This window comes from Novosphingobium piscinae, assembly GCF_014230355.1.
In the GTDB taxonomy this organism is placed as follows: domain Bacteria; phylum Pseudomonadota; class Alphaproteobacteria; order Sphingomonadales; family Sphingomonadaceae; genus Novosphingobium; species Novosphingobium piscinae.
Genome location: NZ_JACLAX010000012.1, coordinates 1 through 97,645, shown reverse-complemented (window position 1 = coordinate 97,645; position 97,645 = coordinate 1). Strand labels below are relative to the sequence as shown.

At 70.3% G+C, this 97,645-nt stretch carries 85 protein-coding genes, 3 tRNA genes and 1 pseudogene; 43 read left to right on the top strand and 46 right to left on the bottom strand.

The genetic code is table 11. The features are described 5' to 3' along the window. A pseudogene (locus H7F53_RS12600) lies at positions 1-247 on the bottom strand (hypothetical protein); the annotation flags it as partial. Between the two features lie 203 nt (positions 248-450). On the opposite strand from H7F53_RS12600, the gene acs reads away from it, so the two are divergent. Both acs and H7F53_RS12590 read left to right on the top strand, forming a co-directional pair. Beyond that, positions 451-2,403, top strand: a complete 1,953-nt coding sequence (gene acs / locus H7F53_RS12595; protein ID WP_185679844.1) for an acetate--CoA ligase — start codon at positions 451-453, stop codon at positions 2,401-2,403. A 40-nt stretch (positions 2,404-2,443) separates the two neighbouring features. Further along, the gene (locus H7F53_RS12590; protein WP_185679853.1) at positions 2,444-3,073 is read left to right on the top strand and encodes a LuxR C-terminal-related transcriptional regulator; all 630 of its coding nucleotides are present in this window, start codon (positions 2,444-2,446) and stop codon (positions 3,071-3,073) included. Between the two features lie 114 nt (positions 3,074-3,187). On the opposite strand, the gene H7F53_RS12585 is transcribed toward H7F53_RS12590, so the two are convergent. After that, complete coding sequence (locus tag H7F53_RS12585) at positions 3,188-6,532, bottom strand: PAS-domain containing protein (RefSeq protein WP_185679843.1); 3,345 nt, start codon at positions 6,530-6,532, stop codon at positions 3,188-3,190. Between the two features lie 116 nt (positions 6,533-6,648). Between H7F53_RS12585 and H7F53_RS12580 the strand changes: the two genes are divergently transcribed. Then, positions 6,649-7,524, top strand: a complete 876-nt coding sequence (locus tag H7F53_RS12580; RefSeq protein ID WP_185679842.1) for an LOG family protein — start codon at positions 6,649-6,651, stop codon at positions 7,522-7,524. Positions 7,525-7,686: 162 nt separating this feature from the next. Here the strand turns inward: H7F53_RS12580 and thiD are convergent, their stop codons facing one another. From thiD to glmM, 3 genes are read right to left on the bottom strand one after another with little or no spacing between them, the layout of a single operon-like run. After that, on the bottom strand, positions 7,687-8,442 hold the full coding sequence (gene thiD / locus H7F53_RS12575; protein ID WP_185679841.1) for a bifunctional hydroxymethylpyrimidine kinase/phosphomethylpyrimidine kinase: 756 nt from the start codon (positions 8,440-8,442) through the stop codon (positions 7,687-7,689). Then, complete coding sequence (locus H7F53_RS12570; protein ID WP_185679840.1) at positions 8,439-8,669, bottom strand: DUF1272 domain-containing protein; 231 nt, start codon at positions 8,667-8,669, stop codon at positions 8,439-8,441. Before H7F53_RS12570 ends, thiD begins: the two co-directional genes overlap by 4 nt. Further along, the gene (gene glmM / locus H7F53_RS12565; RefSeq protein WP_185679839.1) at positions 8,669-10,009 is read right to left on the bottom strand and encodes a phosphoglucosamine mutase; all 1,341 of its coding nucleotides are present in this window, start codon (positions 10,007-10,009) and stop codon (positions 8,669-8,671) included. Before glmM ends, H7F53_RS12570 begins: the two co-directional genes overlap by 1 nt. Positions 10,010-10,113: 104 nt before the next feature. Here glmM and H7F53_RS12560 point away from each other — a divergent pair, with 104 nt between their 5' ends. Then, positions 10,114-11,412 carry a dicarboxylate/amino acid:cation symporter gene (locus H7F53_RS12560; RefSeq protein WP_185679838.1) on the top strand — a complete coding sequence of 433 codons (1,299 nt, stop codon included), beginning with the start codon at positions 10,114-10,116 and terminating at the stop codon, positions 11,410-11,412. A gap of 196 nt (positions 11,413-11,608) precedes the next feature. On the opposite strand, the gene H7F53_RS12555 is transcribed toward H7F53_RS12560, so the two are convergent. From H7F53_RS12555 to H7F53_RS12545, 3 genes are all read right to left on the bottom strand, one after another. After that, positions 11,609-12,814, bottom strand: a complete 1,206-nt coding sequence (locus H7F53_RS12555) for an AI-2E family transporter (protein WP_185679837.1) — start codon at positions 12,812-12,814, stop codon at positions 11,609-11,611. 79 nt (positions 12,815-12,893) lie between these two features. Next, entirely contained in the window at positions 12,894-13,574 is a 681-nt protein-coding gene (locus H7F53_RS12550) for a sigma-70 family RNA polymerase sigma factor (protein ID WP_185679836.1), read from the bottom strand. After that, positions 13,571-13,741 (bottom strand): NepR family anti-sigma factor, encoded by a 171-nt coding sequence (locus tag H7F53_RS12545; RefSeq protein ID WP_185679835.1) that lies wholly within the window; start codon positions 13,739-13,741, stop codon positions 13,571-13,573. The genes H7F53_RS12550 and H7F53_RS12545 overlap by 4 nt, the downstream gene beginning before the upstream one ends. Positions 13,742-13,931: 190 nt before the next feature. Here H7F53_RS12545 and H7F53_RS12540 point away from each other — a divergent pair, with 190 nt between their 5' ends. Further along, entirely contained in the window at positions 13,932-14,378 is a 447-nt protein-coding gene (locus tag H7F53_RS12540; protein WP_185679834.1) for a hypothetical protein, read from the top strand. On the opposite strand, the gene H7F53_RS12535 is transcribed toward H7F53_RS12540, so the two are convergent. Then, on the bottom strand, positions 14,353-15,150 hold the full coding sequence (locus H7F53_RS12535) for a response regulator (RefSeq protein WP_185679833.1): 798 nt from the start codon (positions 15,148-15,150) through the stop codon (positions 14,353-14,355). The two genes, H7F53_RS12540 and H7F53_RS12535, sit on opposite strands and share 26 nt — an antisense overlap. A 362-nt stretch (positions 15,151-15,512) precedes the next feature. After that, positions 15,513-16,694, bottom strand: a complete 1,182-nt coding sequence (locus tag H7F53_RS12530) for an N-acetyltransferase (RefSeq protein WP_185679832.1) — start codon at positions 16,692-16,694, stop codon at positions 15,513-15,515. Positions 16,695-16,844: 150 nt separating this feature from the next. Between H7F53_RS12530 and H7F53_RS12525 the strand changes: the two genes are divergently transcribed. Then, positions 16,845-17,906 carry a fatty acid desaturase family protein gene (locus H7F53_RS12525; protein ID WP_185679831.1) on the top strand — a complete coding sequence of 354 codons (1,062 nt, stop codon included), beginning with the start codon at positions 16,845-16,847 and terminating at the stop codon, positions 17,904-17,906. A gap of 34 nt (positions 17,907-17,940) precedes the next feature. Here H7F53_RS12525 and lptG read toward each other — a convergent pair whose 3' ends face one another. Together lptG and H7F53_RS12515 are read right to left on the bottom strand one after the other, a co-directional pair. Next, positions 17,941-19,038, bottom strand: coding sequence for an LPS export ABC transporter permease LptG (gene lptG, locus H7F53_RS12520; protein WP_185679830.1), 1,098 nt, complete (start codon positions 19,036-19,038; stop codon positions 17,941-17,943). After that, positions 19,028-20,254 (bottom strand): LptF/LptG family permease, encoded by a 1,227-nt coding sequence (locus H7F53_RS12515; protein ID WP_246438878.1) that lies wholly within the window; start codon positions 20,252-20,254, stop codon positions 19,028-19,030. The genes lptG and H7F53_RS12515 overlap by 11 nt, the downstream gene beginning before the upstream one ends. A gap of 240 nt (positions 20,255-20,494) precedes the next feature. On the opposite strand from H7F53_RS12515, the gene H7F53_RS17720 reads away from it, so the two are divergent. After that, positions 20,495-21,115, top strand: a complete 621-nt coding sequence (locus H7F53_RS17720; RefSeq protein WP_246438877.1) for a hypothetical protein — start codon at positions 20,495-20,497, stop codon at positions 21,113-21,115. A gap of 30 nt (positions 21,116-21,145) precedes the next feature. Here H7F53_RS17720 and clpS read toward each other — a convergent pair whose 3' ends face one another. The 3 genes from clpS to H7F53_RS12495 form a co-directional block, all read right to left on the bottom strand. Beyond that, complete coding sequence (gene clpS / locus H7F53_RS12505) at positions 21,146-21,568, bottom strand: ATP-dependent Clp protease adapter ClpS (RefSeq protein WP_246438876.1); 423 nt, start codon at positions 21,566-21,568, stop codon at positions 21,146-21,148. 183 nt (positions 21,569-21,751) lie between these two features. Further along, positions 21,752-22,720 carry a phasin family protein gene (locus tag H7F53_RS12500; protein ID WP_185679827.1) on the bottom strand — a complete coding sequence of 323 codons (969 nt, stop codon included), beginning with the start codon at positions 22,718-22,720 and terminating at the stop codon, positions 21,752-21,754. Positions 22,721-22,865: 145 nt separating this feature from the next. Next, positions 22,866-24,701, bottom strand: a complete 1,836-nt coding sequence (locus H7F53_RS12495; protein WP_425498160.1) for a PHA/PHB synthase family protein — start codon at positions 24,699-24,701, stop codon at positions 22,866-22,868. Between the two features lie 267 nt (positions 24,702-24,968). On the opposite strand from H7F53_RS12495, the gene H7F53_RS12490 reads away from it, so the two are divergent. Then, on the top strand, positions 24,969-26,168 hold the full coding sequence (locus tag H7F53_RS12490) for an LL-diaminopimelate aminotransferase (protein ID WP_185679826.1): 1,200 nt from the start codon (positions 24,969-24,971) through the stop codon (positions 26,166-26,168). Positions 26,169-26,262: 94 nt separating this feature from the next. Beyond that, a tRNA-Cys gene (locus tag H7F53_RS12485) sits at positions 26,263-26,336 on the top strand. Between the two features lie 77 nt (positions 26,337-26,413). Here H7F53_RS12485 and H7F53_RS12480 read toward each other — a convergent pair. Next, positions 26,414-28,492: an amidohydrolase family protein gene (locus H7F53_RS12480; protein ID WP_185679825.1), complete on the bottom strand. Its 2,079-nt coding sequence runs from the start codon at positions 28,490-28,492 to the stop codon at positions 26,414-26,416. A 382-nt stretch (positions 28,493-28,874) separates the two neighbouring features. Between H7F53_RS12480 and H7F53_RS12475 the strand changes: the two genes are divergently transcribed. The 4 genes from H7F53_RS12475 to H7F53_RS12460 all read left to right on the top strand — a co-directional run bounded on the left by H7F53_RS12475 (position 28,875) and on the right by H7F53_RS12460 (position 31,747). Continuing rightward, positions 28,875-29,123, top strand: a complete 249-nt coding sequence (locus H7F53_RS12475; protein WP_246438880.1) for an usg protein — start codon at positions 28,875-28,877, stop codon at positions 29,121-29,123. Between the two features lie 233 nt (positions 29,124-29,356). Beyond that, positions 29,357-29,680, top strand: coding sequence for a beta/alpha barrel domain-containing protein (locus H7F53_RS12470; RefSeq protein WP_185679824.1), 324 nt, complete (start codon positions 29,357-29,359; stop codon positions 29,678-29,680). A 96-nt stretch (positions 29,681-29,776) separates the two neighbouring features. Further along, a complete protein-coding gene (locus H7F53_RS12465) occupies positions 29,777-30,685 on the top strand; it encodes an ROK family protein (RefSeq protein ID WP_185679823.1) in 909 nt (302 codons plus the stop codon). Between the two features lie 30 nt (positions 30,686-30,715). Then, positions 30,716-31,747, top strand: coding sequence for a LacI family DNA-binding transcriptional regulator (locus H7F53_RS12460; protein WP_185679822.1), 1,032 nt, complete (start codon positions 30,716-30,718; stop codon positions 31,745-31,747). A 33-nt stretch (positions 31,748-31,780) separates the two neighbouring features. Here H7F53_RS12460 and H7F53_RS12455 read toward each other — a convergent pair whose 3' ends face one another. The 5 genes from H7F53_RS12455 to H7F53_RS12435 form a co-directional block, all read right to left on the bottom strand. Beyond that, complete coding sequence (locus tag H7F53_RS12455; RefSeq protein WP_185679821.1) at positions 31,781-32,893, bottom strand: glycoside hydrolase family 68 protein; 1,113 nt, start codon at positions 32,891-32,893, stop codon at positions 31,781-31,783. 53 nt (positions 32,894-32,946) lie between these two features. Continuing rightward, positions 32,947-34,332 carry an MFS transporter gene (locus H7F53_RS12450; protein WP_246438874.1) on the bottom strand — a complete coding sequence of 462 codons (1,386 nt, stop codon included), beginning with the start codon at positions 34,330-34,332 and terminating at the stop codon, positions 32,947-32,949. 199 nt (positions 34,333-34,531) lie between these two features. Continuing rightward, positions 34,532-34,957: a MerR family transcriptional regulator gene (locus tag H7F53_RS12445; RefSeq protein WP_185679820.1), complete on the bottom strand. Its 426-nt coding sequence runs from the start codon at positions 34,955-34,957 to the stop codon at positions 34,532-34,534. 105 nt (positions 34,958-35,062) lie between these two features. After that, entirely contained in the window at positions 35,063-36,772 is a 1,710-nt protein-coding gene (locus H7F53_RS12440) for a long-chain-fatty-acid--CoA ligase (protein WP_379542770.1), read from the bottom strand. A 34-nt stretch (positions 36,773-36,806) separates the two neighbouring features. After that, entirely contained in the window at positions 36,807-37,205 is a 399-nt protein-coding gene (locus H7F53_RS12435; protein ID WP_185679819.1) for a DUF2147 domain-containing protein, read from the bottom strand. A 282-nt stretch (positions 37,206-37,487) separates the two neighbouring features. Between H7F53_RS12435 and H7F53_RS12430 the strand changes: the two genes are divergently transcribed. The 5 genes from H7F53_RS12430 to H7F53_RS12410 all read left to right on the top strand — a co-directional run bounded on the left by H7F53_RS12430 (position 37,488) and on the right by H7F53_RS12410 (position 45,021). Beyond that, a complete protein-coding gene (locus H7F53_RS12430) occupies positions 37,488-38,624 on the top strand; it encodes a thiolase family protein (protein WP_185679847.1) in 1,137 nt (378 codons plus the stop codon). After that, entirely contained in the window at positions 38,621-40,945 is a 2,325-nt protein-coding gene (locus H7F53_RS12425) for a 3-hydroxyacyl-CoA dehydrogenase/enoyl-CoA hydratase family protein (RefSeq protein WP_185679818.1), read from the top strand. Before H7F53_RS12430 ends, H7F53_RS12425 begins: the two co-directional genes overlap by 4 nt. Positions 40,946-40,957: 12 nt before the next feature. Continuing rightward, positions 40,958-42,748, top strand: coding sequence for an acyl-CoA dehydrogenase C-terminal domain-containing protein (locus H7F53_RS12420; protein ID WP_185679817.1), 1,791 nt, complete (start codon positions 40,958-40,960; stop codon positions 42,746-42,748). Between the two features lie 27 nt (positions 42,749-42,775). After that, on the top strand, positions 42,776-43,075 hold the full coding sequence (locus H7F53_RS12415; RefSeq protein ID WP_185679816.1) for a polyhydroxyalkanoic acid system family protein: 300 nt from the start codon (positions 42,776-42,778) through the stop codon (positions 43,073-43,075). A 104-nt stretch (positions 43,076-43,179) separates the two neighbouring features. Next, positions 43,180-45,021: a DUF885 domain-containing protein gene (locus H7F53_RS12410; protein ID WP_185679815.1), complete on the top strand. Its 1,842-nt coding sequence runs from the start codon at positions 43,180-43,182 to the stop codon at positions 45,019-45,021. Positions 45,022-45,061: 40 nt separating this feature from the next. On the opposite strand, the gene H7F53_RS12405 is transcribed toward H7F53_RS12410, so the two are convergent. After that, a tRNA-Ser gene (locus H7F53_RS12405) sits at positions 45,062-45,152 on the bottom strand. A 76-nt stretch (positions 45,153-45,228) separates the two neighbouring features. On the opposite strand from H7F53_RS12405, the gene H7F53_RS12400 reads away from it, so the two are divergent. Next, positions 45,229-46,308: a peptidylprolyl isomerase gene (locus H7F53_RS12400; protein WP_185679814.1), complete on the top strand. Its 1,080-nt coding sequence runs from the start codon at positions 45,229-45,231 to the stop codon at positions 46,306-46,308. 41 nt (positions 46,309-46,349) lie between these two features. Here H7F53_RS12400 and H7F53_RS12395 read toward each other — a convergent pair whose 3' ends face one another. The 4 genes from H7F53_RS12395 to hemF all read right to left on the bottom strand — a co-directional run bounded on the left by H7F53_RS12395 (position 46,350) and on the right by hemF (position 50,638). After that, complete coding sequence (locus tag H7F53_RS12395) at positions 46,350-48,443, bottom strand: RelA/SpoT family protein (protein WP_185679813.1); 2,094 nt, start codon at positions 48,441-48,443, stop codon at positions 46,350-46,352. Between the two features lie 7 nt (positions 48,444-48,450). Continuing rightward, positions 48,451-48,954 carry a hypothetical protein gene (locus H7F53_RS12390; protein WP_185679812.1) on the bottom strand — a complete coding sequence of 168 codons (504 nt, stop codon included), beginning with the start codon at positions 48,952-48,954 and terminating at the stop codon, positions 48,451-48,453. Positions 48,955-49,029: 75 nt separating this feature from the next. After that, the gene (locus tag H7F53_RS12385; protein WP_221773723.1) at positions 49,030-49,617 is read right to left on the bottom strand and encodes a superoxide dismutase family protein; all 588 of its coding nucleotides are present in this window, start codon (positions 49,615-49,617) and stop codon (positions 49,030-49,032) included. Positions 49,618-49,753: 136 nt separating this feature from the next. Further along, the gene (hemF, locus tag H7F53_RS12380; protein WP_185679811.1) at positions 49,754-50,638 is read right to left on the bottom strand and encodes an oxygen-dependent coproporphyrinogen oxidase; all 885 of its coding nucleotides are present in this window, start codon (positions 50,636-50,638) and stop codon (positions 49,754-49,756) included. A 123-nt stretch (positions 50,639-50,761) separates the two neighbouring features. On the opposite strand from hemF, the gene pdeM reads away from it, so the two are divergent. The 5 genes from pdeM (at position 50,762) to H7F53_RS12355 (ending at position 55,704) form a co-directional block, all read left to right on the top strand. Then, positions 50,762-51,454, top strand: coding sequence for a ligase-associated DNA damage response endonuclease PdeM (pdeM, locus tag H7F53_RS12375; protein WP_185679810.1), 693 nt, complete (start codon positions 50,762-50,764; stop codon positions 51,452-51,454). 265 nt (positions 51,455-51,719) lie between these two features. Further along, positions 51,720-52,007 (top strand): co-chaperone GroES, encoded by a 288-nt coding sequence (gene groES / locus H7F53_RS12370; protein ID WP_185679809.1) that lies wholly within the window; start codon positions 51,720-51,722, stop codon positions 52,005-52,007. A gap of 128 nt (positions 52,008-52,135) precedes the next feature. Further along, the gene (groL, locus tag H7F53_RS12365) at positions 52,136-53,773 is read left to right on the top strand and encodes a chaperonin GroEL (RefSeq protein WP_185679808.1); all 1,638 of its coding nucleotides are present in this window, start codon (positions 52,136-52,138) and stop codon (positions 53,771-53,773) included. Positions 53,774-53,973: 200 nt separating this feature from the next. Further along, the gene (locus H7F53_RS12360; protein WP_185679807.1) at positions 53,974-55,068 is read left to right on the top strand and encodes a serine hydrolase; all 1,095 of its coding nucleotides are present in this window, start codon (positions 53,974-53,976) and stop codon (positions 55,066-55,068) included. A gap of 120 nt (positions 55,069-55,188) precedes the next feature. Further along, positions 55,189-55,704: a group III truncated hemoglobin gene (locus H7F53_RS12355; protein ID WP_185679806.1), complete on the top strand. Its 516-nt coding sequence runs from the start codon at positions 55,189-55,191 to the stop codon at positions 55,702-55,704. A gap of 103 nt (positions 55,705-55,807) precedes the next feature. On the opposite strand, the gene H7F53_RS12350 is transcribed toward H7F53_RS12355, so the two are convergent. Continuing rightward, positions 55,808-55,981, bottom strand: coding sequence for a hypothetical protein (locus H7F53_RS12350; RefSeq protein WP_185679805.1), 174 nt, complete (start codon positions 55,979-55,981; stop codon positions 55,808-55,810). Between the two features lie 381 nt (positions 55,982-56,362). Here H7F53_RS12350 and polA point away from each other — a divergent pair, with 381 nt between their 5' ends. From polA to H7F53_RS12335, 3 genes are all read left to right on the top strand, one after another. Further along, entirely contained in the window at positions 56,363-59,221 is a 2,859-nt protein-coding gene (polA, locus tag H7F53_RS12345) for a DNA polymerase I (protein WP_185679804.1), read from the top strand. Between the two features lie 113 nt (positions 59,222-59,334). Then, a complete protein-coding gene (locus H7F53_RS12340; protein ID WP_185679803.1) occupies positions 59,335-60,615 on the top strand; it encodes a CHASE3 domain-containing protein in 1,281 nt (426 codons plus the stop codon). 10 nt (positions 60,616-60,625) lie between these two features. Next, positions 60,626-61,672, top strand: coding sequence for a mechanosensitive ion channel family protein (locus H7F53_RS12335; RefSeq protein WP_185679802.1), 1,047 nt, complete (start codon positions 60,626-60,628; stop codon positions 61,670-61,672). 319 nt (positions 61,673-61,991) lie between these two features. Here H7F53_RS12335 and H7F53_RS12330 read toward each other — a convergent pair whose 3' ends face one another. Then, on the bottom strand, positions 61,992-62,780 hold the full coding sequence (locus H7F53_RS12330) for a universal stress protein (RefSeq protein ID WP_185679801.1): 789 nt from the start codon (positions 62,778-62,780) through the stop codon (positions 61,992-61,994). A 196-nt stretch (positions 62,781-62,976) separates the two neighbouring features. Between H7F53_RS12330 and H7F53_RS12325 the strand changes: the two genes are divergently transcribed. The 4 genes from H7F53_RS12325 to H7F53_RS12310 all read left to right on the top strand — a co-directional run bounded on the left by H7F53_RS12325 (position 62,977) and on the right by H7F53_RS12310 (position 65,800). After that, complete coding sequence (locus H7F53_RS12325; RefSeq protein ID WP_185679800.1) at positions 62,977-63,684, top strand: CoA transferase subunit A; 708 nt, start codon at positions 62,977-62,979, stop codon at positions 63,682-63,684. Beyond that, complete coding sequence (locus H7F53_RS12320; RefSeq protein WP_185679799.1) at positions 63,684-64,343, top strand: CoA transferase subunit B; 660 nt, start codon at positions 63,684-63,686, stop codon at positions 64,341-64,343. Before H7F53_RS12325 ends, H7F53_RS12320 begins: the two co-directional genes overlap by 1 nt. A gap of 178 nt (positions 64,344-64,521) precedes the next feature. Further along, complete coding sequence (locus tag H7F53_RS12315) at positions 64,522-65,067, top strand: glutathione peroxidase (protein ID WP_185679798.1); 546 nt, start codon at positions 64,522-64,524, stop codon at positions 65,065-65,067. Positions 65,068-65,113: 46 nt separating this feature from the next. Next, positions 65,114-65,800, top strand: a complete 687-nt coding sequence (locus H7F53_RS12310; RefSeq protein WP_185679797.1) for a glutathione S-transferase — start codon at positions 65,114-65,116, stop codon at positions 65,798-65,800. Between the two features lie 154 nt (positions 65,801-65,954). On the opposite strand, the gene metK is transcribed toward H7F53_RS12310, so the two are convergent. The 6 genes from metK to hisS all read right to left on the bottom strand — a co-directional run bounded on the left by metK (position 65,955) and on the right by hisS (position 73,547). After that, a complete protein-coding gene (gene metK, locus H7F53_RS12305; RefSeq protein WP_185679796.1) occupies positions 65,955-67,160 on the bottom strand; it encodes a methionine adenosyltransferase in 1,206 nt (401 codons plus the stop codon). Positions 67,161-67,204: 44 nt separating this feature from the next. After that, positions 67,205-68,797 (bottom strand): apolipoprotein N-acyltransferase, encoded by a 1,593-nt coding sequence (gene lnt / locus H7F53_RS12300; protein ID WP_185679795.1) that lies wholly within the window; start codon positions 68,795-68,797, stop codon positions 67,205-67,207. A 109-nt stretch (positions 68,798-68,906) separates the two neighbouring features. Further along, positions 68,907-69,731, bottom strand: coding sequence for a DUF4167 domain-containing protein (locus tag H7F53_RS12295; RefSeq protein ID WP_246438873.1), 825 nt, complete (start codon positions 69,729-69,731; stop codon positions 68,907-68,909). Positions 69,732-69,988: 257 nt separating this feature from the next. Continuing rightward, on the bottom strand, positions 69,989-70,813 hold the full coding sequence (gene prmC / locus H7F53_RS12290; protein ID WP_185679793.1) for a peptide chain release factor N(5)-glutamine methyltransferase: 825 nt from the start codon (positions 70,811-70,813) through the stop codon (positions 69,989-69,991). Positions 70,814-70,975: 162 nt separating this feature from the next. Further along, complete coding sequence (prfA, locus tag H7F53_RS12285) at positions 70,976-72,040, bottom strand: peptide chain release factor 1 (RefSeq protein ID WP_185679792.1); 1,065 nt, start codon at positions 72,038-72,040, stop codon at positions 70,976-70,978. A gap of 253 nt (positions 72,041-72,293) precedes the next feature. Continuing rightward, a complete protein-coding gene (hisS, locus tag H7F53_RS12280; RefSeq protein WP_185679791.1) occupies positions 72,294-73,547 on the bottom strand; it encodes a histidine--tRNA ligase in 1,254 nt (417 codons plus the stop codon). 100 nt (positions 73,548-73,647) lie between these two features. Here hisS and H7F53_RS12275 point away from each other — a divergent pair, with 100 nt between their 5' ends. The 3 genes from H7F53_RS12275 (at position 73,648) to ppa (ending at position 77,091) form a co-directional block, all read left to right on the top strand. Further along, positions 73,648-75,708: a M61 family metallopeptidase gene (locus H7F53_RS12275; RefSeq protein WP_185679790.1), complete on the top strand. Its 2,061-nt coding sequence runs from the start codon at positions 73,648-73,650 to the stop codon at positions 75,706-75,708. A gap of 14 nt (positions 75,709-75,722) precedes the next feature. Beyond that, a complete protein-coding gene (locus tag H7F53_RS12270; RefSeq protein WP_185679789.1) occupies positions 75,723-76,403 on the top strand; it encodes a DUF1345 domain-containing protein in 681 nt (226 codons plus the stop codon). A 148-nt stretch (positions 76,404-76,551) separates the two neighbouring features. Further along, positions 76,552-77,091 carry an inorganic diphosphatase gene (ppa, locus tag H7F53_RS12265; protein ID WP_185679788.1) on the top strand — a complete coding sequence of 180 codons (540 nt, stop codon included), beginning with the start codon at positions 76,552-76,554 and terminating at the stop codon, positions 77,089-77,091. A gap of 95 nt (positions 77,092-77,186) precedes the next feature. On the opposite strand, the gene H7F53_RS12260 is transcribed toward ppa, so the two are convergent. The 5 genes from H7F53_RS12260 to H7F53_RS12240 form a co-directional block, all read right to left on the bottom strand. Next, positions 77,187-78,533 carry a TldD/PmbA family protein gene (locus H7F53_RS12260; protein ID WP_185679787.1) on the bottom strand — a complete coding sequence of 449 codons (1,347 nt, stop codon included), beginning with the start codon at positions 78,531-78,533 and terminating at the stop codon, positions 77,187-77,189. A 71-nt stretch (positions 78,534-78,604) separates the two neighbouring features. Then, positions 78,605-78,916, bottom strand: coding sequence for a hypothetical protein (locus tag H7F53_RS12255; RefSeq protein WP_246438872.1), 312 nt, complete (start codon positions 78,914-78,916; stop codon positions 78,605-78,607). Positions 78,917-79,182: 266 nt separating this feature from the next. Then, positions 79,183-79,267: transfer RNA gene (locus H7F53_RS12250), tRNA-Leu, on the bottom strand. Positions 79,268-79,350: 83 nt separating this feature from the next. Continuing rightward, complete coding sequence (locus tag H7F53_RS12245) at positions 79,351-79,632, bottom strand: integration host factor subunit beta (protein WP_185679785.1); 282 nt, start codon at positions 79,630-79,632, stop codon at positions 79,351-79,353. 241 nt (positions 79,633-79,873) lie between these two features. Further along, on the bottom strand, positions 79,874-80,227 hold the full coding sequence (locus tag H7F53_RS12240) for a GntR family transcriptional regulator (RefSeq protein WP_185679784.1): 354 nt from the start codon (positions 80,225-80,227) through the stop codon (positions 79,874-79,876). A 228-nt stretch (positions 80,228-80,455) separates the two neighbouring features. Here H7F53_RS12240 and H7F53_RS12235 point away from each other — a divergent pair, with 228 nt between their 5' ends. Continuing rightward, positions 80,456-82,039 (top strand): peptide MFS transporter, encoded by a 1,584-nt coding sequence (locus H7F53_RS12235; protein WP_185679783.1) that lies wholly within the window; start codon positions 80,456-80,458, stop codon positions 82,037-82,039. A 91-nt stretch (positions 82,040-82,130) separates the two neighbouring features. On the opposite strand, the gene H7F53_RS12230 is transcribed toward H7F53_RS12235, so the two are convergent. After that, positions 82,131-82,898: a CsgG/HfaB family protein gene (locus H7F53_RS12230; RefSeq protein WP_185679782.1), complete on the bottom strand. Its 768-nt coding sequence runs from the start codon at positions 82,896-82,898 to the stop codon at positions 82,131-82,133. Between the two features lie 114 nt (positions 82,899-83,012). Next, complete coding sequence (panC, locus tag H7F53_RS12225; RefSeq protein WP_185679781.1) at positions 83,013-83,861, bottom strand: pantoate--beta-alanine ligase; 849 nt, start codon at positions 83,859-83,861, stop codon at positions 83,013-83,015. A 114-nt stretch (positions 83,862-83,975) separates the two neighbouring features. On the opposite strand from panC, the gene H7F53_RS12220 reads away from it, so the two are divergent. From H7F53_RS12220 to H7F53_RS12205, 4 genes are all read left to right on the top strand, one after another. Further along, complete coding sequence (locus H7F53_RS12220; RefSeq protein WP_185679780.1) at positions 83,976-84,803, top strand: division plane positioning ATPase MipZ; 828 nt, start codon at positions 83,976-83,978, stop codon at positions 84,801-84,803. Between the two features lie 7 nt (positions 84,804-84,810). Beyond that, positions 84,811-85,125, top strand: coding sequence for a J domain-containing protein (locus H7F53_RS12215; RefSeq protein ID WP_185679779.1), 315 nt, complete (start codon positions 84,811-84,813; stop codon positions 85,123-85,125). Positions 85,126-85,127: 2 nt separating this feature from the next. Beyond that, on the top strand, positions 85,128-86,525 hold the full coding sequence (gene pgmG, locus H7F53_RS12210; protein ID WP_185679778.1) for a phosphoglucomutase/phosphomannomutase PgmG: 1,398 nt from the start codon (positions 85,128-85,130) through the stop codon (positions 86,523-86,525). A 75-nt stretch (positions 86,526-86,600) separates the two neighbouring features. Then, on the top strand, positions 86,601-89,033 hold the full coding sequence (locus H7F53_RS12205) for a ligase-associated DNA damage response DEXH box helicase (protein ID WP_185679777.1): 2,433 nt from the start codon (positions 86,601-86,603) through the stop codon (positions 89,031-89,033). A 70-nt stretch (positions 89,034-89,103) separates the two neighbouring features. Here H7F53_RS12205 and H7F53_RS12200 read toward each other — a convergent pair whose 3' ends face one another. From H7F53_RS12200 to H7F53_RS12185, 4 genes are all read right to left on the bottom strand, one after another. Then, positions 89,104-89,559, bottom strand: a complete 456-nt coding sequence (locus H7F53_RS12200) for an ExbD/TolR family protein (protein ID WP_185679776.1) — start codon at positions 89,557-89,559, stop codon at positions 89,104-89,106. Positions 89,560-89,615: 56 nt separating this feature from the next. After that, positions 89,616-90,149 carry an ExbD/TolR family protein gene (locus H7F53_RS12195; RefSeq protein WP_185679775.1) on the bottom strand — a complete coding sequence of 178 codons (534 nt, stop codon included), beginning with the start codon at positions 90,147-90,149 and terminating at the stop codon, positions 89,616-89,618. A gap of 107 nt (positions 90,150-90,256) precedes the next feature. Continuing rightward, complete coding sequence (locus H7F53_RS12190; protein WP_185679774.1) at positions 90,257-91,024, bottom strand: MotA/TolQ/ExbB proton channel family protein; 768 nt, start codon at positions 91,022-91,024, stop codon at positions 90,257-90,259. Positions 91,025-91,105: 81 nt separating this feature from the next. Further along, on the bottom strand, positions 91,106-91,759 hold the full coding sequence (locus H7F53_RS12185) for an energy transducer TonB (protein ID WP_185679773.1): 654 nt from the start codon (positions 91,757-91,759) through the stop codon (positions 91,106-91,108). Positions 91,760-92,174: 415 nt separating this feature from the next. On the opposite strand from H7F53_RS12185, the gene H7F53_RS12180 reads away from it, so the two are divergent. Together H7F53_RS12180 and H7F53_RS12175 are read left to right on the top strand one after the other, a co-directional pair. Beyond that, positions 92,175-93,110: a hypothetical protein gene (locus tag H7F53_RS12180; protein ID WP_246438871.1), complete on the top strand. Its 936-nt coding sequence runs from the start codon at positions 92,175-92,177 to the stop codon at positions 93,108-93,110. Positions 93,111-93,177: 67 nt separating this feature from the next. Beyond that, on the top strand, positions 93,178-94,485 hold the full coding sequence (locus H7F53_RS12175; protein WP_185679772.1) for a homoserine dehydrogenase: 1,308 nt from the start codon (positions 93,178-93,180) through the stop codon (positions 94,483-94,485). 4 nt (positions 94,486-94,489) lie between these two features. On the opposite strand, the gene H7F53_RS12170 is transcribed toward H7F53_RS12175, so the two are convergent. Next, complete coding sequence (locus H7F53_RS12170) at positions 94,490-94,822, bottom strand: hypothetical protein (RefSeq protein ID WP_185679771.1); 333 nt, start codon at positions 94,820-94,822, stop codon at positions 94,490-94,492. A 434-nt stretch (positions 94,823-95,256) separates the two neighbouring features. Here H7F53_RS12170 and glpX point away from each other — a divergent pair, with 434 nt between their 5' ends. Together glpX and H7F53_RS12160 are read left to right on the top strand one after the other, a co-directional pair. Next, positions 95,257-96,237: a class II fructose-bisphosphatase gene (gene glpX / locus H7F53_RS12165; protein WP_185679770.1), complete on the top strand. Its 981-nt coding sequence runs from the start codon at positions 95,257-95,259 to the stop codon at positions 96,235-96,237. A gap of 115 nt (positions 96,238-96,352) precedes the next feature. Then, the gene (locus H7F53_RS12160) at positions 96,353-97,288 is read left to right on the top strand and encodes a ribose-phosphate pyrophosphokinase (RefSeq protein WP_185679769.1); all 936 of its coding nucleotides are present in this window, start codon (positions 96,353-96,355) and stop codon (positions 97,286-97,288) included. The last annotated feature ends 357 nt before the right edge of the window (positions 97,289-97,645 follow it).

Below are 97,645 nucleotides of genomic sequence, written 5' to 3'. Positions count from 1 at the left end.
CGGCGGCCTGGGCCTGGCTGGCCGCGGCCTCGGCGCGGGCCGAGGCGGTCCCGGCGGCGGCCGCCGCGGCGGCCTGTCCGTCCTGCGCCGCGGCCAGCTGCTGCTGGAGCTGCTGCATCCGCGCCTCGAGCGCGGCGAGCCGGGCCTCCAGCGCCTGTTCGCGGGCACTTGCCGCCAGCGCCGCCTGCGGGGCGGCCAGCGCGCTGGCTGCGAGCAGCAGGGCTGCCACTTGTGATCTCGCCGTCATCGGCGCCCTCTCCTTCCGTGCCGCGCCCGGCGGGGCCATTGCGGCCTCCGTCCGGACTTTGGTCCCGTTCAGCGGGCTAGCAGGCGCCGGGGCCGTCCACAGGCACGACCATGGTGGCAGTCGTACGACCTAGGTCTAAGTGCTTGTCAGGCCCGCGCGCGCTACGGCACAGTCAAACCGTGAGAGTGCGAGAGGAGCCGAACATGGCCGAGGCCGTCTACCCAGTCCCCGCCGCATGGGCCGCGAACGCCCTGGTCGACGCAGCGCGCTACGAGGCACTGTACCACCGCTCGGTCACCGAACCCGAGGCGTTCTGGGCGGAAATGGGCCAGCGGATCGACTGGATCCGGCCCTATACCACGGTCAAGCAGACCTCCTTCGCCGAGGCCGACTTCGGCATCCGCTGGTATGGCGACGGCACGCTCAACCTCTCCGCCAACTGTCTCGACCGGCACCTGGCGGTGCGCGGCGATTCGGTGGCGATCCTGTGGGAGCCGGACAGCCCGACCGAGCCTGAACGGCGGATCACCTACCGCCAGCTGCACGAACAGGTCTGCCGCTTCGCCAACCTGCTGAAGGCCCGCGGGGTCAAGCGCGGCGACCGGGTGACGCTCTACCTGCCGATGGTGCCCGAGGCCGCCGTGGCCATGCTGGCCTGCGCCCGGATCGGCGCGATCCACTCGATCGTCTTTGCCGGCTTCTCGCCCGAGGCGCTGGCGGGGCGCATCGCCGATTGCGACAGCGCGATCGTGGTGACCAGCGACGAGGGGCTGCGCGGCGGCAAGCGGGTGCCGCTCAAGGCCAATGTCGACGAGGCGCTGACCCACTGCAGCGGGGTGGAGACGGTGATCGTGCTCCGGCGCACCGGCGCCCCGGTGGCGATGGTCGCCGGGCGCGACGTGGACTGGCACGCGGGCGTCGCCGCGCAGAGCGCCGACTGCCCGGCCGAGGAGATGAACGCCGAGGATCCGCTGTTCATCCTCTACACCTCGGGCTCAACCGGCAAGCCCAAGGGCGTGCTCCACACCACCGGCGGCTATGCGGTCTGGGCCTCGCTGACCCACGAGCTGGTGTTCGACTACCGCCCCGGCCAGGTCTACTGGTGCGCCGCCGACGTGGGCTGGGTGACCGGCCATTCCTACGTGGTCTATGGCCCGCTGATGAATGGTGGGACCACGGTGATGTTCGAGGGGGTGCCCAACTTCCCCGATCCCAGCCGCTTCTGGCAGGTGGTCGACAAGTTCCAGGTCGAGATCTTCTACGGCGCCCCGACCGCGCTGCGCGCGCTGATGCGCGAGGGCGACGAGTGGGTGAAGCAGACCAGCCGCGCATCGCTGCGGCTGCTGGGCTCGGTGGGCGAACCGATCAATCCCGAGGCCTGGGAATGGTATCACAAGGTGGTCGGCGAAGGCCGTTGCCCAATCGTCGACACCTGGTGGCAGACCGAGACCGGCGGCGTGATGATCAGTCCGTTGCCCGGCGCCACCGCGCTCAAGCCGGGGTCGGCCACGCGGCCGATGCTGGGGGTCCAGCCGATGCTGGTCGACAACGACGGGACTCCGATCGAGGGCCCGGGCGAAGGCTGCCTGGTCATCGCCGATTCGTGGCCCGGCCAGATGCGCACGGTCTGGGGCGACCACGAGCGCTTCTTCCAGACCTATTTCACCACCTTCGCCGGCAAGTACTTCACCGGGGACGGCTGCCGCCGCGACGCCGATGGCTATTACTGGATCACCGGGCGGATTGACGACGTGATCAACGTCTCGGGCCACCGCATGGGCACGGCCGAGATCGAGAGCGCGCTGGTCGCCCATGCCAAGGTGGCCGAGGCCGCGGTGGTCGGCATGCCGCACGAGATCAAGGGCCAGGGCATCTACGCCTATGTCACCACCAATGCCGGGATCGAGCCCGACGAGGCGCTGCGCAAGGAGCTGGTCCAGTGGGTCCGCCACGAGATCGGCCCGATCGCCACGCCCGACGTGATCCAGTTCGCCCCGGGTCTGCCCAAGACCCGGTCGGGCAAGATCATGCGCCGCATCCTGCGCAAGATCGCCGAGAACGACGTCTCGAGCCTGGGCGACACGTCGACCCTTGCCGATCCGTCGGTGGTCGATAATCTGCTCGCCAACCGCCCCCACCTGGCCGTCACCGCCTAGACGGCCGGCCTGAGGCGCGGACCAGCCGGCGGGGGATGCCATCGAGACGATCCTGATCGCGGACGACCATCCGCTGTTCCGCCAGGCGCTGGCGCTTGCCGTTGCCAGCGTTGCCCCGGCGGCGCGGGTGGTGGAAGCGGGGACGCTGGCTGCCGCGGCGCGCGCGGCGGGCGAAGCCGCCAACCTGCGGCTGATCCTGCTCGATCTCAAGATGCCCGGCGCGGTCGGCTATTCGGGGATCGCCCTGCTCCATGCCGAACGCCCGACTGTGCCGATCCTGGTCGTGTCGAGCGCCGACGGGGCCAGCGCCGCCGACGAGGCGCGGGCCTTCGGCGCGGTCGGCTTCGTGCGCAAGGATTCCGACCTGGCGGTGATCGAGCGCGCCATCGCCCGGGCCCTCGGCGCCGCGGCCAGCCCGGCACCGCCGGCGCCGCCCGACCAGCCGGTCGACACCGTGCGGCGCGAGGTCGCCAATCTCACCCCGACCCAGCTCAAGGTCCTGCTCGCCGTGCTCGAGGGCAAGCTCAACAAGCAGATCGCCTATGATCTGGCGATGAGCGAGGCGACGGTGAAGGCGCACATGACCGCGATCATGCGCAAGCTCGACGTGCAGAACCGCACCCAGGCGGCACTGGCCGCCCGCGCGCTGGGGCTCGACCTGCGGCACTAGGGGGCCAGCTGCGAGCTGGCATGAACCTGCCCGATCGCGCGCGATCATCCGGTGAAAGGTCCCGGCCTCCGCCGGGACGACGGCTTGAGCGCAAGGTCGCTGCGCTGCCCCGCGCTACACCCGCGCCAGGAACGCCTCGATCGCCGCAGGGTCAGCCGGCTTGCCCAGCACCGGCAGGCCGAGCGCAGCGGCGCGGGCAAGCATGGCACCGCCGCGCTCGGCGGTGACCAGCGCCGCGGCCAGGCCGGGGCGCGTCCGCCGCAGCGCAGTGACCAGGTCGATCCCGTCGGCGAGGTCGCCCAGCTGGAAGTCGACCAGCGCGGCCTCGGCCTCGCCGGCCTGCGCGGTCGCCTCGGCCACAGTGGTCGCCGCGAGCGGACGATGCCCCAGCGCGGCCAACAGGGCGGCAGTGGCGGCGACGATGTCGGGTTCGTTGTCGACCACCAGCACGGTCAGGCAGCGGGCCGGTCGCGGCGCCGCCCCGGCCGGCCGGGGCGCGCCGGCCGCCGGAGTCGCTGCCGCCGGCAGGACCAGGCTGAACCGGCTCCCCCGCCCGGGCGTCGAGGCCAGCTCGATCCGCCCGCCGAGCAGGTGCACGATGCGCTGGGCGATCGCCAGCCCCAGCCCGAGCCCCTCGGCCTCGACCGCGCCGAGCCGGGTGAATTCTCCGAACACCTCGTCGTGGCGCTCGGGCGGGATGCCCACCCCGCTGTCGATCACGTCGATGCGCAGGTCGGTGCCGCGGCGCCGCACCCCCAACACGACCCCGCCGCGCGGGGTATAGCGCACCGCGTTGGTCAGGAAGTTCTGCAGAACCGAGCGCAGCAGCCCCGGATCGGTCACCACCGCGCCGCCAAGCGGGCCGAGCCGCAGCGTCAGGCCCTGTGCCTCGGCCAGCGGGCGCACCCCTTCGGCCAGGTCGCGCAGGAAGGTGGTCAGGTCGAGCGGTTCGCACTGCGGCTGGACCCCGCCGGCATCGAGCTTGCTGATATCGAGCAGCGCACGCAGCAGCGCCTCGGCACCGACGATCGCGCGGTCGACCCGCGCCACCAGATCCTGCCGCGCCGTACCCGGATCGCGCGCGAGCGCCGCGGCGAACAGGCGCGCGGCGTGGAGCGGCTGGAGCAGGTCGTGGCTCGCCGCGGCGAGGAAGCGGGTCTTGTCGCGGGTGGCGCGGGCGAGCAGGGCATTGGCGTCGGACAGTTCGCGCGTGCGCGCGCCGACGCGGCTCTCCAGCTCGGCCAGCGTGGTTTCCAGTTCGTCGCGCACCCGCGCCTCGGCGGTGACATCGGTGAAGCTCATTACATAGCCCCCGCCGGGCATCGGCCCGCCGACGGTCTTGATCACCCGCCCGTCGTGGCGCCGCCGCTCGAACGCGTGGGGCATGCCGCGGCGCATGTGCTCGAGCCGCTTGGCGACGTGGAACTCCACCTCGCCCGGGCCGAAATCACCGTGCCGGGCATTGTGGCGGATCAGTTCAGCCACCGGCGTGCCGACCTCGACCAGACCGGGGGGATAGGCGAAGATGTCGAGATAGCGGCTGTTCCAGGCGACCAGGTTCATCTCGGCATCGACCACGCTGATCCCGGCATCGACGTTCTCGAAGGTGGCGGCGAGCAGCTGGCGCGAGAAGCGCAGCGACTGCGCGCCCTCGTCGAGCAGGCGGGTGACATCGCCCAGTGCCATCTGTCCGCCGGCCAGCGCCGAGGCCACCAGGGTGCGCGCCGAGGCCGCCCCCACCACGCGCGCGATCAAGGCGCGGGCGCGCTGGGCCGAGGCGCGGTCGATCGGCTGGCCGTCGCGCGCGGCGGGGAATTCGCGCCCGGCCACCTCCGCGCCGACGAAGCTGGCGACCAGCCGGCGCAGCTCGCCGATATCGCTGACCCCACGGGCGAAGGGGGCGATCCGCAGCCCCGGCCCGGCGCGGGCGCCGCGCGCGGCAAGGAGGCCATAGACCAGCACGTTGGCACCGAGCGACCAGGCCACCCCGTGCGTCAGCGGCGCGGCCTGGCCCACCCCGAACAGCCGGAGCGGATCGAGCGGGCCGTGGCGCAGCGCCGCCAACCAGGGCTCGGGCAGGATCGGCGGCAGGGCCAGGGTGTAGAGCCACAGCGCCAGCCCGACCCCCAGGCTGACCCGTGCGGCCAGCACGTCGCGCCGCCCGGCATAGGTGGCCAGCAGCAGGTGGGGCGAGATCTGCGCCATGGCCGCGAAGGCGACCAGGCCCATCGAGGCGAGCGATTCGCGCGGCGAGACCAGCAGCGCCCAGACCAGCGCCAACCCCACCACCGCGACGATCGACAGCCGCCGGACCAGCAGCATGCGCCGGCCCAGCGCGCCCGGCATGTGGCCCGGTGCCGCGGGATCGGCCTCTGCCCCGCCGCGCCGCTGCAGCGTGGGGAAGATCAGGTCGTTCGAGACCATCGTCGCCAGCGCGGTCGCATCGACGATCACCATCGAGGCCGCCGCGGCGATCCCGCCGAGCAGGGCAAGCACGAGGATGCCGCGATGGCCGGCGAACGCCGGAAGATCGAGCACGAAATTGTCGGGCGCCTCGCCGGCCGGCAGCAGGGTGACCCCGGCCAGCGCCAGCGGCAGGGCCATCGCCGCCATCACCGCGATATAGCCGGCCAGGCCATGGCGCGCGGCGGCGAGGTCATCCGGGGTCCGCGCCTCGACCACGGCCATGTAGAACTGGCGCGGCAGGACCAGCACCGCAAAGACCGAGATGACCATGATCGCCAGGGTCTCGAACGACAGGTGGGCCGGCTCGAACCGCGCGCCGAGGGTGGCGAGCCCGGCCGCCACCTGCGCCGCCGGCGCGGTCAGCAGCAGCCCGGTCGCGAGCGCCGCGACCGCCACCAGCGCAACCAGCTTGAGCAGCGATTCGGCAGCGATGGCGAAGACCAGCCCTTCGCTGCGCCCCGCCAGTTCGAAGCGGCGGGCGCCGAACAGGATCGCGAAAAGCGCCAGCAGCGGCGCGGCGACGATCATCGCCGGCACGCCCACCGGCGCTCCGGTCACCACGGTCAGGGCCTTGCCGATCGAGCGGAACTGCAGCGCGACATAGGGCACGGTGCCGAGCAGGGCGATCACCGTCACCAGCCGCGCCACGATGGGATCGTGGCCGAAGCGCGCGGCGATGAAGTCGGACACGGTGGTGGCCCGCTCCTGCGCCACGGCCTGCGACAGCGCCCGCAGGAAGCGCGGGGCGAACAGTAGCAGCAGCACCGGGGCGAGGTAGATCGGCAGGTAGTTCCACCCGTCGCGCACCGCCGAGCCGACCGAGCCGTAGAAGGTCCAGCTTGAGCAGTAGACCCCGAGCGCAAGGGTATAGGCGCGGTGGCGCACCGCCGGGTGACGCGCGGCCACCCAGCCGCCGCGCTCGACCAGCCCGGCCAGGCCGAACAGGGCGATCATCACCGCCAGTACGAAAAAGGCCGCCCAGTGCCAGCTCATCGGTGCTCCCGTGCGGCAGCCTAGACCGATTCGCGCGCGAGTAAATGCGCCGCACCCGGGGGCGGCGGGACGCAATCGGCGTTGCGCTTTCGCGCCGTTCCGCGCATCCATGGCGCATGACTGACGATGCCAAGCCGCGGGACCTCAGCCCCCGCACGTTCTACAAGGCCGAACAGGAAGCCTCGTTCGCCGAAGCCCACCCCCACACCACGCCGCAGACGCAGGACCCGGCCTATCGCCTGGCTTTCCGCGACACCGACTTCCTGCTGCGCGAGGAACTGCGTCCGGTGCGTTTCCAGCTCGAGCTGCTCAAGGCCGAGATGCTGTTGGAGGAAGCCCGGATCGGTTCGACCCTGGTGGTCTACGGGTCGGCCCGGATCCCGGCGCCCGAACAGGCCGAGGCGGCGCTGAATGCCGCGACGACGCCCGAGCGCCGCGCCGTGATCGAGCGGCTGGTGGCCAAGGCGCCATGGTATGACGAGGCCCGCCAGCTCGCCCGGATCGCCACCGAGGCGGCGGTGGTGGAAAACGGCATGCGCCACTTCGTGGTCTGCTCGGGCGGCGGTCCCTCGATCATGGAGGCGGCCAACCGCGGTGCGGTGGAGGCCGGGGGCGAGACCGTCGGGCTCAACATCCTGCTCCCGCACGAACAGGCGCCGAATGCCTATGTCACCCCGCACCTCTCGTTCCAGTTCCACTACTTCGCGCTGCGCAAGATGCACTTCCTGCTGCGCGCCCGTGCCGTGGCGGTGTTCCCCGGCGGGTTCGGCACCTTCGACGAGTTCTTCGAGCTGCTCACCCTGATCCAGACCGGCAAGATGAAGCCGATCCCGATCCTGCTCTACGGGGCCGACTTCTGGAACCGGGTGATCAATTTTAAGGCCCTCGCCGAGGAAGGCGTGATCAATCCCGCCGATCTCCAGCTGTTCACCCCGGTCGAGACCGCCGCGGAGGGCTGGGCGGTCATCCGAAGGTTCTACGGACTGGACTGAGCGGCCGCCGGCATCGAGCATGCCGCCCTGGTGTGGCGTCGATGCAAGTCAGAGCGAGCCTGGAGCGAAATCCGTTCCGCTTGTATCGGACGGATCGCCCTGGACTTTTGTTTTGCCGAGTTTCCCGGGTCACCAGATGATTCCATCTGGTTAGACAACGCACTAGCGCACCGCGTGATGCCCCAGCGGGCCGTGCCCGGCGCCGAACCCGGGCGCCGCCTCCAGCGCGGCGCGGACGAAGGCGCGGGCGCGTTCTACCGCTTCGACCAGCCCGAGGCCGGCACCAAGGCCGACGGCGATGGCGCTGGCGAGGGTGCAACCGGTGCCGTGGGTGTGGCGCGTGACGATCCGCGGCGCCTGCCACACCACCGGCGCGGCGCCGGGCCGGACCAGCCGGTCCTCGATCGTCGCGCCCTCGGCATCGCCACCCTTGGCGAGATAGGCCACGCCGCGCGCCGCCATGGCCTCGGGCCCACCCAGCGCGGCCAGCTCCGGCACATTGGGGGTGGTCACGGTGGCCCGCCGCATCAGCCGCTCGAAGGCAGCGATGGTCGCGGCATCGGCCAGCACCGCCCCGCTGGTCGCGATCATCACCGGGTCGAACACCACCGGCACGGTCAGCGCCTCGAGCCGGTCGGCGACAAGGTGTGCGATCGCCGGCGCGCCGAGCATGCCGATCTTCACCGCATCGACCCCGATGTCGCTGACGCAGGCCTCGATCTGCGCCGCAATGAGGTCCGGCGACAGCGCCTCGACCGCGCTGACCCCGCGCGTGTTCTGCGCGGTGATCGCGGTGATCGCGCTCATCGCATAGCCGCCGAGCATCGTGATCGTCTTGATGTCGGCCTGGATCCCGGCCCCGCCCGAGCTGTCCGACCCGGCGATGACCAACACGCGCGCGGGGCGGGGCGCGGTCACGCTGGCCCTCGGAACCGGCGCTGGGTCGAGGGCGGGCACTTGGCGTGGTGCGTCTTCGCGCGGGTCGGGCGGTCGAGCAGCTCGCCGCCGCAGTTCGGGCAGAGTTCGTCCAGCCCATCGGCGCATTCGGCGCAGAAGGTGCACTCGAAGCTGCAGATGAAGGCACCCGGCGCTTCAGCCGGCAGGTCGGTGCCGCAACGCTCGCAGTCGGGGCGCATCTCGAGCATCAGGCGGCCGCCTCGGCCACAGCGGCGCAGATCGCATCAACCACCTGGGTGACCTCGCCGGCGTCGTCGCCTTCGGCCATCACCCGGATCACCGGCTCGGTCCCCGAAGGACGGATCACCAGCCGCCCGCGGCCGGCCAACTGGCCCTCGGCCTCGGCGATGACCCGCTGGACCCGCGCATCGGCAAGCGGCTTGCCCCCGGCGAAGCGGACGTTCTTGAGCAGCTGCGGCACCGGGTCGAACAGGTGGAGCAGCTCGCTCGCCCGCTGGCCCGACTGGACCAGCGCGGCCAGCACCTGCAGCGCGGCCACGGTGCCATCGCCGGTGGTGGCGTGATCGAGCAGGATCATGTGGCCTGATTGCTCGCCGCCGACGTTGAAGCCGCCGCTGCGCATCCGCTCGAGCACATGGCGGTCGCCCACCTTGGTGCGCTCGAGGGTCAGTCCGTGGCCGGCCAGGCAGCGCTCGAGCCCGAGGTTGGACATCACCGTGGCGACCACCCCGCCGCCGCGCAGCTCGCCGCGCGCGGCCAGCTGCGTGCCGAGCAGGGCCATGATCTGGTCGCCGTCGACCACGGCCCCCTGTTCGTCGATCACGATCAGCCGGTCGGCATCCCCGTCCAGCGCGATGCCGATGTCGGCCCCGGAGGCGACCACGGTTTCGCGCGCGAGGTCGAGATGGGTCGAGCCGCAGCGGTCGTTGATGTTCTTGCCGTTGGGGCTGACCCCGACGGTGATCACCTCGGCGCCCAGCTCCCAGATCGCCGAGGGGGCGACCTGATAGGCCGCGCCATTGGCGCAATCGACCACGATCTTGAGCCCGTCGAGGCGGACGTTCTCGGGCAGGGCGCCCTTCACCGCGTGAATGTAGCGGCCGCGCGCATCGTCGATCCGGCGCGCCCGGCCGATCTCGGGGGCATCGGCCAGGGCGATGTCCTGCCCCAGCAGCGCCTCGATCGCCAGCTCGTCCTCGTCCGACAGCTTGAAGCCGTCGGGTCCGAACAGCTTGATCCCGTTGTCCTCATAGGGGTTGTGGCTGGCCGAGATCATCACCCCCACGTCGGCGCGCAGCTCGCGCGTGAGCAGGGCGACCGCCGGAGTCGGCATCGGCCCGAGCAGGACCACGTCCATGCCCACGCTGGTGAAGCCGGCCACCATCGCGTTCTCGAGCATGTAGCCGGACAGCCGCGTGTCCTTGCCGATCACCACGCGGTGGCGATGCCCGCCGCGCAGGAAGCGGGTGCCTGCCGCCTGCCCCACCTTCATCGCCGTGGCCGCGGTCATCGCGCCGGCATTGGTGCGGCCGCGGATGCCGTCGGTGCCGAAGTACTGCTTGCCCATGTTCGCTGGTCTGTCCTGTTCGCGGTTTGCGCATTGGCCCTCTAGCGGGCGGTCGCTAATGTCCCCTTAGCAAGCGGCCCATAGCAAACCTCGGGGAACCCGTCATGAGCGATACGAACGACCGGGCCGCGGCAGCCGGCGACAGCGATTTTGCGGCGATGATCCCGGCGGTGCGGATGTCTGCGGGTTGGACCCTGGGCGGGCTGGCGGCGGGCTTCGCGATCGGGCTGGCGCTGGCGGGCACGGCCTGGGGGCCGGGCCTCGCGGCGGGGGTCGAGGCGGTCGGCGGGCTATGGCTGCGCGGGCTGCAGATGGCGATCATCCCGCTGGTGGCCACGCTGGTGGTGACCGGGGTGGTCCAGACCGTGGCCGCGGCCAGCGCCGGGGCCATGGCGCGGCGCACCCTCGCGCTCTTCGTGGTGATCCTGAGCGCCGGCACGGTGATGGCCGCACTGGCCGTGCCCGCGGTGCTCGATCGCATCCCGGTTCCGGCCGGGGCGGCGCTGAGCCTGCGCGGCGCCCAGGCGCCCGCGCAGGCGGTGCCCGGCTTCGCCGACTTCCTCAATTCGGTGGTGCCGACCAACGTGATCGACGCCGCGGCGCGCGATGCGGTGCTGCCCACGGTGCTGTTCTTCATCCTGCTCGCCGCGGCGATCACGCGCCTGCCGGAGCGGCCCCGCCAGCTGCTGTCCGACCTGTTCGCCGCGCTGGCCGCCGCGCTGCTGGTGGTGATCGGCTGGGTGCTGCGGCTGGCCCCGATCGGGGTCTTCGCGCTCGCGCTGGGGGTCGCCGCGCGCAGCGGCACCGAGGCGATCGCCGCGTTGGGCCACTACATCGTGACGATCACGGCGGTGGGCACGGTGGTGATGCTGGCCGGCTACGGCGTGGCGGTCTGGGCCGGGCGGCTGCGCCTTGGGGCCTTCGCGCGGGCGCTGCTGCCGGTCCAGGCCGTAGCCCTGTCGACCCAGTCGTCGCTCGCCAGCCTGCCAGCCATGCTTGCCGCCTGCCGCAGTCTCGGCGTGCGCAGCACCAGCGCCGAATTCGTCCTGCCGCTGGCCGTGGCGCTGTTCCGTGCCACCGGCCCGGCGATGAACCTGGGGGTGGCGATCTATGTCGCCCGGCTGACCGGCGTGGTGCTGAGCCCGGCGGTGCTGCTGACCGGCGTGGTCATGGCCCTGGTCACCGCGCCCAGTTCGGTCTCGCTGCCCGGCTCGATCAGCTTCGTGACCGCGATCGGCCCGATCGCCCTGGCCATGGGGGTCCCGGTCGGGCCGCTCGGCCTGCTCGTCGCGGTCGAACTGCTGCCCGACCTGATGCGCACGCTGGGCAACGTCACCATGGACGTGGCGGTGACCGCGGCAGTGGACCGGGCGACGGCCGACCGGAGCGACGGGGCGGACTGACGCGGCGGGCATGAGTCGCCGCAACGGGCCGCCGGGCGGGCTATCGCGGACCGGCGGCGGCGCGGATCATCCCCGCTGGCGCTGCCGCATCCCTGCCCGGTCCCGTGCGGAGCGGCCATCCTCGGCACGCTGATGCCACTGCCCTGCGCCGTCTCCGCGCAGACCGCGACGCGACCGCCCGCGGGACCGTGAGGACCTATACCGTCGGGGCGGTGGCCGGATGGGCGGCGGCCTCCTCGCCGGCCGCAACCTCGGGCAGGCGCGGGAACAGCGGCTCACCGAACAGGAAGCCGACCAGGTTGGGCTTGCCGAGGTGGTCGAAGGTGGCCAGCAAGACGAGCAGCAAGGGCACTGACAGGATCGCGCCGATCGCCCCCCAGATCCAGGTGAAGTAGCTGAACGAGAACAGGATCAGCACCGGATTGACGGTGAAGCGGCGACCCAGCACGGCCGGGGTGATGACATTGGCCTCGACCGTGTGCAGGGCGAGATAGGCCAGCGGGGCGACCAGCGCGAGCGGCACCGTGCCGAAGGTGACAAGGCTCACCAGGGTCAGCGCGCCGATCATGGTCAGCGGGCCGATATAGGGCAGGAAGTTGAGCAGCGCGGCGATCCCGCCCCACATGATCGGGGCGTTCCAGCCGAGCAGCCAGGCCCCCCCGGCGGTGACCAGCCCGACCCCGAGATTGATCAGCGCCACGGTGAGGATGTAGGTGCCGACGCGGTCCTGGATCTCGCGTAGCAAGCTGGCGGCCTTGCGGGTCGACCCGGGGCTGGTGCGCTCCTCCAGCAGGTGGCGCCGCAGCCGACCGCGCGATTCGATCATGAAGAAGGTCATCAGCAGGGTCAGCAATGTCTCGAGCACCACGCTGGGGGTGGCGATGGCAAGCTGCTCGATCAGCGAGGGCGCGGCGACCACCACCTCGCGCGAGGCCGGCGGACGGCCGGAGATCCGCGCCACCGCGCGGTTGACGTCGTTGATCCAGTCGAGGTTGTTGCGCAGCCGCGCGATCTGCTGGCTGGCGCGGGTGAGCATGCCGGGAAAATCGTCGAGCAGCGCGATCGCCGGCTGGAGGATCAGCGCCACCACCACCAGCAGCACGGCGATCAGCAGGAACACTGCCAGCATCGACGCGAGCACGTTGGGCAGGCCCAGCCGGCTGAGCTGGGCGGCGAGCGGAGTGAGCACGAGCGACAGGACCAGCGCCGAGACCAGCGGCAGGAACACCGCCGCGCCGATCGACAGGACAAAGGGCAGGGCCAGGAACAGCCCGATCCCGAGCATGGCCACCAGCGTGGAGATCAGCCGCAGCTCCTGCGCCGCGAAGACCGCAGGCGGGGTGGCGCGGGGATCGCCAGCGAAGATCTGGTCGGCAGCGTCGGGACGGGTGGCGGGTAGCATGGTCAGGTGCGGACCCTAGGGCAGGTGCCACGCCGCGCAAGGGGGTGATTGGCGCAGACGGGGTGGTCCGGGCCGGAGCTCAGTCGAGCGAGCCACCCTGCGAGACATGGGCGAGATCGGTCATGATCGCGGTGTGCGCTACCGCATCGCCGTCGCTGCGGCGCGGCAGGTCGCCGGTTTCGATCATCCGGGTCAGGGTGGCACGGGCGCGGCCGACGCGGCTCTTGATCGTACCCACCGCGCACTTGCAGATTTCGGCCGCTTCCTCGTAGCTGAACCCCCCGGCGCCGACCAGCAGCAGCGCCTCGCGCCGCTCGGGCGGAAGGGTCAGCAGCGCGCGGTGCATGTCGGATAGGTGCAGCGGCGCCTCCTGCCCGGCAGGGGCGGTCAAGATGCGCTCGGCCATGCCCTCGTCGTACTCACCACGGAAGCGGTTGCGGCGCATGTCGGTGAGATAGGCATTGCGCAGGATCACGAAGGTCCAGGCGCGCATCGAGGTGCCCGGCTCGAAGCGCTCCTGCGCGGCCCAGGCCTTGAGCAGGGTCTCCTGGACCAGATCGTCGGCCACGTCCGGCCGGCCGCACAGACCCCGGGCAAATGCGCGGAGATGGGGGATTACTGCGGTCAGCTCGCGCTTGAACGCCAGCCGGGCCACCTCGGGACGGTGGTTGCGCGGATGGCCATCAAGCGGGGGCACGGACGGATCGGCACCTTCGGGGGCGGCCCGGTGGTTCAGGTCCGATGTCTTCGCAATGGTCATTTGCTGCTTTCATCAAGCTTGGACAGCAGGTCTGCGAAGCTGCCGGGCAGAGGTTCGTTGAGGACCGAATCATAGAGCTGCCGCAGCCCCTCCGCCCATTCGGGCTGGGTCCGCTTCGCCTCTCGTTGCGCAGGTCGCATCGGTCGTTTGGCCTTGTCCTTGGTCATCGTGATTGCGTGACGTCCCTGTTTCACCGCGTCCCGACCGGACGCCGTCCCCCTCTATGCCAGCTTCGCGCGCTGTGGTGATCCGGAACGAAAATCGCCGCGTGTGGTTCCCGCCACGCCAAGGCTGAAGGCCTGGCTCACTGAAACGCAGACCGGGCTTGGACCAGGTTCGGCGGTGTCAGGGGATCGGGTGGAGCGAATTGTTGCGCAGCAGGTGCGCGCGCAGCGCGTGTCCCTGCGCTTCCCCCGCACGATCCCGGCGGGGCTGTTCCTGCTGGTCACCCGGCACGCGGCCGAGGACCACGCCACACCGGCCTGGTTCGAGGAGCAGGCGGCGATCCGCGCGCTCGCGACCAACGCCGCGACGCATGGCGCATTGAGCGCGCCCGGCGGCGAAGTGGCCGTGGACTCGGCTCTGGTCGCCGACCGGCCGCGCGAGTTCGGCACCGAGCTGATCGACAAGATCGTCGCTGACGAGCTGCGCAACCCGTTGGACCCGCGGTTCGGGCGGGCCGCGGTGGAGCGCATCCTGATGGTGCCGGTACGCGGACCTGCCAGGTTCCAGACGCGCGCGGGCGCGCGCGCCGCCCGGCGGAGCCGCATGCGGCGGGTCAGCCGATCGGACGGCTCGAGTTGAAGAACAGCGCCTGGCTGATCGCTGCCCGGACCGTCGCTTCCTGGAACGGCTTGGTGATCAGGTAGGTTGGTTCAGGACGGTCGCCGGTCAGCAAACGCTCGGGATAGGCAGTGATGAAGATCACCGGCACGTCCTCGAGCCGGAGGATGTCGTCGACCGCGTCGAGCCCGGAACTCCCGTCGGCCAGCTGAATGTCGGCCAGCACCAGCCCGGGCTGGCGCTGCGCGACGACCTCCTGCGCCTGGGTGCGGGTGGCGGCGGTGCCGCAGATGTCGTGACCGAGCGCGTGGACGAGGTCCTCGAGCTGCATCGCGATCAGCGGCTCGTCCTCGATGATGAGGACGCTGGCGGTCGATTCGCGGTCGATCTCGGCGATCGCCGCCTGGATCAGGGCGTCGACCTGACTGACCTCCAGGTCCATGACCGCCGCGGCATCCTCCACCGAGAAGTCTTCGAGCGTGGTCAACAGCAGGGCCTGACGATTGAGCGGAGTGACTGCGGCCAGCCGTCGCTGGGCGGCCAGCTCCAGATCGCCGCTGCCCACCGGAACCTCGACCGCTACCTCCATGCAGGCGCTTGACCAGACCTTGTTGAAGGCCCGGTAGAGCGGCACCCGCCCCCCGCCGAGGCTGCGCTGCAGCTCGGGATCGCCAAGCGCGGCCTCCAGCGTGGCGCGCACGAAGGCGTCGCCGGTCGTCTGCGATCCGGTCAGGGCGCGGGCGTAACGCCGCAGATAAGGCAACTGGGCAGCAACCTGTGTGCCGAGCGTCATTCAAACCCCTTCCCGCTTGGGCATGCCAGTCTGCTGGAAACGACCCAGCCTGGCATCGGTTCCCGATTTCGGCGCTGGCCGGCGCGGCGGCAAGCCGCGCCTGCGCCATTCGCGGCGGGCCGTGCGGCACGTGCCGGTGAGGCGCCGCCTTCGCCCTCCGGCCGCGCGACCCGATCCGGCCACGGCCCGACAAAAAACGTGCGGGGAACCAAAAAGGCGGGAACCCGCGCGGGCCTGGCGCATTGAAGACCTGTCACCGCCGAGACCCCCCCTCCCGTCCAAGCGGTCGGTGACATGATCCCGAAAGGCCCCCGTTCCACACGGAGCGGGGGTCTTTTTGGCATCGGCCCGCGGCGGCAGGCTCAGAGCGTCTTCTGATAGATCCGGTAGGCGCGGTTGACGTGGCTATCGATCGCGTCGGCAATCGCGACCATCCCCTGGTTATCCTCGAGGATCCAGCCGATCTCCCCGCGCGAGGCGCCATAGCGGCTGACCGCATTGCGCCGGATGAACTCGATCATCATGAAGGCCAGCTGGCTGGCCAGACGGCTCGACTGGAGGTGCTTGCGCACGCCCATCAGCGGCACGCGCATGGTCCGGACCTGCGGCTTGCGCAGCCAGGCGAGCAGCTTGATCCAGTGGAACGGGAACAGGCTGCCGCGCATCGGCGCCAGCACCTCGTTGAGATCGGGCAGGGTCATCATGAAGGCGACAGGCTCGCCGTCGTATTCGGCCACCATGATCAGGTCCTCGCGGACGATCGGCTTGAACTTCTTCCCCGCATAGGCGATCTCGCGCTCGGTGAAGGGAACGAAGCCCCAGTTGTCCGACCAGGCATCGTTGAGGATGTCGAGGATCAGCCTGGCCTCCTGGTCGAACTTCGAGCGATCGACATTGCGCACCCGGATCCGGGCATTCTTCTCGCCCGAGGCGACAATGCGCTGGATCAGCGGGGGGAACTCCTTGGTGATGTCGAGCTCGTAGGTGTAGAGCATCTTGGCGGTCTCGTAGCCGCCGACCGCCTCGATCCAGTCGCGATAGTGCTCGGGCTGGTGCCCCATCATGACGGTGGGCGGATGGTCGAAACCCTGGACCAGTTGGCCGGGTTCTTCCCAGATCGACATCGAGAGCGGCGCCAGCACACGGTCCATGCCCTTGTCGCGCAGCCATTGCTCGGCCCGCGCGATCAGCGCGGCGGCGACCGCCGCATCCGTCGCCTCGAGCATGCCCCAGTTGCCGCAGCCCGGCCCCATGCCCTGCGCCAGCGGCTGGGCAATCGCCAGGTGATCGATGTGCGCCGAGATGCGCCCCACCACGGCCCCGTCGCGCCGGGCCAGGAAATGCTGGACGTCGGCATGGTCGAAGAACGGGTTCTTGCCCGGCGTGACCAGCTCCATCGCCTCCATCCGCAGCGGCGGCACCCAGTTCGGGTCGGCGGCATGGAGCCGATAGGGCAGGTGGACAAAGGCGGTGCGATCCCCCTTGGTGGTTACGGGCGCGATCACCAGATCGGTGGGCGTGGGATCAGCTGGGGCCACGAACATGTCCTTGTTTGAAGTCAATGCGACCTGTCGGTTCAGGTCCCAGCTTGTCAAGCGTGGTAATCTGCGGCCCGCTGCTGTAGGGCGCCGGGGTCTGCGCAGCCGACCGGCGGCAGGCCCTGAACGTGCACGGCACCGTGCAGGACGGATGGAATGACGGTTTACGAGACGATCGAAGCACCCGCCCAGGCGGCCGGGATCGCCGATGACAAGGCCATGCTGCGCGCCGCGGCGGAACTGACCCGCGACATCGCCACCGCGCGTCCCGCGATCTACTGGCCGGACATGCTGCTGTCGGCTCTGGTCGGCTATGCCGGGCTGGCCGGGGCGATCCTGCTGGACCGCCCGTGGGCCGCGCTGCTCTGCGCCGCCGTGGCCGTGCTGGCGCTGTACCGCGCGCTGCTGTTCATCCACGAGCTGACCCACATCCACCGCGACGCCCTGCCCGGCTTCCGCTTCGCCTGGAACCTGCTGGTCGGCATCCCGATGCTGATCCCCTCGTTCATGTACGAGGGGGTGCACACGCTCCACCACGCCCGCACCCGCTATGGCACGGCCGAGGATCCGGAGTACCTGCCGCTGGCGCTGATGAAGCCCTGGTCGCTGCCGACCTTCCTGGTGGTGGCCGCGCTGCTGCCGATCGGACTACTGCTGCGCTCGGCCGTGCTGGTGCCGCTGGGCCTGGTGATCCCGCCGCTGCGCCGGCTGGTCTGGGGCCGCGCCTCGGCGCTGGCGATCAATCCCAGCTTTGAACGCCGCCCGCCCGAGGGGGAGTTCGCGCGGATGGTGCTCTGGCAGGAGCTGGGCGCCTCGCTCTGGGCGATCGCCCTGCTGGCCAGCCCGCTCTGGCTGGGCTGGCGCCCGCTGGCGATCGCCATCGCGGTGGTCGCGGTGACGGCCGTGTTCAACCAGCTGCGCACGCTGGTCGCCCATCTCTGGCAGAACGAGGGCGAGGCGATGACCGTCACCGCGCAGTACCTCGATTCGGTCAACGTGCCGCCGCCGGGGATCTGGGCCGAACTGTGGGCGCCGGTCGGCCTGCGCTACCACGCCACCCACCACCTGCTCCCGAGCATGCCCTATCACGCCCTGCCCGAGGCGCACCGCCGGCTGGCGGCGCATTGCGGCACCGGATCGACCTATCACCAGGCCAGCTACCCCGGGATGGCCATGCTGATCGGACGGATCGCACGCAGCACGATGCGCCGGGCCTGAGCCGGCCGGGGAACCGCCCGGCGCGGGTCGGGGTTCATTCTTCGGTGCGGATCAGCACCGTCTCGCCGATCAGGGCGAACAGCAGGAACGGCGCCCAGGCCGCGACCAGCGGCGGATAGCCGCCGAAGTTGCCGATCGCGAGCGCCGCGTTGTCGATCACGAAATAGGCGAAGCCCAGCGCCATGCCGATTACCGCGCGAACCAGCAGCTGACCCGACCGGGCGAGCCCGAAGGCGGCGATCGCCCCGAGCAGCGGCATCAGCACCGCCGCCAGTGGCCCGGACAGGCGGTGCCACCACTTGCCCTCGAGCTCGTCGGTGTGGCGGCCGGCCGCCTTCAGCGCGGTGATCGTCCGGCCGAGCGCGAAGATGTCCTGACCGTCGGGATCGAGGTTGGTCAGCGCGACCGCGCTGGGCGGAACATCGCGGGCGACGGTGAGCGCGGCAAGCGGGGTCTGGGTGGTGGTGTGGACCTCGAAGCGCACCGGCTGCTCCAGCGCCCAGCCCGCCGCGGTCCATCGCCCGCGCCGCGCGCGGACCTGTTCGGTGACCATCATCCGGTCGTCGCGGCGATACCAGGTCACGTCATCGAGCACCGTTCCCGCGCCGGACCCGCTGACCGTGCGCGCGAGCAGGATGTTGTTGCCATCGCGCAGGTATACGTTGCTGCGGACCGAGGCGCTCTGCGGGATCGGCCCGAAATCCACGGCCTGCCACGCCTTGAGGGTGGAGCTGGCGCGGGTCACCACCCGTTCGTTGAAGGCGAAGCTGATCCCGGCGATCACCGTCGCGGTCAGCAGCAAAGGGGCCAGCACCTGGTGGGCCGACAAACCGGCGGCCTTCATCGCGATCACCTCGCTGTTCTGGTTGAGCGTGGCGAGGGTCAGGATCGTGGCGAGCAGCACCGAATAGGGCAGGAACCGGGCGATGAGCTGGGGGGTGCGCAGGCTGACGTACGTCCACAGCTGGGCCTCGCCATTGCCCGGATAGGCAAGGATGTCGCCACTTTCGGAAAGGAGGTCGAGCATCTGCAACACCATCACCAGCATCAGCAGGACGCCGACGATGCGGGTCGCGAACTGCCTGGCGAGGTAAAGCGAGAGGGTTCGTGAGGGGAAGAACTCAAGCTGCATCGCGCATCCCTGACAGCTTGCGCGCAGCCGGATGGCGGCGAACGAAGCGCTTGGCCCACTTGCCCAGATTGGTGGCGAACCGCTCGAGCGCGGCGATCGGCTGGCCGCCCGGAACATAGGCGACCTTCCAGTACATCCAGCCGATGAGCAGGCTGAACAGGACGAAGGGCCCCCACAGCGCGAGCAACGGATCGACGCGGCCGAGCGCCGCGACGGACTGGCCGTACTCGTTCACCTTGTGATAGGCGACCACCATCACGATCGAGACGAACACGCCGAGCGTCGAGGTCGAGCGCTTGGGTGGCACGGCCAGGGCCACGGCGAGCAGCGGCATCATCAGCATCATCACCACTTCGACCATGCGGTAGTTGAAGCTGGCCTGGGTCGAGTTGCGCACCTGGGCGGAAACCTGGTTGCTCCAGCCGATCCGCAGCAGCTCTGGCAGAAGGTATTCGCGCTCCTTGCCGCCGCGCTTGCGGAACGCCTCGACCGCGGGCAGGTCGATCGGCAGGTCGTGCTGGGCGAAGCTCAGCACCCGCGGGCTCTCGCCCGGCTGATCCTGGATGATCTGGCCATCGGTCAGACGCAGCACCACGGTGTCGGGGTTTTCCTTGAGCGCCAGGAACCGGCCCTCGCGCGCGGAGATGGCGAGGACCTGCCCCTTGCTGTCGGCAACCCGCGCGAAGATCCCGCCCAGCTGGCGGCCCTCGTCGCGGCTGCGCTCGATCCGCAGCGCCATGCGGTCGGCCAGGGTGGTGAACTCGCCCACCTTGATCGAAGCGCCGAGCGCGCCGCTCTGCAGCTCGAAGTAAAGCTGCTCGTAGTAGTAGCGCGACAGGGGCTGGAGATAGCCGACGATCGCGAAGTTGAGCGCTGCCAGGGTGATCGCGATGGCGTAGGGCACACGCAGCAGACGGGTGTACGACAGCCCGACCGCGCGCATCACGTCGAGCTCGCTCGAGGTGGCCAGCTTGCGGAAGGCCAGCAGGGTGCCGAGCAGCAGACCGAGCGGGATGGCGAGGCTGGCATATTCCGGCATCATGTTCGCCAACATGCGGAAGACCACGCCGACCGGCCCGCCCATGCTGGCGACGAAGTCGAACAGCTTGAGCATCTTGTCGAGCATCAGCAGCGTGGCGGCGATCGCGAAGACGCCCAGCATCGGCATCACCACCAGGCGCAGGATGTAGCGGTCGATGGCGGGAAGCAACGTCAACAGCGGCTCGTCGGATCGTGGGTGGATGCGGGCAGCGCGAAGGGGGATGCCGATCGCCTGTCCCCCGCCCCGTTGCCTAGGTGATGCCCGCGCGCGAGGCAAGCTGCGCCGGTGCCGTGCCGCGATCTCCCGGGCCGCGCGATACACTCTGGCCAAGTTGGGCGGGGCATGCCACCTTTCGCCTCGGGACCGCCGCAAACCCACAGAACCGGCCCGCAAAGGACCGGGAGAGGACAGACCATGCTGGAACCCGAGCGCCTGATCGCGCACCACACCTCCGCGCGCCTTGCCTGGCTGCGCGCGGCCGCCCTGCGGAGCCTGGGCGGCACCATCGCGAGCGCGGCCCTGCTGATCGCCGTGGCCGCCGCCGCCATGACCGAGGGAGAGGTTCTGCGCGCCGGTCTCGCCGGGCTGATCGCTGGCGCCCTGGCGCTCGCCATGACCGAATATGCCGGCCTTGCCGCCTCGGGCCAGACGGCGGGTCCGGCGGAGGCGCCCGACGCCGCCGGGCTGGTGGTGCATCGCCGCGCCGGTCCGCGCGATGACCTGGTCGCCGCCGCGGCGGGCGGCCTCGGCGACTATCGCGCCGCGACGCCGCTGCAGGTCGCCGCGACCTCGGCCGGGACCTTCGCCTGCGGGGCCCTGCTGCCGCTCGCCGCCGCCTCGGCCTTCCATCTGGGCGCCATGCCGCTGGGGATCGCGCTGGTCTCGCTGGCCGCGGTGGCCGCCCTGGCGGCCTGCGGCGCGCCGGCTGGCGCGGGCCGCCCCGGCGCCTTCGCCCTGCGCACAACGACCTGGGCCGCGGCGGGCTTCGCCGGTGCCTTCGCCGCCGGACGGATCGTGGGGACCATGCTGGTCTGATCGGGGCTCAGGAGCCCCGGGAGCGCAGGCTCAGGCCTTCTCGAGCGTGCACTGCAGCGGGTGCTGGTTCTTCCGGGCGAAGTCCATCACCTGGTTCACCTTGGTCTCGGCGATTTCGTAGGGGAACACGCCGCAGACCCCGACGCCCTTCTGATGAACGTGGAGCATGACCCGGGTGGCCTGCTCGAGATCCATGTGGAAGAAACGCTTGAGCACCAGCACGACGAATTCCATCGGGGTGTAATCGTCGTTGAGCATCAGCACCCGGAACTGGCTGGGCTTCTTCGGCTTGGCGCGGGTCCTCGTGGCGATGCCGATCTCCGTGCCGGCACCACCGTTGCCGCCGTCGGCCTGGTCATCCTCATCGCCCGGCCCGGCGAACGGCACGGCGCCGCGCACCAGGCGAACGGGCGCGGTGATGGGGCCAGCGGTCAGGGTGGCGGGGAAACTCATACCGGCAGGAATATCGTATCTCCCGGCGGCCATACAAGACGCTGGCCGACGTTTTTGATGGTAAACGGGCCGGACAGCGCGATGGCTGTCCGGCCCGTCTGAGCGGCGAGGCCGAGCGGTGGGAGAGGAGAGGTCCGCCCGGCCCGCGCTGCGGTCCACCCGCGGCCGGACCGACGGACTGGGTCAGGCGACCTTGGACACCTTCTCGACCGCGATGGTCACGCGGCTCGACAGCGGCGCGATCGAATCGTTGGCGAGCTTCAGCATCGCTTCGGTGCTCTTCGAGGTCTGCGCCACGGCCGTATCGAAGTGCTTGCGCAGCAGGGCGGTCTGCAGCTGGAAGAACTCGGTCGGCGACTTGGCCGAAGCGAGAGTCTTGATCTCGGCCGTCATGGTCTCAAACGCCGCGCGCGAGTCGGTCAGGGCCGAGGTGCCCAGCTCCTGCAGACCGCTGGCGAGGATCTTGCCCGATTCGACGACCGCCTCAACGTTGCCCTTGGCGAAGTCGTTGGCTTCGGTCAGCGTGACGGTGCTCTTCTCGTAGGCGGTCTTGGCCTTTTCCTGCAGGTCGGCGAAGACGGTCTTGAACGGGGCGACGAAATCGAATGCTTGGGTGGCCATGGTCTGGTCCTTCAGTTTCGGCAGCGGTCGCGAAACGGGAGCTGCCTTGGCGGGGGTTGGGGTTTTGACGGTAACGGGCTTGGTGATCGGCTTCGGCGCGGCGACACGTGCCACGGCCACCGGCTTGCGCGGCCGCTTGGCGGTCGGCGCCTTGGCGACAGGGGCCTTCACGACAGGGGCCGGCACGACCGGCGCCTTGACGACGGGAGCCTTGACGACGGGAGCCTTGACCACGGGAGCCTTGGGCACCGCGATGGCCGCAGGCTTGATCTTGGCCGGCTTGGCCTTGGCTGCCTTGGTCTTCACCACCTTCGGCTGGGCCGCCGTGGCAGGGGCCGGGGCCTTGACCTCGGCGGCGACGGCCGGCTTGGCGGCAGCCACCGGCGCTGCGGGCTTGGCCGCGGCGGGCGCTTCGATGGCGGGCGTGGCGACGGCGGCGGGAGCCTTCGGCGCCGCCTCGGTCACCACGGGAGCCTGGCCCGAGGGCGCGGCGGGCGTGGCGGGAAGCGGAGTGTCGGTCTCGGCAGCCATGATCGTGCAATCCTTGTGCGCTCGGGACCCGTGAGAATCCCTATTGCTGCAGTGCACAATATGGGATCGCGCCAGACCCTGTCAAGAATTTTTGTGCAGTGCAACAAACTGTCACGAGCGGCGGCGCGTTCCGGCGCCGGGACGGTCAGGGCTGCAAAACATAGCGCCCTGGCGCATCCTCGATCACGCGATCACCGCGTCCACCGGGGACGCGCTTGCCCGTAGCCGGGACCTCCTGCGGGGTCAGCCCGCGCAGCCAGGCGATCCAGTGCGGCCACCACGATCCGGGATGTTCGGTCGCTCCGGCCAGGAACTGATCGTAGGAATCGCGCGCGTCCGGATTGGTCCAGTACTGGTACTTGCGCGCCGCGGGCGGGTTGACCACCCCGGCAATGTGCCCCGAGCCGGCAAGCAGGAAGGTCCAGGGCCCGGCGAGGTGCCGGGTCAGCCGCCAGACGCTCTGCGGCGGGGCGATGTGGTCCTCGCGCCCGGCCTGAATGTAGCACGGTGTGGTGATGCGACGCAGGTCGATCGGAGTGCCGTCGGCCGCCAGCCGGTCGGGCTCGACCAGGAGGTTGTCGCGGTACAGGTCGCGCAGGTAGTCGAGATGCCAGGCCGCCGGGAGGTTGGTCGAATCGCTGTTCCAGTGGAGCAGGTCGAAGGCGCGGTAGTCCTCACCCAACAGGTAGTTGTTGACGACGTAGTTCCAGATCAGGTCCTGCCCGCGCAGCAGGTTGAAGGTCGAGGCGAGATAGCGCCCGTCGACCACCCCGTCGCGCGCGAGGCCCTCGATCAGGGCCAGCTGGGTATCGTCGACGAAGTGGCGCAGCTCGCCGGCCAGCTCGAAATCGACCTGGGCGGTGAAGAACGTCGCGCTCGCCACCCGGTCGGCCTCGCCGCGCCGGGCGAGCACCGCCAGCGTTGCGGCCAGCGTGGTGCCGGCCACGCAGTAGCCGATGGTGTGCACGGCCGGCACCTTGAAGCGGGCGCGGGCCACCTCGATCGCCTCGATCTGGGCGCGGACATAATCGTCCCAGGTGGTCGCGGCGAGGCTGGCGTCGGCCGACTTCCATGACACCATCAGCACGGTCAGCCCCTGCTCGACCGCCCAGCGCACGAAGCTTTTCTGGGGGGTCAGGTCGAGGATGTAGAAGCGGTTGATCCACGGCGGGAAGATCACCAGCGGCGCGGCCAGCACCTGCGGCGTGGCCGGGCTGTACTGGATCAGCTGGAACAGCGGGGTTTCGTGGATCACCTTGCCGGGGGTCGTGGCCAGATCTTGGCCGACCGTGAAGGCGCCGGGCGCCGACTGGGTCAGCTGGCCGCGGGTGACATCGGCCAGCAGGTGCTGCAACCCGTGGAACAGGCTTTCCCCGCGGGTTTCGACGAAACGCTCGAGCACCACCGGGTTGGTCGTCGGGAAGTTGGCCGGGCTCAGCGCGTCGAGCAGGGTGCGGACCGTGAAGTGCAGCTGCTGGCGCCGCGCCGGATCGAGCCCCTCGGCCTGGTCGACCAGCGCGGCGAGCTGTTCGGCCAGCAGTAGGTAGGATTGGTGGATCAGCGCGAAGACCGGCTGCTCGCGCCAGCGCGGGTCGGCGAAGCGGCGATCCTTGCGCGGCAGGTCGGGCACGTCGCGCCCGGCGCCTGGGCCGATCCCATACTGGCCGAGGATGCTGTCCCACAGCTGCAGGCTGTCGGCCAGCAGCCGTTCGCGGGTCGCCTCGTCGGGCAGGGGCAGGCTGCGATACCAGCTGTCGACCAGTCCGCGCCACAGTGCGGGATCGGCCAGCGGGGCGGCGGCCCCGGCCGCTGCGGGGGATGGCGGCTCGGCCGGGACCGGCGGCTGCCACACCGCTGCCATCTGGCTGGCCATGGCGGTCCAGGCTGCGGGCAGGCTGCCGTCGCCGGCGAGCGCCGCCGGGGTCAGGCTGGCCATTCCGGCCAGCATCGCCTCGGCCGTCTCGGTCTGGAGCTTGACCATCGCCTCGATCATTGCCCCAGCTGCCGCGACCGTCTCGTCGCCGCCCTGCAGGCCCTTCGTGCCGGAACCCTTGCTCATGCCCTACCCTGTTGTCTTGCGCTGGTCTGCTGTGCCGCTTGTGCCCGCAATCGCCGCGCTTGTCAGCGGGCACCATGCCCGGCCGGACGAATTTCGCGGCGGCGCGCATTTGCGCCATGCGGCGGAAATGCCTACAGCACATGGCGCGGCACCATCGCCGCAGCTCTCATTTCCGGAATTGCCAAGGTCATGGACGACGAGTTCTACCGCATCAAGCGCCTGCCGCCCTACGTCATCGCCGAAGTGAACGCGATGCGGGCCGCAGCCCGCGCCGCGGGACGGGACATCATCGACCTCGGCATGGGCAATCCCGACCTGCCGCCCCCGCAGCACGTGATCGACAAGCTGTGCGAGGTGGCGCAGAAGCCCTCGGCGCACGGCTATTCGGCCTCGGCCGGCATCCCCGGGGTGCGCAAGGCCCAGGCCAACTACTATGGCCGCCGCTTCGGGGTCGAGCTCGATCCCGAGACCGAGGTGGTGATGACCATGGGCTCGAAGGAGGGCCTCGCCAGCCTCGCCACGGCGATCACCGGTCCGGGTGACGTGGTGCTGGCCCCCAACCCGAGCTACCCGATCCACACCTTCGGCTTCATCATCGCCGGGGCCACGATCCGGTCGGTGCCGACCACCCCCGACGAGCGTTACTGGCAGTCGCTCGAACGCGCGATGGCCTTCACCGTGCCGCGGCCATCGATCCTGATCGTCAACTATCCGTCGAACCCGACCGCCGAGACGGTGGACCTGGCCTTTTACGAACGGCTGGTCGCCTGGGCGAAGGAGAACAAGGTCTGGATCCTGTCCGACCTCGCCTATTCCGAGCTCTACTACGATGGCCAGCCGACCCCCTCGATCCTGCAGGTGCCGGGGGCCAAGGACGTCGCGGTGGAGTTCACCTCGATGTCGAAGACTTTCTCGATGGCGGGGTGGCGCGTGGGCTTCGCGGTGGGCAACACCCGGCTCATCGCCGCGCTCAAGCGGGTCAAGTCTTACCTCGACTATGGTGCCTTCACCCCGATCCAGGCGGCGGCCTGCGCCGCGCTCAACGGACCGCAGGACATCGTCGAAGCCAACCGCCAGCTCTACCAGAAGCGCCGCGACGTGATGGTCGAGGCCTTCGGCAGGGCCGGCTGGGAGATCCCCACCCCCAAGGCCTCGATGTTCGCCTGGGCGCCGCTGCCGCCGGCCCTGCGCGACATGGGCAGCCTGGAATTCTCCAAGCAGTTGCTCACCCATGCGGAGGTCGCGGTGGCCCCGGGCGTCGGCTATGGCGAGGACGGCGAGGGCTTCGTCCGCATCGCCATGGTCGAGAACGAGCAGCGGCTGCGTCAGGCCGCGCGCAACATCAAGCGCTACCTCGCCAGCATGGGGATCAACTCGAGCGCGGCCTGACGCATCGGCCGGGCCGGGCGGCGGGCAGCAATAATCGGATTGCATTGCCCGGGCCCGGCCGCTAGACGCCCGGGACCACGCGACCCTGCGATCTGGCCCGATGGCGGAGTGGTTACGCACCGGACTGCAAATCCGTTTACGCCGGTTCGATTCCGGCTCGGGCCTCCATCCCTCACCGATCGTCTCCCGGCCCTGCTCTCGCGGGCGGACCCGCCGGTGCGCGCCGGCGGGTCGGGTGCGCGTGATCAGCGCGGCATTCCGCTCAGCCCGCTGGCCTCGCGCAGCTTCGCGGCATCGAGGCGGTAGCCGTCGAGAAACACCGTATGGACGCGGCGCAGGTTGGTGATGTCCTTGGAGACATCGCCTTCCACCAGGATCACGTCGGCGATCTTGCCCGGCGTGATCGAGCCGGTGCGGTCAGCCATGCCGGTCAGCCGCGCCGGGATGATCGTGGCGGTCTGCAGCGCCGCGGCGTTGCTCAGCCCGGCCTCCTGGTAGAGCTCGAGCTCGCGTACCAGCTCGAGCCCATAGCCGTCAGTGCCGGCGACGATGCGCACCCCGGCCTTGTGCAGCCGCCCGACCACCGCGACCATCTTGGCGAAGCTCTTGCGGAAGTCGTCGCGGGTCAGGCCATCGAACAGCGGGTAGCCGGCGATGCGCCAGCCACGCGCGACGGTGGGCGGGGCCACCTCGGCGAAAGGGGCATATTCGGGCGGCAGCGCAGTGCCGTCCGAGGTCATCAGGGGCTCCCACACGGTCAGGGTGGGATCGATCACCGTGCCGCGCTTGGCCAGCTCGGCGTAGAACGCCTGCATCGCCGGCGAGTCGAGATCGACGTCCTTGCCGTATTTGGCCGGCCCCTCCAGCCGCGCCGCAGTGTTGGCCTTGTCGACCACGGCCTGCGGCATGGCCTGCATCATGATGAAGTTGATGTGGGTGATCTCGTCATAGCCGGCCCGCACCGCCTCGAGCGGGCGCATCCCGGCCGGGACGTGGCCGTGAACATGCAGCCCGAGCCGGTGCGCCTCGGCCGCCGCCGGCGCGATCCAGGCAGGATTCATCGACGTGTAGAACTTCACCCCCCACATCTCGGCATCCTTGATCTTGCGCACCGCCGCAATCGCCTCGGCTGCCGAGGACACGGTCAGCGAACCCTGCGCGGCGAGCGGATCCTTGCGGTCGATGATGATCGACACCTTGCCGTCCGGCGCGACCAGCTCGCCCTTGGCGCGGCGCGCGAACAGGTTCTGGGCCTCGTCGATCTGCGAACCTGGGCTGCGGAAGTTGGTCATGCCGGTGGCGACGTTCTGCAGCAGGTTCCAGTCGTCCCCGCCGACATGGCGATGGGAATCCCAGAGCCCGGGGGACAGCGTCTTGCCACGCCCGTCGATTACGGTGGCCCCGGCGGGCGCCGTGAGCGACCCGCCCGCGCCGACGGCGGCGATCTTGCCATCCGCAATCAGCACGGCGCGATCGGGCAGGTAGCGGCCGGCCAGCGAATCGAACAGGAGCACGTGATCGACCAGCGTCGCGCTGCGGTTGGCCGGGGTCAGGAAGCCCTTGGCGACATCGCGCACCATCGCGGCCGTCGCCTCTTCCTGGATATCCTTCAGCTTCGGCCCCAGCGCTTCCTGGCCTTCGGGCAGCATCGACATGCCTCCGGCCCAGCCGAAGAAGCGGTCCTGCCCATCAAGCCAGACCGGCGTGGGCGCAAAGCCGAAGCCGCGGATAAACGCCAGCTTGAGCGTCAGCGGCCCGCCTGCCGCCGGGACGGTCACCGTGCGCGCCACGGTCAGCACGGCATGACCGCTCGGCAGCATGTCGATGCCCTTGTCACCCGCCGCGACCAGGGCGTTGACCTCGGCCTCGTTGGCCAGCCAGGGCCCGCCGTAAGTCGAATAGCGCCGCGTCCCCAGCGGCGCGCTGCCGGAATCGACCGCCGTCTTCCAGTGGGCCACCCCGGCCGCATCGACATGGAAGTCTTCGGTGGCATCGCCACTGTCGGTGAAGCCGCGGATCGAGATCTGCGCCGGGGTGCCATCGGCGCGCAGGGTGACGATCTGGTCAGTTTCGGTGATCCAGCCGCGCAGCGACATCGACATGCGGTAGGCGAGGCGGCCGTCCGGGAGGGTCCACGACGAGATCACGCCATGCTGGCCCGCGGTGGAGCTGATCGTATAGCGTCGCGCGCCAGGGGGGGCGACGAGCAGCTGTTCCTTGCTGGTGGCGACGGGGCGCGGCGCCGCCGCCTCGTGCGCCCATACCGCGGGCGGGGTGACCAAGGCAGCGGCGGCAAGCAGGACGGCAACAAAGGACTTGGGCATCAACGATCCTCTCCAGGGCAGAACCCACCAGCCGGCTGGCCGGGCCCCGGCGCCCGGCGCGGATCCGGCAAGCAGCGGGACAGCGGCCGACCATTGTGCCGTGATCGGCGCCGCAGGCAAGCCCCCGGCGCGCCCTTCAGCCGCGGTGCCCGATTGGCACTCACTCCGCGAGAGTGCCAAATAATCCATGTATCTGAAACACTTAAATCTTCAGACTCTTGACAGTTCTAGGATCTGGAAGAACATTTCCAGGCTATAACCATGATGCGGGAGCAGGCTGCACGATCGCCAGGCAAGGAGATCAACGGTGACTCACGGATACCACGACGGACCCCAAGACCCCACGGGCGCGCGGCCTTCCCCGGGCCGCGAGGAGTTCAGACTGCAACTGCAGGGCTACGGGCTCTCGACCGCCGAGATCAGCTACTACATGCCTGACTACCCCTCGCTGCTGCAGGTTTTCATATGGCAATTCTACGACGAGGCGCCGCACTTCCCCGAACTGCGCAAGTTCCTCGACCATTGGCGGCGCGAGGTCGAGGCGGTGCTGCATTCGGTGCGGCTGGCCCATGCCCGCCTGCTGGGTCCGCGCGAATGGCGTTCGGTGAACGGGATCATCACGATCCAGTGAGCCGCTTCAGCCAGGCTCCACCTCGCGGGCGAGGTTGAGCCGTCCCGCGCTGCGGCGGGCAGGATGCCGTGCCCCGGCATCGTGGGCCGCTCGACGGCATGCCCGGCCACCGGCGCAATCGGACCAGGGGGCGGCCGGTCGTCCCCCAAGTCGAGCGACCGGGTGGGCGTGGTCGTGGACAGCCGGTCCGCATTCCTTGCCGGTTGTATCGGGATCTGGAATGCGTAGGCGCCGTGAGTCCTGACCAGCCCCCCGCCGCCGCCCGGCTGAGCCAGGCTCTGGCCCGTTGCCCACTGGTGGCGATCCTGCGCGGGGTCCGCCCCGACGAGGGCGCGAGCCCGGCCGTTCTGAAAGCGCAGCGCGCGGTGCTGCCGCGCGCCGTGCCGGTGCTGGCCGTGGGCGGGGTCGATGCCGGAAACCTCGCCAGCTGGTTCGCCGCCGGGGCGGACGGCGCCGGGATGGCCTCGTCGCTCTACCAGCCCGCCTTCACCCCGGCCGAGACCGGCCGGCGGGCGGCGGCGCTGGTCGATGCGGCGGCTGCGGCGCGCGCGGGGTGAATGATTGCAAACGATTGGTAGCATGGTACAAGCCGGCGCCCGCGACCAGCCGGGCCAGCGGCACGGCCGGACAGAATGCCTGAGGAAAGGACTGCCATGACCACCCCCCTGATCGGCGCGATCGAAGCTGGCGGCACGAAGTTCGTGATCGCGGTCGCCCGCGCCGATGGCACCATCCTCGCGCAGCGCCGGGTCGATACCGAGGCGCCGAGCGTGACCATGCCGCAGGTGCTCGATTTCTTCCGGGCGGCGGCGGCCGAGCATGGCCCGCTGGGCGGGATCGGCGTGGGCAGCTTCGGCCCGGTCGATATCGATCCGGCATCCCCCACCTATGGCGCGATCACCCGCACCCCCAAGCCCGGCTGGGCCGGATCGAGCTATCTCGAGTGGCTGGCGCCGCTGGGCGTGCCGGTGGTGGTCGACACCGACGTCAACGCCGCCGCGCTGGGCGAATGGCAGGCCGGTGCGGGACAGGGCACGACCACCCTGGCCTATACCACGGTGGGAACGGGAATCGGCACCGGCGTGGTGCGGCAGGGTCGCCCCTGCGGCGGCTTCACCCATTACGAAACCGGCCACATCCTGCCACGCCGCGATCCCGCGCGCGATCCCTTCGCCGGCTCCTGCCCCTATCACGGCGATTGCCTCGAGGGCCTGGCCAGCGGACCGGCGATCATCGCCCGCTACGGACTCAGCCTCGACCGCATGGCCGATACGACCGAGGCGGTCGCGCTGATCGCCGACTACCTGTCCGACCTCGCGGTCACGCTGATGCTGGTTCACGCGCCGGACCGGCTGATCTTCGGCGGCGGGGTGATGAAGGCCCCCGGTTTGATCGACAGCCTGCGCGGCCGGACCGAGACCAAGCTGGCCGGCTATGTCGGTCATGCCCGGCTCGACCCCGGGCTGGCCAGCTACATCGTCGGTCCCGGGCTGGGCGATCTGGCCGGGATCACCGGCGCGATCGCGCTGGGCCGCAGCGCCATGGCCGGCGCCAATGTCTGATCCAACCGGCCCGGCCGGCAGGGCGCAGCCATGAGCGAGGGGCAGGAACACAAGCCCCGGCGGCTTCGCAACATCGCCGAGCTGGCCAAGCTGGCCGGTGTCTCGCCCGGCACGGTCTCGCGCGCACTGGCCGACAAGGATCTGGTCAATCGCGAGACGCGCGAGCGGATCCAGGCGCTGGCCCGCGAGCACGGCTTCCGCCCCAACCAGATGGCCAGCCGTCTGCGCACCGGGCAGACCGGGGTGGTGGGCGTGGTGATCCCGCTTGGCCACGAGCAGAAGCAGCACATCTCCGACCCCTTCTTCATGACCCTGCTGGGCTATCTCGCCGATGCCCTGATCGAGCGCGGCTATGACCTGATGCTCAGCCGCGCCCTGCCCGGCGACAGCGCTGAATGGCTCGAACGGGTCGTGGATTCGGGAATGCTCGACGGGGTTCTGCTGATCGGCCAGTCCGACCAGTTCGCCACGATCGAGAGCGTCGCCGCGCGCTACCGCCCGCTGGTGGTCTGGGGCACGCACCGCGAGGGCCAGCGCCACTGCGTGGTCGGGACCGACAGCGATGCGGGCGGCCGGCTCGCGGCCCAGCACCTGATCGCGCGCGGCTGCCGGCGGATCGCCTTCTTCGGCGATACCCGCGGGCTCGAGATCGAGCGGCGCCTCGCCGGTGCCCGCGCTGCGGCGGCTGAATCGGGGACAGGCACGCGGATCGACGATTTCCCCACCCACCTGTCGGCCGAGGAAATGGGCAGCCAGATCGCCGCGGACCTCGACCGGATGGACCCGGCGACCGACGCGATCTTCGCTGCCTCGGACCTGATCGCGATGGCCACGCTGCGGCTGCTGCACGAGCGCGGACGGCGGGTACCCGAGGACATCGCGCTGGTCGGGTTCGACGGCCTGCCGCTAAGCGAGCAGACCGTTCCGCAGCTGACCACGATCCACCAGGATATCGCCGGCGGCGCCCAGGCCATGGTCGCGGCCCTGCTGGCCCGGATCGGCGGGAGCGACAGTCCCTCGACCGTGCTCGCCCCGCAGCTGATCGTGCGCGAGACCGCCTGAGCCGGGCGCCCCGCGCGGGGCGCCCGGGCGTGGTCAGCCAAGGGTCACGCGGTCCCCAGCGAAGGCCAGGCGGAACACCGGGGCCGCAGTGCCGCCGAACCGGCTGCGCACCAGCGCGGGATGATCGGCCAGGCTGCGCCCTTCCAGCCCCCAGTAGTCGACGAAGCTCCACACCTCGTCCTCACCGGTCATCACCCACGAATAGGACTGCTGCGGCTCTTGCGCAGAGTTGGCAGCGACCAGACCCGACCCGTTGATCGGCCGCCACGGGCCGCGCAGGCTGTTGGCCACCATGCCGTAGATGCCGTTAGGTCCGGCCGGGGCGCCCGGCGCGAAGGTATGCCGCTGGGTCGACCAGAACAGGTAGTAGGCCCCCGCTCGCCAGTGCACCTGGGCCCGCTCGAGCTCGTTGTTGACGCCGATCGCGTCGACCAGCGGGGTGTCCAGCTGCCACCCGGCAGCGGTGCGCGTGGCCAGCCCGACCATCCCGTTGTGCGCGCCGTCGGTCCAACCCGCGCTGGCGGTGAAGATCAGGTGCTCAGTGCCGGTCACCGGATCGCGGAAGTAGAACGGATCGCGGAACGCCTTGAGCGTGCCCGGGGCAAGCTCGACCTGGTCATTGGCGACCTGATAGATCCGGCCATCGGCGACGACCAGCTCCGCCGGGACGGTCCAGTCGCTGATGCCGCTGTCAGCCAATGTGCCGTGGACCGCGAACAGCCGCTGCTCGAAGGTCAGCGCGGCTTCGCCCGGCCGCCCCGCGACGGTGTAGTACAGCGTGACGCGGCCGGCCTCGTCGAGCACGGCCGATCCGGCCCATTCACGCGAACCCGGGGTGAGGCCGTCGGGCAAGGCATTGCCATGATCGCGCCAGCCATCGGCGCCGCGCGACAGCAGCCGGATGCGCGCATGGGCGTGGCGCTGCACCGGATCGGGGAACTGCGGCGCGCTGAGGAAGAACCACCAGCGGCGGTCGTGCACGATCGCCGTGCGGCCATCGGGATGGGTCAGCGGCCAGCAGTCCCACAGGTCAAGCCCGGGCACGAGCGGATGCACGTCGCCGGCTCCGATGGTCGGGATGCGGGCACCCTCGTCACCGAAGGCGACGGGGCGCCATGTGCCGGTCGATCCAGGCCGGTCAGACATGGCGGGGGTCTCTTCTGCAAGCGGGAGGGCGGGAGTCGGGGTGTGGGTGGCGGTCATGTCGGAGCCAGTCCCGCAGCAAGGCCGCGCGGCGCGGCGCGGCCCTCGCGGACCCGCAGCACCGCGAGCGCGGCGGCCAGCAGGCCGGCCCCGCAAACGGTCAGCAGCTGGCGCGGGTCACCCCCGAGCAGCCGCTCGTAGAGCCCGAAGCCGAGCCGCACGAAGCCAAGATCGAGCTCGCTCATCAGCACCGAGAACAGCAGCATCGGCAGGACGATCATCATGTTGAAGATCCCCATGTAGACCCCGGTGCGCTCGGGCGGCACGGCGTTGCTGAGGATCGCATAGGGGTTGCCCATGGTGCTGCCCCAGGCCAGCCCGACCCCGATCATCGGCAGGAACAGCAGGGCCTTGTCGGTGATGTGCGGTAGGGCAAGCACGCCGAGCCCTCCGGCCGCCAGGCACAGCGCGTGCATCGGCCCGGGGCCGACGCGGCGAACCAGCGGGACCATGCCGAAGGCGGCGAGACAGGCCACGAGATTGTAGGTGGCCGCCATTTCGCCGTTGGTCAGCACGGCCGCATGGAACCCGCCGCTGGCCGGATCGCTCGTCCCGTAGACGTTCCGGGCGACCACGTAGGGCACGTAGGTCCAGTAGCCCCAGAAGCTGAACCACTGGAACAGGCTCATCAGACCGAGCCGGCGCATCGCCACCGGCATCGTGGCGATGGCGCTGCCGACCTCGGCCAGCGTCGCCCCCAGCCCACGCGGCGCCGCCTCGATGCGCGCACGTTCCTCGGCGCCGAGCGGCAACTCGGGCACGCGCAGGACCGACCAGACGATCGTGCCGAAAGACAGCGCCGCGCCGAACCAGAACACGATCCGCACGGTATAGGGGATGCCGTGGGGATCGACCCAGTCGCGATCCATGCCCAGCATGACCAGCAGCGAGGGGGTCAGATAGGCCAGCATCTGGGCGAGCCCGGTGAAGGCGCTCTGGGTCAGGAAGCCGGTATGTCGCTGGGCCGGGTCGAGCCGGTCGGACACATAGGCCCGGTAGGGCTCCATGGTGATGTTGTTGCCCGCATCGAGCAGCCACATCAGCGACACCGCCATGACGATCGAGGCCGACAGCGGCATGGTGAGCAGGCCGATCGCGCAGAGCACTGCGCCGAACAGGAAGTAGGGCGTGCGCCGTCCCCAGCGGCTGGTCGTGCGGTCCGACAGGGCGCCGATCAGTGGCTGGACGATCAGCCCGGTCATCGGCCCTGCCAGCTGGAGCAGCGGCAGCTGCGCCTCGCTTGCGCCGAGATAGGAGTAGATCGGCCCCATGTTGCCCTGCTGCAATCCGAAGCTGAACTGCAGCCCGAGGAACCCGAGGTTCATCTCGAGGATCCGCGCCAACGACAGGCGCGGCCGGGCGGCATGCAGGTGCTGGTCCATCGGGCGCTCTCCCGTGCGCGATTGCTCGGCCGCGCGCTCCGGCGCGGTTGCCGGCCGCTGCCATGACACAGAGTCGGCGGCGTGACAACAATCGTTTGCAGATTGCCCCGCCCTGGCCGCCTCTGGTCACGCAATCCGATGATAAGGCAGGCAATGATCCGACCATTCAGCGCGGGACTGCGGCGCGCGCCGGTCTCGGTCAGCCGGTGCGCGCGGTGCGCTGCAGATAGGCGAGCGCGTCGCGCTCGATCGTGGTCAGTTCGGCGATGGTCAGGTCGAGCGCGTCGCGCTGCTTGCGCAGATCGACCAGCCGCTCGCGCACCCTTGCGGCCAGACGTTCCATCTGCTCCTGGTGCTCCGGGTCGGCATCGTAGAGATCGAGGAACTCCTTGATCTCGCGGATCGAGAAGCCCAGCCGCTTGCCGCGCAGGATCAGCTGGATCCGGGCCACCTCGCGGCGTGAGTAGATCCGCCGGTTGCCCACCCGCTGGGGATCGATCAGGCCCTCGTTCTCGTAGAAGCGTAGCGTGCGCAGCGTGATGCCCAGCTCCTGCGCCACGTCCTGGATGCCCTGCACCGACGCCTCGCCCTCCCCCCGGGGCCGGGCGGGTTCAGGCGTGGACATGGCGGTCCGGGGCGCCGGTGCGGCGGGGAGGAGGGCTGGGGCGCATGGTCGCTCGTCCTTCGGTCCGGTGTGGCGGGCAGCGCCAGCGTGGCAGCGCCGCCACGCTCATGCGAGCCCTTTCTTGGCTTCTTCCGCGATCAGTTCCTTTTTGGAAAGCTTGCCGATCATCGTCTTGGGCAGGCTGTCACGGAACTCGAAGGCCTTGGGCATCTCCACCGGGCTGAGCCGTTCGGCGAGGAAGGCCTTGAGTTCGTCAAGCGTGAGCGAACCAGGCTCGTGCAATGCGATGAAGAGCTTGGGCGACTGGCCACGATAGGCGTCGGGCACGCCGATCGCTACGGCTTCCTTGATCGCCGGATGGTGGTAGGCGGCATCCTCGATCACGCGCGGATAGACGTTGTAGCCGCCGCACAGGATGACGTCCTTGATCCGGTCGACGAGGAACAGATAGCCGTCCTCGTCGAGGTAGCCGACGTCACCGGTGCGCAGCGCGCCGTCGACCAGCACCGCGCGGGTCTCCTCCTCGCGCTGCCAGTAGCCCTTCATCACCTGCGGCCCGCGCGCCCAGACCTCGCCGCGTTCGCCCTGGGGCAGCAGCCGGGTCGGGTCGGCGGGGTCGCGGATCTCGAGGATCGTCCCCGGGAAGGCCGGGCCGCAGCTGTTCGCCTTGATCACCCCGTCGATCGGGTTGCAGGCGATGATCGGCGAGCTTTCCGACAGGCCGTAGCCTTCCACCACCTTGGCGCCGGTGCGCGCCTCGAACCGCTCGCGCACCTCGAGCGGGAGCGGGGCGCCGCCCGAGATGCAGGCGCGTACGGCAGACAGATCGGGAATGCGCGCCTCGGCCAGATCGTTGATCGCGACGTAGATCGTCGGCACGCCGAAGAACTGGGTCGGGGGCTTGCGCTTCATCGTCGCCAGCACCTGGTCCATCTCGAAGCGCGGCAGCAGCACCATCTCGGTCGCGGTCTCGACCGAGAAGTTGAGCACCGTGGTCAACGCGAAGACGTGGAACATCGGCAGCACCCCGAGCACCCGGCACTGCTCGGGGAGCAGGCCCTCGACATGGCGGACCATCTGCGCGCTGTTCGCGGTGAGGTTGGCATGGGTCAGCATGGCGCCCTTGGGCACCCCGGTGGTGCCGCCGGTGTACTGCAGCACGGCGACGTCGTCGGGGTGGATCGATACCGGATCGGGCCGACCGCGGCTGGCCAGCAAGCGGCGCATGCGCAGGTGCCGGCGCTCGTCGCGGATGCGCGCATGGTCCTTGCGCTTGAACCAGGTGAACCCGAGGCCCTTCAGCCAGGGCAACATGTCGGCCATTTCGCACAGCACGATGGTCTCGAGCCCCGCCCGTTCGGCGACCTCCTCGACCTTGTCGTGGACCAGCGCGACATCGGGAACGGCCAGCATCCGGGTTCCTGAATCGCGAATCTGATGCTCGAGCTCGCGCGCGGTGTAGAGCGGGTTGAAGTTGACCACGATCGCCCCGACGCGCAGCGCGGCGAAATAGAGCACCACGAAGTAGGGGCAGTTGGGCAGGCACAGCCCGAAGCGGTCGCCCGGGCGCAGGCCATGGTCCTGCAGGCCGCGCGCCGCGCGCTCGACCAGTCCGGCCAGCTCGCCATAGGTCCAGGTCCGGCCGAGGAAATCGATCGCCACCCGGGCGGGATGATTGCGCGCCGCGCCGTCCAGCAGGTCGGTCAGCAGCCGCGGCGGGATCGGCGGTCCGGGCCAGGCCGCCGCGGCGGCGGCAGGGGCGGGCGTGGTCACGCCGGGTTCCTCGCGGGATGGCAGCGGATCGGGCAGCGACACGTCAGGGCTCCTTGCGTTGCGAGGGCGGGAGGGCTCAGCGGACCCGTGACCAGGTCTGCGATTTGCACAGCGGCCAGACGATGCAGCCACGCAGCCGCAGCCGGTCAGGACCGAGGATAGTCAGCGTACCGCTGTAGGTGCCGCCGTCTTCGGGGTTGTAGAGCCGGCCGCCGCTCCAGGCGCCATCCTGCCAGCGGAAGCCCTGCAGCATCGGCAGGCCGCGCAGGTTGCGCTGGCGCAGCGCCGGATCGCGGTTCTTGCTGTCGCGCAGATCGGGGTTGGAACGCAGCCCGTCGGACGCCACCAGCGTGCCGCAGAGGCCAGCTGCGCAGCGTGCGATCTCGACGATGCCATGGCGGCTTTCGGTCTGCCAGCGGCCGATCGCCAGGTCGGGCGAGAGCGCGGCGGCCTGCGCCAGCATCAGCACCAGCATCGATCCTCTCCCGTTCGGGCCGCGGCGGTACCGGAGCAGCGGCGCCGGCGGGCCTTGGCCAAGCCTTTCGCCAGACCCTGACCGCCGCACGGCGGGGATTCGGCGTCGCGCGATCATCACTGCTTACGTATAGGTAAGTCAAGACCCCAATGCGTCATCGACATTCCCTATGCGTCGGCAGGCACCGCACGCAGCGACCGGTTGCATTTTTCAGTTGACGTATACGTCATTTATAGCACCATTAGGTCATCCATGAGCGATTCCCTGGAGAGGCTTCGATCAATGCGCAATGTCGTCATCGTGGGCTATGCCCGGTCCCCCTTCCACCTCGCCGGCAAGGGCGCCCTCGCCCGGGTGCGGCCCGATGACCTGGCCGGCCAGGTGATTCGCGGTCTGATCGAGCGGACCGGGGTCAAGGCCGAGGATATCGAGGATATCGTGATGGGCTGCGCTTTCCCCGAGGGTGAGCAGGGCTTCAACATCGCCCGGCTGGTCGGCCTCCTCGCCGATCTGCCGCTGTCGGTCGGCGGGATGACAGTGAACCGCTTCTGCGGTTCGTCGATGAGCTCGATCCACATCGCCGCCGGGCAGATCCAGCTTGGCGCCGGCGAGGCCTTCATCTGCGCGGGCGTGGAAGCGATGAGCCGCGTGCCGATGATGGGCTTCAACCCGCTGCCGAACCCGGCCCTGGCCAAGAAGAGCGCGGCCTACATGGGGATGGGCGAGACGGCCGAGAACGTCGCCAGCAAGTACCAGATCACCCGCGCCCAGCAGGAGGCCTTCGCGGTCGCCAGCCAGGACAAGGCCGCCGCCGCGATCGCCGCGGGCAAGCTGGCGGACGAGATCGTGCCGATCCAGACCAAGGGCGGCATGGTCGACGCTGACGGCACCCCGCGCCCCGGCACCACGGCCGAGGCGCTCGCCGGGCTCAAGCCGGCCTTCAGCAAGGACGGCACGGTCACGGCCGGCACCTCCTCGCCCCTGACCGATGGCGCCAGCGCCGTGCTGGTCACCAGCGAGGACTATGCCCGTGCCAACGGGCTGCCGATCCTCGCGCGGATCAAGGCTGTCGCGATCTCCGGCTGCCAGCCCGAGATCATGGGCATCGGCCCGGTCGAGGCGAGCCGCAAGGCGATGAAGCGCGCCGGGATCACCGCCGACCAGATCGACGTGGTCGAACTGAACGAGGCCTTCGCCAGCCAGTCGCTGGCCTGCATCGCCGACCTCGGGCTCGATGCCGCCAAGGTCAACCTCGATGGCGGCGCGATCGCGATCGGCCACCCGCTGGGGGCCACCGGCGCCCGGATCGTCGGCAAGGCGGCGGCACTGCTGCAGCGCGAAGGGGGCACCTATGCGCTCGCCACGCAGTGCATCGGCGGCGGCCAGGGCATCGCCACGGTGCTGGAGGCGGTGCGATGAGCGCTGTCGAGCCGATCAAGAAGGTCTGCGTGATCGGCGCCGGCACGATGGGTGCCGGGATCGCCGCGCAGGTGGCCAATGCCGGTGTGCCGGTGCTGCTGCTCGACATCCTGCCCAGGGAGGGGGATGATCGCGACGCCGTGGCCAAGGGGGCCGTGGCCAAGATGCTGAAGACCGATCCCGCCCCCTTCATGTCGAAAGCCGCGGCCAAGCTGGTCGAGACCGGCAATATCGAGGATCACCTCGACAAGGCCGCCGAATGCGACTGGATCGTCGAGGCGATCGTCGAGCGGCTGGACATCAAGCAGGCGCTCTATGCCCGGCTCGAGGCGGTCAAGCGCCCCGGCACGGCAGTTTCGTCCAACACCTCGACCATTCCGCTGAACGCGCTGGTCGACGGGCGCGGCGAGCAGTTCCGGCGCGACTTCCTGATCACCCACTTCTTCAACCCGCCGCGCTACATGCGGCTGATCGAGATCGTCCGCGGGACCGAGACCGACGCCGCCGTGGCCGGCCGGGTAGAGGACTTCGTCGATCGCATGCTGGGCAAGCGGGTGGTGCCGACCAAGGACACCCCGGGCTTCATCGCCAACCGCATCGGCACCTACTGGCTGGCCGTGGCGGTGAACGCGGCGATCGACCAGGGCCTGACCATCGAGGAGGCCGACCAGATCGGCGGCAAGCCGATGGGCGTGCCCAAGACCGGGATCTTCGGCCTGATCGATCTGGTCGGGGTCGACCTCATGCCGCTCCTGACCAAGAGCCTGACCTCAACCCTGCCGGCCGGCGATCCCTATTTCGACACCGTACGGCCGATGCCGCTGGTCGACCGGATGATCGCCGAGGGTTACACCGGCCGCAAGGGCAAGGGCGGGTTCTACGCCTTCGACAAGGCGACCAGAACCAAGCAGGCCCGCGATCTGGCGACCGGCGAGTTCCGCGCCACGATCAAGCCCGCCCCCCTGCCCGGCGGGGCCGAGAAGGATCTGGCCGCGCTGGTCGCGGCGCCGGGCAAGGTCGGCGCCTATGCCTGGGAGGTGCTGGGCAAGGTGCTGGGCTATGCCGCCGATCTGGTGGGCGTGGTAGCCGATGACGTGGTCGCCATCGATGACGCGATGAAGCTGGGCTACAACTGGGCGTACGGCCCGTTCGAGCTGATCGACCGGCTCGGGCCTGGTGCCCTGGCGGCGCGGCTCGCGGCCGAAGGGCGCAAGGTCCCGGCGATCCTGCAGACCGCGGGCGAACGTCCGTTCTACCGGGTCGAGGAGGGCAAGCGCCAGTTCCTCGGGATCGATGGCACCTATCGCGGCGTGGTCCGGCCCGCGGGCGTGCTGCTGCTCGAGGACATCAAGCTGGCCAGCAAACCCCTGATCAAGAACGGCTCGGCCGCGTTGTGGGATGTCGGCGATGGCGTGGTCGCGCTGGAGTTCACCGGCAAGATGAACGCGCTGGATGCCGACGTCATGACGCTGATCGGCAAGGCGATCGCGCTGGTGCAGGAGCAGTACAAGGCGCTGGTGATCTACAACGAAGGCAGCAACTTCTCGGCCGGGGCGAACCTCGGGCTCGCCATGTTCGCGGTCAACATCGCAGCCTGGAGCGAGATCGAGAAGCTGACCAAGGGCGGGCAGGATGCCTACCTGGCGCTCAAGTACGCGCCGTTCCCGGTGGTCAGCGCGCCGGCCGGGCTGGCACTGGGCGGCGGCTGCGAGGTGCTGCTGCACAGCGATGCGATCCAGGCCCATGCCGAAAGCTACATCGGGCTGGTCGAATGCGGGGTCGGCCTGATCCCGGGCTGGGGCGGCTGCGGCGAGATGCTCGACCGCTGGAAGAACAACCCGATGCTGCCGAAGGGGCCGATGCCAGCGGTGGCCAAGGTGTTCGAGCTGGTCTCGACCGCCACGGTGGCCAAGTCCGGGGCCGAGGCGAAGGAGCTGGGCTTCCTGCGCCCGACCGACCGCGTCACGATGAACCGCGATCGCCTGCTCGCCGATGCCAAGGCCCGCGCGCTCGAGCTGGTGGAGGGCTACCAGCCGCCGCAGCCGCCTGAGTTCCGCCTGCCCGGCGCGGGCGGCAAGGCGGCGCTGACCCTGGCGGTCAAGGGCTTCCAGGCGCAGGGCCTGGCCACGCCCTATGACGGGGTGGTGGCCGATGCCCTGGCCGACATCCTGACTGGCGGCGAGGCCGATCTGGTCGACGTGCTGACCGAGGCGGACATGCGCGCGCTGGAACGCAAGTCCTTCATGAAACTCGTGCGTGATCCGCGCAGCCAGGCCCGGGTCGAGCACATGCTCGAAACCGGCAAGCCGCTGCGGAACTGATGGGAACCCACCATGCAAGTCTATGACGCTCCCCTGCGCGACATGCGCTTCGTGCTCAACGAGCTGCACACCGACGACGGCTTCGGCGATCTGCCGATCCACGCCGAGTTCACTCCCGACCTGACCGACGCGATCCTGGAGGAGGCCGCGCGGTTCTGCCGTGAGGTGCTGCTGCCGCTCAACCTGCCCGGCGACGAGGAAGGCTGCCGGCTCGAAAACGGGGTGGTGCGCACGCCGGCCGGGTTCATCGACGCCTATCGCCAGTTCGCCGAAGGCGGCTGGACCTCGCTCGCCTCGTCGCCCGAATGGGGCGGCCAGGGGGTGCCCGACGCGGTGGGCAAGCTGGTCGAGGAGATGATCTGTTCGGCCAACCTCTCGTTCGGGCTCTACCCGGGGCTGACCCATGGTGCGGTCTGCGCGATCGAGGGCCATGCCAGCGAGGCGCTCAAGGCCGCCTACCTGCCCAAGCTGGTCAGCGGCGAATGGTCGGGTACGATGTGCCTGACCGAGGCGCACTGCGGCACCGACCTCGGGCTGCTGCGCACCCGCGCCGTGCCGCAGGACGATGGCAGCCACAAGCTCACCGGCGCCAAGATCTTCATCTCGGCCGGCGAACACGACCTGACCTCGAACATCGTCCACCTGGTGCTGGCGCGGCTGCCCGATGCCCCGCCCGGGATCAAGGGGATCAGCCTGTTCCTGGTGCCCAAGTTCCTGCCGCAGGCCGACGGGACCCCCGGCGCGCGCAACGGCGTCAGCTGCAGCGCGATCGAGCACAAGATGGGGCTCAAGGCCTCGGCCACCTGCCAGATGCTGTTCGAGGAGGCCACCGGCTGGCTGGTGGGCGAGCCGCACAAGGGCATGGCCGCCATGTTCACGATGATGAACGCCGAGCGCCTCTCGGTCGGCATCCAGGGGCTGGGCGTGGGCGAGGCGGCCTACCAGGCGGCCGTGTGGTACGCCAAAGACCGGCTCCAGGGCCGCGCGCTGTCGGGGGCGAAGTATCCCGACAAGCCGGCCGATCCGATCCTTGTCCATCCCGACGTGCGGCGCATGCTGATGACCATGCGCGCCTACAACGAAGGCTGCCGCGCCCTGTCGGGCTGGGTCGCCCGCGCGCTCGATGCCGAGGCCCACTCGCCCGATCCCGAGGTGCGCCAGCGCGCCGCCGATTTCGTCGCGCTGATGACCCCGGTGGTGAAGGCGCTGTTCACCGACCTCGCCTCGGACAGCGCCAACCTGGCGATCCAGTGCTACGGCGGTCACGGCTACATCCGCGAGAGCGGGGTCGAGCAGTACGCCCGCGATGCCCGGATCACGATGATCTACGAGGGCACCAACGGCGTGCAGGCGCTCGACCTGGTCGGGCGCAAGCTGGGCGCGCACATGGGCCGCTACCTGCGCAGCTTCTTCCACCCGGTGGCGCAGTTCATCGAGGAGAACAACGTCGAGGGGCCGATGAAGCCGATGATCGAGGCCCTCGCCAAGGCCTTCGGCGCGCTGCAGCTGTCGACCGCGACGATCGCGCAGCGCGGGCTCAAGGACCCGGAGGAGGCCGGCGCCGCCTCGGCCGACTACCTGCGCCTGCTCGGCCTGGTGGCGATGGGCTACTGCTTTGCCCGGGCGACCAAGATCGCCGGGCTGCAGCTGTTCTTCCGCAGCCCGGACAAGGCGTTCTACGATGCCAAGATCAAGACCGCGACCTACTTCTTCGAGCGCATCCTGCCCCAGGCGACCGCCCATTTCCTGGCGATCAAGGCGGGCAAGGCGTCGATGATGGCCCTGGCCGACGACGCGTTCTGACCTGCCCGACCGATCCGGAGACCCGCCATGCAGATCACCATTCCCCACAGCCTCGGCCGCGACGAGGCCCGCCGCCGGATCGAGCAGGGCTTGCCCAAGCTCGCCGCGCACATCCCCGGCGGCGGCTCGCTCGAGTCGGAATGGACCGGCCCCGACACGCTGCAGCTGACCATCGGCGCGATGGGCCAGACCATTCCGGTGACCCTGGCGATCGAGGATGCCGCGGTGACGGGCGAGCTGACCATCCCGGCCTTCCTCAAGATGATGTCCGGCCAGATCGCCGAATTCGTCAAGGTCAGCGCGGGCAAGATGCTCGATAAGCCGTGAGCGCCAGCGGGGGATGCCGGGGTGCGGAGGCTTGGAGCGGGGCGCGCGGCCGTTAGCCTGAGCCCAGGCCCGTTGCGGGCGATCCCACACGAAAAAGGCTTCCCATGATCCAGCGCACCCTGTTCCTCGCCGCGACCGCGGCGACCTTGCTGACGCTTCCCGCCGTTGCCACAGCCCAGTCTGCCGCCGGGGCGGCGGCGGCCACTCCAGCCGATGCCGCGGCCGAGGACGCGCGGCTCACCGCCTTTCTCGACCGCGAATTCGCCGCCGACCTGCAGCAGCGCCCGCAGCTGGCCACGCGGCTGGGCCTCAAGGACGGCAAGGACCGGCTCGACGACATCAGCGAGGCCGCCCAGCTGCGCCGGCTCGTCGCCCGGCGGGCCAGCGCGGCGCGGCTGAAGGCAGGCTTCGTCCGTGACCGGCTCTCAGCCAAGGGCCGGACCAACTACGACATCTGGCTGGTCGAACTCGAGCGCATGGAGCTGCAGTACCGCTATCGCCGGTTCCAGCCGCCGTTCTACTCGTTCCTCTATTCGATCCATGCGACCCTGCCCGATTTCCTGATCAACACCCACACCGTGGCCGATGCCGCGGACATGCGGGCCTACAACGCGCGGTTGCGGGGCATTCCGGCGGTGCTCGACACGGCGCTGGCCCAGACCCGCCAGTCCGAGCAGGTCGGGATCCGCGCGCCGCGCTTCCAGGTCGAGCGGGTGATCGCCGGCGCGGGCAAGCTGATCTCCGGCGCGCCCTTCACGGAAGGGGCGGAGGCGCCGCTCTGGGCCGATGCCCGCGCCAAGGTCGGCAAGCTCCAGGCGGCCGGCACGGTGACCGCGGCCGAGGCCGAGGCGCTGCTCGCCGAGACCCGCGCCGCGCTGCTGGCCCTGCAGCCCGCCTATGCCCGGGTGATCGCCTGGGGCCAAGGCGCGCTGGCGACCGCGCCGAGTGGCCGGGTCGGCGCGATCTCGCTGCCCAGCGGGGCCGCCTGGTATGCTGCGGCGCTGCGGCTGAACACCACGCTCGACCTGACCGCGCGGCAGATCCACGCGATCGGCCTGGCCGAGCTCAAGCGGATCGAGGGCGAGCAGGACCAGCTGGCGCGCAGCGCGGGCTTTGCCGATCACCAGGCCTTCTATGCCGACCGCGCCAAGCGCTTCCCGCCGCAGCCGTGGACCGACGCGCTGCGCGAGGACTACCTGCGCCGCGCCAACGCGATCGTCGCGCGCAACCGCACGCTGCTCTCCAGCCACTTCAACGCCCTGCCGCAGTACCGCATGGAGGTGCTGCGCGAACCGGCGTTCAGCGAGGTGGCGGGCGGCGCCGCCCATGCCGCCGCACCGAGCCCGGACGGCGTGCGCCCGGGCCGGGTCTACGTTCACCTGCTCGGCCAGACCAAGGACCCGGCCAAGCTTACCGACCTGATGTGCCACGAGGCCGTGCCGGGCCACGTCATGCAGGGCGACATCCAGGCCCGCCAGACCGGCACCCCCCGGTTCCGGCTGGTCGGCGGCTATGTCGCCTTCGGGGAGGGCTGGGGCCTCTATTCCGAACAGCTCTGCAAGGAGATGGGCGCCTACCAGGACGTGGCCGAGGACTTCATGCGGCTCGACCAGGAACACTTCCGGGCCGCCCGGCTGGTGGTCGACACCGGGCTCCACGCGCTCGGCTGGACCGAGGACCAGGCGGTCGACTTCATGATCAAGACCGGCCGTCTCTCGCCCGACCAGGCGCGGTCGGAGGTGCGGCGTTACATCACCCTGCCCGGCCAGGCGACCGGCTACAAGATCGGCATGATCAAGATCAACGAGCTGCGCCGCAAGGCCGAGGCGGCGCTGGGCGCCCGTTTCGACATCAAGGGCTTCAACGACCTGATCATCAGCGACGGCTCGCAGCCGCTCGGCATCCTCGAGCGCCGCGTCGACGAATGGATCGCGAGCCGGAGCTGACGGCGGAGGCGCAGCGGAAGCCGGCAGCGGCCGGGCGCAGTGGCGGAGCGGGAGGGATTCGAACCCTCGATACGCTTTTGACGTATACTCACTTTCCAGGCGAGCGCCTTCGACCACTCGGCCACCGCTCCGCGTGCACTGGAAGGCCAGCGCCCTAGCGAGGGCCGGGGGGTTTCGCAAGCGCCGGGTGCGTGGCACAGTACGGCCATGCCGACCCCGCCGCGCCGTACCGCCCGCTCCGCCCCGCTCCCCGCCCCCGTGCTGCGCGCCGCCGCGCTGCTGGTCGCCGCCGCTGCGCCGGCACAGGCGGCCACGCCGGTGCCGACCCCGGCCGAGATCGTCGCCGCAGCCCCGGCGGATGACTGGGCCGCCATCGCCGCGGACGACCTGCTGGTGATGGACCTGGCCCCCGACGCTGCCGGCCAGGATCGGCCGGGCAGGCCGCGCCGGGTGGTGATCCAGCTGCTGCCCGAGCCCTTCGCCCGGCCGTGGATCGCCAACCTGCGCCAGCTGGCGACGGCCGGCTGGTGGGACGGGCTGTCGGTCAACCGCGTCCAGGACAACTACGTGGTGCAGTGGGGGGATGCCGAGGCGGAGGACAAGGCGAAAGCGCGCCCGCTGCCCGCCGGCCTCTCCCCCACCACGGAGCAGGACTATGCGGCACGGTGGGCTCCCGGACTCGTGCCCTGGGCGCTCACCCCGATGGGCCAGACCGCGCCCGAGGTGCCCCCGCCCAGCCCGGCCGCCCCGGCCGCGATCACCGCGCCGGTGCGCGATGCCTATGCCGCCGCCTTCGGCTTCCGTGGCGGCTTCCCGGTCGCGCTCGGCTATCCCGAGGGCCCGCCCAAGGCGTGGAAGACGGTTGCCCCGGTCCAGGCCTGGCCGATCCACTGCTACGGCACGGTCGGCGTCGGCCGCAACATGCCGCCCGATGCCGGGACCGGGGCCGAGCTCTACGCGGTGATCGGCACCCCGCCGCGCCACCTCGACCGCAACATCGCCGTGGTCGGCCGGGTGATCGAGGGGATCGAGCATCTCTCCTCCCTGCCGCGCGGCACCGGGCCGCTGGGGTTCTACCAGAGCGCCGCCGAGCGTACGGCGATCCGCACGATCCGCCTCGGCAGCGCGGTCCCCGACCTGCCGCGCTACCAAGCGCTGTCGACCGCAGCCGCCAGCTTCGCCCGCTATGTCGAGGCGCGCGCCAACCGCCGCGACACGTTCTTCGTCAAGCCCGCCGGCGGGGTCGACATCTGCAACCTGCCGGTGCCGGTGCGCCGGGCGCCTTAGCCTGATCCGGCAGAGGTCTGTTCCTGTGTCCCCCTTCCCGCCTACAGCCGGTCCGCCGTCGCCACCGCCTCGCTCGCGCGCAGCGCCGAGACGATGCGGGTGAGATGGGCGAGATCGGTCACCTCGATATCCACCTCGTAGGTGCCGAACAGGCTGTCGCGCCCGGTCATTTCCAGCCGCACGATGTTGGCCCGGGCATTGGCGAAGATCCCGGTCATCTCGGCGAGCGTACCCGGGCGGTTGTAGAGCACGCAGCGCACCTGGCCGACCGCGCCGGTGCTGCGTTCGCCCCAGGACAGGTCGAGCCAGTCGGCATCGATCCCGTCGGCCAGCTTGAGGCAGTCGATCGCGTGGACCTCGACCCCCTCGCCCGGGCGGCGCAGCCCGACGATCCGGTCGCCCGGGACCGGGTGGCAGCAGTCGGCGAGCCGGAAGCCCATCCCCGGGGTGAGCCCGCGGATCGAGATCGCGCGCTCCTGCTTGGGCCAGTCCTCGGGATCGGTGATGGTCCGCGCCGAACCCGGGACCAGCGCCTCCATCACCGAGCGGTCGTCGATCTTGGCCGTGCCGATCGCGACCATCAGGTCGTCCTCGTCCTCCAGCCCGAGCCGCTGCACCGCCTCCTTGAGCGCCTTCTTGCCGACCTTGGTGGGCAGGCGCCCGGCGATCTCCTCGTAGAGCTTGCGCCCGATCGCGGCGATCTCCTCGCGCTCCTTGGCACGCACCGCGCGGCGGATCGCGGCGCGGGCCTTGCCGGTGACGACGAAGGACAGCCACGAGAGCTGCGGCGAGGAATTCTTGCTCTTGATGATCTCGACCACGTCGCCATTGCCCAGCGGGGTGCGCAACGGCACGTGGCGGCCGTTGATCTTGGCCCCCACCGCCATGCTGCCCAGATCGGTGTGGACCGCATAGGCAAAGTCGATCGGGGTGGCGCCCTTGGGCAGCTGGTGCAGCGCGCCCTTGGGGGTGAAGGCGAAGATGCGGTCCTGGTAGATCGCCAGGCGGGTGTGCTCGAGCAGCTCCTCGGCATCGTGGCTGGCGTCGACGATCTCGATCAGGTCGCGCAGCCAGCGCACCTCGCCATCGGGGCGGACCCCGCCCTGCTTGTACGACCAGTGCGCGGCCAGGCCGTACTCGTTGGTCTCGTGCATGCCGCGGGTGCGGATCTGCACCTCCATCCGCATCGAGTTCTCGAAGATCAGCGCGGTGTGGAGCGAACGGTAGCCGTTCGACTTGGGGGTGGAGATGTAGTCCTTGAAGCGGCCCGGGATCATCTGCCAGGTCTGGTGCAGCACGCCGAGCGTGCGGTAGCACTCCTCGACGCTGTCGACGATCACGCGGAAGGCCATGATATCGGTGATCTGCTCGAAGGAGACATGGCGTTCGGCCATCTTCTTCCAGATCGAATAGGGGTGCTTCTCGCGTCCCGAGACCTCGACCTTCAGCCCGGCCTCGGCCAGGGCCTGCTTGATCGACAGCGCGATCGCATCGACCTGGCCGCCTTCCGAGCTGCGGATCTGCGCCAGCCGCCCGGTGATCGTGGCATAGGCTTCGGGCTCGAGCTGCTCGAAGGCCAGCAGCTGCATCTCGCGCATGTATTCGTACATGCCCACCCGCTCGGCCAGCGGGGCGTAGATCTCCATCGTCTCGCGGGCGATGCGGCGGCGCTTGTCCTCGCTCTTGATGAAGTGGAGCGTGCGCATGTTGTGCAGCCGGTCGGCCAGCTTGACCAGCAGCACGCGCAGGTCCTCGCTCATCGCCAGCAGGAACTTGCGGAGGTTTTCGGCAGCCCGCTCGCTCTCGGTCATCGCCTCGATCTTCGAGAGCTTGGTGACCCCGTCGACCAGCCGCGCCACGTCTGGCCCGAACAGCCGCTCGACCTCCTCGACCGTGGCGAGGGTATCCTCGACCGTGTCGTGGAGCAGCGCGGTGATGATCGTGTCCTGGTCGAGCTCGAGCTCGGTCATCAGCCCGGCCACCTCGACCGGGTGCGAGAAATAGGGATCGCCGCTGGCCCGCTTCTGCGTGCCGTGCTTCTGCACGGTGTAGACATAGGCGCGGTTGAGCAGGGCCTCGTCCGCCTCCGGATTATAGGCCTTCACCCTTTCGACGAGTTCGTATTGGCGGAGCATACAATCGCTAGATGGGCGGAACCGGGGGCCAAGGGCAAGGGCGTTGACACCTGCCGCGCGTTTTTGTGCCGGCCGTGCGATCGGCCTGGTCGCGCCGTCCGGCGGCCCGGGCGTGGCGGGCAAGCAGGGCCAGCAACGCGGAATTGTCTGCGCGCTCAACCACATGGCTCAGCTGCCCGCGGTGCAGCACCGGCCGCAGCGTACCCTGTTCGAGGCGGTGGAGCAGCCCGGCCACTGTGACCTTCCGCAGCGGTGCGGGCCGGCTGCGCGGGGCGCGGCCAAGCGCGATGTCCCAGGCCGCGGCGAAGCCCTCGGCCCCGGCGCGGCGGCGCAGGCGATAGGCACTCTCGCGGCTCAGCCCGACCCGCGCCGCGGCGGTGCGCACGCAGCGCGTCTCGGCCAGATGGCCGATGAACCGCGCCTGGCGCGGCGGGGTCCAGCCATCGCCGCGGGTGCGCAGCGGGACAGGATGGAACGCGGGAAGGCGGCGGCGGGCGGTGGGTTGGGTCATCCGCCGGATTAGGACCGATCGGCGGCGGGTAGGAAAGGGGTGATCCGCGGCGGGCGGCGGGCGGAGAGGCCAGCCCTACCCCTTGGTCAGGACCCCGCAGACGATCCGCGAGCCGCTGTTGCCGGCGGGATCGGTCTTGTAGTCATCGGGACCGGCGTGGAGCACCAGCGCGCTGCCATCGGCATCGAACAGCGCGGTGGCAAGTGCCTGGGGATCGCCGGCGAAGTGGATGCGGGCGCTGATCCGGCCCTGGGCGTCGGCGGTCAGGTTGGGCAGGTCGCCGAGGTGGCTGCCCGCCGGATTGTCGATCCCGTGCGCCTTGGCCGCGGGGTTGAGGTGGCTCCCGGCGGAGAGGAAGGCGGGACCGGCGCACTGGCCGACCGCGTGCAGGTGCAGCCCGTGCGGCCCGGCGGGAACGCCAGTGATCTCGACCACGATCACCGCGTGGCCATCAGCCGAGATGATCCGCGCCAGCCCGGCGGGAGTCCCGTCGGAATGGACCAGCCTGGCCGTGGCGAGCGGCGGCGCCAGCGCGGGGGCGGTCGGTTCGGCTGCGGTGGCGGCAGCCGGCCCCGCGACGACAAGCGCGGCGGGCACGGCAACGGCCAGGGCCGCGGGCAGGGCCAGCGCCCGGGGGGCGGGGATCAGCTTGGCACGGGTCATCGGCATCCTCCTTGGCCCCGCGCGGGTCGCCGGGGCGGGCCGCCGGCACGGGCTGGCCGGCACGGGCTGGCTGGGCTGGCAACGCGCGGGACCCGGCCTGGTGCCCCGCGCGCGGACCAGCGCCGCGCCGGCCGGCTCAGGACCAGGTGGCCTCGGGCGGCAGGCTCATCAGGATCGCGTCGATATTGCCGCCGGTCTTGAGCCCGAACAGCGTGCCGCGATCGTAGACCAGGTTGAATTCGGCATAGCGCCCGCGCCATTCGAGCTGCTGGGCCTTGTCCGCCGGCGTGAAGTCCAGCCCCATGCGGCGCCGCACCAGCCGCGGGAACACGCTGAGGAAGGCGCGGCCGACATCCTGGGTATAGGCGAAGTTCGCCTCCCACATGGCCGAGCCCCCGTCCTCATCCGGCGTGCATTCGAGGTGATCGTAGAAGATCCCGCCGACCCCGCGGTGGACCTTGCGGTGCGGGATGTAGAAGTACTCGTCGGCCCAGGCCTTGTGCTTGGCATAGTAGTCCGGGCTGTGGCGGTCGCAGGCGGCCTTGAACTCGGCGTGGAACTCGGCGGTGTCCTCGTCATAGGGCAGCGGCGGGTTGAGATCGGCGCCGCCGCCGAACCAGGCCTTGGTGGTGGTGAGGAAGCGGGTGTTCATGTGCACCGCGGGAACATGCGGATTGGCCATGTGCGCGACCAGGCTGATCCCGGTGGCGGAAAAACCCGGGCTGTCGGCGCTGGCGCCGTTGACCGAGCCGGCGAACTGCGGGCTGAAGGCGCCGCGCACGGTCGAGACGTTGACCCCGACCTTCTCGAAGACCTTGCCCTTCATCAGCCCCTGGGTGCCGCCGCCGGTGTCCTGGCCCTCGCCCTCGCCCTCGACCGACTGGCGGGTCCAGGGGGTATAGGCGAAGCTGGCCGCGCTGCCGGCTTCGCGCTCAATCGCCTCGAATTCGGCGCAGATCAGGTCGCGCAGGTGCTCGAACCACTGCCGGGCGCGTTCGGTGTACGGTGTCCAGTCGGTCAAGCAGTCCTCTCCCTTGGTTCGGGTCCGGCATCATCCAGGTCCGGTCCGGCGCAGTGTGGACCCGCGCGCCGGACGCCCCGGCCGACCCTTGCCATCTGCCCGCAGTTCCGGCAAGCGCGCAACATGGTTCCCTTTTCGTTCGCTGGGCAGGAATGGCGCTGGGTGGCCGGACGGAAGGGCGGCGGGCAGGCGCTGTTCTGGCCGGCCGAGAATGCGCTGCTGGTGGCCGACCTCCACCTCGAGAAGGCCAGCGCCTATGCCCGCACCGGGCAGTTCCTGCCACCCTACGACAGCCGCGAGACGCTGGGCCGGGTCGCCGCGGCGCTGCGCCAGACCGGGGCGCGGCGGGTGTTCTGTCTGGGCGACAATTTCCACGACGCCGAAGGCCCCGCCCGGCTTGAGCCCCACGCCGCCGGGATGCTGGCCGCGCTGACCCGCGCGACCGACTGGGTGTGGATCACCGGCAACCACGATCCGGTGCTGGCCCCCGCCGGGACCTGGGGCGGCATGGTGACCGAGGCCCTCGCGGTGGGCGGGGTGGCGCTGCGCCACCAGGCCAGCGCCGCCACCGCCGCGCCCGAGCTGTCGGGGCATTACCATCCCAAGCTGCGCGTGCGGGTGCGCGGGCGGCAGATCGCCCGGCCCTGCGCGGTGCGCAGCGAGCGCCAGCTCGTGCTCCCCGCCTTCGGCGCGCTGACCGGAGGGATGGACGCGGCCGACCCGGCGATCCTCGCGGCGCTGCAGCCGGCGCGGGCGATCGACGCGGTGCTGGCGGCGGGCGACCGGTTGGTCGAATACCCGCTGTGGCGGGGGTGAGCGCCGGAGGGCCGGGCCGCAGCGCGTGGGCTTCGACAGGCTCAGCCCGAGCGGATGCTTAAGCCTGGGGCCGGGCGGTTTCTGGTCACCGCATCAAGGCCCGCCCGGGCTGAGCCTGTCGAAGCCCACACACCACCGCCGGCCCCCGAAAATTTTTCACGCGGCGAATCCTTGACGCTGCCTGCACCCCCTCCCATATCCGCGGCGCTGGCACTCTCCACCGGTGAGTGCCAAAATCCATGCAACCTTTGGAAGAGGTACACTCATGACTTTTCGTCCGCTGCACGACCGCGTGCTGGTCCGTCGCGTCGAGGCCGAGGAAAAGACGGCCGGCGGCATCATCATCCCCGACAGCGCCAAGGAAAAGCCCGCCGAGGGTGAAATCGTGGCGGTCGGCTCGGGCGCCCGCGCCGAGGACGGCAAGGTTACCCCGCTCGACGTCAAGATCGGCGATCGCGTGCTGTTCGGCAAGTGGTCGGGCACCGAGGTCAAGGTCTCGGGCGAGGACCTGCTGATCATGAAGGAATCGGACATTCTGGGAGTTATCGGCTGATCAGCCGATAACGGACATCCTGACGCAGGTCGGGATCTCCACCCCACTCACGCAACTTTTCGAGGGCGCACCAAGTCGCCCGCGATCCCGGGGCAAGCCCGGGACGATGATAGAGAAGGAAACACACAATGGCTGCCAAGGACGTCAAGTTTGGGCGCGACGCGCGCGAACGCATCCTCAAGGGCGTGGACATCCTCGCCGACGCGGTGAAGGTCACGCTGGGCCCCAAGGGCCGCAACGTCGTCATCGAGAAGAGCTTCGGCGCGCCGCGCATCACCAAGGACGGTGTGTCGGTCGCCAAGGAGATCGAACTCAAGGACAAGTACGAGAACCTCGGCGCGCAGATGCTGCGCGAGGTCGCCTCGAAGGCCAACGACGCCGCGGGTGACGGCACCACCACCGCCACCGTGCTGGCTCAGGCGATCGTCCGCGAGGGCCTGACCGCCGTGGCCGCGGGGATGAACCCGATGGACCTGAAGCGCGGCATCGACATCGCCGTCGGCAAGGTCGTCGAGGACCTCAAGGCCCGTTCGACCCCGGTTTCGGGTTCGGCCGAAATCGCCCAGGTCGGCATCATCTCGGCCAACGGCGACACCGAGGTCGGCGAGAAGATTGCCGAGGCGATGGAGAAGGTCGGCAAGGAAGGCGTGATCACCGTCGAGGAGGCCAAGGGTCTCGAGTTCGAGCTGGATGTCGTCGAAGGCATGCAGTTCGACCGCGGCTACCTCTCGCCCTACTTCGTTACCAACCCCGAGAAGATGGTTGCCGAGCTGGATAACCCCTACATCCTGATCCACGAGAAGAAGCTGTCGTCGCTGCAGGCGATGCTGCCGATCCTCGAGGCCGTGGTGCAGTCGGGCCGTCCGCTGCTGATCATCGCCGAGGACATCGAGGGCGAGGCGCTCGCCACTCTGGTCGTCAACAAGCTGCGTGGCGGCCTGAAGATCGCCGCGGTCAAGGCGCCGGGCTTCGGCGACCGCCGCAAGGCCATGCTGGGCGACATCGCCACGCTGACCGCCGGCGAGATGATCTCGGAAGACCTCGGCATCAAGCTCGAGAGCGTCACGCTGTCGATGCTCGGCCAGGCCAAGAAGGTCACCATCGACAAGGACAACACCACGATCGTCGACGGCGCCGGTTCGGCTGACGACATCAAGGCCCGGGTCGAGCAGATCCGCGCCCAGATCGAAGTCACCACCAGCGACTACGACCGCGAGAAGCTCCAGGAGCGTCTCGCCAAGCTGGCCGGCGGCGTGGCCGTGATCAAGGTCGGCGGCGCCACCGAGGTCGAGGTGAAGGAGCGCAAGGACCGCGTCGACGACGCGCTCCACGCCACCCGCGCCGCGGTCGAGGAAGGCATCGTCCCGGGCGGCGGCACCGCGCTGCTCTATGCCACCAAGGCCCTCGAAGGCCTGAAGGGCGCCAACGACGACCAGACCAAGGGCATCGACATCGTGCGCCGCGCGATCCAGACCCCGCTGCGCCAGATCGCCGCGAACGCCGGCCATGACGGCGCCGTGGTGGCGGGCAACCTGCTGCGCGAGGGCGATCAGAACCAGGGCTTCAACGCCGCGACCGACACCTACGAGAACCTCAAGGCGGCCGGCGTGATCGACCCGACCAAGGTCGTGCGCACTGCCCTGCAGGACGCGGCCTCGGTCTCGGGCCTGCTGATCACCACCGAGGCGGGCATCGTCGAGCGCGCCGAGGACAAGCCCGCCATGCCGGCAATGCCGGGCGGCGGCATGGGCGGCATGGACTTCTGAGGTCTACGCCAAACCACGCAGAAACGGGGCCGGGAGAGCAATCTCCCGGCCCTTTTTCGTGGCGGTTGAACGGCTTGCTGGTCCCCGCCGCCACCGTACCGGGAACACGGCTCGTCGCGTTGCCGCTTGCGTCAAATGTTTCGCCATGGTTAGCCTTTTCTCAACACGGACGGGCTAGGGTCTCTGGTGTGACGACGGGAATGCTTGCCAGGATCACACGGCTGCTGCTGGCAGCCAGTGTCGCGGCGACGCCGCTGGCCGCACACGCCGCGCCGGCGTCGGCTGCCGTCACCTCTGCCGCCAGCCTGGAAAGCCAGTTCGACCGGGTGCTCGGCACCACTCCCCGCGCGCCGAAGGCGGTGGTCCTGCCGCGTCCGGCGGTGGCCACCCTCCCCGCCCCGCGGGCCGACCGCTTCGCCGACCTGCCGCGCCCCACCGCGGCTCCGCGCGGCGATGCGCTGGAGGTCCAGCTCGCCTCGCTGGCCAATGCCGCGCAGGGCCGGATCGGCGTGGCCGCGCTCGACCTGGCCACGGGCCGCACGGTCAGCGTTCAGGGCGACCAGCCCTTCCCGATGGCCAGCACCAGCAAGATCGCCATCGTCGCGATGTTCCTCGCCGGGGTCGACCAGGGCAAGTGGTCGCTGAGCGACCGCTTCCCGCTCATGGTGCCGCTGCCCTCGGCCAAGCTCTCGACCGCGGTGGCCCCGGTGCGCCGCGGCGCCGAGCTGTCGGCGCTGCAACTGATCGAACTGGCCATCAGCCGCAGCCACAACGAGGCGACCGATGCCCTGCTCGCCGTGGTCGGCGGCCCCGCCGCGGTCACCCGCTGGGTGCGCAACACCACCGGGATCGAGGAGTTCCGGCTCGACCGCGACATCGCCACCCTGGTGCGCGACGACGGCGCGGTGAACCCGGCGATCACGATCGACCGGCGCGACAGCATCACCCCGGCCGCCATGGTCCGCCTGCTGGCCGGGCTGCATCAGGGCCACTGGCTGAGCCGCGACAGCCGCGAGGTGCTGCTGGGCGCGATGAGCCGCTGCGTCACCGGGCGCAACCGGATGCGCGCGATGCTGCCCGAGGGCACCGCGATCGCGCACAAGACCGGCACCCTGTACAACACCGCCAGCGATGTCGGCTTCATCGAGACCCCCGACGGCCGCAAGCTGGCGGTGGCGATCTATGTCACCGGCCAGGGCGGGAAGCCCGGCCGCGAATCGCGCATCGCGCTGCTGGCCCGCACCATCTACGACGGCTATTCGACCGAACGCCCGCTGCGCGCCGCGCTGCGCTGAGGCGGCCCTGGACCGGGTGTCTGGCCGGCCCCATCGGCACCGCGCCTGCTGCCGTTCTTTCCCCGCTCGCCCCATCGCCAAAGCCTTGCGCACCGCCGCTTCGCCGGCCATTTGCGCAGCATGAGCGAGCCTGCCGCCCCCGCCCCGCTGCGCAAGACCGGCCATGACAAGGCGCGCGCTGCGGCGCGGCGCAAGCGCGTCGCAGCGGAGGCCCAGGGGCTCGACGATGACTTTGTCGCGGCGCTGGTCGAGCGCTTCTATGGCCGCATCCGCGCCGATGCCGTGCTGGGGCCGATCTTCACCGGGCGCATTACCGACTGGCCCGTCCATCTGGCGCGCATGAACCGGTTCTGGCGCGCGATCCTCCACGGCTCTGGCGAGTACAGCGGCAATCCGATGCAGGCGCACATGGCCCTGCCCGGGCTTGAGACGGCGCACTTCGTCCAGTGGCTGGGCCTGTTCTATGCGACGCTGCGCGAGGTGGGCGCCGAGCGCGCGCTGGCGCCCGCGGCCCAGGCGCTGGTGGCGCAGCGGGCGCGGATGATCGCGGACAGCCTGCTGACCGGCATCGCCACCCGCGCGCAGGGGCTGCGCGGGGCCCGGGCCGGTGCCGACCTGCCCGTCTTCTCGGCCTGACAGCGGTTCCCCGCCCCGGGGCCGCGCCGCCCGCGTCCGGCGCAACAGAAAAGGCGCGCGGACCGGGGTCCGCGCGCCTTCCCTGAATACCTTGCGGCGAAGATTACATCGCAGCTTCGGTGGTCGCTTCGGCAGCGGCCTCGGTGGTGGCGTCAGCAGCCGGAGCAGCTTCTTCCGAAGCGGTCTCGGTGGCGGCCGGAGCAGCTTCCTCGCCCTTGCAGGCCGAGAGGGCGAAAATGGCCGAGGTGGCGACAGCGGCGAGAACGATCTTGCGCATGGGAAAATCCTTGATCAGCGAGTGGACCACGCCCGGCTTCGCTGTCCTGGATTGAGCCCTGGACATGCGGATAACCGCGCGGAAAGCCTACCGCGACAGTAGACTTCGCGTGCCAAATATCCGCCTTGCGGGAGCGATGCAAGCACTAGTCGCCGAGTCGCTGCCATTTTGCGCGACAGGTGGCGGATTTCTGCCAATCTCGATCCTGATAATGCGCAATTGTGGCAAGGTCATGGCCAAGCCGCGCCGCAATCGTCTTTTTTCGCCCGGTCTCACCGGGACCGGCCCCGCGCGGCGGCGGGGCGATGCGGCCGGGGATGGCGGACGGTTGCCAGGCCCGCGGCTCTGGCGCCGCGCCGTGGCGGTGGTAGGAAGGCAGCCATGGACTCCAAGCAGCATCTCTACCTGGTCGACGGCTCGGCCTACATCTTCCGCGCCTATCACCGGCTGCCGCCGCTGACCAACCCGCAGGGCGTGCCGGTGGGGGCGGTCTACGGCTATACGACGATGCTGTGGAAGCTGGCCGAGGACCTCCACCAGGCCGACGGGCCGACTCACCTCGCGGTGATTCTCGACAAGGCCGGCACCTCGTTCCGCAACGACCTCTACGACCAGTACAAGGCCAACCGCCCGCCCCCGCCCGAGGACCTGGTGCCGCAGTTCCCGCTGATCCGCGACGCGACCCGCGCCTTCAGCCTGGCCTGCATCGAGGAGGAGGGGCTCGAGGCCGACGACCTGATCGCCTCCTATGCCCGCGCCGCCGCCGCGCGCGGCTGGGACGTGACGATCGTGTCCTCAGACAAGGATCTGATGCAGCTGGTCGGCCCGCCCCCCGGCGAGGCCGCGGCGGGCGGGCGGATCGACATGCTCGACACGATGAAGAACCAGCGGATCGACATTCCCGAAGTGGTCGAGAAGTTCGGCGTGCCGCCCGAACTGGTCGGCGATGTGCTGGCGCTGATGGGCGATGCCGTGGACAACGTGCCCGGGATCCGGGGAATCGGCCCCAAGACCGCGACCAAGCTGATCCAGGAGCACGGCAGCCTCGAGGGGGCGCTGGCCGCCGCCCCGGCGATGAAGCCGGGCAAGCTGCGCGACAGCCTGATCGAGCAGGCCGACATGGCGCGGCTGTCGCGCCGGCTGGTGCAGCTCAAGGAGGACTGCGACCTGCCGGTGGCGCTCGACGATTTCGCGCTCGCGGCCGTGCCCCGGCCGCCACTGGCCGCCTTCCTGGCAGAGCACGGCTTCACCAGCCTGCTCAAGCGGCTCGATGGCGGGCAGGCCGCGCCCGGGCCGAAGACCCAGCTCCACCCGGCCAAGCCGGTCAACCCGGCGGCGCCGGCCGCGCCAGCCGAGGTCCGCGGGGACCGGCAGGAGCTGCCGCCGCTGCCGCCGGTGGACCGCGCCACCTATGAATGCGTCCAGACCCGCGAGCGGCTGGAGCACTGGATCGCGCGGGCCTTCGCCGCGCGCAGGCTGGCGGTCGATACCGAGACCAGCCGGCTCGACGCGATGCAGGCCGATCTGGTCGGTGTCAGCCTCGCGCTGGGGCCGAACGATGCCTGCTATGTGCCGCTGGGCCACGGTGGGACCGACATGTTCGCCGAAAAGCCCCGGCAGATCGACCGCACCGAGGCGCTGGCGCTGCTCAAGCCGCTGCTGGAAAGCGGCGCGGTCCTCAAGATCGGGCAGAACATCAAGTACGATCTCAACGTGCTGGCCCGCCACGGCATCTCGGTCGCGCCGATCGACGATACCATGGTGATCAGCTTCGATCTGGATGCCGGGCGCGGCGAGGAGGGCATCGGAGGGGGCCACGGCATGGACGAGCTGGCGCGCCGCCATCTGGGCCACACCACCCTGGCCTTCAAGGACATCTGCGGCACCGGCAAGAAGGCGATCTCCTTCGCCGAGGTCCCGCTCGACCGCGCCACCCAGTATGCCGCCGAGGACGCCGACGTGACCTGGCGGCTGCACCGCGTGCTCAAGCCCCGCCTCGCCGAGGAGGGCGGGACGCGGGTCTACGAGCGGGTCGACCGGCCGCTGGTTCCCGTGGTGGCCGAGATGGAGCGCCACGGGATCAAGGTGGACCGCGAGCGGCTGGCGCGGCTGTCAACCGAGTTCGCGGCGGCCATGGCCGGGCTGGAACAGGACATCTTCGCCCTGGCCGGGCAGGAGTTCACCATCGGCAGCCCCAAGCAGCTGGGCGACATCCTGTTCGACAAGCTGGGCTACAAGGGCGGCAAGAAGGGCAAGTCCGGCCAGTATTCGACCGACCAGGGCATCCTGGAAGGGCTGGCCGCGCAGGGCGCCGAGGTGGCGACCAAGGTGCTGGAGTGGCGCCAGCTGACCAAGCTGAAATCCACCTACACCGACGCGCTGCAGGCGGCGATCAACCCCCGGACCGGCCGCGTCCACACCAGCTACAGCCTGGTCGGGGCGCAGACCGGGCGGCTCTCCTCGACCGAGCCGAACCTGCAGAACATCCCGATCCGCACCGAGATCGGCCGCCAGATCCGCGAGGCCTTCGTGGCCGAGCCGGGCCACGTGCTGCTCGCCGCCGACTATTCGCAGATCGAGCTCAGGCTGGCCGCGCACATGGCCGACGTGCCCGAACTGAAGGACGCCTTCGCCCGCGGCGAGGACATCCACGCGCGCACCGCGCGCGAGATGTTCGGACTGGTCGACCGCGACACCCGCGCGCGCGCCAAGACGATCAACTTCGCGATCCTCTACGGCATCTCGCGCTGGGGGCTGGGCGGCCGGCTGGGGGTGAGCGGCGACGAGGCCCAGGCGATGATCGACCGCTACTTCGAGCGCTTCCCCGGCATCCGCCGCTACATCCACGCCACGCTGGAGAGCGTGCGCGAGAAGGGCTATTCCGAGACGCTGTTCGGCCGCAAGACCTGGTTCCCGCGGATCAACGCGGCCAATCCCAACGAGCGCGCCGGATCGGAACGCGCGGCGATCAACGCCCCGATCCAGGGGACCAGCGCGGACATCATCAAGCGCGCGATGGCCCGCATGGGCCCGGCGCTGGCCGACGCCGGGCTGGGCCAGGTGCGGATGCTGCTGCAGGTCCACGACGAACTGGTCTTCGAACTCCCCGCCGGCGATGCCGCGGCGGCCGCGCCGGTGATCGAGCGGGTCATGGCCGAGGCCGCGCTGCCGAGCGTGCGGCTCGACGTGCCGCTCGGCATCGAGATCGGCACCGGGCCGAACTGGGGCGCGGCGCACTAGGCAGCATGGCGCCATCAGCAGGGGTCCGGCGCGCCTCGCATGAGCCGCGGGGCGGCGTTTCGGCAGGTCACAAACGGGTTTACGCCCCATCATTGAGCAAGTAATTCAGCAGGATGGCACTGCGCTTCTCTCGCTGGCGGCGCGGGCCGGGGTTTTCCACGCTGCTTTTGCTGGGCTTCGTTGCCGCCGCGCTGATCGGCGGGGTGACGGTGGTGTGGCAGACCGTCCGGGCCGAGCGGCAGCAGCGCGAGCAGGCGACCCGGACCAACGCCGTGCTGATGGCGCTGCGCGACATCAGCCGCACCGCAGTGAACGGCGAGACCGGCCAGCGCGGCTATCTGATCACGCTCGATCGCCGCTACCTGGCCCCCTATCTGGTGGCGCGCGAGCAGTACCGCGGCAATCTGGCGCGGCTGCGCAAGCTGATGGGCCCCGAGCTGACTCCGCGACAGCGCGCCCTGCTGGGCGAGATCGAGACGCTGAGCACAGACAGGTTCGCCGAACTGGGCGAATCGGTCACCCTGATCCGCGGCGGCGACCTGCTCGAGGCGCGACGGCGGCTGCTGACCGACGAAGGCCAGGACATGATGGAGCGGCTGCGGCTGGCCGTGGCCGAGCTGGAACAGCTCGAGCTGGGCGCGTTCGAGGCGGCGCGCGAGCGCGCGGTCGCCGCCGAAGCGCGGATCCTGCCGCTGCTCGCGGTGCTGCTGGTGGTGATCCTCGCCACGCTCGGGCTCGGGCTGGTCCAGGTGATCCGCGCCGCCGATGCCGAGGCCCGCGCCGAGAACGCCGAGGAGCTGCGACGCGCGCGCGACCAGGCCGACCTGCTGGCCAGCGAGCTGAACCACCGCGTCAAGAACCTGTTCGCGGTGGTCCTGGCGATCGTCAAGATGACCGGGCGTGGCCAGCCCGAGGCGCGCCCGACGGTGGACCGTATCGCCCAGCGGATCCACGCGCTGCTGACCGCCCACGACGTGAGCCAGGGGACCTCGGCGCGGCGCAGCGCCGCACTGCACGAACTCGTCGCGACCGCGCTGCAGCCCTACCGCAGCGAGGACCATGCCTGCACGGTCGAGGGTCCGCCGGTGGAACTGCCCGAGCACGCGATTGTCCCGCTCGGGCTGGTCCTGCACGAGCTCACCACCAATGCGGTCAAGTACGGGGCCTGGGCCGAGCCCGGCGGCGAGCTGACGGTGCGTTGGGAACTGACCGGCGGGCGGCTGCGGCTCGACTGGAGCGAACGCGCGGCCGCACCGGTCCCTGCCACGCAGGGCGGGCGCGGGTTCGGCAGTGCGCTGATCGACAGTTCGTCGCGCCAGCTTGGCGGAACGATCGAGCGGACTTTCACCACGGCAGGCATTGTCGTGCGGATCGAAATCCCGCTATCGGCGTAGTCCGACACCGATGCTGATCGATCATCTCCCCGCCTTCGCCCCCCTGGCCCGCCAGCTCCCTGCCGCGGCGCTCGCGGCGGCCGTGGCGATTGCCCTTGCGCTGCTGCTCCACATCGTCCTGTTTCGACTGCTGACGCGGGTCGCCGGGCTGTCGCAGCTCGCCTCCGACGAGGTCGTGGTCGACCGGCTGCGCGGACCGGTGCGCTGGGCGCTGATCGCGGTCGCGATCGAGCTGGCGGGCGAGAGCTCGGCCCTGCTGGCGCGGGTCTGGGGCGCGGTCGACCGCTTCGTCATCCCGGCGCTGCTCGGCTGGATCGCGGTGCGGCTGGTGCGCGCCTATGCCCTGGCGGTGGACAGCCGCGCCCGGCTGGCCGAGGACGACCTCTCGTCGCGCAGCCGGCGGACGCGGATCGCGATCCTGTCGCGCTCGCTGCGCTTCGTCATCATCTTCGTCACCGTGGCGCTGATGCTGCTCTCGCTCCCCGGGGTGAGGACCGTGGGGGTGACGCTGATCACCTCGGCCGGGCTTGCCGCGCTGGCGGTGGGGGCGGCGGCGCAGCCCGCGCTCAAGTCCCTGATCGCGGGCATCCAGATGGCGCTGACCGAACCGATCCGGATCGACGACCACGTGGTGGTCGAGGGCGAGAGCGGGCGGGTCGAGGACATCCGCATGACCTATGTGGTGATCCGGACCGCCGACGAGCGCCGGCTGATCGTGCCGACCACCCGGTTCCTCGATGCCAGCTTCCAGAACTGGTCGCGGGTGGGGGGCGGGATCACCGGCTCGGTGGTGCTCGCGGTCCAGCCCGGTACCCCGATCGCCCCGATCCGGGCGGCCTACGAAGCCAAGCTGGCGGCGCGCCCCGAATGGGACCGCCGGGTCGGGGCGCTGCAGGTGGCCGATGCGCGGATCGACGCGATCGAGCTCAAGCTGGTGATGAGCGCAGCCGAACCGACCGCGCTGGGCCAGCTGCGTCTGGCGCTGCGCGAGGAGATGCTGGAGTGGCTGCGCAGCGAGCTGCCCGAGGCGGTCAGCCTGCCCCGACCGGGCGGCTGACCGGCCCCGTCCGGCCCAATCGTGAGGACAGCGCTGGTACCGATACCAAAAAAAGGGCCCGGTCGTTGCCGACCGGGCCTTTGAAGTCTTGGGAGAGGATGCCTGAAAGGCAGGTTCGGAGTACCCCCGACTCGGCTATTGTGCAAGTGCGAAAAGCGTCAAAGTGGTTGCAATTTACGCAATCGACCCTGTCCTTTTGTGCAGGATCCCCGGGAATGCTGGCGATTGGACGGAACAACCAGCTGCGAGCCGTTCGCAATCACTGCGCACACGCGAAGTCTGCTGCGTTGCAGCGCGCACCGCGGAGGCGCGGTGCGGCTCAATGGGCGAGCAGCAGCGCGGGCCCGGCACCGGCGCCGAGCAGGCGCTCGGTGACCCCACCGAACAGGGCGGCGCGCAGGCGGCCGTGGCCATAGGCACCCATCACCACGAGGTCCGGCGGATCGACCGCCAGAACGGTCGCGAGCGTCGCAGCGGCCGAGCCCTGGCGGACCAGCGGGCGCAGCTCGGCCGAGACGCCGTGGCGGGACAGATAGGACAGGACCTCAGTTGCGGGATAGCCGGCGGCCTCGGCCTCGCCCTGCACCGTCAGCACGGTGACCGTATCGGCCCGCACCAGCAGCGGCAGGCTGGCGCGCAGCGCGTGGGCTGCGCTGTCACCGCCGTCCCAGGCGACGGCAATCCGCGCGAACGGCCCGGCGGCGGCCTCGCCCGGGGCGAGCGCCAGCACCGGGCAGCGCGTGGCGAGCGGCAGGTCGGCGGCGAGCGGCTCCCCGCGCGAGACCACCACGAGATCGGCCAGCCGCGCTGCGGCAGCTAGCGCCGCCACCGGCTCGCCCTCGCCCCGGACCACGTCGCAGCACACATCCTGGCGCGCCAGCTGGGCGTCGATCGCGGCAGCGAAGGCATCGTCCTCGGCCATGGCGTCTCGCAGCGCCTCGGCCGAGACCAGGCTCCCGCCCAGCCCGTCCACCGCGATGAAGCGATCGACCGGGGTATCGACCAGCAGCGTAACATGGCCGTCGAACTGGCGGGCCAGCGTGAGGGCGGTCTCGATCCGGGCACGGCCGGCGGGACCGGGGCGGGCGTCGACTAGAAGGGAGCGCATTGGCGTAAACTCCTGTGGGAGGGCCGGACTCGACCTGGTCCTGCCGCTGTGGCCCGATCGCGCGGTGCCGTCCATGACGTGGATCAAGCCACCCCGTCAGACCCGTTGGCTTTGCCCCGTGACAGGCCCGCTGCGCTGCAATAGGAGGGGGACGAGGGACCCCCGGGGCGGCACGCCCCCATTCGGCGGAGGACTGATGAACAAGGTTTATCCCGACGCGCAGACGGCGCTGGCCGGACTGCTGCGGGACGGTATGCTGATCGCCAGCGGCGGTTTCGGACTTTGCGGCATCCCCGAGCGGCTGCTCGACGCGATCCGCGACTCGGGGGTCAAGGACCTGACCTTCGCCAGCAACAATGCCGGGATCGACAACGAGGGCATCGGCAAACTGCTGCGCACGCGGCAGGTGAAGAAAATGATCGCCAGCTATGTCGGCGAGAACAAGGAGTTCGAGCGGCAGTACCTCGCCGGCGAGCTCGAGGTCGAGTTCTGCCCGCAAGGCACCCTGGCCGAGCGGATGCGCGCCGGCGGTGCCGGCATCCCCGGCTTCTACACCCGGACCGGGGTCGGCACGCTGGTGGCCGAGGGCAAGGAGGTCAAGCGCTTCCGCGGGGAGGACTATATCCTCGAGCAGGGCATCTTTGCCGATCTTGCGATCGTCAAGGCGTGGAAGGCGGATACGACCGGCAACACCGTGTTCCGCAAGACCGCGCGCAACTTCAACGTGCCCGCCGCCACCTGCGGACAGGTCTGCGTGGTCGAGGTCGAGGAGCTGGTCGAACCCGGCACCCTTGATCCCGATGCGATCCACCTGCCCGGGGTCTACGTCCAGCGTATCGTCGTCGGCGCGCCCTACGACAAGAAGATCGAGTTCCGCACCACCCGCAGCACGGATGTCGGCTGATGACCAAGCATGATGGACTGACCAAGGGCTGGAGCCGCGACCAGATGGCGGCCCGCGCCGCGCAGGAGCTGCGCGATGGCTACTATGTGAACCTGGGCATCGGCATCCCGACCCTGGTGGCGAACCACGTGCCCGAGGGCATCACGGTGACGCTGCAGTCGGAGAACGGGATGCTCGGCATCGGCCCCTTCCCGACCGAGGACGCGGTCGACGCCGACCTGATCAATGCCGGCAAGCAGACGATCAGCGAGCTGCCGCATTCGGCCTATTTCGACAGCGCGCAGTCCTTCGCGATGATCCGCGGCGGCAAGATCGACCTGACCGTGCTGGGGGCGATGGAGGTGGCCGAGAACGGCGACATCGCCAACTGGATGATCCCGGGCAAGATGATCAAGGGCATGGGCGGGGCGATGGACCTGGTCGCCGGGGTCAAGAAGATCATCGTGGTGATGGAGCACTGCGCCAAGGACGGCAGCGCCAAGTTCATCCCGGCCTGCACCCTGCCGCTGACCGGGGTGGGCGTGGTCGACATGATCGTGACCGATCTGGCCGTGTTCCAGCGCCCGGACCATGCCAGCCCGTTCCGCCTGGTCGAGTGCGCCCCCGGCGTCACCCCGGACGAGGTGCGGGCGAAGACCACCGCGCACTACATCGATTGAAGCCACAATCCGGTTGCAGCCGGGAACCGGCCATGGTGTGATCGGCCAAGCCCCCCTTCCGTTCGTGTCGAGCGAAGTCGAGACACGCTGTGCGAAGCCTGTCGACTTCGCCCGAGGCGAACGGAGGGGGAGAAGGTCTCTCCGGACAGGAGGGCCGAAACTTGAAAGAGAGCCTGCCATGACTGATCTCGCCACGATTCCGCTGACCCGCATCGACGGCCAGCCCGACAGCCTGGCCCAGCACGCCGGCCAGGTGCTGCTGGTGGTCAACGTTGCCAGCAAGTGCGGGCTGACGCCGCAGTACGCGGGGCTGGAAAAGCTCTACCAGGCCTACGGTGACCGCGGCTTCGAGGTGCTGGGCTTCCCCGCCAACGACTTCGGCGCGCAGGAGCCGGGCACCCACGAGGAAATCGCCGAATTCTGCTCGCTCAACTACGGCGTCTCGTTCCCGCTGTTCGCCAAGGCCGACGTGACCGGCCCGGACAAGCAGCCGCTCTACGCCGCGCTGACCGCGGCCCAGCCCGCCAAGGTCGGTCCGGCGGAGGAGTTCCGTGAGCGGCTGAAGGGCTATGGCATGACCCCGACCGAGGACCCCGAGGTGCTGTGGAACTTCGAGAAGTTCCTGATCGGGCGCGACGGCACGGTGATCGGCCGCTTCGCCCCGGGCGTCACCCCGGACGATCCGGCGCTGGTCGCGGCGATCGAGGCGGCGCTGGCCGCCTGACCGGCGCACCGCGCGCAGCCACCATCCAGTCCGCCAGGGAGGCCGCATGGGCTACGTCCTGATTACCGCCAACCGCAACTATTCGAGCTGGTCGCTGCGCCCGTGGGTGCTGATGAAGGCGCTGGACATTCCCTTCGCCGACCGGCTGGAGCCCTTCACCCAGCCGACCAACTATGCCGCGTTCCGCAGCTTCTCGCCGACCGGGCAGGTGCCGGCGCTGGTCGATGGCGACCACACCCAGTGGGATTCACTCGGCATCACCCTGTACCTTGCCGACCGGCATCCGGCGGTCTGGCCCGCCGATCCGGCGGCACGCGCCTTCGCGCAGGGGGTGGTGTGCGAGATGCATGCGGGCTTCGCCACGCTGCGCAACGACTGCACGATGAACGTGGGCGTGCGGGTCAAACCGCGGCCGCCGTCGGCCGCGCTGCTGCGCGACGTGGCGCGCCTGCGCGAGATCTTCGAGACCGGGCTGACCCGCTTCGGCGGCCCCTGGCTGGCGGGCGCCGCTTTCACCGCGGCCGACGCCTTCTACGCCCCGGTGGCCTTCCGTATCCGCACCTACGGGCTCGACGTGGGGCCGCTGGCGCAGGGCTGGGTCGACCGGGTGATCGCCCACCCGGCGATGCGGCAGTGGGAAGCGGAAGCCCTCGCCGAGACCTGGCGCGAAGCCAGCCACGAGGAGGAGCTGGCCGCAGCCGGCGAGATCGTGGCGGATTACCGGGCGGGGTAGGGCCTCGGAACACATCGCCTTCTCCCCTTCAGGGGATAGGGTTGGGAGAGGGGCCAGTGCGCAACACCGGCCCCATCCCCTCTCAACTCCGGCTAGCCGCTGACGCAGCAAGCCTGCGTATCTCTCCCCTGAAGGGGAGAGAACGAGACGATCATCAGTCCAGCGCGGCCTTCAGCGAGGCGACCAGGTCGGTGCGCTCCCAGGGGAAGAAATCACCCTCGGGCTTGCGGCCGAAGTGGCCATAGGCGGCGCTCGGCCGGTAGATCGGCTTGTTCAGACCCAGCCGCGTGCGGATCGCGCGAGGAGTCAGCCCGCCCAGTTCGGGCAGCGACAGGATCGCCGCCTCGATCTTGTCGTCGCCGACCGTGCCGGTCTCGTGCGTGTCGACATAAAGCGACAGCGGCTTGGACACGCCGATGGCATAGGCCAGCTGGATCGTGCAGCGCGTGGCGAGGCCGGCAGCCACCACGTTCTTGGCCAGATAGCGGCTGATATAGGCGGCCGAGCGGTCGACCTTGGTCGGATCCTTGCCCGAGAACGCGCCGCCGCCGTGCGGGGCCGCGCCACCGTAGGTATCCACGATGATCTTGCGCCCGGTCAGGCCGGCATCGCCATCGGGGCCGCCGATCTCGAAGCTGCCGGTGGGGTTGATGAAGTATTCGGTCTCGCGCAGCAGCACCGGCGGAATCACCGCGGCGATCACGCCCTTCACATAGGCGTGCAGCGCGGCCTCCTTCTCGCCCTGGTCATAGCCCGGGGCGTGCTGGGTGCTGACGACCACGGCGGTCGCGGCGACCGGCAGACTGCCCTCGTAGCGCAGGGTAACCTGGCTCTTGGCGTCGGGCTCGAGGAACGGCGCGGCACCGGAATGACGGTCGGCCGCCATCTTCTCGAGGATCTTGTGGCTGTAGTAGAGCGTCGCCGGCATCAGGTCGGGGGTCTCGTCGGTCGCATAGCCGAACATGATCCCCTGGTCGCCCGCGCCCTCGTCCTTGTTGTCGGCCGCGTCCACGCCCTGCGCGATGTGCGCCGACTGGCCGTGCAGACGGTTGATGAACTCGAACTTCTCCCAGTGGAAGCCGTCCTGTTCGTAGCCGATCTCCTTGACCGTGCGCCGCACCGTCGCCTCGATCTCGGCCTGGGCGCCGGGGGCCCATTCGCCATTCTCGTAGACGCCCTTGCAACGGATCTCGCCGGCCAGGACCACGAGCTGGGTGGTGGTCAGCGTCTCGCAGGCGATGCGCGCCTCGGGGTCCTTCGACAGGAACAGATCAACGATGGCGTCGCTGATCTGGTCGGCGACCTTGTCGGGATGGCCTTCGGAGACGCTTTCGGATGTGAACAGGTATTCGCTGCGCATGGGGCTCGCTTCCGATATAAAGAAATCTTTATGTGCGGCGCTTCCTAGCCTCGGGCTCGCCACAAGGCAAGCATGCTGCACAGAACCAGCGCCGCCGCCCAGACTAACGCCAACCTGTTGCCAAACCGTGCAAAGGGCGTAGGCGCATGCGCGACGGGGACAAACCCGTCGATCCGCCCGGCGATCGGCCGGGGCAGACTGTGCCGGATCAGCCCGTTGGCGTCGATCACCGCGCTGATCCCGTTGGTGGTGGCGCGCAGTACCGGCACCCCCTCCTCGATGGCGCGCAGCCGCGCCTGGGCCAGGTGCTGCGGCGGCCCGGCCGCGCCGAACCAGCCGTCGTTGGACGGGTTGAACAGGAAGTCGGGGCGGTCGGCGCGGTCGATCACCTCGCCCGAGAAGACGATCTCGTAGCAGATCTGCACCCCCGCCCGGCCCCACGGCCCGAGCGCCAGGGTGCGCGGCCCCGGCCCCGCCGCAAAGTCGAAATCGCCGGGCACCAACCGCGACAGGCCCAGCGGGGTCAGCCAGGCGCGCAGCGGCAGATACTCGCCATAGGGCACGAGGTGCGCCTTGGCATAGGAGCCGCGGATCGTCCCGCCGGCATCGACCACGGTGACGACGTTGCGCGCCGCGACGGCACGGCCCCGTTCGACCACCAGATCGACCGCGCCGGTCAGTAGCAGCCCACCCGGCCCGATCACCCGGCCGAGCCGCGCGCGCGCCGCGACCGGATCGCCGCGATAGGTCGTCGCCGCATAGAACCATGCCGGATAGCCCTCGCGCAGGTAGTCGGGCAGCCCGGACTCGGGCCAGAGCACCAGTCGCCGCGCGGCCGGCCTGGCAGCGCGGGTGAGGCGGGCTGCGGTGGCGAACTGCGCCTCGAAGCGGGCAGGATCATCCAGCTCGTCCTGCGGTATGCCCGGCTGAACCAGGGTAAAGGGCAGGCGTCCGGGGGGATCGGGCGGGGTCAACTGCGGCAGGCGGAAGGTGGCGAGCGGGACCGCGACGAGCAGCAGCGCCAGACCCGGCCGCGCCACCCGCAGGCTCCAGCCGCGCCACCACAGCGCGGCGAGCAGCGCGACCAGCCCGGACAGCGCATAGGTGCCGGTCCACGGCAGCACCTGGGCCAGCCCGGCGCGTTCCGGCCCACCCAGCGCGGCCACGGCCAGCGGATTCCACGGAAAGCCGGTGAACAGCCAGCCACGAAGCCATTCGCTGAGGATCCAGGCCGCAGCAAAGGCCGGAACCAGCGCGGTCGGCCGCCCCCGGGCGAACGCCACGGCAAGCGCCGCCGCCGCGGCGGGAAAGACCGCGAGATAGAGCGCGAGCAGCACCACCGCGACCGGGCCGAGCGCGGCGGGCATATTGGACTGGTAGGTGAAGGCCGTGGCGATCCAGCCGTTGCCGAGCGAGAAGTGTCCCACCCCCCAGAGCCAGCCGCACAGCGCAGCGCGGCCCGGTCCCGGCGCACGCGCCAGCAGGGCCACCAGCAGGGCCAGCCCGAACAGGGTCAGCGGCCACAGCGCCACCGGGGGAAAACCGCCCGCCGCGAGCGCCCCGGCGGCGGGCGGGAGCAGCCAGGCCAACCGGCGCAGCGCCGGCGGGACAGGGAGAGGCAATGCACGATCGGCCATGGCCGCCCTTCTGGCCGGTCAGCCCGATCGTGTTAAGCCGGAAAGCGCAGGCCCGGGGCGATGAGCCCGCCGGCCAGCCCGCGCCTCAACCCCCGGCTCAACCCCCGGCTCAACCCTCGCCGCCGACCGGGGCGGCGGCCTTCGGCTTGCGCCCGCGCCGCTTGGGGGCCGGAGCCGCCTCAGCGTCGTCACTGGCCGGAGCTTCGTCGCGCACAGCGAAGGACGGCGGCAGCAGCGCGGCATCGAACCGCGCCGGCGCCTCGCCTTCGTCAGCGGCCACAGCCGCGGCCGGCTCGTCGCGCGGGGTATCGCGGCGCGGACGGCGGTCCTCGCGGCGCGGCCGCAGCCCGCGCGTGCCGCGCACGAAGGGATTCTCGGCCGGCTCGTAGACCGACGCGGCCTCGTCGCCGCCGTTCGCCTCGGCCGCAGGCTCGGCCACCGGCTCGTCGCGGCGCGGCGTGTCACGCTCACGCTGGGGCCGTTCGCGCGGCTCACGCGGCTCGCGGGCCTCGCGCTCGCGGGGCTGGTCGCGATCCCGGTCCCGCGGTTCGCGCGGTTCGCGGTCCTCGCGCTCGCGGCGGGTGTAGACCGGCTGGTCGAAGGCGAAATCGCTGTCGCCGCTGAACTCGCCGGCGTCATCGCCCTCCTCGGACGCTTCCTGCCAGCGCTCGTCGCGCGGCCGCCGCTGCTCCTCCTGGCGGGTCCGGGTGTCGGCGATCACGCGGAAGTAGTGGTCGGCGAACTGCAGGTAGTACTCCGCCAGCACCCGGTCGCCATTCTGGTGCGCGTCCTGGGCAAGCTTGCGGTACTTTTCCAGCAGCTGCGGGGCATTGCCCCGGGCGCGGCTGTCGATCCGGTTGAGTTGCTGGCCGCCGCCCTGGGGACGGTTGTTGCCGCGCCCGCGCCGACGGTTATTCCCACGATTGTTGTTCAAGGGTGACTTTCCTTCACCGGATCGCCGCGCGGCAGAAGCCCCGTCGCTGGGCGATTCGCACCTTCTCCGCCCGGCGCAACGCCTCGCGCGCCGCACCGCGGGTCCCGACATCTGCCAAGGTTCGCGGTGCGAAGACCGGCCCGGTTGCAAATGCTGGAATTGAACCGGCAGGAGAGGAGCGTACCGTCTATCCGCTGGTTCTCCTGCGATTTAGGCGGCGGGAACCGGCTTGCCAAGGGAAATCTTCGCCGCCGCGCTCAGCGCGCCATTTCCACCACGCGGTCGCGCCCGGCCAGATCACGGTGGACCCGCGACACCAGCCCGGCCGCCGCCGCCAGCGCGGCAACGGCGGCGGCCTGATCGTACCCGATCTCGACGCAGGCGACCCCGCCGGGGGCGAGCAGGCGAGGCAGCAGCGGGATCAGGCGGCGATAGTCGTCGAGCCCGTCGGGCCCGGCGAACAGGGCCTCCGCCGGTTCGTGCTGCGCGACCGAGGCGGCCAGCCGTGCGCCGCTCTCGACATAGGGCGGATTGGCCAGGATCAGGTCGGCCCCGCCCAGCCCCGCGCACCAGTCCGGGCGAGTCCAGTCGCGCTGGAGGAAGGCTGCGCGCGCGGCCAGTCCGAGCGCCGCCGCATTGCCTGCGGCCACCGTCAGGGCCCGCGCCGAACGGTCAATCCCGATCCCCCGGGCTGACGGCCGCTGCGCCAGCACCGCCAGCAGCAGCGCCCCCGAGCCGGTCCCGCAATCGAGCACGCGGCGCGCATCCGGCCGGGCGGCCAGCGCCGCCTCGACCAGCACCTCGCTGTCGCCGCGCGGGATCAGCACGGCGGGCGAGACGCGGAAGGGGAGCGAGAAGAACTCCTGCCGGCCGGTGATATAGGCCACCGGCTCGTGCGCCAGCCGCCGCTCGACGAGCGCGCCGAAGCCCTCCGGCACCGGGTCGCGCTGGTACCGCAGCAGCAGGTCGGACCGGGTCACGCCCAGCGCGTGGGCCAGCAGCACTTCGGCATCGAGCCGCGCCGTGTCGCTGGTTGCGGCGAGTACGGCCGCAGCGTCACGCAGGGCAGCGGCGATGGTCATGCGGCCCCTGCGGGCTTCGACAGGCTCAGCCCGAGCGGATGTGGAGAACGGGTCATGCCTGACAACCGGCCTGTCCTGCAAAGCCCCAACCGGTCCGCAGCCAGAACCCGCTCAGGCTGAGCCTGTCGAAGCCTGCGCACCCACGGCAGCCCGGCCCGGTGCTCAGCCATCCATCGCCGCCAGCCGCTTGGCCTGATCCTCGGCGATCAGCGCGTCGACCAGCTCGCCCAGCCCTGGCCCCTCGAGGATCTCGGGCAGCCGGTGCAGCGTCAGGTTGATGCGGTGGTCGGTGACGCGGCCCTGCGGGAAATTGTAGGTGCGGATCCGCTCCGACCGGTCGCCCGATCCGACCATCGCCTTGCGCGCCTCGGCCTCGGCGCCCTGGGCCTCGTCGCGCATCTTCTCGTAGAGCCGCGCGCGCAGCACCTGCAGGGCCTTGGCCTTGTTCTTGTGCTGGCTGCGCTCGTCCTGGCAGATCACCACCAGGCCCGTCGGCAGGTGGGTGATGCGCACCGCCGAATCGGTGGTGTTGACGTGCTGCCCACCCGCGCCCGAGGCGCGGAAGATGTCGATCTTGAGATCCCGGTCCTCGATCTGGACGTCGACCTCGTCGGGCTCGGGCAGGACCGCCACGGTCGCGGCCGAGGTGTGGATACGCCCGCCGCTCTCGGTCACGGGGACGCGCTGGACGCGGTGCACGCCGCTTTCGTACTTCAGCCGGGCGAAGACGCCGGAGCCCGAGACATGGGCGACCACTTCCTTGAACCCGCCGATCTCCGAGGCATTGGCGCTGACCAGCTCGACCCGCCAGCCCTGTTCGGCGGCGAAGCGTTCGTACATGCGGTAGAGGTCCGCGGCGAACAGCGCGGCCTCGTCCCCGCCGGTGCCGGCGCGGATTTCCAGCATGGCCGGGCGGCTGTCGGCCGCGTCCCGCGGCAGCATGGCGATGGCCAGGGCCTGTTCGGCAGCGGGGAGCTCGACGCGGAGGCGCGCAGCCTCTTCCTCGGCCAGCTCGCGCATGTCGGGATCGTCCAGCGTGGCCAGGCTCTCCAGCTCGCCGCGCATGGCCCGCACCGCCGCGGCGGCGCGCGCGACCGGCTCGAGCTCGGCATAGTCGCGGCTGGCGGCGATGAACTCCTTGCCCTCGAGCGTGCCCGAGGCCAGCCGCGCCTCGAGCTCGGCAAAGCGCGCGGCGATCTGGGCGAGGCGGGTGTCGCTTACGGACATGGGTTGGTCCCACGCCTCGTCGCCCCTGCGGGGGCAGGGACCCAACCCGAGCTTGCCCAACCGAGCCGTGCGCTGCGGGAGAGCGTGGATGGGCCCCTGCCTGCGCAGGGGCGACGCCAAGGGGAAACGCCCCCCACCCCCTCGTCGTCATGCTGAACTCGTTTCAGCATCCATCCTGCCTGCGGACGCGGAGCCGTGTGGGGCGGAATGGACCCTGAAACGAGTTCAGGGTGACGGACGATCGTACTGACGATCACCCCCACAGCTCCACGAGATGTTCCAGCTTCTTGCCCCGTGAAGAGTTCGGCGTTGACCTTAACCGAAGGCCTGATTTGACCCCATCAAATCCGACGACAATCATGCTCTCCGCGCCCGACTTCACCCCTTTATCAAAGCGCTTTTTTGGCGAACCGGACGCGATCATGTCGGCCGAGAATCCAGCTCGGCGTAACGCCGCTAGCTTCTGCGTAGCGAAAAGCAGAGCTTCGTCGCTTTCGACTACAATAACCACTTCCAGTGGGACCTCGCCCTTCTCCCCCACCAGCATCGCCAGCCGCTCGATCCCCGCGGCCCAGCCGACCGCCGGGGTGGGCGGACCGCCCAGCGCCTCGATCAGCCCGTCGTAGCGCCCGCCGCCGAGCACGGTGCCCTGGGCGCCGAGCCGGTCGGTGACGAATTCGAACGCGGTGTGGCGATAGTAGTCGAGCCCGCGGACCAGCGCCGGGGCGCGGGTCCAGGCAACGCCCGCGGCGTCGAGGCCGCTGGTGACCCGGCCGAAGAAGTCCTGCGCCTCGCCGCTCAGGAAATCGTCGATCTTCGGCGCGGCGGCGGTGAAAGGCTTGTCGCGCGGGTCCTTGCTATCGAGGATGCGCAGCGGGTTCTTCTCCAGCCGCTCCTGCGAATCCTCGCTCAGCTGCCCCGCATGGTCGCGGAAGTAGGCAATCAGCGCCTGTCGCCAGGCCTCGCGGCTGGGGGCATCGCCCAGCGTGTTGAGCTGCAGGGTGACGCCATCGGCAATGCCCAGTTCGTGGAGCAGCTGATCGGCCATCACCAGCAGCTCGACATCGGCCTGCGGCTCGCCCGCGCCGATCACCTCGGCGTCGATCTGGTGGAACTGGCGGTACCGCCCCTTTTGCGGGCGTTCATAGCGGAACAGCGGGCCATGGGTGGCCAGCTTGAGCGGAGCGTACTGCTGCCAGCCGTTGGTCAGGTAGGCGCGCGCCAGCCCAGCGGTAAACTCGGGCCGCAGGGTCAGCGATTCGCCGCCGCGATCCTCGAACGAATACATCTCCTTGGAAACCACGTCGGTGGTCTCGCCCAGCGAGCGGCTGAACACCGCGGTCTTTTCGAACACCGGCATCTCGGCGCGGCGGAAGCGGTAGAGCCGGCGCACGCGCTCGAAGGTCTCGACCACGAAGCCGAAGGCCTCGGCCTCGGCGCCGAAGATGTCCTGGGTGCCGCGGATCGCCTGAGGCGTCTGGATGGGCGGGGTCTGGGTGCTGCTCATGGCGCGGCCGCTTACCGCGTTCCGGGCGCGCGGGAAAGCCGGGAGAACTCGGTCACCGGGATGGCTTGCCTCGGGCCCGCTTTCCTGATTCTAATAACGGATGAAATCACTCGCACGCCCCCGCTCGCCCCTCCCCGTCCTCCTGCTTGCTGCCACGGCCCTGGGCACGGCGCTCGCCGCCGCGCCGGCCGCAGCCCAGACACCGGCCCCGGCCCGCTCCGCCCCCATGGCGGTGCCGCTGCCGCAGCTGATTCCCGCCCCGCGCGACGAACCCTATCCCGGTACGATCGCGCTGGAGATCGACGCCACCGACGTGGCGCGCGGGGTCTACCGCGTGGTCGAGCGGATCCCGGTGACCGAGGGCACGGCCCGGCTGACCCTGCTCCTGCCCGAATGGACCCCCGGCGCCCACGCGCCGCGTGGCCGTGCGGAACAGGTGGCCGACCTGCGCTTCTATGCCGGCGAGCGCCTGCTGAGCTGGCAGCGCGATCCGGCCGATGTCTTCGCCTTCCACATCGACCTGCCCGCCGGCACCCGCGAGGTGACCGCGCGCTTCGTCCACACCTCGCCGCTGCAGCCGGCCGAGGGGCGGGTGACGATGACCCCGGAGATGCTCAATCTCGAATGGGACCTGATGTCGTTCTATCCGGCCGGGCACTATACCCGCCGGATCATGGTCCGCCCGACCGTGACCTTCCCCAGGGGCTGGCGCGCCTTCACCGCGCTGGACGGCGCCGTCGGACCGGCCAGCAGCGCGAGCCCGGCGACCACTGCGCCCAACACCGCCAGCTGGGCCCCGGTCGACTACGAGACCCTGGTCGATTCGCCGATCTTCGCGGGGATCCATGCGCAGCGCTGGGACCTGGGACAGAACGTGGCGATGAACGTGGTGGCCGACGATCCCAAGCTGCTGGCGATCAAGCCCGAGCATCTCGCGACCTATCGCAACCTGGTGAACGAGGCCGTGGCGCTCTATGGCAGCCGGCACTTCGACCACTACGAGTTCCTCCTCGCCCTGACCGACCGCATGGGCGGGATCGGGCTGGAACACCACCGGTCGAGCGAGAACCAGATGGAGCCGACCAGCTGGATCGACTGGACCGGGATGGACTGGGACCGCAACGTCATCCCGCACGAGCTGTCGCACAGCTGGGATGGCAAGTTCCGCCGTCCGGCCAAGCTGTGGACTCCCGATTTCCGCCAGCCGATGGGCGACAACCTGCTGTGGGTCTATGAAGGGCAGAACCAGTTCTGGGGCTATGTCCTGGCGGCGCGCTCGGGGGTGCAGACCAGGGATTCGGTGCTGGGCATGCTGGCGGCCAATGCCGCTGGCTTCGTCGATTCGCCCGGCCGCGCCTGGCGTTCGGTCGAGGACACGACCTTCGATCCGATCATGGCCGCGCGCAAGCCCAAGCCCTATGCCTCGCTGACCCGCGGCGAAGACTACTACACCGAGGGCGCGCTGGTCTGGCTGGAGGCCGATCAGCTGATCCGCGCCGGGACCGGCGGCAAGAAGGGCATGGACGATTTCGCCAAGGCCTTCTTCGGCATCCGCGACGGCGACTGGGGCACGGTGACCTACGAGTTCGAAGATCTGGTCACCACGCTGAACGGCATCTACCCCCATGACTGGGACAAGTTCCTGCGCGAGCGGATCAACCAGCCGGGCCGCCCGGCCCCGCTCGCCGGGATTGAGCAGGGGGGCTACAAGCTGGTTTGGCGCGACACCCCCAACCCGTTCGAGAAGGGCCGCTTCGCCGATGCCCGCGTGCTCAGCCTGACCTATTCGCTGGGCGTGACGATCGACAAGGATGCCAAGGTCACCGCTGTGCGCTGGGGCAGCCCGGCCTTCGAGGCAGCGCTGGTCAACGGCACCAAGATCGTCTCGGTCAACGGCCGGGCCTATGATCCGGCGGTGCTGCGCGATGCCATCACCGCGGCCAAGGCCGCCCCGGCCGGCAGCCCGGCGCCGCTGCAGCTGGTGGTCCAGCGCGGCGACGCGGTGCGCACCGTGACGATCGATTACCGCGGCGGGCTGCGCTATCCCTGGCTCGAGAAGGCGCCGGGCAAGGGTCCGGCCGGGCTCGACCTGCTGCTCGCGCCGCGGCTGCGGCCGGCGCCGACGGCCGCCGCCGCGACGACCGTGCCGCGGGACCTCTGAGCCCGCCGCCGCCGATGGACCGCGCCGGGCGCCCGCTGCGCCGCCTGGTCGGGCGGACCATCGGCCCGCCGCGCTTCCTCGCCATGCTGGCGCTGCTCGGCCTGTCCGGCTGGGCACACCAGCGGCTCATGCCGGCCGCACCCTGGACCACGTCGCTCGCGCTGGGTTTCGATCTGGCCGCGGGCCTGTTCCTGCTCTCGCTGCTGCCGCTGGTGCGGGCCGGCGATGCCGCAACGATCCGCCGGCAGGCCGCGGCCAACGATGCCAACCGGCTGATGGTGCTGATCATCACCTCGCTGCTGGTGCTGGTGGTGCTGACGGCGATCGCTGGCGAGCTGCCCGCCGCCCGGCAGGGCAGCGGGCTGGCCACGGCCGCGCTGATCGCCACGCTGCTACTGGCCTGGGGGTTCGCCAACAGCGTCTATGCGCTGCACTACGCCCACGAATACTACGGCGCGCACCCCACCGGCCATGGTGATCGGGGCGGGCTCGCCTTTCCGGCCACGCCGCAGCCCGGCTATATCGACTTCGCCTACTTCGCCTTTACCCTGGGCATGACGTTCCAGACCTCGGACGTGGCCCTGACCACCAGCCGCATGCGCGGGGTGGCGTTGCTCCATGCCATGGCCGCCTTCATCTTCAACATCGGGGTGATCGCCTTCACGATCAACGCGCTGGGCGGCGGGAGCGGCTGAGCCCCCCCCGCGGATGCGATCGATTGCGTCCGGCCCGGCGCGTCCCCGGCCCGACCATGCTGCCTGTTGCGATGCAGCACGCCCCCGGCTAAGCGCGCGAATCACCGACCCGGGCAGGGGCCCGCGGCGGCAAAACAGAAGGCTTCTCATGCGCATCGACATGATCCCCGTGGGCAAGAACCCGCCCGACAGCCTGAACGTCATCATCGAAGTGCCGGTGGGCGGCGAACCGGTGAAGTACGAATTCGACAAGGCATCGGGCGCACTGTTTGTCGACCGCATCCTGCACACCCCGATGCGCTACCCGGCGAACTACGGGTTCGTCCCGCACACGCTCTCGCCCGATGGCGACCCGCTCGATGCGCTGGTGATCGCGCGCTCGCCCTTCGTGCCCGGTTCGGTGGTGCGCGCGCGGCCGATCGCGGTGCTCAACCTGGAAGACGAGCACGGCGGCGACGAGAAGCTGGTCTGCGTTCCCGACGATTCGACCTTCCCCTATTACCAGGACGTGGGCGAAAAGTCGGACCTGCCCGAGATCGTGCTCCAGCAGATCGAGCACTTCTTCACCCACTACAAGGATCTCGAGGCCGAGAAGTGGGTGCGCGTCGGCGCTTGGGGCGATGCCGACGAGGCCAAGCGGATCATCCTCGAAGCGATCGAGCGCGCCAAGGACGCCAAGGGCGCCTGATCCCGCCCGGCACGGCCGGCTGGCTCCACCGGGAGCGGCCGGCCCTGCCTGACTCGTGGCATCCTAACTCCCGGGAGCCCTCATTCCCGGGCGCCTTAATCCCCCGCGACCATCATCCCGTCGACGCGTAGCGTCGGCACATTGATTGTGCGGTGCCACTCAAGATCGTCGGCCGGGGTCAGAGCGCGGAACATCTCGATCAGGTTGCCGGCGATGGTGAATTCGGCCACCGGACCGGCCAGGGCGCCGCCGACGATGCGGAAGCCAGAGGCGCCGCGGCTGTAGTCGCCGGTCACCCCGTTGACCCCCTGGCCGATCAGCTCGGTCACGTAGACCCCGTCGGCGATGTCGGCCATCAGCGCCTCCGGGCTGACCTGCCCGGCGGCGATGTGGGTGTTGCTGGCGGAAATGCCGGGCGCCCCGCCGCCACCGCGGGCGGCATGACCGGTGGGATCGAGCCCAAGCTGGCGCGCCGCCGCGGCATTGAGCAGCCAGCCGGTCAGGCGCCCCCCTTCGACCAGGGCGCGCGGCGCGGTGGCCAGACCCTCGCCGTCGAACGGGCGCGAGCGCAGGCCGCGCGGCCGGAGCGGATCGTCGAGGATCGTCACCGCGCTGTCGAACAGCTGTTCGTCCTCGCGGCCGAGCAGGAAACTGGCCCCGCGCGCGATCGCCGCACCCGACATGGCGCCGAGCAGGTGGCCGACCAGCGAGCCGCCCACGCGCGGGGCGAAGACCACCGGCATCGATCCGCTGGCAAGGCGCCCAGGCCCCAGCCGCTGCACCGCCCGATCGCCGGCCTGGCGGCCAATCGCATCCGGCGAAGGCAGGTCGGCGGCATGACGCGCCGACCGCCAGGCATAGTCGCGCTGCATGCCACCGCCCTCGCCGGCGATCACGCTGGCAGACAGGCTGCGGCTGGTGCTTTCATAGGCGCCGGCGAAGCCGTGACTGGTCGCGAGCGCGAAGACGCTGCGCCCGGCGCTGGCCCCGGCACCCTCGCTGTTGGTCACGCCGGGAACCTCGCGCGCGGCGGCCTCGGCCGCCTCGGCCAGCGCGCGCAGGTCGGCCGGGCCGGGCTCGGCGGCATCAACCAACGCCAGGTCCGGCAGCGGCCCGGTGGCGAGACGCTCGGCCGGGGCAAGCCCGGCATAGGTGTCCTCGGGCGCGAGACGGGCCATTGCGACGACGCGTACCGCCAACTCGTCGAGCGCGGCATCGCCGAGGTCGCTCGACCCGATGCTGGCCGAGCTGCGTCCGACGAAGGCACGCAGCGCTATGTACTCGCTTTCCGAGCGCTCGACGTCTTCGAGCTTGCCGAGGCGGACCTGGATGCCCTCGGACGAATCGGCGATGTAGGCCACGTCGGCAGCATCGGCACCGGCGCGGCGGGCGCGTTCGACCAGGGCGGCGGCGCGCTCGCGCGCGGCGGAAGGATCAAGCATGCCGGTCGCTTAGACCAACAGCCCCGGCGGAGGGAACGGCTTTTATCGGGGCGCCCGCGTTCGGGACGGCCTCACCCGCCGATCACATAGCCAAGCAGGGTGAACAGCCCGGCCAGGGCGAAGGGCAGGCCGATCGCCAGCAGCCACAGCCCGATGATGTCGCGGCGGAACACCGGGGCCAGATCGGGATCGCAGGCCGCCTCGTCGCTCAGCCGGTTCCAGCGCCGTTCGAAGCGGCGGCAGGCCGGCACGATGGCGGCGATCAGGACGATCAGGGCAAAGTAGGGAAGCAGCGACGCCGTGCCGCCGCGCAGGGCGGTGATCGTCACGAAAATCTGCAGTCCGGTGTAGACGAGAAGAGCATAGGCGACCGAATCGCTCATCCGCCGCCGCCAGTCGAGCTGCCGTGCCCCAGCCTGGGTTCGGAGCGGCTGTGCCGCGGGCCGATCCATTGCTGAACGCTCTGGCCCCGCCTTGCTCACCGGCATCGATGTTCTCCCACTGCCCCTTTGCGGGAAGAAGAACACCGAATCGGACCCAAATCAAGCAACAATCGATGCCAACGGCCGGTAGCGGCCTGAGGATGCAAGGCGGACTTCGGGGCAGGACTGCGGCGGGACGTGCGGCGCGAGCCTGGCAGGGGGCCGGCTGGTACGGACGGCGGGACTCGAACCCGCACGATCAAGGATCAAGGGATTTTAAGTCCCCTGCGTCTACCATTCCGCCACGTCCGCCCTCGGGCCGGCCTCGCCGGGCGATGGCAGATCGGCGCGCCGCGGGCAATGCACCAGATGCGCGGCGGCGCCGGAGGGTCGGCTCAGTCGCCGTTGAGACGCTGGCGGATTTCCTTGCCGGGCTTGAAATAGGGCACCCGCTTGCCCGGAACCTCGACGGTCTCGCCGGTGCGCGGGTTGCGGCCCTTGCGCGCATCGCGGGCGCGGGTGGAAAAGGCTCCGAAACCGCGCAGTTCGACCCGGCCGCCCTCGGCCAGGCGCTGCGTGATCTCGTCGAAGAACACCTCGACCACGCGTTCGACCTCATCCGCCCGCAATTCCGGATTTTCCTTCGCCAACGCGGCGAGCAGCTCCGAACGGATCATTCCCAAGTCTCCCGTCGGTCCGGACGCAACGATCCGAACCCCAAAGTTCCGGCGCGGCAGGGTGACCCCCGTCTCCCTGGTGTCCACGCCCGACCCCGATCCTAAGGCTTGGCAAGACTCTCCGCTCTGCCCGATAATGTGCCAGAATTGCGGTTCTGGCGCAACGCGCATGTGAGATCGATTGCAAGCGCTTGCGCCTCGACCGCGGCCGAATCGGCGTACAGGCCGGGCGGCAGCGGCGTCAGGACGTCAGGGACTGGTCGGTCCAGAGCTCGGTCGGCCGGATCCCGAGCAGATCGATCCGCGCCTGGATCGCTGGCCATTCCTGCTCGAGGAAAGCGGTCCGCTCGAGCGCGCGCAGCCGCGCCGCGGCACCGGCCACGACCACCATGCCGACCCCGCGCAGCACCTCGACGAGACCGTCGAGCTGGAACTGCTGGTAGGCCTTGGCCACGGTCAACGGGTTGGCGCCCTGGGCCGCGGCGAAGGCCCGAACGGACGGCAGCAGGCTCCCCTCGGGATAGGTGCCGTCGATGATGCCCATCGCGATCTGATCGCGCAGCTTGAGATAGATCGGACGGACACTGGGGCTCATGGTGCCGCAGTGACATAATACAGCGGGGCACGCAAGGCCTTGGCTGAGAGTGGCGGGGGTACGGCAGCCGGGCAAAACGATCGGGCAAAAAGGATCAGGTGAAACAAGTTTTCGCTTTCCTGCCCGTGTTTCCACGATAGGGTCCGCCGCCTGTCCCCGAGCAGGCTGCCCCCGGACCCGGCGTCCGGCGCGGGCGGCAGCACGGACAAGCCATCAGAGAGGTTGTGCATGAAGGATGTTGCGAGCTGGAACGAAGGAGACTGGATCGGCGCGATCGCCGCGCTGGCCCTGTTCGCGTTCCTGATCGTCGGCGGGCTGATCGCCGCGCGCAAGAGCGAGGAGGTGGTGGGCCATCCCCGCGGCCTGTTCGTCCTGTTCTATGCCGAGATGTGGGAGCGCTTCTCCTACTACGGCATGCGCGCGCTGCTGGTGCTCTACCTGACGAAGTTCTGGCTGTTCGGCGATGGCAAGGCCAACCTGATCTACGGCGCCTATACCAGCCTGGTCTACATTACCCCGGTGCTCGGCGGCGCGATCGCCGATCGCTACCTCGGGCAGCGCAAGGCGGTGATCTACGGCGGGCTGCTGCTGGCGCTGGGCCACCTGTTCATGGCGGTCGAGGGCCTGCACGGGGTGACCGACCCGGCGATCAAGCAGGCTGACCCGGCGATCAACGTCTTCTGGCTGGCACTGGCGCTGATCTGCGTCGGCTCCGGCTTCCTCAAGGCCAACATCTCGGTGATCGTCGGCCAGCTTTACCGCATGACCGACACCCGCCGCGACGCGGCCTACACCATCTTCTACATGGGGGTGAACGTCGGCGCGGCGCTGGGGACGATCCTGGTCGGCTATCTCGGCGAGACGATCGGCTGGGCCTGGGGCTTCGGTCTGGCCGGGATCGGCATGGTGCTGGGACTGCTGATCTTTATCGTCGGCCGCCCGGCCCTGGCCGGCAAGGGCGAGCCCCCGGTGCCGCTCGCGGCGCGCACCGAATGGACGCTCTATGCCATCGGCATAGCCGCGGTCGCGGTGATCTGGGGGCTGGTGCAGTATCAGGACGTGATCCAGTCGCTGCTCATCGTCTCGGGGCTGGGGATGCTCGGCTATACCCTGTTCGAAGCCTTCAAGCTGCCCAAGGAGCCGCGCGAGCGCATCTTCGCGATCCTGTTCCTCGTCGCGCTGAATCCGGTGTTCTGGGGCCTGTTCGAGCAGGCCGGCGGCAGCCTCAGCCTCTATACCGACCGCTTCGTCGATCGCGCGGGGGTGCCGACCAGCCTGTTCCAGTCGATCAACCCGATCTACATCGTGCTGCTCGGCCCGGTCTTCGCGGGGCTGTGGACCTGGCTCGGACGCAGGGGACTGGAACCCTCGGCCCCGGCCAAGTTCGGCCTTGCCCTGGTGCAGGTCGGTCTGTCGTTCCTGGTCTTCGTCTGGGGCGCCAACAGCGTGGGCGCGGCCGCACTGACCCCGGTGATCTTCGTCTTCCTGATCTATCTGCTGCAGACCACCGGCGAACTGTGCCTGTCTCCGGTCGGACTCTCGGCGATGACCCGGCTGGCGCCGCTGCATCTCGGCAGCTTCATCATGGGGGCCTGGTTCTACATGACCGCGGTGGGCAACTTCGTGGCTGGCAAGATCGGCGAGGCGACCGGTGGCGAGGGCGGCGAAATGAGCAAGGAACTGACCCTGGCGATCTACAGCCAGATCGGCTGGATCACGATCGGGGTGGCCGTGGTCGTGCTGCTGTTGTCGCGGATCGTGCGGCGCTGGATGCACCTCGACACGCTGGAGGATCGCGCCGCGGCCGCCTGAGCGCGCCCGGCTTCGAGCCGGCGTCCGGCACCAGAAAGGCCCCCGGTGCGCACCGGGGGCCTTGTGCATGGCTGATTGTCCTGGCCTGGGGCTACTTGGCCTTGGGTGCGGCCTGGGCCGCGTTCTCGGGCAGGCCGCCGAGCTGGGTGACCAGCTTGGTATAGGCGTCGAGGTAGGCCAGCACGATGACCTGGCCGATCGCCGTGTCCTGATAGCCACCGCCCCCGGCCGCGGCGAAGACCCCGCCGCCGAACAGGCCGCCACCCCCGGCCCCGAAGCTCAGGTCCGACTTGCGGGCATAGCCCTCGGTCAGCGCCTCCTCCTCGGTGGTGCGGGCATTGACGATCGAGAGCGTGACGTTGGCCTCGCTCTTCTTGATGTTGATGCCCCCGGCCACTGCGCCGAACAGGCCCCCGCCGAGCCCGCCGAGCAGGCCGCCGATGCGGTTGCCGCCCGAGTTCTTGTTGCTCGAGACGATGTCGGGCTCGAGATAGTAGTCGGCCGCCTTGACCTGGCCCTTGCCAAGGTTCGAGCCGGCCTGCAGCTCGCCCGCGTCGGCCATGGCGCGCTCCATCGCGCGGCTCTGCATGGCGCGGCCGCGGTTGACCAGGCCGAAACAGCCAGACTGCTGGACGAAGACCTTGAGGATCGCCTCGGGGCTGCCGAGGTTGAGTTCGCGCCACCACTGGTTGTCGGGCTCGACGATCGCGATCGTGCCCAGCCGCTTGGTGCACTTGGGGATCTCCTGGGTGCCCTTGGCCTGGGCCTGGCGCCCCGACGAGCCCTTGTCGGCGGCCGCCGCCAGACCGGGCGTCGCCAGCAGCGCCAGCGCCGCCACAGTGGTTGCGAAGTGTTTCATGATCTGCCCCTTCAGTTGATCGGACCGCCGTCATTCCCCCGGCCCGAATTCTTCCCGCCGCGACAGTACTCCGCAAATCGTGACAGACAAATGGTCTTGTGCAAGCCGCCGTGATCAGGCCGCCATGTTGTCGATCAGACGGGCCCGGCCGATCCGCGCGGCCACCAGCAGCCGCGCCGGGCCGGTTCCGCGTTCGGCCAGCGGCGCCAGGGTTCCGGCATCGCACAGCGCGGCATAGTCGACCGCGGCGAACCCGCCGGCGTGCAGCGCGGCGACCAGCTCGGCCAGGGCGGCATCGACCGGCGTGCCTGCCGCGATCCGCGCGATCGCCGCCTGCATCGCGCGCGGCAGGGCGGCGGCGGCGGCGCGTTCGGCCGGAGTGAGATAGGCATTGCGCGAGCTCATCGCGAGCCCGTCGGCCTCGCGCACGGTCGGCACGCCGATGATGCGATCAACATGGGGCCGCACCAGATCGAGATCGCGCGCCATGCGCCGGATCACCGCCAGCTGCTGCCAGTCCTTCTCGCCGAACAAGGCCAGATCGGGGCGGACCTGGTTGAACAGCTTGCACACGACCGTGGCCACCCCGTCGAAGTGTCCTGGCCGGGCCGCGCCGCACAGCCCGTCGCTGACCCCGGTGACGGCGATATTGGTGGCATAGCCGGCGGGATACATCACCTCGGCGGTCGGCGCCCAGAGCAGCGCCACGCCCTCGGCCGCGAGCAGGGCGCTGTCCTCGGCCAGCCGGCGCGGATAGGCGGCGAGATCCTCGCCCGCGCCGAACTGGCGGGGATTGACGAAGATCGACACGGCGACATGCGCAGCCCGGCGCCGGGCCTCGCGCACCAGGGTCAGATGGCCCTCATGCAGGGCGCCCATGGTCGGCACCAGGGCGAGCGGTCCCTCACGGCGCAAGGCGCCGACAGCATCTCGCAGTGGATCAATGCGATTGACGGTTTGCATGGCACAAGCCCCTTGCGATACACCCGGCGGGACTGGAGCCGCCGATCGGCCGAGCCCGCCCTAGCGCCGGCCGCGGCATCGTTCAAACCCCGCTGCAAAGGCCAAGCCATTCCCGTGTCTGCCCCCCTCCCCCCGCACCGCATCGTCTTCGCCAACGAAAAGGGCGGCACCGGCAAGTCGACCACGGCGGTCCATATCGCGATCGCCCTCGCCTACCAGGGCCACCGGGTCGCCGCGATCGACCTCGATCCGCGCCAGCGCACCTTCCACCGCTATCTGGAAAACCGCGCCGAGACGATGAAGCGGCGCGAGATCGCGCTGCCAACCGTGCAGTTCGCGGTGTTCAACGGCACCACTGCCGAGGAGCTTGACGCGCTGGTTGCCGAGCTCAGCTCCGGAGTCGACTACCTGATCTTCGACACGCCCGGCCGCGACGACCCGCTGGCGCGCCATGCCGCCACCGAGGCCGACACGCTGGTCACCCCGCTCAACGATTCGTTCGTCGACTTCGACCTGATCGGCCAGGTCGATGCCGAGACCTTCAAGGTCCGCCGCCTCTCGTTCTATGCCGAGCTGATCTGGGAAACGCGCAAGAAGCGCGCGATGGCCACGATCCGCGAGCAGCGCCGCGAGATGGACTGGGTGGTGGTGCGCAACCGCACCCAGCACGTCGAGGCGCGCAACATGCGCCGGCTCGACAATGCGCTGGCCGAATTGTCCAAGCGCGTCGGCTTCCGCGTCGCCCAGGGCCTGTCCGAGCGCGTGATCTACCGCGAGCTGTTCCCCTCGGGGCTGACTCTGCTCGACAAGGGCCACCTCGGCGAGCTCGGCACCAGCCACCTCGTCGCGCGGCAGGAACTGCGCCAGCTCGTCGCCGGGCTCAACCTGCCGCAGCCCGTGCGGGCCGAGGGCGCGGTGCAGCGCACCCCCGCCGAGGTCTGAGGGCCGCATGGCCCGCCTGCTGCTCTGGCTCGTGCTGGCCTGCGCGCTGTGCAAGGCGCTGACCGGCCGCTGGCCGTGGCAGCTGGCGGGATGGGAACCGGGCTGGGGCAAGAACCGTGCAGACGACGAGACGGTCCGGGCCACCGCTGCGCGCCAGCTGCTGGGGGTCTCGTCCCGCGCCGGGCGCGGCGAGATCATCGAGGCGCACAAGCGGCTGGTCGCCCAGGTCCATCCCGATCGCGGCGGGACCAGTGATCAGGTGCACGAAGCCAATGCCGCGCGCGACCTGCTGCTGGGCCAGCTGCGCGACTCGCTGGACTAGCCATGCCGCACCCCCTGCCGCCGGCGATCCTGCGCGAATATGATATCCGCGGGGTTTTCGGGGAGACGCTGGGGCCCGACGATGCCCGCGCGATCGGCCGCAGCTTCGCCACGCTGGTGCGCCGCGCCGGCGGCAGCCGGGTGGCAGTCGGCTATGACGGTCGGCTCAGCTCGCCGGTACTCGAGCACGCTCTGGTCGAGGGGCTGACCGCCAGCGGGGTGGACGTGGTGCGGATCGGGCTGGGGCCCACGCCGATGCTCTACTTTGCCGAGGCCTCAATGGAGGATGTGCAGGGCGGCATCCAGGTAACCGGCAGCCACAATCCCGCCAATCACAACGGCTTCAAGCTGGTGCTGGAAGGACATCCGGTCTTCGGCGAGGCGCTCCAGCGGCTCGGCGCCATCGCCGCGGCCGGCGACTGGTGCGACGGGATCGGCCGGATCGAGACACGCGAGGTGCTGAACGGCTATGTCGGGCGGCTGGCCGCCGAGCTCGACGGGATCGCGCCCGCTGCGCTCGACGGGCTGCGCCTTGGCTGGGACACCGGCAATGGCGCCGCCGGGCCCGCAGTCGAGGCGCTGGTCGCCCGCCTGCCCGGCACCCACCACCTGCTGTTCACCCCGGTCGATGGCACTTTCCCGCATCACCACCCCGATCCCACGGACCCGGCCAACCTGCGCGACCTGCAGGCGCTTGTCGCGGCCAAGCAGCTCGACTTCGGAGTGGCTTTCGACGGCGACGGCGACCGGCTTGGCGCGATCGATGCGACCGGGCGGGTGATCTGGGGCGACCAGCTGCTGATGATCTTTGCCGAGGACCTGCTGCGTGCGCAGCCGGGGGCCGCGGTGATCGCCGACGTGAAGGCTTCGGCCGCGCTGTTCGACCATGTGGCGGCCCTGGGCGGCAGGGCCGAGATGTGGCGGACCGGGCACAGCCTGATCAAGTCCAGAATGAAGCAAACCGGCGCGCCGCTGGGCGGCGAGATGACCGGGCACCTGTTCTTCGCCGACCGCTACTTCGGCTTCGATGATGCGCTTTATGCCGCGGTGCGGCTGATCGGGGCGACGGTCCGGCTCGGGCGCTCGGTCACCGCGCTGCGCGGCGCCATGCCCACGTTGGCGACCACCCCCGAACTGCGCTTCGCGGTCGATCCGGCGCGCAAGCAGGCGGTGATCGCGGCGGTGCACGAGCAGCTCGCCGCGGCCGGGGCGAAGGTGGTCGCGCTGGACGGGGTGCGGGTCGAGACCGCCGACGGCTGGTGGCTGCTGCGCGCCTCGAACACGCAGGACATGCTGACGGCGCGGGCCGAGGCGCGCGATGCGGCGGGGCTGGCACGGGTCCTGGCCGCGCTCGACGCGGCGCTGGCCGGCGCGGGGGTCGTGCGCCCCGCAGCGGACTGACCGGGCCGCAACCGCACCCCTGGCCCGCCCCCACGGCCGGTTGCGCCGGGGCGGTTTGGGCCCGATACCCGGCCCATGGCCGCCGCGCTTCCTCCCGAACTTGCCGCTTGGTTCGCCGGGCGTGGCTGGCGCGTGCGGCGGCACCAGCTGGCCATGCTCGCGGCGGCCGAGGCCGGCCAGCACGCGCTGCTGGTGGCCGAGACCGGCGCCGGCAAGACGCTCGCCGGCTTCCTCCCCACCCTCGCCGCCTTTGCGCCGTCGGTCCTGCGCGGCGGCGCGCTGCCTGAGGGGCTGCACACGCTCTATGTTTCGCCGCTCAAGGCGCTGGCCCACGACGTGCAGCGCAACCTGCTCGCCCCGGTCGAGGCGCTCGACCTGCCGCTGCGGGTCGAGACGCGCAGCGGCGACACCCCGAGCGACCGCAAGGCACGGCAGCGGGCGCGCCCGCCGCACGTCCTCCTGACCACGCCCGAATCGCTCTCGCTGCTGCTCAGCTATCCCGAGGCCCCGGCGCTGTTCGCCACGTTGCAGCGGGTGGTGATCGACGAGGTCCATGCCTTCGCCGCGGGCAAGCGGGGCGATCTGCTCTCGCTGGCACTGGCACGCCTGCAGAGCTGGGCGCCGGGGCTGCAGCGCGTGGCGCTCTCGGCGACGGTGGCCGAACCGGACGATTTCCGCCGCTGGCTTGCGCCGGGCGGGGAGGCCGGGGCAGTCACCCTGGTCGAGGGCGAGCCTGGCGCACCGCCCCGGCTCGAGATCCTGCTGCCGCAAGAGGAGCGGGTGCCATGGGGCGGCCACGCCGCCACCTGGGCCGTGCCGCAGCTCTACCAGCAGATCCGCGCGCACCGGACCACGCTGGTCTTCACCAACACGCGCTTCCTGGCCGAATACATCTTCCAGCTGCTGTGGGACGCCAACGACGACAAGCTGCCGATCGGGATCCACCACGGCTCGCTGTCCAAGGAGGCGCGCCGCAAGGTCGAGGCGGCGATGGCCCGCGGCGAGCTGCGCGCGCTGGTCTGCACCGCCAGCCTCGATCTGGGGGTGGACTGGGGCGACATCGATCTGGTGGTGCAGATGGGCGCGCCGAAGGGCTCGTCGCGCCTGCTGCAGCGCATCGGCCGCGCCAACCATCGGCTCGACGCGCCGAGCGAGGCGCTGCTGGTGCCGGGCAACCGCTTCGAGTTCCTCGAGGCGACCGCCGCGCTCGAGGCGGTGGCCGCAGGCCAGCGCGATGGCGAGGCCTTCCGCCCCGGCGCGCTCGACGTGCTGGCCCAGCACGTGATGGCCTGCGCCTGCCAGGGGCCGTTCGACGAAGCCGCGCTGCTCGCCGAGGTGCAGGCCAGTGCCGCCTATGCCTGGCTGGATGCCGCGGGCTGGGAGCGGGTGCTGCAGTTCGTCGCGACCGGCGGCTATGCCCTGCGGGCCTATGACCGCTTCCGCCGGATCGTGCGCGACCGCGCCGGCACCTGGCGGCTGACTCATCCCGAACATGCCGCGCGGCACCGGCTCAACGCGGGGATCATCGTCGATGCCGAGATGCTCGAGGTGCGCTTCCGCAATGGTCGCTCGCTCGGCCGGGTCGAGGAATCGTTCGGGGCGACGCTGGCGCCCGGCGACACCTTCCGCTTTGCCGGGATGGATCTCGAGGTCGAAACGCTGCGCGACCTTGAGCTGACCGTGCGGGCGGCCAAGCGCGCGGGGACGATCCCCAGCTACATGGGCGCGCGGCTGCCGATCTCGACCCACCTGGCCGAGCGCGTGCGCGGCCTGCTGGTCGACCGCGCCGGCTGGGGCCGGTTTCCGGACGACGTGCGCGAATGGCTCGAGGTGCAGGACTGGCGCTCACGCCTGCCCGGGCCGGGCGAGCTGCTGGTCGAGAGCTTCCCCCACGGCCAGCGCCACTACAGCGTGATCTATACCTTCGAGGGGTGGAACGCGAACCAGTCGCTGGGCATGCTGATCACCCGGCGGATGGCCGAGCGCGGCCTGTCGCCGCTGGGCTTCGTCGCCAACGACTATGCCCTGGGGGTCTGGGGGCTCAAGCCGATCGAGGATCCGGCGCCGCTGCTTTCGCCCGACATCCTGACCCACGAGTTTCTCGACTGGGTTCAGGAATCGCACCTGCTGCGCCGCGCCTTCCGCGAAGTGGCAGTGATCGGCGGACTGGTCGAGCGGCAGCAGCCGGGGAAACGCAAGAGCGGGCGGCAGGTGACCTTCTCGACCGACCTGATCTACGACGTGCTGCGCCGGCACGAGCCCGACCACATGCTGATCGAGGCGGCCTGGGCCGATGCCCGCACCCGGTTGACCGATGTGGGCCGCCTGGCCGGGCTGCTCGACCGGGCGGCGGACGAGCTGGTCCATGTCCGGCTTGACCGCGTCTCGCCGCTGGCCGTGCCGGTGCTGGTCATGATCGGGCGCGAAAGCCTGCCGAGCGGGGCGGCCGACGACGATCTGCTGGTCGAGGCCGAGAGCCTGGCGGCGCAGGCCATGCGTCCGGAATGAGGCAGACGCCGCCCACGAAAAAGGGGCGGATCGCTCCGCCCCTCGATCGTTCCGGGTCAGATCCCGCGGCTTACTTGGCCGCCGGCGCGTTGGCCGACTTGCCGAACTCCGAGTACTGCTCGTTGCCGACAAAGCCGAACTTGGTCACACCCGACGCCTTGATGATGTTCAGCGCGGAAGCGGCCAGTTCATAGCTGGCGCCCGCTTCGGGCTGGAACTGGAGCTCGGGCTCCGGCTTCATCGCCAGCGTCTGCTGCAGCAGCGCCACCAGCTGGCCGTTGTTGATCGGCTGCCCGTTCCACAGCACCTTGTTGTCATACGTCAGCACGACCTTGTTCTTGATCGGCTGGACGATGATGTTCGTCGGCGGCGGGTTGGGCGAAGGCAGGTCGATGTTGACCGCGTGGGTGGCGACCGGAATGGTGATGATGAACATGATGAGGAGCACGAGCATGACGTCGATGAGCGGCGTCGTGTTCATGTCCATCATCGGCGAGCCATCATCCTTGCCGCCTGACATTGCCATGGGAAGTTACTCCTGAATTGCCTGGGGCCATCGGCCCCGGAATGAAGGCCGCGGCCTCAACCCTTCGGATCGACCGGGTTGGAGATGAAGCCCACCGTCGGGTAACCCGAGATCTGGACGTTGAAGATCGCGCCGGCAATGCACCGCCACGGGGCGTTCACGTCGCCGCGGATGTGGACCTGCGGGATCTTCTCCGGATTGGCGCGCAGCGCCTCCGGGCCACCCTCGCGCTTCACGATGGTGTCGAGCCGCTTGTAGGCCATGTCCCGCAGTTCGGTCGAATCCACCGGGGTGATGTTGTTGAAGTAGATCCGGCACTCGCCGTTGCGCGAGGCGCCCTCATAGCCCGGCTCACCGGCGCTGCGACCGGCATCGTCGGTCGTGCTGACGGTCAGCAACAGGTTCTCGACCTTGTCCTTCGATTCCTGCGAGACCATGATCGGGAGGCGCAGCTTTTCGATCGTCTGAATCGCGACCGGAACCGCGATGAGGAAGATGATCAGCAGCACCAGCATCACGTCCACCAGCGGGGTCGTGTTGATGTCGGACATGGGGGTTTCCGCCCCGCCGCCGCCCGTCGAAATCGCCATAGTATCATCCTATCCTGTCGTCAGGCCGGGGAGGGGCCGGCCGGCATGCCGCAGCCGCCCCCTTCCGGCTGGGCGGGGAACCAGCGGCCCCCGCCCGATCCACCAGCTTACGGCTTGGCCGGAGCGGCGGCCGGCTTGGCCGGAGCGGGCTTGGCGGCCGGAGCGGCCGGCACGGCCGGCTTGACGGCGCCCTTCGAGTTGATGTTGGCGAGAACGTCGATCGAGAAGCCCTGGAGCTGCTCGGCAATGCTCTTGTTGCGAGCCTGCAGGTAGTTGTAGGCGAGCACGGCCGGAACCGCGACGAGCAGACCGAGCGCGGTCATGATCAGCGCTTCACCGACCGGGCCGGCGACCTTGTCGATCGAGGCCGAACCGGCGAGGCCGATGGCGATCAGCGCGCGGTAGATGCCGACCACGGTACCGAACAGACCGATGAACGGCGAGGTCGCGCCGACGGTGGCGAGGAACGGCAGGCCCGAAGCGAGACGGGCGTTGATCGACTGCTCCGAACGGGCGAGCGAGCCAACCAGCCACTCGTGGGCGTCGGTGGCGTCAAGCATCTTGCCGTGCTGCTCCTCGGCGGCCAGGCCGTCGTCGACCAGCTGGCGCCAGGCGCTGTTCTTCTCGAGCTTGGCGGCGCCTTCCTTCAGCGTGGGCGCGCGCCAGAAGTTCTGACGCAGCTCACGGCCCTGGCGGATGATCTTGCTCTGCTCGAACCACTTGGTGAACAGGATGAAGAACGAACCGAACGACATCACGCCGAGGATGATCACCGTGGCGTAGGCGATGAAACCGCCCTGCTCCAGCGCTTCGGCGAAGCCGAACTTGTTCTGCGGGGCCGCATTCGCGCCAGCGGCCAGAAGATTGATAAGCATGCGATAGTCCTCTCAAGAGAAGGTGGATTCGAAGTTGCCGGCTGACCGGCTGGGCACCGCGGACGGCGCCCGGAAGATGCGTCAGTCCTTCGGAATGACCCAGCGGATGCGGTTGGCATAGGAGCCCGCAGTCGGCTGGCCCTCACCATCGGTGGCCGGCGTGAAGCGCGCCCGGCGCTTGACGTTGTCGCAGGTCGCCGCGTCCAGGTCGGGGCTGCCCGACGAGCTGGTGATCTCGCAGTCCGACACGCGGCCGTCGGCGGTCACCGTAACCCGGAAGCCGGTGGTGCCTTCACGCTCCTCGCGCAGGGCGCGCGACGGATAATCGTTGCTGGTCGCCCAGTTCGCCGGATTGCCACGCGGGGCCGCGCCCTTCGGGGTGAAGCGCGGCGGCGGCGGCGCGGCCGGTGCCGGCGGGATGTACACCGGCGGCGGCGGGGCCGGAGGCGCGACCTGGACGGTCTCGATCTGCGGCGCGACCGGAGCGATGTCGACCTTCACCGGAGGGGCGACCACCGGCGGAGGCGGCGTGTCGTTCTTCGGCGGCGGCGGCGGCGGCTCCTTCGGTTTCTCCGGCTCCTTGATGTCGACCGTGGTCACCTTCTTGATGATCTGCTGCGCTGCCGAATAGGCAAGGCCAGTGACCAAGGCGTAACCGACGGCGACGTGAATCAGTGCAACGATGATCAGCGCGGTAATCTTGTTACCACTCATCTGTTGGTCAGCGTAAGCCATTCAGACGCATCACTCCATAACAATGCCCCGGACAGCCAGGGCAGCCGAGTCCGATGACGAGGTCGTCGTCGGAATCGGACAGTCGAATGTTCCACCCTGCCGGTATCCCGGGCACTGCTGAAGGCGGGTGCCTTCGAGCAGTTCAGTCTGTTTGGCCGCCCTGAACGAGCGTGCCGCTTGTGCGCGAGCTTTAACGTCGAGTTACCACCCACGCAACGGCTGAATCCGCGCTTGCCGCGGGTTAACCGTCAATTCACACCTGCAAGGATCAAAATCATTGGCCCGCCTTGCACTACGCACAATGACGTGTTTCGTCCGGCGCCGACCAGGAGGTAGACTGATGCCACGCAGTGGGACTACATTGCGCCTGATTCTCACGCTTTTGCAAGCCTTTGCCGCGCTTTTCCCCGGCCCGATGCGGGTCCGTGGGCAGGCCCCCGGCGGGCTTTTCGGCGCATCTGGCGGGGCCGCGGCGCTCCTTGGCGTGCTGCTGCTGGCCGGGGCAGCGGACCGCGCCGCGGCCCAGCCTGCCGCCGTGCCAGGCAATCGCGAATCGGTAGCGATAGCGGCGGGACCTGCATCGGCGGCACAGCCGGCACCGCCCCCCGGACTCACCTACGCCGATCTGGCCGATCTGGCCGACGGGACCCCGGTGGTGCTGCGCGCCAAGCCGCGCGGGGCCACCCGGGTCGAAGCCGAGCGCGCACCGGGCCTGCGCCCGGGCCATGCCCGGCTCTACATCGAGGCGCGCACCGTGGCCCTGATCGCCGGGCCCGACCAGGCCGGCGATTCCCTGCGCTACCTGATCGACGTGCCGCTCGACGCGAAGGGCAAGCTGCCCAAGCGCGCCAAGGGCGACGTGGTCCTGTTCGCCCGGACCAACCCGGCCCGCCCTGGCGAGCTCCAGCTGGTGGCGCCCGATGGCGAGGTGGCCTGGTCGGCCGAGCTCGAGACGCGGCTCAAGGGCGTGCTGGCCGCGCTGCTCGCCCCTGACGCCCCGCCGCGGATTGGCGGCGTGCGCGAGGCGATTCACGTGTCCGGGACCCTCGCCGGGGAGGGCGAGACCCAGCTGTTCCTCGCCACCGCCGATGGCGAGCCCGCGTCGATCAGCGTGGTCCGCCGTCCCGGCGCCTCGCCGCGCTGGAGCGTGTCGTTCTCCGAAGTGCTCGATGCCCGGGGCGAGCCGCCCGCGCCCGAGACGCTGGAGTGGTACCGGCTGGCCTGCTTCCTGCCGCCGCGGTTGCCCGCCCAGGCTCACGTGTCGGCCAGTGCGGCTGATCGAACCCAGGCCGAGGCCGACTACCGCCTGGTCCTCGCCGCGCTGGGCCCCTGCCCGCGCAGCCGCGGCTGAGCGGCACGCCGGGGCACTGGCCTTTCGCGCCGGGCTGGCCTAGGGGCGCGCGGTGAAAGAGGTGAACATGGCCGAACCACTACGCATCGCGCTCGCTGGACTGGGAACTGTCGGTGCCGGCGTCATCCGCCTGATCGAGACCAACGCCGCACTGATCGCGCGGCGGGCCGGGCGGCCGATCACGATCACCGCGATCAGCGCGCGCGACCGCAGCAAGAAGCGCGGCCTCGACCTGACCCCCTATGCCTGGGAAGACGACATGATCGTCCTCGGCGAGCGCCCCGATGTGGATGTGGTGGTCGAGCTGGTCGGCGGGTCGGACGGCCCGGCGCTGGCCTGTGCCCGCACCACGATCGAGGCCGGCAAGGCCTTCGTCACCGCGAACAAGGCGATGATCGCCCACCATGGTCTCGAACTGGCCGCCAAGGCCGAGGCGGCCAAGGTCGCGCTGAAGTTCGAGGCGGCGGTCGCGGGCGGCATCCCGGTGATCAAGGGCCTGCGCGAAGGCGCTGCGGCCAATGCCTTCGAGCGGGTCTATGGCATCCTCAACGGCACCTGCAATTTCATCCTCTCGACCATGGAGGACACCGGCCGCGATTTCGCCGACGTGCTCGCCGAGGCCCAGGCGCGCGGCTATGCCGAAGCCGACCCGACCTTCGACATCGAGGGCACCGACGCGGCGCACAAGCTGGCGATCCTGGCCGCGATCGCCTTCGGCGCGCGGATCGATTTCGCCGCGGTCGATACCACCGGGATCGCCCGGCTGCTCGCTGCCGATATCGCCCAGGCCGATTCGCTTGGCTACGTGATCCGCCTGATCGGCGTGGCCGAGCCTGACTGGGCCGAAGGGACCTGCCGCCTGTTCCAGCGGGTTCAACCGCACCTCGTCCCGTTCGACCATCCGCTCGCCCATGTCGACGGCGCGACCAATGCCGTGGTCGCCGAGGGCAACTTCTCCGGCCGGCTGCTGTTCCAGGGCGCCGGCGCCGGCGACGGCCCGACCGCAAGCGCCGTGGTGGCCGACCTGATCGACATCGCCCGGGGCGAGATCGGCGCGCCCTTCTCGGTCCCGGTGGCCGAGCTCGAGGCGCTGCCCCCGGCCCCCTCGGGCCACCGTCGCGGGCGTGCCTATATCCGCTTCATCGTCGCCGACCGGCCGGGCGTGCTGGCCGAGATCACGGCAGCCATGCGCGATGCCGGGGTGTCGATCGAAAGCCTGATCCAGAAGGGCCGCGCCGGAGCCGACGGCGAGGTGCTGGTGGCCATGGTCACCCACGAGGGCCCCGAAAGCGCCGTAACCGAGGCGCTGCGGCTGCTCGACGGTTCGCCCAGCCTGGCGCAGCCCCCGCTGGTGATGCAGCTGCTGGGCAGCTGAGCGGTCAGGGGGCGGGAATCTCGCCCTTGGCGATGCGATCGGCGTCGGATCCCGCCGGGGCCGGCGGCAGCTTGCTGAAATCGACCACATAGACCGGCGGTGGCACCCGGCCGAAGCCGTGGCACTTGACGATCTTGCAGTCGGGCAGGCTGCTGACATTCGGTGCCGTCGGCACGCCGGTGTCACGGCCCTCGCGCGAATCCGGCTCGCTGTCGGTGATGGAGGGCACGCGCCATGCCTCGCCGCGATCAGCCCCGCAGACGACGATCTCGCCCTGGCTGCGCGCCTGGACGCAGGCCGCGCGGCGCTGCCGGGCGGCCGCAGTCGGAGAGATCATCAGGCCGGCGGCGATCGCGGCATCGTCGGGCGGGGGTGATTCGGCTGCCGGCGGCGCCGGTTGGGCGCGGCCGGGCGCCGCGCCGAGCAGGGTCAGGCAGAGCAGCGTCAGGCAGCGCTGCGTCAGACTGGCCCACGAGCGACCGGACGCCGATTCGCCGCACCGGCGGTCCGCAGCCGCTGTCCCGCTGGCCCGGGCTCGAGGCCCCCGTCCCTTCCGCTCCCGCATCACCGAAACCTTGTAGGGCCGGGGCCGCGCCAAGGCGAGAGGCCAGACGCCTGCAATCGGCACGGCCACAACCACCGCCGACCGCGCGCCCCGGCCGCTCCCCCTGGCCGCCCCCTCGACAGCGCCCCTCGACAGCGTCATGCCGCCTGTCTATGCGCCGGGCCAGGCGACCGCCGCCGGTCGCCTCACTTGAACAGGGGATTCCGATGACCAGCACTCCCGCCAGCAGCGTCCTCGATCGCGTACTCGTGCTCGAAATGGTCCGTGTGACCGAGGCCGCCGCGATCGCCGCCTCTTCGCTGGTCGGGCGCGGGGACGAGAAGGCTGCCGATGCCGCCGCCGTCGAGGCGATGCGCGCCGCCTTCGACGAGCTGGCGATCGACGGCACCGTGGTGATCGGCGAGGGTGAGCGCGACGAGGCACCGATGCTGTTCATCGGCGAAAAGGTGGGCGGCGCCCAGGGCACCGGCCCGCGCATCGACATCGCGCTCGATCCGCTGGAAGGCACCACGATCACCGCCAAGGCCGGGCCGAACGCGCTGGCCGTGCTGGCCTGCGCCGAGGAGGGCAACCTGCTCAACGCGCCCGACGTCTACATGGAGAAGCTGGCGGTCGGCCCGGGCTATCCTGAGGGCATCATCAGCCTCGCGAAGTCGCCGAGCGAGAACGTCCGCGCCGTGGCGGCAGCGAAGGGGGTCGAGCCGAGCGAGATCATCGTCTGCGTGCTGGACCGCCCGCGCCATGCCGAACTGATCGCCGAACTGCGCGCGCTAGGCTGCGGGGTCGTGCTGATCGGTGACGGCGATGTCGCCGGGGTCATCGCGGTGACCAACGAGGACACGACGATCGACCTTTACATGGGCACGGGCGGCGCCCCGGAGGGCGTGCTCGCCGCGGCGGCGCTGCGCTGCGTGGGCGGGCAGTTCAATGGCCGCTTGCTGTTCCGCAACGACGAGGAGCGCAGCCGGGCGTTGAAGTGGGGGATCACCGACCTCAACAAGATCTACACCCGCGACGAGCTGGCGATGGGCGATTGCATCTTCGCCGCCACCGGGGTGACCGACGGCTCGCTGCTCAAGGGCGTCAAGCGCCACAAGAACGGCGTCATGACCACCGAGAGCGTCGTGATGCGGGCCAGTTCGGGCACGGTGCGCTGGGTCCGCGGCGAGCGGCGCAAGCAGGGCTGAGCGGGGGGCGCTTTTCCCCGCTGCCGGGCAGCGCGATGTTGCAATTCGGTGACGCTCGGCTAGAGGCTCGGCGGCCCGGTGGGGGGTCCTGGCGGGACAGGATGAGGGAAGCACGATGAAGATCTTGGCCGGCAACAGCAACCTGCCCCTGGCACGGGCCATCGCAGGCTACCTCGAGATCCCGCTGACCGATGCCAGCGTACGGCGCTTCGCCGACGAGGAGGTCTTCGTCGAGATCCACCAGAACGTGCGCGGCGAGGACGTCTTCGTCGTCCAGTCGACCAGTTACCCGGCCAACGACAACCTGATGGAACTGCTGATCTGCATCGACGCGCTGCGGCGCGCGTCGGCCAAGCGGATCACCGCGGTTGTCCCCTATTTCGGCTATGCCCGGCAGGACCGCAAGCCCGGCCCGCGTACACCGATCTCCGCCAAGCTGGTCGCCAACCTGATCACGAAGGCGGGGGCTGACCGCGTGCTCGCGGTCGATCTCCACGCCGGGCAGATCCAAGGCTTCTTCGACATCCCGACCGACAACCTCTACGCGGCGCCGGTCATGGCCGCTGACATCCAGGCCCGCTACGGCCACCAGCAGCTGATGGTCGTGTCGCCCGACGTGGGCGGCGTGGTGCGCGCGCGCGCGCTGGCCAAGCGGCTCGACAACGCCCCGCTGGCGATCGTCGACAAGCGCCGTGACCGGCCCGGTCAGTCCGAGGTCATGAATATCATCGGTGATGTGAAGGGCCGCGCCTGCATCCTGATCGACGACATCATCGATTCCGGCGGCACCCTGTGCAACGCCGCCCAGGCGCTGATGGATGCCGGGGCGGCCAGCGTGACCGCCTATATCACCCACGGCGTGCTGTCGGGCGCTGCCGTGGCCCGGGTCAACGGCTCGGCGCTCAAGGAGCTGGTCATCACCGACACCATCCTCCCGACCGAGGCCACCGTGGCCTCGGACCGCGTGCGGATCCTGACGATCGCGCCGCTGATCGGCGAGGCCATCCGCCGCATCGCCGACGAAAGCTCGGTCAGCTCGCTGTTCGACTGAACCGCGGCACGCTGCGGCTCCGTCCGGCGGCGTTCCCTTGCAGTAAGGCCGGATTGCCGGGCGTCTCGCGCCCCTGTGGGCGCGCGCGTGCCCGGACCCAGACTGGCCGGACTCCGGGCGTCACGGCCAGGCGCCGCCATGAGCTGGCGCGCGCGCTCCGTGATCCCCCGCGTTCCCGTCCGACGCCGCAACTGCCGAACCCAGGCCCCGCCTGCTGCGCCCGGGCAAAGAAAAAGGGGCCGGATTGCTCCGGCCCCTTTGGGTGTTGGCTTGTTCGCCGAAGCGAACCTTACATGCCCGAGCCGGGACCGTAGGAGATCTCGACGCGGCGGTTCTGCAGCTCGCGCACGCCGTCCG

Bases quoted from the DNA above. Each gene is read 5' to 3' on its own strand.
- H7F53_RS12160 (WP_185679769.1), top strand. From the start codon at position 96,353: ATGAAGATCTTGGCCGGCAACAGCAACCTGCCCCTGGCACGGGCCATC.
- H7F53_RS12235 (WP_185679783.1), top strand. From the start codon at position 80,456: ATGAAGGATGTTGCGAGCTGGAACGAAGGAGACTGGATCGGCGCGATC.
- prfA (WP_185679792.1), bottom strand. From the start codon at position 72,040: ATGTCCGTAAGCGACACCCGCCTCGCCCAGATCGCCGCGCGCTTTGCC.
- H7F53_RS12270 (WP_185679789.1), top strand. From the start codon at position 75,723: ATGGACCGCGCCGGGCGCCCGCTGCGCCGCCTGGTCGGGCGGACCATC.
- H7F53_RS12315 (WP_185679798.1), top strand. From the start codon at position 64,522: ATGACTGATCTCGCCACGATTCCGCTGACCCGCATCGACGGCCAGCCC.
- pgmG (WP_185679778.1), top strand. From the start codon at position 85,128: ATGCCGCACCCCCTGCCGCCGGCGATCCTGCGCGAATATGATATCCGC.
- H7F53_RS12335 (WP_185679802.1), top strand. From the start codon at position 60,626: ATGCTGATCGATCATCTCCCCGCCTTCGCCCCCCTGGCCCGCCAGCTC.
- groES (WP_185679809.1), top strand. From the start codon at position 51,720: ATGACTTTTCGTCCGCTGCACGACCGCGTGCTGGTCCGTCGCGTCGAG.
- H7F53_RS12355 (WP_185679806.1), top strand. From the start codon at position 55,189: ATGAGCGAGCCTGCCGCCCCCGCCCCGCTGCGCAAGACCGGCCATGAC.
- H7F53_RS12320 (WP_185679799.1), top strand. From the start codon at position 63,684: ATGACCAAGCATGATGGACTGACCAAGGGCTGGAGCCGCGACCAGATG.
- glmM (WP_185679839.1), bottom strand. From the start codon at position 10,009: ATGGGCAAGCAGTACTTCGGCACCGACGGCATCCGCGGCCGCACCAAT.
- H7F53_RS12205 (WP_185679777.1), top strand. From the start codon at position 86,601: ATGGCCGCCGCGCTTCCTCCCGAACTTGCCGCTTGGTTCGCCGGGCGT.
- lptG (WP_185679830.1), bottom strand. From the start codon at position 19,038: ATGCAGCTTGAGTTCTTCCCCTCACGAACCCTCTCGCTTTACCTCGCC.
- H7F53_RS12340 (WP_185679803.1), top strand. From the start codon at position 59,335: ATGGCACTGCGCTTCTCTCGCTGGCGGCGCGGGCCGGGGTTTTCCACG.
- H7F53_RS12415 (WP_185679816.1), top strand. From the start codon at position 42,776: ATGCAGATCACCATTCCCCACAGCCTCGGCCGCGACGAGGCCCGCCGC.
- H7F53_RS12550 (WP_185679836.1), bottom strand. From the start codon at position 13,574: ATGACCATTGCGAAGACATCGGACCTGAACCACCGGGCCGCCCCCGAA.
- H7F53_RS12420 (WP_185679817.1), top strand. From the start codon at position 40,958: ATGCAAGTCTATGACGCTCCCCTGCGCGACATGCGCTTCGTGCTCAAC.
- H7F53_RS12260 (WP_185679787.1), bottom strand. From the start codon at position 78,533: ATGCTTGATCCTTCCGCCGCGCGCGAGCGCGCCGCCGCCCTGGTCGAA.
- metK (WP_185679796.1), bottom strand. From the start codon at position 67,160: ATGCGCAGCGAATACCTGTTCACATCCGAAAGCGTCTCCGAAGGCCAT.
- hisS (WP_185679791.1), bottom strand. From the start codon at position 73,547: ATGAGCAGCACCCAGACCCCGCCCATCCAGACGCCTCAGGCGATCCGC.
- H7F53_RS12580 (WP_185679842.1), top strand. From the start codon at position 6,649: ATGACTGACGATGCCAAGCCGCGGGACCTCAGCCCCCGCACGTTCTAC.
- polA (WP_185679804.1), top strand. From the start codon at position 56,363: ATGGACTCCAAGCAGCATCTCTACCTGGTCGACGGCTCGGCCTACATC.
- lnt (WP_185679795.1), bottom strand. From the start codon at position 68,797: ATGGCCGATCGTGCATTGCCTCTCCCTGTCCCGCCGGCGCTGCGCCGG.
- H7F53_RS12350 (WP_185679805.1), bottom strand. From the start codon at position 55,981: ATGCGCAAGATCGTTCTCGCCGCTGTCGCCACCTCGGCCATTTTCGCC.
- H7F53_RS12450 (WP_246438874.1), bottom strand. From the start codon at position 34,332: ATGGACCAGCACCTGCATGCCGCCCGGCCGCGCCTGTCGTTGGCGCGG.
- H7F53_RS12400 (WP_185679814.1), top strand. From the start codon at position 45,229: ATGCCGACCCCGCCGCGCCGTACCGCCCGCTCCGCCCCGCTCCCCGCC.
- glpX (WP_185679770.1), top strand. From the start codon at position 95,257: ATGACCAGCACTCCCGCCAGCAGCGTCCTCGATCGCGTACTCGTGCTC.
- H7F53_RS12390 (WP_185679812.1), bottom strand. From the start codon at position 48,954: ATGACCCAACCCACCGCCCGCCGCCGCCTTCCCGCGTTCCATCCTGTC.
- H7F53_RS12215 (WP_185679779.1), top strand. From the start codon at position 84,811: ATGGCCCGCCTGCTGCTCTGGCTCGTGCTGGCCTGCGCGCTGTGCAAG.
- H7F53_RS12395 (WP_185679813.1), bottom strand. From the start codon at position 48,443: ATGCTCCGCCAATACGAACTCGTCGAAAGGGTGAAGGCCTATAATCCG.
- H7F53_RS12545 (WP_185679835.1), bottom strand. From the start codon at position 13,741: ATGACCAAGGACAAGGCCAAACGACCGATGCGACCTGCGCAACGAGAG.
- H7F53_RS12560 (WP_185679838.1), top strand. From the start codon at position 10,114: ATGAGCGATACGAACGACCGGGCCGCGGCAGCCGGCGACAGCGATTTT.
- panC (WP_185679781.1), bottom strand. From the start codon at position 83,861: ATGCAAACCGTCAATCGCATTGATCCACTGCGAGATGCTGTCGGCGCC.
- H7F53_RS12535 (WP_185679833.1), bottom strand. From the start codon at position 15,150: ATGACGCTCGGCACACAGGTTGCTGCCCAGTTGCCTTATCTGCGGCGT.
- H7F53_RS12500 (WP_185679827.1), bottom strand. From the start codon at position 22,720: ATGGCTGCCGAGACCGACACTCCGCTTCCCGCCACGCCCGCCGCGCCC.
- H7F53_RS12555 (WP_185679837.1), bottom strand. From the start codon at position 12,814: ATGCTACCCGCCACCCGTCCCGACGCTGCCGACCAGATCTTCGCTGGC.
- H7F53_RS12460 (WP_185679822.1), top strand. From the start codon at position 30,716: ATGAGCGAGGGGCAGGAACACAAGCCCCGGCGGCTTCGCAACATCGCC.
- H7F53_RS12275 (WP_185679790.1), top strand. From the start codon at position 73,648: ATGAAATCACTCGCACGCCCCCGCTCGCCCCTCCCCGTCCTCCTGCTT.
- H7F53_RS12195 (WP_185679775.1), bottom strand. From the start codon at position 90,149: ATGGCGATTTCGACGGGCGGCGGCGGGGCGGAAACCCCCATGTCCGAC.
- H7F53_RS12180 (WP_246438871.1), top strand. From the start codon at position 92,175: ATGCGGGTCCGTGGGCAGGCCCCCGGCGGGCTTTTCGGCGCATCTGGC.
- H7F53_RS12455 (WP_185679821.1), bottom strand. From the start codon at position 32,893: ATGTCTGACCGGCCTGGATCGACCGGCACATGGCGCCCCGTCGCCTTC.
- H7F53_RS12490 (WP_185679826.1), top strand. From the start codon at position 24,969: ATGGACGACGAGTTCTACCGCATCAAGCGCCTGCCGCCCTACGTCATC.
- H7F53_RS12240 (WP_185679784.1), bottom strand. From the start codon at position 80,227: ATGAGCCCCAGTGTCCGTCCGATCTATCTCAAGCTGCGCGATCAGATC.
- H7F53_RS12255 (WP_246438872.1), bottom strand. From the start codon at position 78,916: ATGAGCGATTCGGTCGCCTATGCTCTTCTCGTCTACACCGGACTGCAG.
- H7F53_RS12245 (WP_185679785.1), bottom strand. From the start codon at position 79,632: ATGATCCGTTCGGAGCTGCTCGCCGCGTTGGCGAAGGAAAATCCGGAA.
- H7F53_RS12525 (WP_185679831.1), top strand. From the start codon at position 16,845: ATGACGGTTTACGAGACGATCGAAGCACCCGCCCAGGCGGCCGGGATC.
- H7F53_RS12570 (WP_185679840.1), bottom strand. From the start codon at position 8,669: ATGCTCGAGATGCGCCCCGACTGCGAGCGTTGCGGCACCGACCTGCCG.
- H7F53_RS12185 (WP_185679773.1), bottom strand. From the start codon at position 91,759: ATGGCTTACGCTGACCAACAGATGAGTGGTAACAAGATTACCGCGCTG.
- H7F53_RS12360 (WP_185679807.1), top strand. From the start codon at position 53,974: ATGCTTGCCAGGATCACACGGCTGCTGCTGGCAGCCAGTGTCGCGGCG.
- H7F53_RS12330 (WP_185679801.1), bottom strand. From the start codon at position 62,780: ATGCGCTCCCTTCTAGTCGACGCCCGCCCCGGTCCCGCCGGCCGTGCC.
- H7F53_RS12170 (WP_185679771.1), bottom strand. From the start codon at position 94,822: ATGATCTCTCCGACTGCGGCCGCCCGGCAGCGCCGCGCGGCCTGCGTC.
- H7F53_RS17720 (WP_246438877.1), top strand. From the start codon at position 20,495: ATGCTGGAACCCGAGCGCCTGATCGCGCACCACACCTCCGCGCGCCTT.
- H7F53_RS12495 (WP_425498160.1), bottom strand. From the start codon at position 24,701: ATGGTCAAGCTCCAGACCGAGACGGCCGAGGCGATGCTGGCCGGAATG.
- pdeM (WP_185679810.1), top strand. From the start codon at position 50,762: ATGGTTCCCTTTTCGTTCGCTGGGCAGGAATGGCGCTGGGTGGCCGGA.
- H7F53_RS12385 (WP_221773723.1), bottom strand. From the start codon at position 49,617: ATGACCCGTGCCAAGCTGATCCCCGCCCCCCGGGCGCTGGCCCTGCCC.
- H7F53_RS12530 (WP_185679832.1), bottom strand. From the start codon at position 16,694: ATGTTCGTGGCCCCAGCTGATCCCACGCCCACCGATCTGGTGATCGCG.
- H7F53_RS12325 (WP_185679800.1), top strand. From the start codon at position 62,977: ATGAACAAGGTTTATCCCGACGCGCAGACGGCGCTGGCCGGACTGCTG.
- H7F53_RS12425 (WP_185679818.1), top strand. From the start codon at position 38,621: ATGAGCGCTGTCGAGCCGATCAAGAAGGTCTGCGTGATCGGCGCCGGC.
- ppa (WP_185679788.1), top strand. From the start codon at position 76,552: ATGCGCATCGACATGATCCCCGTGGGCAAGAACCCGCCCGACAGCCTG.
- H7F53_RS12410 (WP_185679815.1), top strand. From the start codon at position 43,180: ATGATCCAGCGCACCCTGTTCCTCGCCGCGACCGCGGCGACCTTGCTG.
- H7F53_RS12175 (WP_185679772.1), top strand. From the start codon at position 93,178: ATGGCCGAACCACTACGCATCGCGCTCGCTGGACTGGGAACTGTCGGT.
- acs (WP_185679844.1), top strand. From the start codon at position 451: ATGGCCGAGGCCGTCTACCCAGTCCCCGCCGCATGGGCCGCGAACGCC.
- H7F53_RS12480 (WP_185679825.1), bottom strand. From the start codon at position 28,492: ATGCCCAAGTCCTTTGTTGCCGTCCTGCTTGCCGCCGCTGCCTTGGTC.
- prmC (WP_185679793.1), bottom strand. From the start codon at position 70,813: ATGACCATCGCCGCTGCCCTGCGTGACGCTGCGGCCGTACTCGCCGCA.
- H7F53_RS12585 (WP_185679843.1), bottom strand. From the start codon at position 6,532: ATGAGCTGGCACTGGGCGGCCTTTTTCGTACTGGCGGTGATGATCGCC.
- H7F53_RS12465 (WP_185679823.1), top strand. From the start codon at position 29,777: ATGACCACCCCCCTGATCGGCGCGATCGAAGCTGGCGGCACGAAGTTC.
- clpS (WP_246438876.1), bottom strand. From the start codon at position 21,568: ATGAGTTTCCCCGCCACCCTGACCGCTGGCCCCATCACCGCGCCCGTT.
- H7F53_RS12445 (WP_185679820.1), bottom strand. From the start codon at position 34,957: ATGTCCACGCCTGAACCCGCCCGGCCCCGGGGGGAGGGCGAGGCGTCG.
- H7F53_RS12200 (WP_185679776.1), bottom strand. From the start codon at position 89,559: ATGGCAATGTCAGGCGGCAAGGATGATGGCTCGCCGATGATGGACATG.
- H7F53_RS12230 (WP_185679782.1), bottom strand. From the start codon at position 82,898: ATGAAACACTTCGCAACCACTGTGGCGGCGCTGGCGCTGCTGGCGACG.
- groL (WP_185679808.1), top strand. From the start codon at position 52,136: ATGGCTGCCAAGGACGTCAAGTTTGGGCGCGACGCGCGCGAACGCATC.
- H7F53_RS12435 (WP_185679819.1), bottom strand. From the start codon at position 37,205: ATGCTGGTGCTGATGCTGGCGCAGGCCGCCGCGCTCTCGCCCGACCTG.
- H7F53_RS12430 (WP_185679847.1), top strand. From the start codon at position 37,488: ATGCGCAATGTCGTCATCGTGGGCTATGCCCGGTCCCCCTTCCACCTC.
- H7F53_RS12190 (WP_185679774.1), bottom strand. From the start codon at position 91,024: ATGCTTATCAATCTTCTGGCCGCTGGCGCGAATGCGGCCCCGCAGAAC.
- H7F53_RS12310 (WP_185679797.1), top strand. From the start codon at position 65,114: ATGGGCTACGTCCTGATTACCGCCAACCGCAACTATTCGAGCTGGTCG.